Source organism: Nocardia sp. NPDC060255, from assembly GCF_042727395.1.
Classification (GTDB): Bacteria; Actinomycetota; Actinomycetes; order Mycobacteriales; family Mycobacteriaceae; genus Nocardia.
In genome coordinates this window covers 281,429-365,339 of the sequence record NZ_JBHXAU010000006.1, presented here as the reverse complement: position 1 = coordinate 365,339, position 83,911 = coordinate 281,429, and the positions used below count along the sequence as shown (strand labels likewise).

The 83,911-nt window shown below is 68.2% G+C and carries 70 protein-coding genes (1 of these 70 only partly in view); 24 read left to right on the top strand and 46 right to left on the bottom strand.

Annotated features, from left to right (window positions below):
* Together ACFWF1_RS15365 and ACFWF1_RS15360 are read left to right on the top strand one after the other, a co-directional pair.
* Positions 1 to 921, top strand: a 921-nt coding sequence (locus ACFWF1_RS15365) for an integrase core domain-containing protein (protein WP_379322186.1), incomplete at its 5' end; no start/stop codon positions are given.
* A 223-nt stretch (positions 922 to 1,144) separates the two neighbouring features.
* Positions 1,145 to 2,248: a PQQ-dependent sugar dehydrogenase gene (locus ACFWF1_RS15360; RefSeq protein ID WP_379292180.1), complete on the top strand. Its 1,104-nt coding sequence runs from the start codon at positions 1,145 to 1,147 to the stop codon at positions 2,246 to 2,248.
* A gap of 98 nt (positions 2,249 to 2,346) precedes the next feature.
* Here ACFWF1_RS15360 and ACFWF1_RS15355 read toward each other — a convergent pair whose 3' ends face one another.
* From ACFWF1_RS15355 to ACFWF1_RS15305, 11 genes are all read right to left on the bottom strand, one after another.
* Positions 2,347 to 2,826 (bottom strand): hypothetical protein, encoded by a 480-nt coding sequence (locus ACFWF1_RS15355; protein WP_379292181.1) that lies wholly within the window; start codon positions 2,824 to 2,826, stop codon positions 2,347 to 2,349.
* Between the two features lie 33 nt (positions 2,827 to 2,859).
* On the bottom strand, positions 2,860 to 4,365 hold the full coding sequence (gene gatB / locus ACFWF1_RS15350) for an Asp-tRNA(Asn)/Glu-tRNA(Gln) amidotransferase subunit GatB (protein ID WP_379292182.1): 1,506 nt from the start codon (positions 4,363 to 4,365) through the stop codon (positions 2,860 to 2,862).
* A gap of 52 nt (positions 4,366 to 4,417) precedes the next feature.
* Positions 4,418 to 5,797, bottom strand: coding sequence for an alpha/beta hydrolase family protein (locus ACFWF1_RS15345; RefSeq protein ID WP_379292183.1), 1,380 nt, complete (start codon positions 5,795 to 5,797; stop codon positions 4,418 to 4,420).
* A 9-nt stretch (positions 5,798 to 5,806) separates the two neighbouring features.
* Positions 5,807 to 6,934 carry an MAB_1171c family putative transporter gene (locus ACFWF1_RS15340; RefSeq protein ID WP_379292184.1) on the bottom strand — a complete coding sequence of 376 codons (1,128 nt, stop codon included), beginning with the start codon at positions 6,932 to 6,934 and terminating at the stop codon, positions 5,807 to 5,809.
* 269 nt (positions 6,935 to 7,203) lie between these two features.
* Complete coding sequence (locus ACFWF1_RS15335; RefSeq protein ID WP_379292185.1) at positions 7,204 to 7,647, bottom strand: hypothetical protein; 444 nt, start codon at positions 7,645 to 7,647, stop codon at positions 7,204 to 7,206.
* Positions 7,648 to 7,726: 79 nt separating this feature from the next.
* A complete protein-coding gene (locus tag ACFWF1_RS15330) occupies positions 7,727 to 8,761 on the bottom strand; it encodes an ATP-dependent 6-phosphofructokinase (protein ID WP_379292186.1) in 1,035 nt (344 codons plus the stop codon).
* Between the two features lie 70 nt (positions 8,762 to 8,831).
* Positions 8,832 to 10,436, bottom strand: a complete 1,605-nt coding sequence (locus ACFWF1_RS15325) for a protein kinase (protein WP_379292187.1) — start codon at positions 10,434 to 10,436, stop codon at positions 8,832 to 8,834.
* Between the two features lie 109 nt (positions 10,437 to 10,545).
* Positions 10,546 to 11,436, bottom strand: coding sequence for a hypothetical protein (locus ACFWF1_RS15320; RefSeq protein WP_379292188.1), 891 nt, complete (start codon positions 11,434 to 11,436; stop codon positions 10,546 to 10,548).
* Positions 11,426 to 13,861, bottom strand: a complete 2,436-nt coding sequence (locus ACFWF1_RS15315; RefSeq protein ID WP_379292189.1) for a protein kinase — start codon at positions 13,859 to 13,861, stop codon at positions 11,426 to 11,428. The genes ACFWF1_RS15320 and ACFWF1_RS15315 overlap by 11 nt, the downstream gene beginning before the upstream one ends.
* 43 nt (positions 13,862 to 13,904) lie before the next feature.
* Positions 13,905 to 14,552: a response regulator gene (locus ACFWF1_RS15310; protein ID WP_379292194.1), complete on the bottom strand. Its 648-nt coding sequence runs from the start codon at positions 14,550 to 14,552 to the stop codon at positions 13,905 to 13,907.
* A gap of 55 nt (positions 14,553 to 14,607) precedes the next feature.
* Positions 14,608 to 15,954 (bottom strand): sensor histidine kinase, encoded by a 1,347-nt coding sequence (locus tag ACFWF1_RS15305; protein ID WP_379292190.1) that lies wholly within the window; start codon positions 15,952 to 15,954, stop codon positions 14,608 to 14,610.
* A gap of 159 nt (positions 15,955 to 16,113) precedes the next feature.
* Between ACFWF1_RS15305 and ACFWF1_RS15300 the strand changes: the two genes are divergently transcribed.
* Genes ACFWF1_RS15300 through ACFWF1_RS15290 form a run of 3 tightly spaced genes read left to right on the top strand, consistent with a single transcriptional unit; the run spans position 16,114 to position 19,678 of the window.
* The gene (locus ACFWF1_RS15300) at positions 16,114 to 16,434 is read left to right on the top strand and encodes a hypothetical protein (RefSeq protein WP_379292191.1); all 321 of its coding nucleotides are present in this window, start codon (positions 16,114 to 16,116) and stop codon (positions 16,432 to 16,434) included.
* Positions 16,435 to 16,481: 47 nt separating this feature from the next.
* A complete protein-coding gene (locus ACFWF1_RS15295; RefSeq protein ID WP_379292192.1) occupies positions 16,482 to 17,189 on the top strand; it encodes an ABC transporter ATP-binding protein in 708 nt (235 codons plus the stop codon).
* Positions 17,186 to 19,678 (top strand): FtsX-like permease family protein, encoded by a 2,493-nt coding sequence (locus ACFWF1_RS15290; protein WP_379322185.1) that lies wholly within the window; start codon positions 17,186 to 17,188, stop codon positions 19,676 to 19,678. Before ACFWF1_RS15295 ends, ACFWF1_RS15290 begins: the two co-directional genes overlap by 4 nt.
* Positions 19,679 to 19,688: 10 nt before the next feature.
* On the opposite strand, the gene ACFWF1_RS15285 is transcribed toward ACFWF1_RS15290, so the two are convergent.
* Positions 19,689 to 21,518, bottom strand: a complete 1,830-nt coding sequence (locus tag ACFWF1_RS15285; RefSeq protein ID WP_379287896.1) for a serine/threonine-protein kinase — start codon at positions 21,516 to 21,518, stop codon at positions 19,689 to 19,691.
* Positions 21,519 to 21,790: 272 nt separating this feature from the next.
* Here ACFWF1_RS15285 and ACFWF1_RS15280 point away from each other — a divergent pair, with 272 nt between their 5' ends.
* On the top strand, positions 21,791 to 22,693 hold the full coding sequence (locus ACFWF1_RS15280; protein ID WP_379287898.1) for a hypothetical protein: 903 nt from the start codon (positions 21,791 to 21,793) through the stop codon (positions 22,691 to 22,693).
* 32 nt (positions 22,694 to 22,725) lie between these two features.
* Here ACFWF1_RS15280 and ACFWF1_RS15275 read toward each other — a convergent pair whose 3' ends face one another.
* Both ACFWF1_RS15275 and ACFWF1_RS15270 read right to left on the bottom strand, forming a co-directional pair.
* The gene (locus ACFWF1_RS15275) at positions 22,726 to 23,391 is read right to left on the bottom strand and encodes a response regulator transcription factor (RefSeq protein WP_357378050.1); all 666 of its coding nucleotides are present in this window, start codon (positions 23,389 to 23,391) and stop codon (positions 22,726 to 22,728) included.
* 42 nt (positions 23,392 to 23,433) lie between these two features.
* Positions 23,434 to 24,642 carry a sensor histidine kinase gene (locus ACFWF1_RS15270; RefSeq protein WP_379287901.1) on the bottom strand — a complete coding sequence of 403 codons (1,209 nt, stop codon included), beginning with the start codon at positions 24,640 to 24,642 and terminating at the stop codon, positions 23,434 to 23,436.
* Between the two features lie 167 nt (positions 24,643 to 24,809).
* Between ACFWF1_RS15270 and ACFWF1_RS15265 the strand changes: the two genes are divergently transcribed.
* The 3 genes from ACFWF1_RS15265 (at position 24,810) to ACFWF1_RS15255 (ending at position 27,561) form a co-directional block, all read left to right on the top strand.
* Positions 24,810 to 25,607, top strand: a complete 798-nt coding sequence (locus ACFWF1_RS15265) for a hypothetical protein (protein WP_379287902.1) — start codon at positions 24,810 to 24,812, stop codon at positions 25,605 to 25,607.
* Positions 25,604 to 27,052: an alpha/beta-hydrolase family protein gene (locus ACFWF1_RS15260; RefSeq protein WP_379287903.1), complete on the top strand. Its 1,449-nt coding sequence runs from the start codon at positions 25,604 to 25,606 to the stop codon at positions 27,050 to 27,052. Before ACFWF1_RS15265 ends, ACFWF1_RS15260 begins: the two co-directional genes overlap by 4 nt.
* 65 nt (positions 27,053 to 27,117) lie before the next feature.
* On the top strand, positions 27,118 to 27,561 hold the full coding sequence (locus ACFWF1_RS15255; protein WP_379287905.1) for an SRPBCC family protein: 444 nt from the start codon (positions 27,118 to 27,120) through the stop codon (positions 27,559 to 27,561).
* A gap of 32 nt (positions 27,562 to 27,593) precedes the next feature.
* On the opposite strand, the gene ACFWF1_RS15250 is transcribed toward ACFWF1_RS15255, so the two are convergent.
* Complete coding sequence (locus tag ACFWF1_RS15250; RefSeq protein ID WP_379287907.1) at positions 27,594 to 28,181, bottom strand: TetR/AcrR family transcriptional regulator; 588 nt, start codon at positions 28,179 to 28,181, stop codon at positions 27,594 to 27,596.
* A 110-nt stretch (positions 28,182 to 28,291) separates the two neighbouring features.
* On the opposite strand from ACFWF1_RS15250, the gene ACFWF1_RS15245 reads away from it, so the two are divergent.
* Positions 28,292 to 29,137 (top strand): SDR family NAD(P)-dependent oxidoreductase, encoded by an 846-nt coding sequence (locus ACFWF1_RS15245; RefSeq protein ID WP_379287909.1) that lies wholly within the window; start codon positions 28,292 to 28,294, stop codon positions 29,135 to 29,137.
* Between the two features lie 136 nt (positions 29,138 to 29,273).
* On the opposite strand, the gene gatA is transcribed toward ACFWF1_RS15245, so the two are convergent.
* Both gatA and gatC read right to left on the bottom strand, forming a co-directional pair.
* Positions 29,274 to 30,746 (bottom strand): Asp-tRNA(Asn)/Glu-tRNA(Gln) amidotransferase subunit GatA, encoded by a 1,473-nt coding sequence (gene gatA / locus ACFWF1_RS15240; RefSeq protein ID WP_379287911.1) that lies wholly within the window; start codon positions 30,744 to 30,746, stop codon positions 29,274 to 29,276.
* Entirely contained in the window at positions 30,743 to 31,042 is a 300-nt protein-coding gene (gene gatC / locus ACFWF1_RS15235; RefSeq protein ID WP_379287913.1) for an Asp-tRNA(Asn)/Glu-tRNA(Gln) amidotransferase subunit GatC, read from the bottom strand. Before gatC ends, gatA begins: the two co-directional genes overlap by 4 nt.
* A gap of 519 nt (positions 31,043 to 31,561) precedes the next feature.
* Between gatC and ACFWF1_RS15230 the strand changes: the two genes are divergently transcribed.
* Entirely contained in the window at positions 31,562 to 32,212 is a 651-nt protein-coding gene (locus ACFWF1_RS15230; RefSeq protein WP_379287915.1) for an amino acid-binding protein, read from the top strand.
* Between the two features lie 290 nt (positions 32,213 to 32,502).
* Here the strand turns inward: ACFWF1_RS15230 and ACFWF1_RS15225 are convergent, their stop codons facing one another.
* The 3 genes from ACFWF1_RS15225 to ACFWF1_RS15215 are packed head-to-tail and all read right to left on the bottom strand — an operon-like array spanning position 32,503 to position 34,724.
* Positions 32,503 to 33,030 carry a GNAT family N-acetyltransferase gene (locus tag ACFWF1_RS15225; RefSeq protein WP_379287917.1) on the bottom strand — a complete coding sequence of 176 codons (528 nt, stop codon included), beginning with the start codon at positions 33,028 to 33,030 and terminating at the stop codon, positions 32,503 to 32,505.
* 52 nt (positions 33,031 to 33,082) lie between these two features.
* Positions 33,083 to 33,430 carry a hypothetical protein gene (locus ACFWF1_RS15220; protein WP_379287919.1) on the bottom strand — a complete coding sequence of 116 codons (348 nt, stop codon included), beginning with the start codon at positions 33,428 to 33,430 and terminating at the stop codon, positions 33,083 to 33,085.
* 49 nt (positions 33,431 to 33,479) lie between these two features.
* Complete coding sequence (locus ACFWF1_RS15215) at positions 33,480 to 34,724, bottom strand: ATP/GTP-binding protein (RefSeq protein WP_379287921.1); 1,245 nt, start codon at positions 34,722 to 34,724, stop codon at positions 33,480 to 33,482.
* Positions 34,725 to 34,955: 231 nt separating this feature from the next.
* Between ACFWF1_RS15215 and ACFWF1_RS15210 the strand changes: the two genes are divergently transcribed.
* The gene (locus ACFWF1_RS15210) at positions 34,956 to 35,303 is read left to right on the top strand and encodes a hypothetical protein (RefSeq protein WP_379287923.1); all 348 of its coding nucleotides are present in this window, start codon (positions 34,956 to 34,958) and stop codon (positions 35,301 to 35,303) included.
* 149 nt (positions 35,304 to 35,452) lie between these two features.
* On the opposite strand, the gene ACFWF1_RS15205 is transcribed toward ACFWF1_RS15210, so the two are convergent.
* The 6 genes from ACFWF1_RS15205 to ACFWF1_RS15180 all read right to left on the bottom strand — a co-directional run bounded on the left by ACFWF1_RS15205 (position 35,453) and on the right by ACFWF1_RS15180 (position 43,094).
* A complete protein-coding gene (locus tag ACFWF1_RS15205) occupies positions 35,453 to 36,487 on the bottom strand; it encodes an S-adenosylmethionine:tRNA ribosyltransferase-isomerase (protein WP_379287925.1) in 1,035 nt (344 codons plus the stop codon).
* Positions 36,484 to 37,179, bottom strand: coding sequence for an SDR family oxidoreductase (locus ACFWF1_RS15200; protein ID WP_379287927.1), 696 nt, complete (start codon positions 37,177 to 37,179; stop codon positions 36,484 to 36,486). Before ACFWF1_RS15200 ends, ACFWF1_RS15205 begins: the two co-directional genes overlap by 4 nt.
* Positions 37,180 to 37,276: 97 nt before the next feature.
* Complete coding sequence (gene ligA / locus ACFWF1_RS15195) at positions 37,277 to 39,391, bottom strand: NAD-dependent DNA ligase LigA (RefSeq protein WP_379288203.1); 2,115 nt, start codon at positions 39,389 to 39,391, stop codon at positions 37,277 to 37,279.
* 107 nt (positions 39,392 to 39,498) lie between these two features.
* Positions 39,499 to 40,533: a methionine synthase gene (locus ACFWF1_RS15190; RefSeq protein WP_379288204.1), complete on the bottom strand. Its 1,035-nt coding sequence runs from the start codon at positions 40,531 to 40,533 to the stop codon at positions 39,499 to 39,501.
* Positions 40,534 to 40,749: 216 nt separating this feature from the next.
* Positions 40,750 to 41,865: a tRNA 2-thiouridine(34) synthase MnmA gene (gene mnmA, locus ACFWF1_RS15185; RefSeq protein WP_379287929.1), complete on the bottom strand. Its 1,116-nt coding sequence runs from the start codon at positions 41,863 to 41,865 to the stop codon at positions 40,750 to 40,752.
* Complete coding sequence (locus tag ACFWF1_RS15180; protein WP_379287931.1) at positions 41,865 to 43,094, bottom strand: cysteine desulfurase family protein; 1,230 nt, start codon at positions 43,092 to 43,094, stop codon at positions 41,865 to 41,867. Before ACFWF1_RS15180 ends, mnmA begins: the two co-directional genes overlap by 1 nt.
* A 339-nt stretch (positions 43,095 to 43,433) precedes the next feature.
* Here ACFWF1_RS15180 and ACFWF1_RS15175 point away from each other — a divergent pair, with 339 nt between their 5' ends.
* Positions 43,434 to 43,781, top strand: coding sequence for a DoxX family protein (locus ACFWF1_RS15175; protein ID WP_379287933.1), 348 nt, complete (start codon positions 43,434 to 43,436; stop codon positions 43,779 to 43,781).
* Positions 43,782 to 43,839: 58 nt separating this feature from the next.
* Here ACFWF1_RS15175 and ACFWF1_RS15170 read toward each other — a convergent pair whose 3' ends face one another.
* From ACFWF1_RS15170 to ACFWF1_RS15160, 3 genes are all read right to left on the bottom strand, one after another.
* A complete protein-coding gene (locus ACFWF1_RS15170) occupies positions 43,840 to 44,874 on the bottom strand; it encodes a lysophospholipid acyltransferase family protein (RefSeq protein WP_379287935.1) in 1,035 nt (344 codons plus the stop codon).
* Positions 44,871 to 45,698, bottom strand: a complete 828-nt coding sequence (locus ACFWF1_RS15165; RefSeq protein WP_357377966.1) for a GNAT family N-acyltransferase — start codon at positions 45,696 to 45,698, stop codon at positions 44,871 to 44,873. Before ACFWF1_RS15165 ends, ACFWF1_RS15170 begins: the two co-directional genes overlap by 4 nt.
* 255 nt (positions 45,699 to 45,953) lie before the next feature.
* Positions 45,954 to 47,246, bottom strand: a complete 1,293-nt coding sequence (locus ACFWF1_RS15160) for an NAD(P)/FAD-dependent oxidoreductase (RefSeq protein WP_379287938.1) — start codon at positions 47,244 to 47,246, stop codon at positions 45,954 to 45,956.
* 111 nt (positions 47,247 to 47,357) lie between these two features.
* Here ACFWF1_RS15160 and ACFWF1_RS15155 point away from each other — a divergent pair, with 111 nt between their 5' ends.
* On the top strand, positions 47,358 to 48,215 hold the full coding sequence (locus ACFWF1_RS15155; protein ID WP_379287940.1) for a LysR substrate-binding domain-containing protein: 858 nt from the start codon (positions 47,358 to 47,360) through the stop codon (positions 48,213 to 48,215).
* Between the two features lie 72 nt (positions 48,216 to 48,287).
* On the opposite strand, the gene ACFWF1_RS15150 is transcribed toward ACFWF1_RS15155, so the two are convergent.
* The 5 genes from ACFWF1_RS15150 to ACFWF1_RS15130 all read right to left on the bottom strand — a co-directional run bounded on the left by ACFWF1_RS15150 (position 48,288) and on the right by ACFWF1_RS15130 (position 52,694).
* Positions 48,288 to 49,049: an ABC transporter permease gene (locus tag ACFWF1_RS15150; RefSeq protein ID WP_379287942.1), complete on the bottom strand. Its 762-nt coding sequence runs from the start codon at positions 49,047 to 49,049 to the stop codon at positions 48,288 to 48,290.
* Entirely contained in the window at positions 49,046 to 50,053 is a 1,008-nt protein-coding gene (locus tag ACFWF1_RS15145; RefSeq protein WP_379287944.1) for an ATP-binding cassette domain-containing protein, read from the bottom strand. Before ACFWF1_RS15145 ends, ACFWF1_RS15150 begins: the two co-directional genes overlap by 4 nt.
* A 74-nt stretch (positions 50,054 to 50,127) precedes the next feature.
* Positions 50,128 to 50,730, bottom strand: a complete 603-nt coding sequence (locus ACFWF1_RS15140; RefSeq protein ID WP_379287946.1) for a PadR family transcriptional regulator — start codon at positions 50,728 to 50,730, stop codon at positions 50,128 to 50,130.
* Positions 50,731 to 50,921: 191 nt separating this feature from the next.
* The gene (locus tag ACFWF1_RS15135; protein ID WP_379287948.1) at positions 50,922 to 51,878 is read right to left on the bottom strand and encodes an electron transfer flavoprotein subunit alpha/FixB family protein; all 957 of its coding nucleotides are present in this window, start codon (positions 51,876 to 51,878) and stop codon (positions 50,922 to 50,924) included.
* A gap of 30 nt (positions 51,879 to 51,908) precedes the next feature.
* A complete protein-coding gene (locus ACFWF1_RS15130; RefSeq protein WP_150405401.1) occupies positions 51,909 to 52,694 on the bottom strand; it encodes an electron transfer flavoprotein subunit beta/FixA family protein in 786 nt (261 codons plus the stop codon).
* 315 nt (positions 52,695 to 53,009) lie between these two features.
* Between ACFWF1_RS15130 and ACFWF1_RS15125 the strand changes: the two genes are divergently transcribed.
* The 4 genes from ACFWF1_RS15125 to ACFWF1_RS15110 all read left to right on the top strand — a co-directional run bounded on the left by ACFWF1_RS15125 (position 53,010) and on the right by ACFWF1_RS15110 (position 58,243).
* The gene (locus tag ACFWF1_RS15125; RefSeq protein ID WP_379288206.1) at positions 53,010 to 53,783 is read left to right on the top strand and encodes a class I SAM-dependent methyltransferase; all 774 of its coding nucleotides are present in this window, start codon (positions 53,010 to 53,012) and stop codon (positions 53,781 to 53,783) included.
* The gene (locus tag ACFWF1_RS15120; protein ID WP_379287950.1) at positions 53,780 to 55,357 is read left to right on the top strand and encodes a 1,4-alpha-glucan branching protein domain-containing protein; all 1,578 of its coding nucleotides are present in this window, start codon (positions 53,780 to 53,782) and stop codon (positions 55,355 to 55,357) included. The genes ACFWF1_RS15125 and ACFWF1_RS15120 overlap by 4 nt, the downstream gene beginning before the upstream one ends.
* Positions 55,354 to 56,607 (top strand): glycosyltransferase family 4 protein, encoded by a 1,254-nt coding sequence (locus ACFWF1_RS15115; protein ID WP_379287952.1) that lies wholly within the window; start codon positions 55,354 to 55,356, stop codon positions 56,605 to 56,607. The genes ACFWF1_RS15120 and ACFWF1_RS15115 overlap by 4 nt, the downstream gene beginning before the upstream one ends.
* Positions 56,608 to 56,899: 292 nt before the next feature.
* Complete coding sequence (locus ACFWF1_RS15110; RefSeq protein ID WP_379322184.1) at positions 56,900 to 58,243, top strand: hypothetical protein; 1,344 nt, start codon at positions 56,900 to 56,902, stop codon at positions 58,241 to 58,243.
* 386 nt (positions 58,244 to 58,629) lie between these two features.
* Here the strand turns inward: ACFWF1_RS15110 and ACFWF1_RS15105 are convergent, their stop codons facing one another.
* The gene (locus ACFWF1_RS15105; RefSeq protein WP_379287956.1) at positions 58,630 to 59,970 is read right to left on the bottom strand and encodes a PQQ-binding-like beta-propeller repeat protein; all 1,341 of its coding nucleotides are present in this window, start codon (positions 59,968 to 59,970) and stop codon (positions 58,630 to 58,632) included.
* A gap of 283 nt (positions 59,971 to 60,253) precedes the next feature.
* On the opposite strand from ACFWF1_RS15105, the gene ACFWF1_RS15100 reads away from it, so the two are divergent.
* Positions 60,254 to 61,000: an acyltransferase gene (locus tag ACFWF1_RS15100; RefSeq protein ID WP_379287958.1), complete on the top strand. Its 747-nt coding sequence runs from the start codon at positions 60,254 to 60,256 to the stop codon at positions 60,998 to 61,000.
* 78 nt (positions 61,001 to 61,078) lie between these two features.
* Entirely contained in the window at positions 61,079 to 61,624 is a 546-nt protein-coding gene (locus ACFWF1_RS15095; protein WP_379287959.1) for a DUF1697 domain-containing protein, read from the top strand.
* A 72-nt stretch (positions 61,625 to 61,696) separates the two neighbouring features.
* Here the strand turns inward: ACFWF1_RS15095 and ACFWF1_RS15090 are convergent, their stop codons facing one another.
* From ACFWF1_RS15090 to ctaD, 11 genes are all read right to left on the bottom strand, one after another.
* Positions 61,697 to 62,998, bottom strand: coding sequence for a class I SAM-dependent methyltransferase (locus ACFWF1_RS15090; RefSeq protein ID WP_379287960.1), 1,302 nt, complete (start codon positions 62,996 to 62,998; stop codon positions 61,697 to 61,699).
* The gene (locus tag ACFWF1_RS15085; protein WP_379287961.1) at positions 62,998 to 63,975 is read right to left on the bottom strand and encodes a class I SAM-dependent methyltransferase; all 978 of its coding nucleotides are present in this window, start codon (positions 63,973 to 63,975) and stop codon (positions 62,998 to 63,000) included. Before ACFWF1_RS15085 ends, ACFWF1_RS15090 begins: the two co-directional genes overlap by 1 nt.
* Positions 63,976 to 64,255: 280 nt before the next feature.
* Positions 64,256 to 65,032 carry an enoyl-CoA hydratase-related protein gene (locus ACFWF1_RS15080; protein WP_379287963.1) on the bottom strand — a complete coding sequence of 259 codons (777 nt, stop codon included), beginning with the start codon at positions 65,030 to 65,032 and terminating at the stop codon, positions 64,256 to 64,258.
* A 30-nt stretch (positions 65,033 to 65,062) separates the two neighbouring features.
* A complete protein-coding gene (locus tag ACFWF1_RS15075) occupies positions 65,063 to 65,833 on the bottom strand; it encodes an NUDIX hydrolase (protein WP_379288208.1) in 771 nt (256 codons plus the stop codon).
* A 113-nt stretch (positions 65,834 to 65,946) separates the two neighbouring features.
* On the bottom strand, positions 65,947 to 66,780 hold the full coding sequence (locus ACFWF1_RS15070; protein WP_379287965.1) for an ABC transporter ATP-binding protein: 834 nt from the start codon (positions 66,778 to 66,780) through the stop codon (positions 65,947 to 65,949).
* A 61-nt stretch (positions 66,781 to 66,841) separates the two neighbouring features.
* Positions 66,842 to 67,009, bottom strand: coding sequence for a hypothetical protein (locus ACFWF1_RS15065; RefSeq protein WP_379287966.1), 168 nt, complete (start codon positions 67,007 to 67,009; stop codon positions 66,842 to 66,844).
* A gap of 163 nt (positions 67,010 to 67,172) precedes the next feature.
* Positions 67,173 to 67,979 (bottom strand): peptidyl-tRNA hydrolase, encoded by an 807-nt coding sequence (locus ACFWF1_RS15060; protein WP_379287968.1) that lies wholly within the window; start codon positions 67,977 to 67,979, stop codon positions 67,173 to 67,175.
* On the bottom strand, positions 67,979 to 68,422 hold the full coding sequence (locus ACFWF1_RS15055; RefSeq protein WP_379287970.1) for a protease inhibitor I42 family protein: 444 nt from the start codon (positions 68,420 to 68,422) through the stop codon (positions 67,979 to 67,981). Before ACFWF1_RS15055 ends, ACFWF1_RS15060 begins: the two co-directional genes overlap by 1 nt.
* A gap of 91 nt (positions 68,423 to 68,513) precedes the next feature.
* Positions 68,514 to 69,995: an amidase gene (locus ACFWF1_RS15050; RefSeq protein WP_379287972.1), complete on the bottom strand. Its 1,482-nt coding sequence runs from the start codon at positions 69,993 to 69,995 to the stop codon at positions 68,514 to 68,516.
* A gap of 126 nt (positions 69,996 to 70,121) precedes the next feature.
* Positions 70,122 to 71,342, bottom strand: coding sequence for a phosphoserine phosphatase SerB (gene serB / locus ACFWF1_RS15045; protein ID WP_379287974.1), 1,221 nt, complete (start codon positions 71,340 to 71,342; stop codon positions 70,122 to 70,124).
* A 120-nt stretch (positions 71,343 to 71,462) separates the two neighbouring features.
* A complete protein-coding gene (gene ctaD / locus ACFWF1_RS15040; RefSeq protein WP_379287976.1) occupies positions 71,463 to 73,205 on the bottom strand; it encodes a cytochrome c oxidase subunit I in 1,743 nt (580 codons plus the stop codon).
* 249 nt (positions 73,206 to 73,454) lie between these two features.
* On the opposite strand from ctaD, the gene ACFWF1_RS15035 reads away from it, so the two are divergent.
* The 4 genes from ACFWF1_RS15035 to ACFWF1_RS15020 form a co-directional block, all read left to right on the top strand.
* Positions 73,455 to 74,258, top strand: a complete 804-nt coding sequence (locus tag ACFWF1_RS15035) for a VOC family protein (RefSeq protein ID WP_379287978.1) — start codon at positions 73,455 to 73,457, stop codon at positions 74,256 to 74,258.
* A 179-nt stretch (positions 74,259 to 74,437) separates the two neighbouring features.
* Complete coding sequence (locus ACFWF1_RS15030) at positions 74,438 to 75,523, top strand: ABC transporter substrate-binding protein (protein WP_379287979.1); 1,086 nt, start codon at positions 74,438 to 74,440, stop codon at positions 75,521 to 75,523.
* A 151-nt stretch (positions 75,524 to 75,674) separates the two neighbouring features.
* Complete coding sequence (locus ACFWF1_RS15025) at positions 75,675 to 76,130, top strand: AMP-binding protein (RefSeq protein WP_379287981.1); 456 nt, start codon at positions 75,675 to 75,677, stop codon at positions 76,128 to 76,130.
* Positions 76,131 to 76,327: 197 nt separating this feature from the next.
* Positions 76,328 to 83,911: the 5' portion of an amino acid adenylation domain-containing protein gene (locus ACFWF1_RS15020; RefSeq protein ID WP_379287983.1), read on the top strand. 5,670 nt of this gene lie beyond the right edge of the window; only the first 7,584 of its 13,254 coding nucleotides appear in the window; the start codon lies at positions 76,328 to 76,330; the stop codon falls past the right edge of the window.

The window sequence follows — 83,911 nt, the reverse complement described above, 5'->3', positions numbered from 1 at the left end:
TCGATCCGGGCTCGGCTGCTCCACGACGGTGTCTTGGAGCCCCCGTGTGCCCGCACGATCCATCGGGTGCTGGCCCGAGCCGGGTTGATCGAGCCCGAACCTCGCAAACGACCCCGCGCCTCGTATCGGCGATTCGTGTTCCCCGCCACCGACGACTGCTGGCATATCGACGCTTTCGAACACACCCTGGCCGACAACGCCACGACCGTGGTGGTGATCTTCGAGCTCACCGATGATCATTCCCGCTACGAACTCATCGATCTGGCCTGGCCCCGCGAGGACACCGAAGGCGCCTGGCGCTGCGTCTCGACCGCGATCGAACGCTACGGACAACCACGAATGATCCTGTCAGACAACGGATTATCATTCACCGGCAAACACATGGGCATCATGGTGTCCTTCGAACGCAACCTCGCCCGCCTCGGGATCAAACTCATCACCACCGCACCACGACACCCCCAAACCAACGGCAAGAACGAACGCGCCCACCGCACCCTGCGCAAATGGCTCACCGCCCAACCACCCGCAACCAGCCTGCCCGAACTACAAGCCCTACTCGATACCTACCAACCCCTCTACAACACCCGCTCCCATCAAGGCCTACACGGCGCAACACCGGACCAAGCCCGCTTGACCGGACGCCGCCACACCCCCGAGACCAACCTCGCAACCCCCTACCTACTGGCCAGAGAAGCCACCGTCACCAGCCGCGGACTGGTCAACATCACCAACACCGCCATCCCCATCGGCACCGAATACGCCGGCCGCAAAGTCACCACCTTCGTCCGCGACGACGACGTCCTGATCTTCTACCGCGAACAACTCGTCCGAGAACTCACCCTCGACCGCACCCGCAGACGCCAAGACCCCATCCGCCCCCGAAACGGATCACACCGACCTACCCTCAACTACAACCCATAACTGTCCGGGATGTCCTGTCACCAACTGTCAGCGATGTCCTGTCACATCACACGCGGCGATTCGGGGTGCGGGAAATCGGAAGGCGTGCGGCCATAATGGCGGCATGCAATCTGGACCGGGACACCGGTGCTTCGCCTCGGTGTAGGTGTCCAGGACAAAACGTGCGCGCCTCATCGGTGGGCCGAGGGGGCGGTGCCGGACTGTTTTCCGTAACGTCTGAGCTATGAGGTTGGTTGTCGTGGGTCGCGTTGCGATGAGCTTGGCGCTCGGGTCCGTCCTGGTGACCGGATGTGCGAGGTTCGATGATTCGGCGTCGAGCCCGTTCACGCCGGAGCCGACGCTGCACGGGGCGAACATCGACCCGCAGAAACCGTCGGCACCGCCGACGTCGACCAACCGTCCCAGCGGGCCGTGCATCGATCCGGATCCGGCGGTGGTGGCGACCTGCCTCGACACCACGGGTGGACTGGTCGCGCTCGGCGACGGCGCGCTGGTCGCCGAGCGGCGCACCGGACGCATCCTCAAGGTGGCGCCGGACACGCCGCCGAGCGAGTACGCGCGGGTGGACGTGGACGGCTCCAGCGACGGCGGGCTCAGCGACATCACCCTCTCCCCGACCTTCGCCGAGGACGGGCTGATGTACGCCTACATCACCACCCCCAGCGACAATCGAGTGGTCCGCATCGCCCCCGGCGGCGGCGCGCCCAAGGACATCCTGACCGGAATCCCGAAGGGCCCCAGCGGAAACCACGGCGCCATCGACTTCGCCACGCCGACCCAGATGCTGGTGCTCACCGGCGACGCGGGCAATCCCGGCGCAGCGAGTTCCCCGTCCTCGCTGGCGGGCAAGCTGCTGCGGGTGAACTCCCCCGCGCCGGGCGCCACCGCCGAGGTCGCGGTGTCGGGCATCGGCGTCGCGGGTGACGTCTGCCGGGACAGCAAGGACAGCATCTGGATCACCGACCGCACCGCCGTCGAGGACCGGCTGCAGCGGCTCGGCGCCGACGGCGTGGTCACCACGGCGTGGACCTGGCCGGACCGCCCCGGCGTCGCGGGCTGCGCCGCCGCCACCGACGGCGTCGCGATCGCACTCACCAAGTCCAAGGCCCTCGCCATCGCGGCCGCCGACGCGACCACCCACGCGGTCACCTCCGCCCCGACCCTGATCGCGCAGGACAAGTACGGCCAGCTCGGCGGCGCTGCGGTAGGCGCCGACGGCGCCATCTGGGTGGGCACCGTCAACAAGACCGACGGCCAGCCGACGCCGAATGACGATCGGGTAGTACGCATTCCGCCGCCGCAGGCCGGTGGGAACGGCCCGGACTAGCCACCGGGCGAACGACAAAGGGCCGACTCCACGGAGTCGGCCCTTTTACGTTGTGCGCGAACGTGTTCGGTCAGCAGCATGCCCGAATCAGCCGATTCTCACAGCAGTTCGTTGACCCACTGCCGCTGTTCGTCGGTATCCGGCACGGGACAACCGCGACTGGATTCGATCAGGTCCCACACCGCAGCGGGATCAGCACCCTCCAGCACCAGCACGCCCGCCGCGATCAGCGCGGACCGGCCGATTCCTGCTCGGCAGTGCGCGACCAGATACCCTCCGGCGCTGACACTTTCCGCCAGCCGCTGCAATACCGGCCGTGCCACGGTCACCCGCGGCACGCTGCGGTCCGGTATCGGAAAGGCGACGAAGTCCAGCCCGGCCCGACGGGCCGCAGCCGCCTCGTCGCGCAACTCCAACTCCATTTCCTCGCCCGGAGTCAGCGCACTCACCAGTGTCGTCACCCCTGCGGCCCGCAGACCATCCATCGAATCGGCCAACCAGACCCCACCTCGCGGTCTGGCCATGATGGCTACCGATCCAGGGCCCGGCCGTTCGATGACGAACAAATCTGGACGCATAACTCTCCGAGCCCCGTTATCGGCGAAGGCAACTCAGCTGCAGGCGGCGATCACGAGCTCGCGGACGCGGGCTGCGTCGGCCTGGCCGCGGGTGGCCTTCATGACGTCGCCGACGATCTTGCCTGCGGCCTGGACCTTGCCGGAGCGAATCTTCTCGGCGATGTCGGGGTTGGCGGCGAGGGCCTTCTCGACCTCGGACTGCAGGGCGCTGTCGTCGCTGACCATGCCGAGGCCCTTGGACTCGACGATCTGCGCGGGCTCGCCCTCGCCGGCCAGCACGAAGTCGACGACCTGCTTGGCGACCTTGTTGTTGACCGTCTTCGCCTCGACCAGGTTGATCACGGCCGCGACCTGGGCCGGGGTGATCGGCAGGTCCTCGAGCGAAACCTCGCGCTCCTTGGCCTTTTCGGTGAGGTAGGCGACCCACCAGGAGCGGGCCTCGTTGGCCGGGGCGCCCGCGTCGACGGTGGCGATGATCAGGTCGAGTGCGCCCGCGTTGACCAGGTCGCGCATCACCTCATCGGACAGGTTCCAGTCGGTCTGGATGCGGGCGCGGCGCAGCCACGGGTACTCCGGAATGGTGCCACGCAGTTGTTCGACCCAGTCCGCTTCGGGCGCAACGGGTTCCAGGTCGGGCTCGGGGAAGTAGCGGTAGTCCTCGGAGGTTTCCTTGATCCGGCCCGATGAAGTGGTGCCGTCGGTCTCCTGAAAGTGCCTGGTCTCCTGCACGATGATGCCGCCATCCGCCAGCACCGCCGCTTGACGGCGCATCTCGAACCGGACGGCGACCTCGACGCTCTTCAGCGAGTTCACGTTCTTGGTCTCGGTGCGGGTGCCGAATTCCTTGGCGCCGATCTCCATCAGCGACACGTTGGCGTCGCAGCGCAGCGAACCTTGCTCCATCTTCACGTCGGAGACGTTGAGCGACCTGAGCACCTCGCGCAGCGCGGTCACGTACGCGCGGGCCACCTCGGGCGCTCGCTCCCCCGCACCGGTGATCGGCTTGGTGACGATCTCGACCAGCGGCACACCCGCCCGGTTGAAGTCGAGCAGCGAGTGGCTGGCGCCGTGGATGCGACCGGTGGCGCCGCCGACGTGGGTCGACTTGCCGGTGTCCTCCTCCATGTGCGCGCGCTCGATCTCCACCCGGAAGGTGCTGCCGTCGTCGAGCAGCACGTCGAGGTAGCCCTCGGTGGCGATCGGCTCGTCGTACTGGCTGATCTGGTAGTTCTTCGGCTGATCCGGGTAGAAGTAGTTCTTGCGGGCGAACCGTCCCCACGGGGTGATCGAACAGTTCAGCGCCAGGCCGATCCGGATCGCCGACTCCACACCCTTTTCGTTGACCACCGGCAATGCGCCCGGCAGACCGAGGCACACCGGGCACACCTGGGTGTTCGGCTCGGCACCGAATTCGGTCGGGCAGCCACAGAACATCTTGGTCGCGGTGTTCAGCTCGACGTGGACCTCCAGGCCAAGCACCGGCTCGAAGCGGGCGATGACATCCGAGTAGTCCATCAAGTCGAGTGTGGGTGTGCTCATGCGGAACATTCTATGTAAGGCCGCGAGGGGGAACGCCCCCGCCCTTCGACGCCTACTTCGGCTGGATGCGCTGGGTCAACCAGCCCGTGACGAAGGTGAGCACGTCCGGCGAGATGGTCGTCTCGATGCTGCCGTATTCGCTGGGTAGACCGGTCTTGGTCGGTTGCATCAGGTGGTTCAGACCGGGGAAGACGTGGACCGTCGCGTCGGGGTCGGCGGCGAGATTATCGCGCATCGGCTGCTCGCTCTGGCCGGGCGGCACCTGGAGATCGTTCCCGCCGAAGAACGCGAGCACAGGAATGCGCAGCGCCTTCAGGGCCGGTGCCGGATCGTAGGCGATGAGGGCGGCGAAGTACGGCGTGATCGACGCGGCGACGTCGGCATCGGACGCCCGCTTCTCGGGTGGCAGCGCCTCGTTCTGTTTGCGCACAAGGTCTTTGGCGCCCGCCAAGTCGCCGACCTTCAAAAGAGCTGCCAGCTCGCTGGTTTGCCGCACCTGGGTGTCTACCTCATCGGCGGAGGCACCACCTGCGGCAGTGATCAAACGAGTCTGCTCGACGAGCACATCGGCTCCCAGCACACCCGGACCGGCCATCAGGATGGCGAACGCGACACCGCTGTCGGGTCGCGAGGCCACCAGCGGCGCCAGGTAACCGCCTTCGCTGTGACCGAACAGGCCGACGCGCGCCGGGTCGATGTCCGGGCGGCCACGCAGGAACCCGACGCCCGCCGCAGCGTCATTGGCCAGGTCGGTGTAGTTCGCGTCGTCCAGGTTGCCGCCGGTACCACCGACGCCTCGGTCATCGGCGCGCAGGACGGCGTAGCCCGCCCGTGTCAAGGTATCCGCGACCAGCAGGAAAGGCTTGTGGCCGAACAGTTCTTCGTCGCGATCCTGCGGACCGCTGCCGGTGATCAGCAGGACCGCGGGGAACGGGCCGCTGCCCTGCGGCTCCGTCACCGTGCCTGCGATGGTGATATCGCCGCTGCGGTAGGTGACATCCTCGGACTTGTACGGGAACGGTGCCTGCGGAGTTTGCGGGCGGTTCAACGGGGCGACCTTGCCGCGCTCGAGGGACAGCTTGAAGGTCTTGCCATGCTGGGTGAAATCACCCGAGATCTTGTCGGTGCCTTTGTCGTAGCTCCCATGGAACTTCGGGTCGCCTGGAACATCGGCGATCGCGAAGGACACCACGTCGCGAGTCGACTGCACGTCCTTCAGCTGCACACCCGCCATGCTCCGCAGTGGAATGTCGATGGTCGCCGTGTCTTTACCGGTGAACGTCACCCCGACCGCGAGCGGCTGCCCCGGAGTGTCGATCACCCCGTGCCAGTCACCGGTGGTCGGCTCCGGCGGGTTCGAGTCCGACGAGCAACCCGCAACCAGCACGCCAACAACGAACAGCACCAACGCGATCAGTCGTCCAGAGCGCATGAACCAACACTACCGACCGCCGGTGACAACTCCGGCGCGCGCAGCGGGCCAGACGCGCGCCAACGCCAGTAACTGCCGCAGTTCGGTATCGAAATCCCGTGCGGTCAGGAACGGCTTCGGCACGGCGCGCACGTTTGTCGGCAACCGACCCGCCCGCCGCGCGCAGACAGCCGCCGCCAACCGATACGCGTAATCTCTGATTTCCCCGTCGGATTCGTCCCGGCGGGCGCGCGCGGACCCGGTATCGGCAGGCAGGTAGGGCCCGAGATGCAATAGTGCATCACGTATCTCGACGGTCATTCGAAGCAGGCGTGCGGTGGAATCATGGCGAGCCCGCCCGCCGACGACCGGGGACAGCACGATCTCCGGTACCGCCGCGCAGACATCGCGCCATAGCGGCTGCAGCTTGCGGCAGATCCGCCCGTCCCGATCCAGATCGGCCCGTGCCAGCAACTGGCCGACCACCGGGATCACGAATAGCGTCGACGCGACAACGGCGGTATTGACGAGCAGGACCTGCACCCGATCAATATGCGAAGCGAATGGCTGCCAGCCACCGATCATCTGCCCTATCCAGAGCACCTGATCAGCCCAGAACGGCAGGCACGCCAGGACCATCAGCCAGCACAACACCTTCGCCACCGTGCCGAGGTTGCCGCTGCGATATTCGCGGACGCATACGCGGGCGAGCACCAGCGCTGTGACGGCCTGCGGCGCCTCGAAGGCGATCCAGACGACGATCCCGGCCCAGTTGAAATCTCCGTCGACCGAATCACCGACGGCCAACGGAGCGGCGAGGAGGATGACCGCCGTCGAAACCACGCCGACCGAACAGTAGATCCACTGACGCCGCCAGACGGTTTCCGGATCGGTCTCGGACTCCCACGCTCGAGCGACCGCGTAGAGATACATGCCGATCATGACGATGCATCCCAGCGCCAACTCGATCGGCACACTGCCGATCCGCGGCCTCGGCGTGCACCGAAACAACAGCAGACCGGCAAGGCTCCACAGCGGCAGGCAATTGATCAGGCGATCAAGGATCGTGTCCCTGGTGAACAGCACCCTGCCGACAGCCACCATCGCCACATAGCCGATCACCGCCCATGCGGTGAACCCGGAAATCGGCGATACCATCGCTGCCCCTCCCGGTCGATCAGCCCCGCCGGAGCGTACTCACTGGCCTACCGGAGCGGATCACCCTCGCGCAGCGGGGAACTCGTCTCTCGGCTGCAGTCATCCAACCGTTCTTCACCGAAGACGGCGTCGATTTCGCCGATTACTGATGCTCCACTCGGACCATCGGCGAAGCGTGCCATGCGCTGCCGAAGTTCAGCCGTCGTGAGCTCCGGCCGAGGCAGCGTCAACTACTCGGCCTGGCAACCATCTCTGGTGGCCATGAGTGCTCACTCCCCGCGCACGTAGCGGACCGAGGCGGCGACGGACTCCATGTCGATGTTCAGGCTCGGGTCGCGGTCTTGGGCCTCGTGGAATTCGAGCATCACGTCGTCGAAGGTGCTGCGGCGGGCGGAGGTGATCAAGGTGTGGCGGACGTAGTCGCTGAGGGGGTGGCCGGTGGCGTAGGCGCGGCGGCCGAAGGTGGCGAGGGTGTCGGCGGGGAGGTCGTAGATGTCGATGAGGGCGATGGCCGCCGTGTCGATCTCCGGGATCAGTTCGTGGCCTTCGGACTCCAGGAAATCCACGACTGTGTCGTCGGCGCTGCGCCTGCCGGCCAGGGCGATCAGTTCCTCGCGCAGGTAGCCGAGCAGCGGGAGTCCGGCGGCGCGGGCCCGACGGCGCAGCACGGCGACGTCGGCGTCCGGCAGGTCGTTCACGTGTAAGTCGGCCATGCCGCCAGCGTAACCCGGCAGGCCGGACGGCACCGCCGGGGATCCGCTGATCGGCTGTGGCCCTGGCGAATTCGGGTGATCAGCCGAAGAACGCCTCGGCCTCGCGGTAGCGCTCGTCCGGCACTCGCTTGAGCTGTTTGGTGGCCTCGGCCAGCGGGACGAGGTCGATGTTGCTGCCGTGCAACGCGACCATCTGCCCGAACTGGCCGGCGTGCACCGCCTCGGCGGCGTGCAGGCCGAACCGGGTGGCCAGGACCCGGTCGTACGGGGTGGGGCTGCCGCCGCGCTGGACGTGGCCGAGCACCGTAGTGCGGACCTCCTTGCCGATGCGGCGTTCGATCTCCGCGCCGAGCTGCTGGGCGACACCGGTGAACCGCTCGTGCCCGAATTCGTCGATACCGCCCTCGCGCAACGCGAAACCGGAATCCTCCGCCGGATGGGAGCCCTCGGCGACGACGCAGATGAAGTGCTTGTCGCCGCGCTGGAAGCGGCGCTTGATCATCGCGCACACCTCGTCGACGTCGAACGGCACCTCGGGCACCAGGGTCAGGTGTGCGCCCGCCGCCATGCCCGCGTTCACGGCGATCCAGCCCGCGTGCCGCCCCATCACCTCGACCAGCATCACGCGCTGGTGCGATTCCGCGGTGGTGTGCAGCCGGTCGATCGCCTCGCTGGCGATGCTGAGCGCGGTGTCGTGGCCGAAAGTGACGTCGGTGCAGTCGATGTCGTTGTCGATGGTCTTCGGCACGCCCACGACGGGAACACCCTCGTCGGACAGCCAGCTGGCGGCGGTGAGCGTGCCCTCGCCGCCGATCGGGATGAGCGCGTCGATGCCGTTGTCGTCCAGGGTCCGTTTGATCCGGCCGAGCCCGGCGCGCAGCACGTCCGGGTTGGTGCGGGCGGTGCCGAGGATGGTGCCGCCCTTGGTGAGCAGCCGGTCGGTGCGGTCGTCGTTGAGGATCTGGATCTTGCGATCCTCCAATAAACCGCGCCAACCGTCCTCGAACCCGACGATCGCGTCGCCGTAGCGGCCGTTCGCGGTGCGAACGACGGCACGGATGACCGCGTTCAGTCCAGGGCAGTCTCCGCCGCCGGTCAAGACTCCGATGCGCATGGCCGCTATCTTGCCCCGCCGGGCCGCGCTCGGCAGGACGACCCCCATCAATTACCCGATCCTGGCGACCTCAGTAGATATAGACGAATGCGTTCTCGCCGCCGGTGCAGGTGACCAGACCGTCGCGGGTGACACAGTCCATCGTGTAGTTCTTCTGCGTGGCCGGACTGAACGCGGTCACCTGGCGGGAGCCGTCGGCGTCGGAACCCTCGCCGTAGGCCTTGCGGACTTCCTCGGCGAAGTCGCACGACGTGACGCCGTTGCCGATCGCCGAGTAGGTGAAGCGGCCTGCGGGTGGATATTTGGTCGCGCATCCCCTGGCGGTGGCGGGCACCGGGGCGAGTGTCGGGGCGGTGGGACGGGAGATGAACGCGTCGCGCTTCAGCCAGCCGACCACACCCGCGAGGGCGAGCACGATGATGAGTGCGCCGACCACCCTGGGCCACTTGGCTCGGGACTTCGGCGGGGCAGACTCGTCCGCACCGGTCGGCACTGCCGTGGCCGGTCGCGGGCCGGTGTCGGGACGCGAGCCGGTGACGTCCGGGCGCGGTCCGGTATCCGCGCGTTCGACGCGGCCGCGGTTCGGCTCCTGGCCTCGAACCGGTTCCCGCCGAACGACTTCGGCGCGACGCGCGACCTCGCGGGCGGGCTCCGGCGGCCGGGTGATCCGGCCGGCGCCGGGTTGGCTACCGGTGGGACGGCGCGGAATCGCATCCGTCGGAGCGACATTCGCGACCGGCTGGACCGGCCCGACGGTCGGGAACACCACGGTCGGCGGCGCTTTCGGCTGCACCGTCTGCATCCGGTCGGTCGGTAACTCCGTCACCGCGACGACCGCCCGTCCGGTGAGCGCCGACTTCGCTGCCGACGCCAGCCCACCCGCGGTCGAGTAGCGGTCCGTCGGCCGCTTGGCCATCCCGCGCGCGATTACTTCATCCAATGCGGCTGGCACGCCACGTCGTACGGCGCTCGGACGCGGTGGCGGCATCGAAAGATGCGAGCGGATAAGCACACTCATCTCATTGGCCTGGAAAGGCTGTGTGCCGGTGAGGCATTCGTAGAGGACGCAGGCGAGCGAGTAGACGTCGGCGGTGCCGGTGATCGGACCGTTCTCGAAGCGTTCCGGCGCGATATAGCTGTAGGAGCCGACCGCGGCGGCCCCGGTGGCGGTCATGTCGGAATCCTTGGCGGACCTGGCGATGCCGAAGTCGGCCAGGTAGGCGAAGTCCGATGCGGTGACGAGGATGTTGGCGGGCTTGACGTCGCGGTGCACCAGGCCCTCCGCGTGCGCGGCGTCCAGGGCCGAGCCGATCTGCTCGATGATGCCGATCGCGCGGGCCGGGGTCAGCGGCCCCTCGCCGCGCAGCACCGAACGCAGATCGTGGCCACGCACCAGCCGCATGTCGATGTAGAGCACGCCGTCGATCTCGCCCCAGTCGTGGATCGGGATGACGTGCGGTTCGGCCACCCGCGCGGCCGCCTGCGATTCGCGGCGGAACCGCTCCTGGAACATCGGGTCTTTCGCGAGCGCGGGCGACAGCAGCTTGACCGCGACGACCCGGTCCTTCACCGCGTCGTAGGCCTCGTAGACCTCGCCCATGCCGCCGCGACCCAGCAGCGAGCGCAGCTCGTAAGGACCGAATCGAGTCCCGATCCTCGTCCGCGGTCCGTCCACCCCGTCACCTCCACTCACGTGCGCGACCCGGCGCACCGTAGGCCCGGCGGCCTACATCCGATACGTCGGGATTCTCAGGGGTACCCGTTACCCGGTCAAGTCAGGTGGATCAGGTGGGACAACGACCGCCGGTCAGCTCGGTCAGGTGCTGGGAAATAACGGTGGACAGCTTGTCCAGCATGGTCATCCCGTCGGAGAACGCGCCGGAATCCGGCTGCGCGGCAAACGCGATCGCGATCTGCCCCGACGGGGTCGAGATCAGCCCGAACTGCCGGACCAGATACGCGCCCGAGGCGTCCGGACCCCAGCCGCCCTTGAACTCGGCGCCGGTGAACGCGCCCAAGCCCCAGCGCTGGGCCGCTTGGATCTGTTCCATCAGATTGATCACGGGCGCGGTCTCCGGCAGGCACGGCAGCCGCGAGGCGAACCGAACCTGGTCGGCGAGCGACCAGTCCGCCTGACCGAAGGCGGAGTTCTCGGGTCTGGTCCTGGTGGCGGGCACGGTGGTCTTGGCGTCACCGCCCTCGCGCAGCACCGACTGCACCGCCTGTGCCGCTTCCTGATTGCTGCCGAGCGATTGCCACAGCGTGTCGGCGGCGGCGTTGTCGGAGGCGGTGATCGCCGCCGTCGCGGCGTAACTCGGGTTGCCGCCGCTGAGACGCAGCGCGGCAATCGCCAACGGCACCTTCATCGTCGACCAGGCGGGGCCGGTGGTCCAGTCGCCGAAGCTGACCACCTGGTCGCCGCCGACCGGCATGATCGCCATGCCGACCTTGCCGCGCACTCCCGCCTGTAGTTCCGCGACGCCGGCGGCCAGCGAGCCGGGAACCGTGATGGACAGGCCCTTCTGGTCCGCGTGCGACGCGGCCGCGGTAATACTGGTCTCCTCCGATTCGGAACCGCCGCTGCGGGTTCCACATCCGGCCAGCAGGAATACAGCTAATACCGCACAGCTCAATGCTTTTCGCAGATGAGCCGCACGGGGTCGATCAATATACATACACCACCGCATTTTCGCCGCCACTGCATGTGACGAGCTGGCCTTCGCTGAGGCAATTCATCGTGTAGGTCCGGCCGGTGACCGGACTGGTCGCCGTCACTGTGCGCGGCGCCTCCCGCGAAACCGTGTTCGCGGTGTTCGTTTCGGCGTACGCCCGCCGGACTTCCTCGGCGAACGCGCAGGTCGTCGCGGCAGATCCGGTGGCGGACTTGGTGAATGTGCCCGACGCCGAGTTGCCCTGGGTGCACGGCTTGGCACCGGCGGGCAGGGTGACGGTCGTCGGCTTGGCCGGGGTGGACGCGACCGGCGGCGCCGAGGAACTGCCCGACGCGGGGGCCTGCGGGCTCGCCGTCGGCACCGGGGCGCCGGCTTGCTGCTCGGTCGGGTGTGCGACGTTGCGGGAGCTGAATACCTGCCAGCCGACCGCACCGACGACGGCGATCACGACGATCACCACGACGCCGACCAGGATGGGCAGCACCACGGACCGGCGTTTGCCGGGCTCGGCGTAATCCTCTTCCGGCCCATAGTCGTCGTAGTCGTCCGCGTAGCCCTGATCCGGATACTCGCCCTGGTTGTCGTAGTCGCCCTGGGCATAGTTGCTCTGGCTCGCGTAGTTGCTCTGCGGCGGCTGCTCGGGGCGGGCGTGGCTGCCGTGCGCGGAATAGCCGCCGGCACCGTAATACTCGTCCGGTTCGGAGTACGCCTCCGGCGCGGAGTACCCGGCCGGGGCCGAATACGCTTGGGTGGCCGAGTAATCGGGGGGAAAGTCGGCCGGTGGTGGCCGGCTGCCCGGTGCGTCCGGGAATCGCGTCGTCTCGTACTGCTGGGCCTCCGAATACGCTTGCCCGCCGACATAGGGCTCATTCTGCGAATACGCCTTCGCCCCGGGATGTTCGGTGAACGGCACGTCCACGTGCGGTTGTGCCCCACGGCCGCCCGAATACGGCTGGCCGGGCTGATCCGAGTACGGCTGGCCACCAGGCTGATTCGAATACGGTTGGTCACCGAATGGATCCGAGTACGCCCGCTCCTCGGGCTGATCCGAATACGGTTGCCCGCCAGAACGATTCAGATACGGCTGGCCGGGATGCGCCGAGAAGCCCTGATCCCCGGACGGTGCCGGATACGGCTGACTGCCAGGACGTCCCGAGACAGGCTGTCCCCCAGGCTGATCCGGATATGGCCGGCCACCGGACGGATCCGGATACGGCCCGCCACCCTGATGCTCCGAATACGCCTGCCCCCCGGACTGTTCCGAGTACAGGTGGGCGTCGGGGAACGGCCGCACCGGCGGCAGCCCCTGCTCGGGTGTCCAGCGCGCGGGCGGCCCGAACGGCGGCGCGGGCTCCTGCGGCGACGACAGCGTCGTGTACTGGATTTCGGTCGGCCGCACCACGGTCGGCGCGCCGGGCAGGATCACGGCGGAGATCTCCCCGGTCGACTCCGGCGGCACCGCGCCCGGCGCGCGGACCACCAGCATCGGTCCGGTCGGCGGCGGCACGTTCGGCGCAGGTGGGTCCGCCGGAGCGGGACCGCTCGACGCCGCCGCCGACGGCGCACCTGTCGAGGGCGCGCTGGTGAGCGCGGCCCGGGCGGCCAACGCGAGCGCGGCGGCGGTCGGCCATCGATCGGCCGGATTCTTGGCCATGCCGCGGCTGATCACCGCGTCGAGTCCGGCCGGGATGCCCGCCTGCTGCGCGCTCGGCCGCGGCGGCGGATCGGACATATGCGACCGGATCAGCACATTCATGCTGGCCGCGGGGAACGGCGAGGCGCCGGTCAGACACTCGTGCAGCACACAGGACAGCGAGTAGATGTCCGCCCGGCCGGTGACCTGGGCGACGTCGAAGCGTTCCGGCGCCATGTAGATGTAGGAACCGACGGCCATGCCGACGACCGTGACGGCGCTGTCGCCCTCGGTGTGCGCGATGCCGAAGTCGGCGAGGTAGGCGTAATCCGCCGCGGTGACCAGGATGTTCGCCGGCTTCACATCGCGATGCACCAGGCCGCCCGCGTGCGCGGCGTCCAGCGCGCTCGCGATCTGCTCGATGATGCCCACCGCGCGAACCGGACTCAGCGGACCTTCCGTGCGCAGCAGCGTGCGCAGGTCGACGCCGGGCACCAGCTGCATGTCGATGAACAACACGCCGTCGATGACGCCCCAGTCGTGAATGGGGACGATGTGCGGTTCGGCAACTCGCGCCGCCGCTTGCGATTCGCGCCGGAACCGGACCTGATAGGCGGGGTCGCCGGCGAGTTCCTCGTGCAGCAGCTTGACCGCCACCACACGGTCCTTCACCGTGTCGTAGGCCTCGTATACCTCGCCCATCCCCCCCTTGCCCAGCAGTGATCGCAATTCGTACGGCCCAAACCGTGTACCGGTTCTCGGCCCAGGTGACTCCACCCCGTCAATCCTCCACATCCCGGGCCAGGAGTGCACGCATAACTCTCGCGACGCCTGCCCGTCAAAGAGTGGATTCTCCGGGTGTCACCACCCCGTGGTCAAACGCAAAGACGATCGCGGCGGCCCGATCCCGCAGCTCGAGCTTGCCGAATATGTGTCCGACATGGCTTTTCACCGTGACTTCGGAAATACCGAGTTCGCGGGCGATCTCCGCGTTCACCCGGCCGCGTCCGATCAGTTCGAGCACCTCGTACTCGCGCGCGGTCAGCTCGGACAACCGGGCGCTCGTGCGGGTCGGCCGCACCGTCCGATAGGCCGACAGCACGCGTTCGGTGACCGACGGGTCGAGCCACGCGCCGCCGCCCGCGACCATCCGCACCGCGCGAATCAGGTCCTCGGCGGGTGAGTCCTTGAGGATGAACCCGGCCGCGCCGGCCCGCAGCGCGCCGGACAGCAGCTGATCGTCGTCGAAGGTGGTCAGCACCAACACCGGCGGTGCTCCGTCGCGGGCGCGCAGGATGCGGGTGGCGTCGATGCCGCCGACGCGTTTCATCCGCAGGTCCATCAGCACCACGTCGGGCCGCTCGGCCGCCACCGCGGCGACCACCTCGTCGCCGTCCGCGCATTCGCTGACCACGAAACCGTCGCGGCGCCGCAGGATGCGGCGCAAGCCGCCGCGGACCAGCTCCTGGTCGTCGACCACCAGCACGGTGACCGCGTCCTCGGCCTGCGATGGCGCTGTCACTTGGCCTCCCGTTGTCGCATCAGGTCTCCCGTGTCGCCGAGAGGCCGCCGAACGGCAGCCCGGTCCATGACGGGCACGCGAACCCGGCGCGGGCCGGAGCGAGCGGTATGGCCACCCGGACCGACCAGCCGTCGTCGCACGGTCCCGCGATCATCCGGCCGCCGAGCAGTTCGGCGCGCTGCACCATCCCCGACACACCCATCCCGGTACCCCGTTGCGCGGGCAGACCTCCGGGCAACGTGTTGTCGACCGTCAATATCGCGGACGCGGCATCCACCGCGACCCGAACGCGCGCGGTGGCACCCGGCGCATGCTTGACGACATTGGCCAACGACTCCTGCCCGATCCGATACAGTGCGAGCCCGACCGCGGGCGACACCGCGCGCAGATCCTCGGCGCACACGAACTGCACCTCGAGCCCGGCCCTGGCGAAATCGCCGACCAGACTCACGATGTCCTCGACGCCTGGCTCCGGTACCTGCTTCGACGGCCGCGCGTCAAGCAGTCCGACCGTGCGCCGGATGTCGGCCATGGCCTGGCGGCCGAGCTGCTCGGCCTCGGTGAGCGATTCCACCGCCTCGTCGACCTCGCGATCGGTCTGCAGCGCATGCCGTGCTGCCGTGAGGTGCAGCAGCGTGATGCTCAGCGAATGCGCGATCACGTCGTGCACCTCGCGGGCGATCCGGCGGCGCTCCTCGTCGGCGGCCTGGGCCGCGCGGATGTCCTGATAGCCCCGTTCCTGATAGAGGAATCGACGTTGATATTGCAGCAGTAAACCGGCAGTCCACCCGAACGCGACGGTGACCAGGATGGTGATCAAGTAGGTCGGCAAGCCTTCGGACAGGCGTCCATACCTGTCGAACAAGACCAGTTCGAGCATCATCGCGACGGCGATCGGCGCGCTGACCCGCAGCGCCGTGAGCGCCGCCACCTCGCCCGCCGCCGCGACGAGCAGAAACGGCGCCAGGTCCTGCGCGACCGGCTGCAGGAGGAACACCCCCTCGGCCGCCATCGCGAGCAATCCGAGGGTCACCGGCCGCGGCATCACCCCGAGGAACGCATACATCGGACCGAAGGCGGTGGCCAGCAGGATGGCCAGGATCGGCAGGGCGGTCGGGAAGTAGCTGTGCCGCTGGACCGCGGCCCCGATGGCGACCAGGCACACCGCCGCATCGACCACGAAGATGACCGACGGCGGATAGTCGAACGGAAGTTCCTCGACCCGGCGCCGGAACGCCGCCACCGGCTGCCTGGCGAATTCGGCGACGCGGTCACCGGAGCGGCGCAGACCGACGACCGCGCGCCGGAACGCGCGGGCCACCAGCCTCGGCACACGCACCGGGTCGGGCACGTCGATCACACCCATCTGCTAAGGCTAACTGCCCGGTCGTAGCCCGTACATCGTTCCTGAAGCGGGTCGTTTCTCCTACCGTGGGCGGAGATCGATCCGGGTCTCTGGCACGAAGACAGCAGGACCGGCTCGTCCGTACCGTGAAACGCAGCGGCACACGGAAAGGCGAGGCTCATGTCCTGGAAAGATCAGCACGCTCGGACCGAAGTACTGCGCACCGTCCTGGCCCGCGCCGCGCTAGATCCGGCCGATCCACAGCTGTTCACCGGGATCCCGGATCTGGAACGGCTCTTCGGCGACGTGGACGGGGTGCTGCTCGCGCTGCGGTATCGCTGGAACATCCATCTCGAAGCGAAGCTGGATCAGGCGCTGGCCCATGGTCGACCATCGACGGACGCCTACCTCGAGCTAGCGGCCGAGCAGCCCGCGCTGTACGCGGTGCTCGAGGCCCAGTATCGTCGCCGCATCCATGCGCCGGAAGTCATGGCGCGGTAGAGCGCGAGACAACACAGACGACCGACCGAACAGGGTGGGGGGCAACGATGTCGAATCCGGCAATGCTCGAATTATCCGGGGTTACCAAGGAATATCGGGTCGGCGGGCAGACCGTTCGCGCGCTCGATGACATCAGCCTGCGCATCGAGCCCGGCGAATTCACCTCGATCATCGGGCCGTCCGGCTCGGGCAAGAGCACGCTGCTGCATCTGCTCGGCGCGCTGGACACCCCGGACGCGGGCTCGATCCGATTCCAGGGCGAGGAGATCGGGTCGCTGGACGACGAGCGCCAGTCCGAGTTCCGCCGCCACCGTGTCGGTTTCATCTTCCAGTTCTTCAACCTGCTGCCCACCCTGTCCGCGTGGGAGAACGTCGCGATCCCGAAGTTGCTGGACGGCACCGGGTTACGCAAGGCCAAGCCGCGCGCGCTGGAGCTGCTGGAGCTGGTCGGGCTGAGTGATCGGGCGAGTCATCGGCCCGCCGAGTTGTCCGGCGGTCAGATGCAGCGGGTCGCGGTGGCTCGCGCGATGATCATGGATCCGCCGCTGATCCTGGCCGACGAGCCCACCGGGAACCTGGATTCCAAGACCGGCGCGACCATCCTCGAATTGCTCGGTGCGATCGCCGGATCCGGCAATTCGGTGGTGATGGTGACCCACGACGCGGGCGCGGTGGCCTACTGCGACCGGGTGGTCACCCTGCGCGACGGGCGGATCGGCTCGAACGAGAGCGCCGAGCGATCGGCCATCGCATGATCGCGGCCGCGTGGGATCGACTGCGGCTGTTCAACATCGGTGAGCTCCTCATGCACCGTGGGCGTACCGCCATGTCACTGGTGGTGATGGGAGTGTCGGCGGGGCTGCTCGTCGCGGTGCTCAGCATCTCCGGTTCGGTGACCGGATCGGTGGACCGGCTCACGCACAGTCTCGGCGGCCGGGCCGCGCTCGAGGTCACCGGCGTCACCGACGCGGGCTTCGATCAGCAACTGCTGCAACGGATCGCGACCACGCCCGGTGTCGACAAGGCAGTGCCGATGGTGCGCGCGCAGCTCGGCAGCGGCCCCGATCGGGCACTGCTGATCGGGGCCGACCAGAATATCGGCGCGCTCGGCAGCGAGCTGACCGGGCCGATGACCGCGCTGCTCGGCAAACTGCTCACGGTGCCCAACGGCGTCCTGGTCGGTGCCGCGATGGGGCACGCGGAGGGCGAGCAGTTCACCCTCGGCTCCGGAACTGTCACCGTCGCAGGCATTCTCGACAAAAAGACGTCGAAGCAACTCAACGACGGTCATCTCGTCGCCGCGCCGCTCGGGCTCGCGCAAAAGGTCACCGGCCGGATCGGTCGGCTGGATTCCATTCAGATCATCCCGACACCGGGCACTCGCGTCGACACGTTGCGTGCCGAACTCACCAAGGTCGTCGACGGTCGTGCGGTGGTCGCCGAGCCGAGCCTGCGCACCGCGCAGGCGGGCGGCGCGGTGCAGCTGGTGCGGTACTCCACCATGATGGCTTCGGCTGCGGCGCTGATCGTTTCGGCCTTCCTCATCTACAACGCGATGAGCATGGCGATCGCCCAGCGCCGCCCCATGCTGTCGCTGTTGCGCGCCATCGGCGGCAAGCGCGGGCCGATGGTGCGCGATCTGCTCGCCGAGGCCGCGTTGCTCGGCGTGCTCGGCGGCGGCATCGGCGCGGTGCTCGGAATCTTCCTGGGGCGCATGGCGATCGGCCAGTTGCCAGCCGCCATCGTGTCGTCGGTGGAGGCGCGCACCGAGTACCTGGTGCCGGGCTACGCGATTCCAGTAGCCATCGGCGCCTGCGTGCTTGCCAGCGTGGCTGCGGCCGGGCTGGCCGCGCGTCAGGTGTACAAGGTGGAACCCATCGAGGCGCTGGTCCCGGTCGGCGTCGGCCGCACCGACGCAACGAGCCCGCTGCTGCGCTGGGCAGCGGTGGTGGCGGGCCTCGGGCTGGCCGTCCTCGCGGTCGTGATCGCCGAGTTGGACCTCGGCCGCTATTCGCTCGCCTCGATCTCTACCGCGTTCGTCGCCGCCATCACGCTCTGTTTCGCCGCGACCGGGCCACTCGTCCGGGCCACCGCGGCGACCGCGCGGGTATTCGGCGCGCCCGGTGCCCTCGGCGCGACCACGCTGGAACGGGCGCCGCGCCGGGTGTGGGCGACCGCGATGACGGTACTGATCGGCGTAGCGGCCACGGTCGGCATGAGTGGCGCGTCGAGCAACATGATCGACTCGGCCACCGCCACTTTCGAAGACCTGGCCAACAGCGATTTCTACATCAGCCCGGCCTCGATGACGGAGTTCCCGACAGGTCCGCTGCTGCCCGCCGGACTGGCCGACCATATCGCGGCGGTGCCCGGCATCGCACAGGTCAGCCCGGCGCAGATGGCCTTCGCCACGCTCGGCACCGGCCGGGTGATGCTCGAGGGCTTTCCACCCAACGCCCGCAAAACCCAGATGGGCATGCTGACCGACGCGGCCTTCGCACAACTTTCCGCCGGTCGAGGCGTGGCGATATCGCGCGATATCGCGAAATCACTCGATGTCGGAGTCGGCGCCGAGCTGACGTTGCCGACCCCGACCGGCGAACGCACCGTGACTGTGCTGCAGGTGATTCCGTACTTCTCGGCGGTCGCCGGCGTGGTCATCATGAACCTCGACCTGCTGCGCCAGTGGTACGAGCGGCCGGGCGAGACGTTCGTGACGGCCGATATCGCACCCGGCGCCGACCGAGCCGCGGTGCAAGCGGCAGTGCGGCAGCTGGTTCCGCCGGAGATCCATGTGGACACCGGCGCGGACGCGGTCACCGCGGTCGCGGCCAGCATTCGGCAGGGCTCGGCGATGAGCAACGCCATCCTCTGGATCGTGGTGCTGGTGGCCACGGTGGCCCTGTTGAACACGTTGATGCTGTCGGTGCTCGAACGCCGCAGAGAACTCGGCGTGCTGCGGGCCATGGGCACCAACCGCAAGTTCCTGATGCGCTCGGTGCTCGCCGAAGCGGCGGGCATCGGATTGATCGGCGCGGCACTGGGTCTCGTCGTCGGCATCGCCGTGCAGTACCTGGCCACCGTCGCCATCGCGCACGCGCTCACCATCGATATCGCCTATCGACCGAGTCCGATGCTGCTGGTCTATGGTTCGGCCGCGCTCGCGCTGGCATTACTCGGTTCGATCCCGCCCGCACTGCGCGCGGGCCGGATGCCGATCGTGGCGGCGCTCGCCGTCGACTGAATCGTGCTGGCTACAAAGGCAAGTTGGCGAACCACGCCTTGAACTTCTGCTGGGTCATCCCGAATCCGGAATCCGGTTGGCTGTCGGTGAGCGTCACCTTGGCGAAGAACAGATAGCTCGACCGCGCCGGATCGGATTCGAAGCTCACGACCAGAAAGCCGTCCGGGAAACCACTTTCCGACTTCTGCCACCGGTAGGTGGTGTAGGACTTGCCGCCGTTACGCTCGGTCGCCTTGGTGTTGGACGGCAGGTCGCGCACCGCGGCGGTGGCGTCCTCGGGCGTCTTGAAGGCGACGGCGATGAAGTCGGGCTCGTTGATCGGTACGCCCCAGCAGTTCCAGCCGGACTGCCATTTCGCGAAGGCGGGCGCGTCGTCGTCGCTGGATATCTTGTCGCCCGCCTTGGCGGTGTCCAGGAAGCAGGTCTTGTCGTGATAGCCCTTGCCGCTGCCGATGCCGAACCGGGTGTCGACGCCCTGCGGGAGGATCTGCGGGAAGGCCTTGGCGACGGTCGTGGGATCCGCGGGCGTGCCCGACCCCGGTGTCTTGCCGAAATCCAGCTGTGACGACGGATCCGTGTTCCCCAGTTTCGCTATCACGATTCCGGCGACCACCAGGACGGCCACGACGGCCAGCACCAGTGCCACGATCAAGCCCGTGTTCGAGCGACGCGCGGGAGGCGGGTAGGCCGGACCTGGATTCGACGGGCCGTACCCCATCGGCGGCGGTGAGAATGATTGCCCAGCAACGGAACTAGGCGGTCCATAGCCACTGACCTGGTTGACCGGGGAAAACGACTGTCCGACAGCGGAGTTCTGCGGTGGCGCCGAATAGCCCGCGGACGGAAACTGCTGCCCGGCAACCGGGTTCGATGCGAACTGCGACGGTGCGGCGAAGGTGGGAGCCGACGTGGCGTATGAGGGCGGGTACTGACCTTGGCTCGGCGTCGGCGGCGGCGCGACCACCGTCGGCGCGGGCTGCGGCGTATACGGCATGGCGGGCACCTGCCCGGCGAGCGCTTGCCGTGCGGCAGCGGCGAAGTCGAGGCAGGACGGGAACCGGTGGTCGGGTCGTTTCGCCATCGCCACCGCGATCACCGTGTCCAGCCCGGCGGGCAGGCCCGCCCGGCGTGCGGCCGCGGACGGCGGCGGCAACTGTAAGTGGCCGCGGATGATGTCGGCCGGTGCGGGCGAATCGAACGGCGCGATCCCGGTCAGCAGCCAGAACAACGCGCACGCCAGCGAGTACTGGTCGGAACGGTGATCCAGATGCGCGCCGGTCATCTGCTCCGGCGAAGCGTAGGCCAGCGTCGCGGTGAACATGCCGGTCTGCGTCAGGTGCGTGGAATCCTCACGCAGCCTGGCGATTCCGAAATCGGTGAGGAACACCCGCTCCTTGTGCCCGCCGCTGGACCTGGCCAGCATGATGTTCGCCGGCTTCACGTCGCGGTGCAGCACGCCCATGCCGTGCGCGTAATCCAGTGCTCCGGCAACGCCTTCGATGATCTGCACGGCCCGCTCCGGCGGCAGGTTGTGCGGGTTCACCGTTGCCGCGTCGACGCCGTCCACATACTGCATGGAGATCCACAGCTGATCGTCCTCGGTGCCGCGGTCGTACACCGCGACAATGTTCGGATGATCGAGTTGCGCGGCCAGATCGGCCTCCCGTTCGAACCGCGCGCGCACCTCGGTATCGGTGAAAAGCTCACGGTTGAGCAGCTTGAGTGCGGTTTGCCGTGGCAATCTGGGATGGCGGGCCAGGTACACCGATCCCATGCCGCCCTGACCGAGCAGCTTCTCGATGGTGAAACCGGCGAAAACCGCACCGCTGGTCAGCAACACATTCCCTTCAGTCGAACCGCGGCCCCCGGATGTCACGTCCGAGCGCGTCATACAGAGCTTGGAGCATAGCCGGTAACCCCGTGGCCACGCGGTTTCGAATTCTCGAGGAAGATCGGTGAAACTATGGTGGAGACATCATGGTCACGTCAACGAAGTACGGCGCGTTCATAATGGCCTTACGCCCGGTTACCGACCGGGTGGGACCGATGAGCTAAATTTTGCACCGCCGACTGACAGCGATGACACGCAGTGATGGGTGGTGGGGAGGACGCGTGGTGAAGTCGACGGGTACCGGTTCTGCGTTGCGCGGCGTGCTGCGCGGCTCGGCCCTGGTCGCAGTGCTCGGCCTGTCCTCGTGCGCGCTACTCCCCGGCGACCGGCATCAGTCCGACCGGCCCGCGGTCGTCGTCGACACTGCCGGATCGTTTCGCCCCGGCCTTTCGGTGTCCATCCCCGATTCGCTGGCTGCGGACTTCACCCAGCTGCAACCCACCCTCGGCGGCCAGGTCGGCCTGGCGGTGATGCCGGTCGGCGGCGGCCGGATGACCATCTTCGGCGACTGGACCAGCGGCATCGCCTGGTCGACCATCAAGGTGCCGCTGGCCATCGCGGCGCTGCGGCACGACTCGGACACGAGCATCTTCGAGGACGCCGAGGCCGCCATCACCGTCTCCGATAACGATGCGGCAGAGGAACTCTGGCAATCGCTCGGGGACGGACTCGCGGCCGCCCAGGCGGTGCAGGACGTGATCGACGAGGGCGGCGACTCCACCACCGGCGTGGCCGGACCGCGAACCAAGCTGGACTACACGGCATTCGGGCAGACCGAGTGGACGCTGGCCAACCAGGTGCGGTTCGCGTCCCGGCTGCCCTGCCTGCCGCAGACGTTCAAGGTGACCGAGCTGATGTCGGAGATCACGCCCGATCAGTCCTGGGGCCTCGGCACTTTGGCGGGCGCCGCGTTCAAGGGCGGCTGGGGCCCGGACGACGACACCGGCATCTACACGGTCCGCCAGTTCGGTGTGGTGCCGACGCAATCCGGGATGGTCGCCGTCGCCCTTGCGGCACAGGCCGATTCGGGCACCTACGACGACGCGACCGCCATCCTGACCCGGATGTCCGTGCTGCTCGGCAGGCATCTGGCCGAGCTGCGCGGCGGAACCTGCGCGGGCTGACCTGCCCTGCCGCAGGCCGACCGGGCAGCGCGTCAGCCCGGCGTGACCAGACCGGATTCGTAGGCCAGCACCACCGCCTGCGCCCGGTCGCGCAGGTTCAGCTTCGAAAAGACCTTGGAGACATGCGTTTTCACGGTCTGCTCGGCGACGAACAGCGATTCCGCGATCTCGGTGTTGGACATGCCCTTCGCGATCAGCTCCAGCACCTCGCGCTCGCGCGGTGTCAGCGAGCCGAGCGCGGGCGCGGGCTTCGCGCGGGTGGCGGAGCGGCGGCGGGTGACGTCGGCGATGAGCCGCCGGGTGACCGTCGGCGCCAGCAGGGCCTGACCGTCGGCGACCACCCGCACCGCGCGCACCAGCTCTTCGGCGGGCGCGTCCTTGAGCAGGAAGCCGCTCGCGCCGATGCTCAGCGCCTCGTAGACGTAATCGTCGATGTCGAACGTGGTGAGCATCAGCACCCGCACCGGCGGATCGAACCCGGCGGCCAGGATGAGCCGGGCCGCGTCGAGACCGTTCATCTCCGGCATCCGGACGTCCATCAGGACCACGTCCGGGCGCAGCCGCTTGGCCTCGGCCACCGCGATCTTCCCGTCCGGCGCGTCCCCCACCACGCTGATGTCAGTCTGCGCGGCGAGCAGGGCGCCGAAGCCCTGCCGCACCATCGCCTGGTCATCAGCGATCAACACGGTTATTGCCACGGACCTACCCTAAGCGGACGCGGGTGCGGTCAGCGAGACGGCTCAGTTACCGGCTTGACCGAGCAGCGCGGGGTCGAGGGTCACCGACTGGCTCAGCGGAATGCGCGCGTGCACCTCGAACCCGCCGTCGGCGCTCGGGCCCGCGGTCAGCTCGCCGCCGACGGCGAGCGCCCTGGCCTGCATGCCCGCGATGCCGTGGCCACCATTGCCGACGGGGCGGGCCACCGTGGCGGTGGCGCCGTTGCGGACGATGAGCTCCACGATCGGGCCGACGCGCAGGTGCACCTGGACCGGCGCCTCCGGTGCGTGCCGTGACGCGTTCGACAGCGACTCCTGGGTGATCCGGTACAGCGCGAGGCCCGCGGCGTCGGGCACGGTCTCCAGCGCGCCGTCGACCGTCCACGCGATCCGCACACCGGCGCGCAGCGCGCCCTCGCACAGGCTCGGCACGTCGACCGCCTTGGGTTGCGGCGCGTGCTCGGGGGCCTGGCCGTCGCTGCGCAGCACGCCGAGCATGCCGCGGATCTCGTTGAGCGCCTCGCGGGCGGTGGCGCCGATGGACTCGAATTCGGCACGGGCAGCGGGGGTTACGCCTTCCACCCGGTACGGCGCGGTCTGCGCCTGCACCACCACCAGCGACATGTGGTGCGCCACCACGTCGTGCAGGTCGCGGGCGATGCGGGCCTTCTCCTCCAGGATCGCCCGGCGGGCCCGCTCGACCTCGGTCACCTCTTCCTGCTGCATCAGCTGCTTGCGGGACTGCACCAGCCACCGCACCAGCAGGCCGAACAGCACCACCGCGCCCAGCGCGATCGGCCAGCCCCACACCGAATTCCCGCCGCCCTCGCTGGCCATCGTGGTGCCGAGCAGCAGCGACGTCGCCACCCAGGCCACGCCGATGATCGGCACGGTCGCCCGCACCGACACCGCGAGCAGCAGCACGAACAGCGTCAGGATGTGCACGACCTGGATCGGCATATCGTTGTTCGGCTGGTGCGGAATGGCCAGGGAGATGAGCAATCCGCTGCCCGCCGAGATCGCCCAGCCGAGCGCCGGATTGATCCGGACCAGCAGCAGCGGGAACGCGGCCAGCGCGGCGATGAACGGCTGCACCGCGATCGGCACCGCATGGGTGACGTGCAGCGTCGGCCACGCCACCGCGAAGAAGATGAGGGCGACGCACACCGTCAAGGCGTCGAACCGCATCCGCCCGTTCATTCGCTTGTTCTGGGCACGGATCTGCTGCTTCATACCTACGACCCTAGAAAGTCCAGCGTGCTGCCACGTCATACCCCCGGGTGATTTCGTACCCCGTACCCAGGTGCGAGCCCGCGACCGGGCTCACCCGGCGGCATGGCCACCGATACCGCTCCCCGGCGTGAGGCCGGTGAGCGGGGCGGATCCCTAGCTTGTAGATCATGAGCACACCGACCAACGCAGGGCCCGCAGCGGCGCGGTCCGCACAGGCCGCAGGCGCCTCCGTTTCTTCTTCCGGCACAACCGGTTCCGCGACCCGGCGGGCCGCCGCACTGACCGCCGCGGCGCTGACGACCATGGCGGCCGGCCTCTTCCTGGCGCCCGCGCCGCACGCCGCGGCGGCGAGCGCGCCCGCCCCGATGGAGAGCGCGATGGCCGGCACGGCGGTCGCCGAACTGACCTCGGGTGGTCCCGGTTCGATCGCCGCCATCTCGGACGACTTCACCGCGCAGTTCGGCTATCGGCCGAGCACCGTCGACGGGCTGGTGGTGAACCCGCAGGGTGACTGCTCGTCGCCGGTGACGCTGCCCGCCGAGTTCGAGACCGCATGCAAGGCGCACGACCTGGGCTACGACCTGCTGCGCTACGCCGACCAGCACGGCGAACCGCTCGGACCGTGGGCGCGGCAGGCGCTGGACAGCACCCTCGATCGGCATATGCACGAGTCGTGCGACAGCCGGATCGATTCGTTCTCGCGGGCTCGGTGCAACACCATGGCCTCGATCGCGAGCACCTTCGTCGACCTGAACTCGCAGCGTCAGAGCTACGGTCCGCCGGTCGTCGAGTCGGGTCTCGGTGTGGTCGAGGCCGATTCGACCACCAACTGGACGGTGGTGGGGGTGCTCGGGGCGGGCGTGGCCGGGCTCGGGGCGGTGCTCACGGTGCGGAACAGGAAGCGGATTCCGTCGAGCGACGGTTCGGTGATGAGTGGCACTGCGGTGCTGGGGGTTCAGCGATGACGAGCACACCGTTCAGACCTGTCGACACCTTCGGTTTGGATGATCTACGGGCGCGAACTCCGCTGCCGCAGTATGAAGCTCGCAGGCGACGGGCGGCCACCGCGGCATCGATTGCGGTGCAGCGTCTCTCGCGGCCGCGGATCGGGACGACGCTGGCGATCGGAGTGGGCACGCTGGCTTCGCTGGCGCCGGGACTACTGCCACGGACGCCAGGTGCACAGGCGATGCTGACCGGATTGCTGGTCGCGCTGGCGTTGGGGATCGCGGGGATCGTTCGATTCGTGGTGCGGCGCTGCGGTTTCGATATCAATCGCAGGTTGCCGCGGGTTCGGCTGCCGTTGCTGATCGCGACGTCGGCGTTGGTCGCCGGGGCGGCCGCGCTTGCTGGGCATTGGCAGAACAAGTTGCGGGCGGCGATGAGCACGGCTCCGATCGAGGCCGACTACTGGCTGCGGTGGTTGATCGAGGCCGTGCTGATCGTCGGTGTGTTCGTGGGGATTTCGCGTGGGATGGGATGGGTGCTGCGCAAGTTGCGCTGGGCGCGTGGGGTTTCGATCGTCGCGGCCGTGGCGGCGTTTCTGTACCTCGTCGCGACACCCATGGTGGTCGGGTGGCGGCAGGCGGCGTATGCCGGTGCCAATGCGGCGCTGGATCCGACTCTGGTGCAGCCGATCTCGGATTCCTCGGGTAGTGCGGAGTCGGCGGTGAGCTGGTCGTCGCTCGGTGCCGAAGGACGGAAGTTCGTCAGTGGGCCGGGACCGGACCGGGTGTACGTCGGGGTGGACTCGGCGCCGGATCTGGAATCCCGTGTAGCACTGGCTGTTCGGGAGCTAGACCGCTCGGGCGCCTTCACGCGGTCCAACCTCGTGGTGCTGGTGCCGACCGGTTCAGGCTGGATCGACAGCAATGCCGTGCGCGGCTTCGACGAGCGCTTCCACGGCGATGTCACCCTCGTCGGCCTGCAGTACTCGTACGCGCCGAGCTGGATGACCTTCGTGTTCGGCCGCGATCAGGCGGTCACCGCCGCGCGCGCACTGTTCACCGCCGTCGAGAACCGGATCCGCACGCTCACCCACAAGCCCAACCTCTACCTCTACGGTCAGAGCCTCGGCGCCCTCGGCGGCAGCTCCGTCTTCGCCGACGACGCGGACCAGGACCGCCGCACCTGCGCCGCCCTCTGGGCCGGACCGCCCGCCGGGCAGGTGCATCAGGCCGGCGCGACCGTGCTGTCCAACAGCTCCGACCCGGTGGTCCACTGGTCCCCCGCCCTGCTGTGGCGCGCGCCCGACCTGACCGGCACCCGCCCGGATGCCCCACTGCCCCAGTGGCTTCCGGCGCTCAGCTTCGTCCAGACAACCGCCGACCTGCTCGCAGCCCTGGATGCCCCCGCAGGCCATGGCCACCGCTACGGCACCGACCAGGGCACCGCGATGGGCACGTGCTGAGCAGCGGCGGGAGGTTGCCGGGGCACGCGGACTGCGATCGCATAGAACGTGTTCTAATTGCCGACATGGCCTTTGTCATCGACGCCACCGTGGACATCGACGCACCCGCCGACCTCGTCTGGCAGGTGATCACCGACTTCCCCCGGTACGGCGAGTGGAACCCCTTCGTCAGCGAATGCAGTAGCTCGCTGGTCCCCGGCGAGCCGATCGACATGCTCGTGCACCTCGGTCCCCGCCCCCGCCGCCAACGCGAATTCATCCGCTCGCACACCCCAGGCCGCGAACTGAGCTACTCGATGAAGCCGGTCCCCCTCGGCACCCTGCACAGCCTCCGCTCACACACCCTCACCCCACTCGACGGCGACCGCACCCGCTACGAGTCCCACTTCGAACTCGCCGGCTGGCTGCATCCCGTAGTGGTAGCCCTGCTCGGCAAGCACCTCCAGCGCGGCTTCGCCGGAATGACCTCAGGCCTCAAAGATCGAGCCGAGTTCCTCCGCACCAACTGACCACCTCCGCGCCGCGATGAGGCGAACCGATGTCAGGGGCGGAGGTGGGCCAGGGCGGCGTCCAGGGCGGCGTCGGCGTAGGACTCGGTGAGGCCGCCGAGGCCGAGAGACCAGCGGCTTTGGATGGGGCCGAGCAGTAGGTCGGTGGCGAGTTCGAGATCCAGATCGGGGCGGAGTTCGCCGGATCGGACGCCTGCGGCGAGGCGGTCGGCGAGGGCGGCGCGTTGGGGAAGCAGGAGGCGTTCGCGGTAGGCCGCGCCGATCTCGGGGTCCTGTTGGATCTCGATGTACATGGCGCGCAGGAATGCTTCGAAGGCCGGGTCGGTGAGGGCGGCGACCGAGCCGCGGAGCAGGGGGCGCAGGTCGGCGGCGATGTCGCCGGTGTCGGGGAGTGCGAGACCGTCCGGGCCGGAGTCGAGTTCGAGCATCGCGTCGAAGACGACCGCGCCCTTGGACGGCCACCAGCGGTAGATGGTCTGTTTGCCGACGCCTGCGCGGGCGGCGATGGCCTCGACGCTCAGTTTCGCGTAGGGCAGGTCGCGGATGAGCTCGGTGGCGGCGGTGAGGATCGCGGCGCGGGCGCGTTCGCTGCGGCGGGCGACGCTGGGAGTGTCGGGCACGTGGTCAGCGTAACACCAACGAGACGATACGTCTCGTATTGACAAGAGTCGGTCCGCTTGGCATTCTCGTTGAAACGAGACGGAGCGTCTCGCGACGAAAGGATCCCCCAATGACCAGAACATGGTTCATCACCGGCGCCAACCGCGGACTCGGCCGGGCCTTCACGCTGGCCGCGCTCGCCGAGGGTGACCGCGTCGTCGCGACCGCTCGCGACCCGCGATCCATGGCCGACCTCACCGATGACCGACTCACTGTGCTGCCGTTGGACGTTCGCCACCACGAGGACGTAATCGCCACCGTGGACAAGGCTTTCGTGCTGATGGACACGATCGACGTGATCGTGAACAACGCGGGCTACGGCCTGGTCGGCGCGATCGAGGAACTCACCGAGGCGCAGATCCGCGACCAGATGGACACCAATTTCTATGGTGCCCTGTGGGTTTCCCAGGCGGCCGTGCCACACCTGCGCGCCCAGGGCTCCGGCCACATCGTGCAGATCTCGACCGTCGGCGCGGTCGGCAGCCTCCCGCTGTTCGGCCTGTACAACGCGAGCAAGTGGGCACTGGAAGGATTCAGCGCCTCGCTCGCCGACGAGCTGCGGCCGTTCGGCATCGCGGTCACCCTCGCCCAGCTGGGTGGCTTCGACACCGACTGGGCGAAGACGAGCATGCGGTTCGGCACCGGACTACCCGCCTACGAAGAGGTACGCACCGGAATCCTCGGCATGCCGGACTACCCGGACCCGAGCGCGCCGCCGCCCGCGACCGACTACGAATCCGAATGGAAGGAGGCCGCACCGGAGGTCGGGGCGGCAGCACTCATCGCCCTGGTCAACGAGACCGATCCACCGGTCCGCAAAATCATCGGCCCCGGCGCACACCAGATGGTCTCGATGGCATTGGACCAGCGTCGTCTGGATTACCTGAAGGACCCCGAATTCACCTGGCCCGCCTGACCATTGGGGTCCACGGCACGCGGTTGCCGACAACTCCAGAGCCTGGCTTCGCAGACCTACGGAGCACTTCGCACAGCCCTCAACAGGTGGAGGGCTGTGCGAAGTGCCCAGCGGGAATGCGAGGTTCGCCGACCTGTCAGGCGATGGGGCCGCGGGCCGCTTCGTACGCCGCACCCACGCGGTACAGCCGGTCGTCGGCCAAAGCGGGGGCCATGATCTGGAAGCCGACCGGCAGGCCGTCGTCCTTGCTCAGGCCCGACGGAACCGACATGGCCGGGTGGCCGGCCAGGTTGGTGGGCAGGGTGCACAGGTCGGACAGGTACATGGCCAGCGGGTCGTCGACCTTCTCGCCCAGCTTCCACGGGGTGAACGGGCTGGTCGGCGAGACGAGCACGTCGACCTGCTCGTAGGCCTTGTCGAAGTCGCGCGCGATCAGCGTGCGGACCTTCAGCGCCTGGCCGTAGTAGGCGTCGTAGTAACCGGCCGACAGCGCGTAGGTGCCGATCATGATGCGGCGCTTGACCTCCGGGCCGAACCCGGCGGCGCGAGTGGCCGCCATCACCTGCTCGGCACTGTGCGACCCGTCGTCACCGACGCGCAGGCCGTAGCGCATCGCGTCGAAGCGCGCCAGGTTCGACGACACTTCCGACGGCATCACCAGGTAGTAGGCCGACAGCGCGTATTCGAAGTGCGGACAAGACACTTCGATCACCTCGGCGCCGAGTTCCTTCAGCACCGCGACGGCGGCGTCGAAGGATTCGAGCACGCCCGGCTGGTAGCTGTCGGAGTGAAGTTCCTTCACCACACCGACTTTCACGCCGCTCAGGTCGCCCTTGGCGCCCTCGCGGGCCGCGGCGACGACCGGCGGCACCGGCACGTTGCGCGAGGTGGAGTCGCGCGGGTCGTAACCGGCGATCACCTCGTGCAGCAGCGCGGTGTCGAGCACCGTCCGTCCGCAGGGGCCGCCCTGGTCCAGCGAGGACGCGCAGGCGACCAGGCCGTAGCGGGAGACCGTGCCGTAGGTCGGCTTGGTGCCGACGGTCGCGGTGACCGCGGCGGGCTGGCGGATCGACCCGCCGGTGTCGGTGCCGATGGCCAGCGGTGCCTGGTTCGAGGCCAGCGCGGCCGCGGAACCGCCGCCGGAGCCGCCGGGGATGCGGGTGGTGTCCCACGGGTTGCGGGTCGGGCCATAGGCCGAGTTCTCGGTGGATGAACCCATCGCGAACTCGTCCATGTTGGTCTTGCCGAGGATCGGGATGCCCGCCGCGCGCAACCGGGTGGTCAGCGTCGCGTCGTAGGGCGACACCCACCCCTCGAGGATCTTCGATCCGCAGGTGGTCGGCATGTCGGTGGTGGTGAATACGTCCTTGAGCGCCAACGGAACTCCGGCCAGCGGCGACGCGGGCGCAGCACCGGAGCCGATCGCGGCGTCCACCGCGGCTGCGGCCTCGAGCGCCTGCTCCCCCGCGACATGCAGGAACGCGTGGTACTCGCCGTCGACCTCGGCGATCCGATCCAGATGCGCCTGGGTGACCGCCACCGAGGACACCTCGCCGCCGTGGATCTTGTCGGCCAATTCGGCAGCAGACAAGCCGGTCAGGTCGCTCATTGAGACTCTCCCAGGATCTGCGGAACCACGAACTTCTGCTCCTCGGCCGCCGGAGCGCCGGACAGCGCTTCCTCCGGAGTCAAGCAAGGCACGACCACGTCGGGTCGGGTCACGTTCGTCGTCGGATTCGGCGACGCGGTGGCCGGGACATCGGCGGCGGCGACCTCGGAAATGGTCCGCACGTGGCTCAGGATCGAATCCAGCTGACCGGCGAACTGATCCAGTTCGGCTTCGGACAGCGCGAGCCGGGACAGCCGGGCGAGGTGTGCTACCTCGTCACGGGAGATGGCGGGCACCGCGGGACCCCTTTCGGCTTCGGTTTCAACAGTGGGGATCGCGTCGCAGGGACGCAATAGGATACGGCCCGTCCGATGAGACATGGCATATCCAACCGGTACAGCCTAGCCACCGCCGCCGACACCACACCGGCCGCCCATGTCTCCCAGCGAGATCGTCGCGCAGGAGATGCCGCCACATCTCGACCCGGCACGGATCGCGACGCTGGGACACAAAGGGATACGGACCAACCGGCCGAACATCGCATATCGGGCGCGGCCTGGCCACAACAGCGCGACACCCGGCGCTCCTGTCGGCGCCCGGCGGTAGGCTAGGCGAGCCGCGCACGGCACTGATTCGTCGATCCGGTTCGGCGACACGGTTTCCCAACTAGTTCGACACGCCGTATTGTCACGAAATCGCCGCGTGGCGTACATCACTGGCCGTACTTCGAGTCGATTACTGGGGCGCGGGGGTGTAAGTATTGCGTGACCCGGGTATCCGTTCAGAGCCTCGGCCGCCCTAGGAAAGGAACGCACGTGTCGTATCTGCTCCGCGTGCAACTTCCGGATCGACCGGGAAGCCTCGGTGCCCTCGCGCTCGCACTCGGCTCCGTCGGCGCCGACATTCTCTCGTTGGACGTGGTGGAACGCGGTGCCGGTTTCGCCGTCGACGACCTCGTCGTCGAGGTGCCGCAAGGCGCGCTGCCCGACACCCTCATCACCGCCGCCGAATCGATCGGCGATGTGCGCGTCGACTCCATCCGCCCATACTCCGGCGTGCTGGACACCCACCGCGAACTCGAACTCATCGACCAGGTGGCCAGCGCCAAGGACGACCGGCTGCAGGTGCTCGTCGACGGCGTGCCCCGGGTGCTGCGCGTCGGCTGGAGCACCATCATCGACATGGGCCCGCAGGGCGCCTACCGCGTGGTCGGCAGCCCGAGTGCGCCGGAGACACAAGCGGGTTCGGCCCCGTGGATGCCGCTGGAGAAGCCCGCCATCCTCGACCCCGAATCCGACTGGGTCCCCGAGATCTGGCGCGACATGGACACCAAACTCGCCGCCGCACCCCTCGGCAACACCGGCAAGGTACTGCTGCTCGGCCGCCCGGGCGGCCCCGACTTCCGTCCCTCGGAAGTGGCCCGCCTCGGCTACCTCGCCGGCATCGTCGCCACCGTCCTCGGCTGACCGTTCGCCAAAAGCGCACGCGCCGAACAGGACACAAGAGCAGAACGAACAGGCCGCCGCGCCCTCATCTCCCACTCGATGACAACTCCCGCAGCGAACGGGACAGCGGAAAGTACGAGAAGCCACGCCCTCATGTCCCGCCCGACGAACGACTCCCGCGGCGAACGGGGACACGGTGGCGGAAACACGAATAGCCACGCCATCATGTCCCGCCCGATGACAACCCCGCAGGGAACGGGACGTGGCGGCGGGAAAGTGCGAGTGGCGGTGCCGTCATGTCCCGCTCGGCGTCAGTTCTCCAGGGCCAGGCGGAGAACGGTGAGGAGTTCGCCTGAGGGGGTGTGCCAGTCGCGGTCGGGGGTTGGGACGAAACCGAAGCGGTCGTAGATGCGGCGGGCGTCGGTCATGGCGGGCATCGTGGTGAGAGCGACCGCGTCGAAGCCTTCTTCCTTCGCGATGTCGATCACGGTGCGTACCAATGCGGTTCCCGCGCCGAGCCCGCGCGCCGACTTCGATACGGCGAGCATGCGGAACTCGAGTTCGCCGGGCCGCGCGATCTCCGCGTACGGCGTGCCGGGGCGAGCGACGGTGAGCGATCCGGCAATTCGATCGGCATGCGTTGCCACCAGGAGCTGTGCGGACGCACCGCGGTGCGCGGTATCGGCCAACTCGGCCGCGTACGGGGTGTCCGGACGGACGAACCCTTCGCCGACATAGACCTCGACGGTGAGCTCACCGATTGCCGCGTACTCGTCCGGGCGGGCCGTCCGAATCACCAGACCCGCCTTCTCGGCACCGATACCTGCCTTCGCATCCATACCAGGCATCGTGCCATCCGACGTAGCACGGTCTACGTCACACATGCCTTCGTCAGGACCCGAAGCCCGGGCGGGCGCCCGGATGCACGATCCGCCAGCGTTCCGGCTTGCCCGCCGGATATTCGACGGAGAGGAGATCGCCGATCGACGGCCAGGCGTTGACGTCCCAGGCGAAGCGGCCGTAGACCACGGCGCCCTGCACCGTCGGACCGGTCACATTGCCGGTGATGGTCACGAACTGCTCGCCGACCAGGTCGTCCGGCCGCGGGCTCACGCCGGTGACGTAGAGCGTGCCTGCCTCGCCCTGCGCGGGCCGGAAACTGCCGCGGCCGCGCAGATAGACCGCGACCACCCCGACGAGGGCGACGATCATGATCAGCAGCATTCCGAACTCCAGCATTGCCCCATGCTATTGCGCCCGGCAGGCAACCTCGCGCACCCGCCGGTCGCTACACCGTGGCGAGCTCGCTGGTGCCGTGCTCGGTGCGGCGGACCTGCCAGACCACACTGCGGGTGCGCGCGGAGCGCCCGTTGCCGCGATCGATCAGGGCGCGATTGTTCGTGGTGTAGATCAGTTGGGCGCCACGGGAATTGGTTTCCGGGTTCTGGAACAACTGGATCAGCCGGTCGGTCTCCTCGGCGGGCAGCTGCGCGCCGATGTCGTCGATGGCGAGCACACGGCCGGAGTCGAGGGCGTCGAGCATGGTCGGCAGCACGCGCAGCAGCGACTGCGTCGCGGCGGATTCGTCGGTGATATCGAACGCGTTGGTGATGCCGTCGTGCACCAGGCCGAGGCCGACACCGCGCCGGGCCACCATCCGCGCGTACAACGCGTCCCTGGCGGCCTTCAGGTTGGTCAGCTCGCGCTCGAGCAGCACGGGTGTGAACCCGTTCTCCTGCAGCAGCCGGTCGGCGAAGTCGGGCGAGGTGGCGCACAGTTCGATCTGCTTGCCGAGCGCGGCGATGTCGGCGTCCAGGTCGCGCAGGTAGTCCGCGTACATCGGATCGTTCTCCGCGATGAGCAGATCGGTGATGCCGAGTTCGGCGGTGCGCAACAGCATGAGCAGCCGCGCCGCGTTCTCCGGCGACCGGGAGAGGTGCCCGCCGAGCCGGTGCGCGATGGCGGCCGGGTCGGCCGGACCCAGCTGCACCTCCAGCATCGACTCGAACCAGCGGTAGGCGGGCACCAGCGCGTCGGCGTACATCTGCCCGGCGAGGCTGAGCAGCAACGCATTCGGGCGCACCAGCGGCACCAGCGCGGCGATCCCGTAGCGCGCCGCCTCGAACATCGGCCCGATCTTGATCTGTTCGCCGTTGCGCTCGAACACGATTCGCTTGCGCGAGCGCGGCTGGGTGTAGAGCCACTCGGCCGTCACGTCGGCGTTGTCGAGCCGGAAGCCGTAGGTGTAGGGCACCCCCTCGGCGACGAAGCCCGCCACGAATTCCGAAGGGCGGTCCGGGAATCCGAGATGCGGCGAGCGGGCCGGGCCGGCGTAGGGATCCCAGCCGGTCACCGAGTTCAGCACCGCGTCGCGCATCTGCCCGAGCGCATCGATCAGGTTCGTCTTGCCCGCCGCGGCGGCACCGTGGATGGCGGTCACCGGTACCGCGACCGGTCCACCTCCCTTGGTCAACCGCAATTCCTGCCCCTCGGCCAGCGATCTGTGATTGGTCACCTGAAAACTGCGCAGCATCCCGACATCCTTTCGTCCCCGTCGGCACGCCGCGACAGCAGGGCTTACCCGTGGGTACCGTGGCAGGCACGAAAAGGATTGATAGCCAATGCGCATAGGGCGAGCGTTGATGGTTGGTGCGGGCTGATCCCCCGACAAAGACGCTGGTTACGGGTTAGCATGCTGGACGCCACGACTTGTTCGTGTGCCGTTATTGCTGGAAACGTTCGAAACTGATGGGTAACGATTGGTATGACGGTTCGTCGTCTTGTAGTCCGAAGCTCCGTCGCCGCCGCCATCGGCTTGGGGTCGATAGTGGTCGTCGCGCCGCAGGCCGTCGCCGAGACCTGCCCGGACGGCTCTGCTCGCATCTTCTTCGCCAATGCCGAACCCAGCTGTCAGACGGGGAGCGCGAGCTACAGCGCGGAGACGATCTCGAAGGTGTGCTCGATGACCGGGGCGAATGTCGTCGCCGAGGCCACCTACCTCAACTCCAGGAAGAAGCCGGTCACCACCCGGCTCGACCTGAGCAACGGCACCTGCGGACGATTCGTCATCGCGGGCCAGCAGAGCGCCACCGTCTCCGTCACGCCCAACTGACCGCTGCGGCCCGCTGTTCCGCACACCACCTCGGATCATCAGTCGCCAACGCGCGCGATTCAGTGTGCCGCGCACGGAATTGCCAGCAATTTCGTGCGCGCGAGGCGACAACGTGCGCCCCGTGGGCCGACGACGTCGCTGAAGCCGGCTCAGCGTCTGCGCAGAAGTAAGGCGCTGTCGCCGAACTCGTGCCAGAGGTATCCGGTGTTCAACGCCGCCGAATAGGCCTCGTGGACGGTGTCCGCACCAGCCACCGCTACCAGCAGGTCGAGATGCGAAGCGCCGGGGGCGTGCCAGCCGGTGATCAGCCCGTCGACCACCTGGGCCGGGCGATCGTCGCCGAGGACCAGTTCGGTCCAGCCGTGCGCCGGATGAACACGGCCTGTTGCGTCGGCAGCCGTCTCTAAGGCTCGGGTCACCGTGGTGCCGACCGCGATGATGCGACCGCCCGCGGCCCTCGCGTCGTTCACCGTGCGGGCGGTCGAATCCGAGACGACGAAGCGTTCCGGACTCGGTGGTTCGCCCGCCTCCGGCGAGGACACTCCGGTATGCAAGGTGATCGGCGCGATCCCGACACCGGCCGCGATCAGATCGAGAACTAGACGCTCAGTGAACGGCCTTGCCGCGCTGGGCATTTCCGCACTGCCGGGGATGCGACCGAAGACCGTCGAGTAGTACGACGCGGACCATCGTTGCGATACATAGGAATAGGTGATCGGGTAGCCGTAAACCTCCAGGAGGCAACGCGGATCGGTGGTGACGTCGACGACCCACAGGCGACGCGCACCGGCCAGCCAAGGTTCACGAAGGGTGGCTCGCGCACCTTCCGGCAGCTGAATGATCATTCCTGCCGAAAGCTCGTGCGCGGGATAGGGAGTGCGTGCGGTGGTGCGCACCTCCACCACCCAGCCGCCGTCGTCCAGCCAGGTCGCGAAGTGCAGGGCGATCGGCTTGTCCGCCATCCGGCCATCGACGGCCGCGGCGAGCGTTGCCGAATTGTTCACCACCAGAAGGTCGCCCGGCCGCAGGTGCCGCGGCAGTTCCCGGAACCGCGCGTGGGTGAGACGATCCCCGGCGACCAGCAGGCGGACCTCGTCGCGGGCCAGGCCGCGCGCCTCCGGCGGGGCGACGGCATTGCGTTCGGGTGGCAGAACGAACGAGCGCTGCGCCAACGTGACCGTCATGAGGCGCGGCCCACCGCGAAATCGCTTGCGGCATAACGCGCGTTCTTGGGTTTCTCGTCCAATAGTCGCAGCAGCGCGGGCACTACCGTGTCGGGTTCGGGCCGGTCGGAGATGTCGTCGCCGGGGAAGGCCGCCTGGTGCATCTCGGTCCGCATGTCGCCCGGATCGAACGCGTAGATGGACAGTTCGGGATGCTCGGCGCCCAGGATCGCGGTGAGCTGATCGAGCGCGGCCTTCGACGAACCGTAACCGCCCCATTCGGGATACGGCTCGACCGCGGCATCCGAGCTGATGTTCACCACGCTGCCGCCCGGCGCCAGCAGCGGGAGCGCGAACTGCAGTATCGCGAGCGGGCCGAGGACATTCGTCCGGTAGACCAGTTCGAGCTCGTCGAGCGGATAGTCGGCGAGCCGGACCAGCGGGCTCGGCCCGAGCCTGCTCGCGTTGTTCACGACCAGCGTGAGTTGCCCAGCGCCGCTTGCCGTTTCGGCCAGCAACGCGCGATGCGCCGGGTCGGTCACGTCGCCGGGTATCGCGATGAACGCGGTACCGAGTTCCTCGGACACCCGCGCCAATCGTTCGGCCCGGCGGGCGGTGCCGATCACTCGCCACCCGCGTTGCACGAGTGCGCGACTGAGCGCCAGCCCGAAGCCGGCGGACGCGCCGGTAATCAGTGCGGTGGGACGAGCCATGAGAACCTCCTGGTAGTTGCCTACCCGTCCATCCTCATACCTGAAGTGAAGTTCAGGTCAAGCACTGTTTGCCGACGGGCGAATCCCGCTAGCTCGCTTACTCTTCCGCTGCGGCGTCCTCGCTCGCCGCGGCGGGCGTCACCGCCTCCGGACCGGACTCCAGCAACAATCGGAACCCGTCCTCATCGAGGATCGGCACGCCGAGCTCCTCCGCCTTCGCGGCCTTCGTGCCCGGCGAGTCACCGATCACCACGAACGCCGTCTTCTTCGACACCGACCCGGCGGCCTTACCCCCGCGAATCAGGATCGCCTCCTTGGCACCGTCACGCGAAAACCCTTCCAGCGAGCCGGTTACCACGATCGACAGACCCTCCAGGGTGCGCTCGATGGACTCGTCGCGTTCGTCGGCCATCCGCACGCCCGCATCGCGCCACTTGTCCACGATCTCGTGATGCCAGTTGACGGTGAACCATTCCGCGACCGCGGCGGCGATGGTGGGTCCGACGCCGTCGGCGGCGGCCAGTTCCTCGGCCGAGGCCTCCTGGATCCGATCGAGGCTGCCGAATTCGCGGGCGAGCACCCGGGCCGCGGTGGGGCCGACGTGCCGAATGGACAGCGCGACCAGCACCCGCCACAGCGGCCGGCTCTTGGCCGTGTCCAGGTTTTCCAGCAGCCGCTTGCCATTGGCAGACAGTTCGCCGTCCTTGTTGACGAACAACGTGGTGGTGAGCAGTGTTTCTTCATCCAGGTCGAACAGGTCACCCTCGTCGGTGATCGCACCCGACTTCAGCAGATCATTGGCGGCCTCATAGCCGAGCGACTCGATATCGAACGCGCCGCGACCGGCGACATGGAACACCCGCTCGCGCAGCTGCGCCGGACAGTACTGCTGGTTCGGGCAACGGATGTCGACGTCACCCTCCTTTTGCGCCGCCAACTCGGTGCCGCACGCCGGGCAGTGCGTCGGCATCACGAACTCGCGCTCGTCGCCGGTGCGCGCGTCGACGACCGGGCCGAGCACCTCCGGGATCACGTCGCCCGCCTTGCGGATGGTGACCGTGTCGCCGATCAGCACGCCCTTGCGCTTGACCTCCGAGGCGTTGTGCAGGGTGGCCATCGACACCGTCGAACCCGCGATGGAGACCGGTTCCATCACCGCGAACGGGGTGACCCGGCCGGTGCGGCCGACGTTCACCTCGATGTTCAGCAGCTTGGTGGTCGCCTCTTCCGGCGGGTACTTGTAGGCGATCGCCCAGCGCGGGGCCCGCGAGGTGGTGCCGAGGCGGCGCTGCAGCGCCATCTCGTCGACCTTGATCACCTGGCCGTCGATCTCGTGCTCGATATCGTGGCGGTGCACGCCCCAGTACTCGACGCGTTCGATGACGGCGTCGATGCCCCGCACCAGCTTGGTGTGCTCGGACACCGGCAGACCCCACGCGGCCAGCGCGCGATAGGCCTCGTGCTGCGAGGCCGGGCTGTAGCCCTCGATGCGGCCGAACCCGTGGCAGATCATCCGCAGCCTGCGGCGTGCGGTGACCGACGGGTCCTTCTGCCGCAGCGAGCCCGCCGCGGTATTGCGCGGATTGGCGTACGGCGGTTTGCCTTCGGCCACGATCGCCGCGTTGAGCGTCTCGAAATCCTCGAGCCGCATGTATGCCTCGCCGCGAACCTCCAGCAGCGTCGGGAGCGGGAATTCGTCGGTCGGCGTCAGCTCGCCGGGGATGTCCTCGATGGTGCGGGCGTTGAGCGTGACGTCCTCGCCGGTGCGCCCGTCGCCGCGGGTGGCGCCGCGCACCAGCCGCCCGTTCTCGTAGACCAGGTTGAGCGCGACACCGTCGATCTTCACCTCGCACAGATAGTGCAGATCGGTGCCGGTCTCCACCTCCACCCGGGTCGCCCAGGTGCGCAGTTCGTCGAAGTCGAACACGTTGTCCAGCGACAGCATCCGCTCGAGGTGATCGACCGCGGTGAAGTCGGTCGCGAACCCGCCGCCGACCAGCTGGGTCGGCGAATCCGGGGTGCGCAGATCGGGATGCGCGTCCTCCATCGCCTGCAGCTGCCGCAGCAGCGTGTCGAACTCACCGTCGGTGATGATCGGAGCGTCGCGCACGTAGTAGCGGAACTGATGCTCGCGCACCTCGTCCGCCAATCGCTGCCACTCGACGCGCTGCTCCGCCGTCGCCGGGGCCGCCGCGCTCGCGTCCTTGTTCACCGCACCGCTGTCACTCACCCAACGCACATTAGCGGAGCCCACCGACATCTCCCGGCAGTGTTCGCGCACGTCGCGGCACTGAATGGCGGCGAGGCCCGGCGAGCGGGTCAGGCGATGCCCGACGGCTCCTCGAAGGTGAGCGAGTCAGGGTCTTCGGCGTAGGCGCGGGCGACCTCGGCGGCCAGGCTGACGGCCTTGCGAGCCCAGGTCAACGGCGCGTTGCCGAGACCGCAGGCAGGGCTGACCAGGACCTGGGCAGCCAGGGTGGTGCGGGCGAAGCCGAGGCGGTCGATGAGACGGACGCCGGGTTCGGCGATATCGCGCCAGGTCGGCGGGACGGCGGGGGCGGTGGTGGGGACCAGGCCGAGAACCAGATGTTTGCCGGCGTCGAGGATTTCGCCGATGCGGTCGAGGTCGCGGGTGGCGATGGTGGCGATGTCGAATCCGATTGCGGCGGCGGCACTTCGGCGGAGGAAGGCGAGAGCGGGCGGCTGGGCGCAGCTGTGCACGAGCACCGGCGCGGACTGCGTGCCGATGACGGAGTCCAGGATGGCGAGGGCTTCGGGTTCCGGCATCGAGCGGACGCTGTCGAGCATGCTGACGCCGCTCAGCGAGCCTTCGAGGACGGCGGTCAGCGACGGTTCGTCCAGTTGCAGAACGACTTCGGCGCCGAGTCGCTTGCGGACCTCGGCGACATGGTTCACCAGGCCCTCGGCGAGGGATTCCGAAAGATCGCGCAGCGCACCGGGATCGGTGACGGCGAGGTGCCCGCTCGGCAGCTCGACCTGTGCGGCGAGCGTCAGCGGACCGGCCACCTGCAGCTTGATCGGGCGGCCGGAGCCTGCCAAACCAGCTGTCTCCCAGGCCTCTTCGAGTGCGTCGAGGTCGCCGCGGAGCAGATCGCGGGCCCGCCGCGACACTCCCCCCGGCCGTGGCGCGAGCCGGTATCCGCGGGTGGTGGTGTCGAATCGCATGTCCACCAGCAGCGCCGACATCCGGCCGATCATGTCCGCGCCCGCGCCGCGGCTCGGAAGTTCCGCCAGGTGTGGCAGATCCGGCAATTCGCCGAGCACGGTGGTGGCGGCCTCGCGGGCGTCGGTGCCCGGCCAGGAACCTACGCCGGTGGCGATGCCGCCGCGCAATCCGCTCGATGCTCGCTGGTCCTCGGCGTCGCTCGCTCGGTCGATTTCTGTGCCTTTCGCGTTCTGGTACACCGTTGTCCGCTTCCTCAGTCGATCGTGGTGCGCGCCACCGGAAACCCGGTCGCGGTCAGATCAGTGTGCGCGGCAGGTTCGCCGACCGGCCGCGCGGTGAAGGACAGCGCGGGCCCGCAGTAACCCTCGCACCTCGGCGCGGGTTCACCGCGTGGCGGCGGACTCCACGTCGCTGTCGATCGCCACGCTGTCGGTGCCAGAGATGGTTCCGCTGCCGATCACCAAGTCCCCCAGCTCATCCGGGCGATACAGCACGACCGCCTGGCCGCGCGCGACACCGGTCAGCGGCTCGCGCAGCCGGACCGACAGTCCCGCGCCGACCGCCTCGGCAATCGCCGGCGCCGTGCCACCGTGCGCGCGCACCTGTACGACGCACTCGATCGGCCCGTCCGGTGCGGCACCGGAGGTCCAGATCGCGCGCTCCGCCTCGATGCCCCACACCTGCAGGTCCTCGACCGAGCCGACCCGGACGGTGCCGGAATCGGGATCGATGCCGGTCACGTAGCGCGGCTTGCCGTCGGCGGCCGGACCGGGCAGCCCGAGTCCCTTGCGCTGACCGATGGTGAACCCGTGCACGCCTTCGTGATCCGCGAGCTTCTGACCGTCGGCATCGACCACGGCACCCGGCCGGATGCCGATCTTCGCGCCGAGGAACGCCTGGGTATCGCCGGACGGAATGAAGCAGATGTCGTGACTGTCCGGCTTGTTCGCGACGGCCAGCCCACGCTCGGCGGCCTCTTCGCGGATCCGCGGCTTCGGGGTGTCACCGACGGGGAACATGGCGCGCGACAGCTGCTGCGCGTTCAGCACCGCGAGCACGTAGGACTGGTCCTTGTCGGCGTCGACGGCCCGGCGCAGCACGCCGTCGTCGAGCCGCGCGTAATGACCGGTGACCACGGCGTCGAAGCCGAGCGCGAGCGCGCGATCGGCCAGGGCGGAGAACTTGATCTTCTCGTTGCAGCGCAGGCACGGGTTCGGCGTCTCGCCCGCCGCGTAGGCGGCGACGAAATCGTCGATCACGTCTTCCTTGAACCGATCGGCGAAATCCCAGACGTAGAACGGGATACCGAGCACATCGGCGGCCCGCCGGGCGTCGCCCGCGTCCTCCTTCGAGCAGCAGCCACGCGACCCGGTCCGCAACGTGCCCGGCGACGCGGACAGCGCGAGATGCACGCCGACCACCTCGTGGCCGGCGTCGACCGCACGTGCCGCCGCCACCGCCGAATCAACACCACCACTCATCGCGGCAAGTACTCGCATCAAACACCTCCCTTCGCACCGGCCAGGCCCGCGGCCCTGGCCCGATCGACAACCTGGGGCAGGACACCGAGCAGCGCGTCCACATCGGCGCGAGTCGAGGTGTGCCCCAATGAAAATCGCAGCGACCCGCGGGCCTGCCACTGTTCGACACCCATCGCGATCAGCACGTGGCTCGGCGACGCGACACCCGCGGTGCACGCCGATCCCGTCGAACATTCGATCCCCGCCGCGTCCAGCAGCATCAGCAGCGAATCGCCTTCGCAGCCGGGGAAAGTGAAGTGCACGTTGCCGGGGAGCCGCCGCTCGCCAGGCGCGCCGTTGAGCACCGCGTCCGGTTCGATGGCGAGTACGCCGTCGATCAGCGCGTCCCGCAACGCGGTCAATTCCGCAGTGCGGGTGGGCAGTTCGATCGCCGTCTGGTGCAGCGCGGTGGCCAGGCCGACCGCGGCCGCGGTATCCGAGGTGCCGGAACGCAGGTCGCGTTCGTGCCCGCCGCCGTGCAGCAGCGGCACGCACGGCACCTGCCTGCCGAGCAGCAGCAGGCCGACGCCGTGCGGCCCGCCGACCTTGTGCCCGGCGAAGCTGGCCGCCGACAGCCCGCTCGCGGCGAAGTCGATCGGCAGCTGCGCCGCCGCCTGCACCGCGTCGCTGTGCATGGGCACGCCGAATTCCTGTGCCACGGCGGCCAATTCGCCGATCGGCTGGATGCTGCCGACCTCGTTGTTCGCCCACATGACGGTCACCAGCGCGACGTCGTCGGGATCGGCCGACAGCGCGGCCCGCAGTGTGCGTGGCGACACGACGCCCTCGGCGTCCACCGGCAGCCAGGTGACCCTGGCCCCTTCGTGCTTCTCCAGCCACTCGACCGCGTCGATCACCGCGTGATGCTCGACCGAGCTGACGATGATCCTGGTCCGGCGCGGGTCGGCATCCCGACGCGCCCAATAGATGCCCTTGACCGCCAGATTGTCGCTCTCGGTCCCGCCGGAGGTGAAGATGACCTCCGAGGGCCGGGCGCCCAGATCCGCCGCGATCGACTCCCGCGCCTCTTCCAACGTCCGCCGGGCCACGCGACCCGACCCGTGCAGCGACGACGCGTTACCCGCCATCCCGAGCGCAGCCGTCATCGCCTCGATGGCGGCAGGCAACATCGGAGTGGTGGCCGCATGATCGAGGTAGACCGTATGGGCCGCCGCACCGTGGACCGGACCCGCAAAAGCCGCCTTCATGACCAATAAAGCCTATCCCAGCCTTGACCTGCGCATCTTGGGGGTGCCCCCTCGCTGCCTACGTTTATCTTCGACTCACCCACGATGCGCAACAGGCCGACCGTCTTCCGGTATTCCCGAAACCCGCGTGTCCGCGCCCTCTGCCACCGTGTCCCGAACCCGGCGATCGCCGCGCCGCCCGGCTCCTCGCAGCAGCGGTCGGCCTGACCGGCATCTCCCCCGAATGAGACCTGCGTCTCGCTGGGATCGACCGCGCGGATCGGTGTCACACCTGCGACGGCCGCGTCGTCTACCAGGCAACCAGGCAGACACGCTGCTGAAAGAACAAAGGATTGAACAATGAACATCGCTTACTACATCGTCGGTGTGGTCGCTGCTCTGTCGATCGGGTTCTCGGGGTACTCGCTGGCTTCGCAGAAGCAGTTCGTTGTCGAGCCGCTCGAGCAGTACGGGGTGCCGCAGGCGTGGTGGAACTGGCTGGCCCTGGCGAAGTCGGCGGGCGCGCTCGGTTTGATCGTCGGCTTCTTCGTGCCTGCCATTGGGATTGCGGCCGCGGTTTGCTTGATCGCGTACTTCCTCTTGGCCTCGGCGACCGCCATTCGGGCACGCTCGTACCAGACTTCGATCTTCCCGGTGCTGTACCTGGTCCCGGCCGCCGCCACTCTGGCGTTGCAACTCGCTCGGTAGTGCGCAGGACGAAGCAGCCGCAGGCAATTGCCTGCGGCTGCTTTGCGTTTGTGACTGCTCAGACAGTTTCGACCCGGCGGCCGCGGCCGCGCAGGATGGGGCGAATACGGCGGGGCGGCCTGCGGACCTCTGGTGCGTCCGAGGCGACCGTTGGGTCCTGGACGCGGGTCTTGCCCGCCTCGATCCAGACCGTGGCGTCGAGCGCGCCGTGGCGGGACTGTTCCGCGCCGCGGATCGCGGCCTCGCAGCGGCGGGCCAGATCGCGGCGATCGGTGCCGGGCTGCTGGACCGTTTCGAGCACGACCTCGGCGACCATGCCGCGCGAGCGCAGCACTCGGCGGGCGGACGAGGCGAAGGTGTCCTCGCCGACGAAGCCGGGGACCGTGCACTGGACGCCGTGCCGATCCAGGTAGCGCAATCGCACCGGCTGGACCGGAGTCTCGGTGTCGACCGCCGCCTGGAAGAGCGCGGGCCGCATGCTGCCGTAGGCCCGCCCGCACCAGGTGGTGCCCTCGGGGAACACCGCGATCCGCTCGCCCGCGGTGAGCCTGGCGCCGACCTGTGCCACCACACCGGGCAGCGCGCGCAGCTTTTCCCGTTCGATCGGGATTACCCGCATCAGCGTGGCCAGCTTGCCGAGCACCGGCCAGTCGACCATGTCGGCCCGGGCGACGAAGCCGAGCGGCTGCACCGCGGCGAGCGCGACGATATCGGTCCAGCCGATGTGCCCGACGACGACCATGACGCCGGTACCGGACGGCCCGTAAACGGCGGGCGCGGTGCTGCCCTCATCGACAGCACCGCGCTCGTTCGGGTCGATCCGGCGATCGACGACCCGCAATTCCATACCGAGACAATTCAGCAGCGTGCGCGCGTAACCGCGCTGTAGACGTTCCCGCTTGCCTTGTGGCGTAACCAGATTCACCATCGGGAAGCTGACGAGCAGCCCGGCGACGCCGAGCAGCCTGCCGAGCACCCGGCCGGTGCCGACCTGGTCGATCGACTCGATGCAGCCGGGCCCACACGGGCTCGACGGCATCCACGCGTGTGCGGTGGCCTGTGCGGGCGGCGCGTCGAAGACCACGGTCCTCACCGCCCCCCGTCGAAGGTCGCGGCGGCGTCTTGTAATCGGTTCAGGTAGCGGGTGTTGATGGTGTCGAGCCCGAGGATGGCGACGAAGTCGGCGACCCCGAAGTCCGGGTCGTGCGCGGGCTCGCCGCAGATCTCCGCGCCGAGGCGCAGGTAGCCGCGCAGCAGCGGCGGCAGCTTGGGGCGGGCGGGCGGTGTCATGTCGTCGAGGGTCTTGCCGTCGACGACCACCGGGCGAATCGGGTGCACCCGCTGTTCCGGATCCGAGGCGTGCCTGCCGAGCAGCAGGTCGCGCACGCCGCGCACGTTCACGCCGGGTTCGTCGGCGGGGCTGTCCTGCATCGGCACCGAGACGCAGCCCATCACCCAGTCGTAACCGGTGAGCTGGATGTAGTGCAGGATGCCCGCCCACATGAGCGTGAGCACCGAGCCGTTGCGGTGGTCGGGCACCACGCAGGCGCGGCCCATCTCGACGATCCGGCGGCCTGCCGGATCCAGTTGGGAGAGATCGAATTCCGTGGCCGTGTAGTAACCGCCCGCCGCGGCGACCTTGTCCGGCGGCAGCATCCGGTAGCAGCCGACGAAGTCTTCGGTCAGGTCGTCACGGACCAGCAGGTGATCGCAGTGCTCGTCGAACCGGTCGGCGTCGAGGCCGGTGCCGTTGTCGGGGATGTGGAATCCCGGCTCGCTCGCGAACACTCCGTAGCGCAGTCGCTGCGCCGCCGCGCGGTGCTCTGCGTCGGACGAGACGACCAGCGAGTACCGTGACCGTTCCACCCCGGAGTCCGTCGAGCGCGCCGGGGCTGTCAACACGGACGTAATAGTCATATCGTCAATGAACCCAGCCGGACACTGCGCTGGAGCAACCCCGAAGTGTCCCCGCGATGCCGGTTCGGTGAACGAGATGATGATCACACCGACCGTTCACCGGACCGTCGCGCCCCGTTCGCGCCCTCGCGCCGCAACCGCGTCTTTTGCCTGATTAACGCTTCTCGGCGAACACATTTCGAGATGCGGCCGCCGTCGCCGAAGAGCCGCATCGCGAGAACTTCGCGATGCGGCTACGGGCGTACGAGGTGGGCGTTAGGCAGCGGTTCTTTCCGCTTCGCGGGCCGGCTGGGCGACCTTGTTCACCTCGGCGAAGCCGGGGCGTCCGGTGCCGATGAAGGCGATCAGCCAGGAAGCGACCGCGGCGAAGCGGTTACGGAAACCGACCAGGTAGAACAGGTGCACGGCGAGCCACATGAACCAGGCGATCAGGCCGCGGAAGGTGATCTTGTCGTTCAGCTTCGTCACCGCGCTGAACCGGCTGATCACCGCCATGCTGCCCTTGTCCCAGTACTTGAACGCGGTGCCTGCCTGCTTCTTTCGGCGAATGATGTCGGCGGCGTGCCTACCCTCCTGCATGGCCACCGGCGACTGGCCCGGGTAGCCGTTCAAGGAGGTCATGTCGCCGATCGCGTAGATGTCGGCGTAGCCACCGACAGTCAGGTCGGGATTGATCAACAGCCTTCCGGCCCGGTCGGTTTCGACGCCGGTGGCCTCGGCGAGCACCTTCGCGAACCCGCCGACCTGCACGCCCGCCGACCAGACGATCGTCTCCGCCGCGATGCCGCGCTCGACGCCGCTCTTGTCCTTGACGGTGACCTTGCCCGCTTCGATGTCGGTGACGAAGGTGCCGAGCAGCACGTCGACACCGGTGCGGGTCAACGACTTCTTCGCGTACTCGGACAGTCCGCCGCCGAACGGGGGCAGCACCTCACCGGCGCCCTCGACCAGCGTGACCGAAACTTCTTGGTGGTAGTACCTTTTCGCGAGTTCCTTGAGCTGACCGGCCACCTCGACGCCGGTCGCGCCCGCCCCGACCACCACGAAGCTCAGCAGCCTGCGCTTGGTCTCCTCGTCGGCGCCCGCCGCCTCGGCGAAGACCCGCTGGATCTGCGCGCGCAGCAGTTTCGCGTCGTCGATGGTCTTGAGCGAGAAGGTCTTCTCGGCGAAATCGTCACGGCCGAAGTAGGACTGGCTGGCACCGGTGGCGGCGATCAGCGAGCCGTACCGGATCCGGCGCTGCTCGCCGTTCTGCTCATAGGTGACGATCGCCTTGTCCGGATCGATGGCGACCACTTTGCCCAAGCGCACGTCGGCCTCGCGGTGGCGGCGCAGAATGGCGGCGATCGGCGGCGCAATCTCCTCCGATGCCAGCACACCGGTCGCTACCTGGTACAACAACGGTTGGAACAGGTGCTCCGGCGTGCTGGAGATCAGCACGTAATCGATACCCGACTTGGCAAGTTGCTTGGCGGCGGAGAGTCCGCCGAACCCCGATCCGACGATGACGACACCCGCGGTTTCGATTCCCGCATCCACGTACTGCATGACAGCCTCCTTCTCTCATTACCAACCGTCATCGGGAACGAGGATATTTCAGGAGTTAGGGCGCATAATTCAGATGACTCTTATCTCGATCCGTCATTAATCGGAGGCGCTGTGGAACTTCGGCAGCTCACCTACTTCGTGGCCGTCTGCGAGGAGCTCAGCTTCAGCGGTGCGGCGGCGAGGTGCTTTATCTCACAGTCCGCGATCAGCCACCAGATCTCCCGGCTCGAGCGCGATCTAGGCGTGCAATTGTTCGAGCGCTCGACAAGATCAGTGGTGGCCACCGACGCCACCGCACGGCTACTTCCCCTTGCGAAACAGATGCTGAGCCTCGAATCGGCGATCCGGGCCGCGGTCCGAACCGTGGGCCCGCGCATCCGGCTCGCCGCGAACATGTCCTTCGCGACCAGATCGCTGTCGGCGATCGCGGGCGCCCGCGCGACGCATCCCGAGGCGGAGATCGAGTTCGTGATCAAACCGTTCCGGCAGCGGATCACCGCGGTGGCCGACGGCGACTGCGATCTCGCGCTCATCCGCGGCAGCGTCGACCAGCCGGGCCTAGAAGTGGAGCAGTTGTGGGTCGAGGATCTGGTGATCGCGACCTCCAGCGCGCATCCGCTGGCCACCAGGGAGACGGTGACGCTATCGGACCTGAGCAGGTATCCGCTACTGCTGCCGCCGGAGCAGGAACAGGTGTTGCTGCACACGGTGATTCGGTCCGCGTTCGCCGAGCTGCCCACCGGGCCGACGTTCGGTCCGCCGATTCCGCCCGATCACACCGCGACGCTCGAACTGATCAACCGGCCGGACGCCTGGACCGTCCTCTACGCCGAAAGCTCCACCGAGGGCCTGGTCGTCCTGAAACTGGCCGACGAGAAGCTGCGCATCCCGGTCTCCGCGGTCCTGCGCAGCGACGTCCGTCGCTCCCCCATCCTCACCACCCTGCTCGCCGGACTGCACCGCCCCTGATCGACGAAACGACCCCGAGCCTGAGCCCGGGGTCGTTCGCTATGAATCCCGCAGTGCACGAGCCGGTTTCGCTCAGGCGTTCTCCCGAGTGAAGCTGCGGGCGCCGATCACCATGAGTACCAGGGCAACTGCCACGGTGATGCCGGTGCCGAGGTAGACATCGGTGCTGCCGAAGTCGCCGCGGAACAGCGCCCGGGCGGCATCGACGGTGTGCGAGAACGGGTTTGCCTTCGCGATGTATTGCAGCCAGTTCGGTCCGACGGCCATCGGCAGCAGGATTCCGGACAGCAGCATGATCGGCAGGGTCAGGGTGTTGAGCACCGACGCGAGCGTGCCCTCGTCCCTGGCCCACAGCCCCAGTGCATAGGAAGCCGCCGCGAGACCGGCCGCCATCACCGCGATCAACAGCACCGACAGCACCAGACCCAGTGGGTCCGGCCGCAATCCGAAGGCCAGCACCGCGACCCCGACCAGGATCAGGGCCTGCACGATCAGCACCACCATGTCCTTGAGTACCCGCCCGAGCAGTAGCGCGCCCCGATCGGCCGGCGTAACCCGTTGCCGCTCTACGACACCCGCGCGCAACTCCGAGATGATCGCGAATCCGGCGTACAGCGAACCCATCAGCCCGGTCTGAATGACCAAGCCCGGTGTAAGAATCTTCCAGGGGTCGACGTCGGTCCCGAGCGCGGGAGCGATGCCCTTGATCAACGGACCGAACAGCACCAGATACAGCACCGGCTGCGACAGGCCGATCATCACCCACATCGGGTTGCGCAGATTGCTCCGCAGTTGGGACCAGAAGATCAGCCCGGTGTCGTGTGCGAACCTCATGACCGATTCCATTCGCGCAGTGAACGTCCAGTGATAGTGAGGAAGACATCGTCGAGGCTCGGCCGCTTGACCGTGATCGCGCCCGGCGTGATCCCCCGTTCGTCCAGTGCCCGCAGCAAGGGCACTACGGCAGCGTCGCCTCGCTCAACCGTCAGGTGCACCACCGTCACTCCCGCGTCCTCGGCTCGAACCCCCGACCGCACATCGAGCGCCGCCTCGGCCACCTGCAGCGCGAGATCGGCTTGCTCGTCGGCGATTTCGATGCTGATCACGTCGCCGGAGATGCGGCGCTTGAGTTCGTCGGGCGTGCCCTCGGCGACGATGTCGCCGTGATCCATCACCAGCAGCCGGTCACAGAGCGCGTCGGCCTCTTCGAGATAGTGCGTCGTGAGCACGATGGTGGTGCCCCGATCCCGCAGTCCGCGAATGTGTTCCCACAGATTGGCCCGGCTCTGCGGATCCAGGCCGCTGGTCGGCTCGTCCAGGTAGATCAACTTCGGGCCGTGCACGAGACCGAGCGCGATGTCCACCCGCCTGCGCTGCCCGCCGGACAGCTGCGCGCACTTGCGCCCACCGAGTCCGTCCAGGTCGAGCGCGGCGAGCAGTTCCTCGGCGTTGCGCGTCGCCTGCGGCTTGCTCAGGCCGAAAAGCCTTGCCTGTAGGACTAATTCGTCGATCACGAGTTCGAGATCGTTGGTCGTGTTGCCCTGCGCGACGTACCCGATCCGGGATCGCACGAGTCGCGCCTCGGTCCGTAGATCCGCGCCGGAGATGATCGCCTCGCCCGCGGTCGGCGCGATCAGCGTGCTGATCATCCGCAGCGTCGTCGTCTTGCCCGCGCCGTTCGGGCCGAGGAGGCCGAGGATTTCGCCGTCGTGCACGGCGAAATCGACCCCCTTGACCGCCTCGACGGGACCGGTTCTGGTGTTGAAGGTTCGGGCAAGCCCACGCACCTCGATGACCGCGGTACGTGTGCGGCCACGAACGGTGTCGATCGTTTCCACACCGCTTACGGTAGGAACGATCGATCAAATAGTCAAGCTTTACTATTCAGGCTTGATCATTGCTGTGGCGGGTCCTAGAGGTTCATCCCGTACATACCGCCGCTCCACGCATCGAGCTCACCGGTTTCGATGCGCTCCAACGTCTTTCGTGACCAGTTCAGATCCGCGCGGATGTGGTCGGCGGACAGGCGCATCGCGTCGGCCACATGGTGCGGCTCGGACTCGGCAGGATCGCCACTGCCGGCCAGGATCCGGGCCACCTCGCGCTCGGTGAAGACCAGCTCGGCTTCGAACTTGAGAATCCGGTTGTTCAATGCGGCGATGACTTCATCCCGTGGCGCCGCCGGAAACAGCGCGACCGCGGCGAAGTACGGATTCTTCGGCTGCTCGGCAGAGAACAACGACGCACGCAGCATCTCACCGAACTCCTTCGCCCCCTCACTGGTGAGCCGATACGTGGTCCGCTCCGGCCGAGCCCCGTCCTGCGCAACCCCGTCGATCGCGATCAGCCCGTCACGCTGCAAAGTATTCAGCGCCCCATAGATCGACCCCGGCTTCACATTCGCCCAATCATCGGCATGCCAGGACAGCAACTCACGCCGAACGTCATACCCATGCACCGGTTGCAGCAGCCGGACGACGGCAAGCACCAGCATCCGTGTCGTAGGAACAGCCATACTCGCAGGTTAGCGCACCCCAGAAACGCGAAAACTCGCCAAACCCGACGCTGCTTACGCAACAACAGATTTGGCGAGTCAGGGGTAACTCACCGGGTACGGGCCAACTCGGCCACCGACTTTCGCAAGCCGGCGGACCGAGTCCGCCCGAACACGAGCTGCCCGCCAAATTTCACGGGGAGGCGGGACAGCTAGCCCTTGTGGGCCTTGACCGCTTCGGTCAGCTGCGGGGCGACGTTGAACAGGTCGCCGACGATGCCGTAGTCCGCGATCTCGAAGATCGGGGCCTCTTCGTCCTTGTTGACCGCGACGATGGTCTTCGAGGTCTGCATGCCTGCCCGGTGCTGGATGGCGCCGGAGATGCCGAGGGCGATGTAGAGCTGCGGCGAGACCGTCTTACCGGTCTGGCCGACCTGGAACTGGCCCGGGTAGTAGCCCGAGTCGACCGCGGCACGCGAGGCGCCGACGGCGGCACCGAGCGAGTCGGCCAGTTCCTCGACGACCGAGAACTTCTCGGCGGAACCGACACCGCGACCACCGGAGACGACGATGTTCGCCTCGGTGAGCTCGGGGCGGTCGCCGCCGACGATCGGCTCGCGCGCGGTCACCTTGACGACGCCGTCTTCCTGCGCGGGCACCTCGACGGTGACCTTTTCGCCGGCACCGGCCTGCGCGGAAGCCTCGATGGCGCCCGGGCGCACCGAGATCACCGGCACGTCGCCGGTGGCCTTGGCGTCGACGGTGAACGCGCCACCGAAGATGGAGTGCACGGCGGTGCCGTCGGCCTTGACGTCGATCACGTCGATCAGCAGGCCGGAGCCGATGCGGGCGGCGAGGCGGCCCGACACCTCCTTGCCTTCGGCCGAGGCGGCGACGATGACGGCGGCCGGGGAGACCTGCTCGGTCAGCGCGGCGAGCACGTCGATCTTCGGGGTGAGCAGGTAGTTCTCCACGTCGTCGGACTCGGCGATGTAGATCTTCTCCGCACCGGCCGCGGCCAGCGCGTCGGCCAGCTTCTCGCCGGTGCCCGCGGTGCCGAGCACGACGGCGGCGGGCTCGCCCAGGTTGCGGGCGGCGGTCAGGAGCTCGGTGCTGACCTTCTTGATCGCACCGTCCGCGTGCTCGATGAGCACAAGTACTTCAGCCATTTGTGTTCTCTCCTAAGCAGATCGGCGGGATCAGATGATCTTCTGACCGACGAGGTACTGGGCGATCTTGGTGCCGCCGTCGCCCTCGTCCGCGATCTTCTCGCCCGCGGTGCGCGGCGGCTTCGGGGTGGCTCCGGTGACGGTGGTGCCCGCGTTCGCGACACCGACGGTCGACGGGTCGACGCCCAGATCGGCCAGCGTGAAGGTCTGCACTTCCTTCTTCTTCGCGGCCATGATGCCCTTGAAGGACGGGAAGCGCGGCTCGTTGATCTTCTCGGTCACGCTGACGATGGCCGGGAGGGTGGCCTCCAGCTTGAAGACGCCATCATCGGTCTCGCGCTCGCCGGTGACCTTGTCGCCGTCGATGGTGAGCTTGCGCAGGTGCGTGAGCTGCGGCAGGCCGAGGTACTCGGCGATGATCGCGGGGACCGCACCGGCGCGACCGTCGGTCGCCTCGTTGCCCGCGATGACCAGCTCGACGCCTTCGACCTGGCCGAGCGCGCTCGCCAGCACCCAGGCGGTCTGCACGGCGTCGGAGCCGTGGATCGCCGGGTCGTTGATGTGGATGGCCTTGTCGGCGCCCATGGACAGCGCCTTGCGGATGGCCTCGGTGGCCCGGTCCGGACCGGCGGCCAGCACGGTGACCTCGCCGCCCTGCGCCTCCTTGATCAGCAGCGCTTCTTCGACGGCGCGCTCGTTGATCTCGTCGAGGACGGCGTCGGCGGCTTCGCGATCGAGGGTGTAGTCACCATCGGTCAGCTTGCGCTCGGACCAGGTGTCGGGAACCTGCTTGATGAGTACGACGATGTTCGGCATCGGTCTTCGTCGACCTCCTGTTCTGGTTACACGTATGGAGTGGTCGCACAGGCGGCGCCGTACGTCCGTGTGAGTAGCTCAGGGCGTGACACTACCCTACGTTAAGTTACCCGTGGGTAACTTAGCCGCTTCTCTCTCATAACGCCAGACCCAGCGATATCGTGCCGGGCTGGAGCACCCCTGCCGAACGGTCCATCTCGACTGGTAGCGGCATCCCGGTGACCGGGTGCGGGTATCCCGCAAACACTTAGTGCCAGTAACGTCGCAACGATGAGCGAGGCTGTGATCCCTGCCGCAGTGGACGAACCGACGGGCATGACCGGCGCCCCGGAAACGACCGTCGGCGCCGTCGAACCGCTGCCGTTGACCGGCGAACGGACCGTCCCCGGCATCGCCGAGGAGAACTACTGGTTCCGCAGACACGAGATCGCCTACGCCCGCCTGCTCGACCGGTGCACCGGAAAGACCGTGCTGGAGGCCGGATCCGGCGAGGGCTACGGCGCGGACATGATCGCCTCGGTGGCCACCAAGGTCACCGGCGTCGACTACGACACCGGCGCGGTCGAGCACGTGCGTGCCAGGTACCCGCGGGTGGACATGATCCAGGGCAACCTCGCGGCACTGCCGCTCGATGACGCCTCGGTCGACGTCGTGGTGAACTTCCAAGTGATCGAACATCTTTGGGATCAGGGCCAGTTCCTCCGGGAGTGCCTGCGGGTGCTGCGCCCCGGTGGCGAGCTGCTGATAAGCACGCCGAACCGGATCACCTTCTCGCCCGGTCGCGATACCCCCCTCAACCCGTTTCACACGCGGGAACTGAGCGCCGCCGAGCTCACCGAGCTGTTGGTGGAGTCGGGCTTCGAGGTCGCACAAATGACCGGCGTGCATCACGGCGCGAGCCTGAAAGCGTTGGACGCCAAGCACGGTGGGTCGTTCATCGACGCGCAGATCGAGCGAGCGCTGGCCGGGGAGCCGTGGCCCGCCGAGCTCACCGCCGACGTCGCGGCCGTCACCATCGACGACTTCGAGCTGATCGCCGAGGACATCGACGCGAGCCTCGACCTGGTCGCCATCGCGGTGAAACCTTGAGCGAGGCGGTTCCCGGCCAGTTCACCCTGGTCCTGCACTCCCATCTGCCCTGGCTGGCGCACCACGGCCGGTGGCCGGTCGGCGAGGAATGGCTCTACCAATCCTGGGCGGCCTCTTACCTTCCGGTCGCCGAGGTATTGAGAACCCTTGCCGCCGAAGGGCGTTCCCATCTGCTCAGCCTCGGCATCACGCCGGTGCTCGCGGCCCAGCTCGACGACCCGCACTGCCTGTCCGGCATGCACCACTGGCTCGGCAACTGGCAGCTGCGCGCCGACGAGGCGGCAATGGGCGGCAACGTCGCCCTCGGCAGACACGAACATCGTTTGGCCACAGCGGCTTTGGCGGATTTCGAACAGAACTGGCGGCACGGCGCCGCGCCGGTCTGGCGCGAGCTCATCGACGCCGGCACGATCGAACTGCTCGGCGGGCCGCTCGCCCATCCGTTCCAGCCGCTGCTCGATCCGCGGCTGCGCCAGTTCCAGCTCGCCGAGGGACTGAGCGACGCGCAACATCGCTGGGGCCACACCCCCACCGGCATCTGGGCCCCGGAATGCGGCTACACGCCAGGCATGGAGGCCGGCTACGCCGCCGCGGGCGTGACCCATTTCATGGTCGACGGGCCCGCGCTGCGCGGCGACACCACCCTCGGACGGCCGGTGCGCGAGTCCGACGTGGTCGCGTTCGGGCGTGATCTGCAGGTGAGCTATCGGGTCTGGTCGCCGAAATCGGGCTACCCGGGCCAGAGTGCCTACCGTGACTTTCATCACTACGACCACGCGACGGGTCTCAAACCGTCCCGGGTCACCGGCAAGACGGTGGCCGGTCCGGACAAGGCGCCCTACGACCCGGAACTCGCGGCTGCGGCGATCGGTCGCGACGTCGACGACTTCGTCCGAACGGTGCGCGAGCGACTGATCAGCGAATCCGAGCGGATCGGCAGACCCGCCCTGGTGGTCGCCGCGTTCGACACCGAATTGTTCGGTCACTGGTGGCACGAGGGACCGCAGTGGTTGGCCCAGGTGTTGCGGGCGCTGCCCGAAGCGGGCGTCACCCTGGGCACGCTGGCCGACGCGCGGGAACGCGGATTCGTCGGGGAGCCGGTGCCATTGGCCGATTCGTCCTGGGGCTCCGGCAAGGACTGGCGGGTCTGGGCCGGGGATCAGGTACAGGACCTGGTCGAACTCAATGACGACATCGTGCGGCTCACGCTCGACACGATCGACAAGATGCGCGCTGTCGACGGTGCGACCGCGCTGCGCGACAGCGTCGCCGATCAGTTGCTGCGCGAGGCCATCCTCACCGTGTCCAGCGACTGGGCGTTCATGGTCAGCAAGGACTCCGCCGCGGGCTACGCGCGCGACCGCGCGCACCGGCACGCGCACGCCGTGCGGGAGATCGCGGCCGCCGTCGGAGCGGGTCAACTCGCGAAAGCACAGCAGTTGGCGGCAGGATGGGGGACGGCTGACGGACTCTTCCCCGGTGTGGACGCGCGACGACTCGGGAGCGCCGGGTCCGGAGGAAGCTTCGCCGCGGCTGCCGAGCACGCCGCGTCCAGCGCAGAAGGACATGCATGAAGATTTTGATGGTGTCGTGGGAATACCCGCCGGTCGTGGTCGGCGGGTTGGGCAGGCATGTGCATCACCTGGCGACCGAGCTGGCCGTTGCGGGCCACGAGGTGGTCGTGCTGGCACGCCGCCCCTCCGGCACCGACTCCTCGACCCATCCCACCCACTCCTTCATCGCCGAGGGTGTGCTGGTGGTCGCGGTCGCGGAGGACCCGCCGTGCTTCGACTTCGGCGAGGACATGCTGGCCTGGACGCTGGCCATGGGGCACGCGATGGTGCGCGCCGGTATCGCGCTCGGCAAGCCGGGCATCGGTGACGGCTGGGCGCCCGACGTGGTGCACGCGCACGATTGGCTGGTCGCACACCCCGGTATCGCGCTGGCCGAGTACTACGACGTGCCGCTGGTGTCGACCATTCACGCCACCGAGGCCGGACGGCACAGCGGCTGGGTCGCGGGCAAGGTCAACCGGCAGGTGCATTCCGTCGAGTGGTGGCTCGCCAACGAATCCGACGCGCTGATCACCTGCTCGGCCTCGATGCAGGACGAAGTCGAGCGGCTCTACGGCCCCGAGCGGGTGCCGATGACGGTGATCCGCAACGGAATCGACGTGGGCGCCTGGACATTTCGGCCGCGCTCGCCGCGCACCGGCCCGCCCCGGCTGCTGTATGTCGGCAGGCTCGAATACGAGAAGGGCGTGCAGGACGCGATCGCCGCACTGCCGCGCATCCGCCGCGCGCACCCCGGCACCACGCTCACCGTCGCGGGCATCGGCACCCAGTTCGAGTGGTTGCGGGAACGCGCCCGCGTGCACCGGGTGGCTCGCGCGGTGCACTTCGCCGGCCAGCTCGACCACTCCGAACTGCTCAGCTGGCTGCACGGCGCCGACGCCATCGTGCTGCCCAGCCGCTACGAACCCTTCGGCATCGTCGCCCTCGAGGCGGCCGCCGCGGGCACCCCGCTGATCACCTCCACCGCGGGCGGACTCGGCGAGGCCGTCATCGACGGCGTCACCGGTGCCTCGTTCGCCCCCGCCGACGTCGACGGCCTCGTCGACGCCGCCCGCGCCACCCTCGACGACCCGGTCGCCGCGCAAGACCGCGCCTACGCCGCCCACGAACGCCTCACCGCCGATTTCGCCTGGGACGTAGTGGCCGCCGAAACCGCCCAGGTCTACCACTCCGCCAAACGCCGCGTCCGCAACCCCCTCGGCCGCCCCACCATCATCGAACGCCCCCTCCCCGAGCGCGACCCGAAGTAGGTCACCCCTCGGCCAACCCGCCGCCGCGCACGAATCAGCCCCCCGCGCACAGTTTCGCTGACAGTTTCACACGCAGCAGAACAATTCACGCGCAGCGACCGAATAACACTGCGCTGAGCGAGTCCCCAGCCGACTATGACACCGGTTATCCGGCGAGCTCCCACCCGACCGGCAACGCCGGGCCGTACCAATAGTCTGCGCTGACGCCGCGCACTTCCCATCCCGCCGCGCACGAAATTGCTAGCCAAGCCATGCGCAGCAACACAATTCATGCGCAGCAGGCAATCGCATCGTGCTGAGCGAGTGCCATCCCGGCCGCCCCACCGTCAGAGCGGACGTCGCGCACGTTTCAGCGCGCGGCGCACGTTTCAGCGCGCGGCGCACGTTTCAGTACGCGGCGTACGAAATTGTCGGCAATTCCGTGCGCTGCAGAACAACCTGTGCGCGGCGAAACGAACACCGGCGCGATCGCGCGTTCGCGGCAGCCAACGTTGACGAATCGTTCCGCGGCGGACGCCGCGCACGATTTTTCTTGGTGCGCGGGGGATTGCTGGCTGATGTGGGTGCGCGGCGCCAAAATGTGCGCGGGGCAACGTTATCCACAGGTGGGTGGTTGTGCACAGGGGGCGGTTTTCGGAGGTTCGAGCCTTGGGTGGGGGTGCACTATGGGCGGATGGAGGCCTTACCGGTACAGCGATGCGAGGCGTTGGCGAAGGGATTCAGCGACGGCGAGTTGCGACGATTGACTGCTCAGCGCAGTTGGCTGCGGGTACGGCCGGGCTCGTATGTGCTACCCGAGGCATATGGGGCGATGGATCGGGAAGCGCGCTACCAGGTGCTCGTTCATGCGACCGCAGGACACCTGTCGGCACCGGCGGCGATCAGCCACCAGTCTTCGGCCGCGGTTCATGGTTTGCCACTGTGGGGGTTGCCGCTCGATCGAGTGCACGTCACCCGGCAGCGCAGTAGCGGTGGGCATCGTGGCAAGCACCTGCATGTGCACTGTGCTCCGGTCCGGGATGCGGACGTCACCCAAGTCGGATCACTACTCGTCCTTTCGCCGGCGCGCACCATTGCCGACATCGCACGGACGGTCGGATTGCAGGAAGCAGTGGTGATCGGCGACGCGGCCGGGCGGCAGTTCGGAATAAGTCACGAATCCTTTTGCCAAGCACTGACTTACGCTGCGGGCCGTCCCGGCTACCGTGCCGCGCTGCGCGCTATCGGGCTGCTCGACGGACGCAGTGAAAGTGTCGGCGAGTCGCGGAGTCGGGTCGTCCTCAGTGCCCTCGACCTGCCTGTACCCGAACTGCAAACGACGATCCTCGACGACGCAGGTAGGTTCGTCGCACGTGTCGACTTCTGCTTCGAAGAGCGGGGCATCATCGGCGAATTCGACGGCAAGGTGAAGTACGGCGGGGATCTGAACCCAAACGAAAACCCCGCAACAACCCTCTACCGCGAAAAACTGCGCGAGGATCTCCTTCGCGATCTCGGCTGGGAGGTCGTCCGCTGGACCTGGTCAGACCTGGACACCCCTACCATTCTCGACACTCGATTCCGTCGCGCCGTCGCCCGCACCGCCCACCGCCCCCGCCCCATCGGCTCAACGATCCACTTGCCGCGCACCAAATAGCCCGGCGCGCACGAAATCGTCGGCAATTTCGTGCGCGCCGTCCTATTTCCTGCGCGGCACAGCAACTTCGAGCCGCCGCTCACAATGTGATCGAGCTCCGCGCGGCCGTAGCCACGCTGCGCGGCAGCACGTCGCCGCTGATCACGGCAGCCGATCATGCTGCTGCGCGCACTCTTTGGCGGGACGCGCACGGTATAGCTGACCGATTCGTGCGCATCACGAGAAGTTGTGCGCGGCGGGCCGGTGGACCAGGACTGCGAGGTCGCGAGCGGTCTCGGTATACGTTCGGGCTGCGCATGCTTCGGCTGGGCGCGCACGAGATAGCTGGCTGATTCGGGCGCGGCGGGGCAGGGTGCGCGCGGCGGGCGGGGCCAGAGCGGCGGGGGTCAGTGCTCAGGCTTGAAGACGAAGAGTTCGCCGATGCGGGTGGCGACGATGACCTCGCCCTGGGCGCCGATGGAGGTGCCGGTGGTGCTGCCCTGCGCGCCCGGCAGCACATCGGAGTCGATGGTGGAGCCGGTCTTGGTGTCGAAGGTGATGAGGTTCAGGCCCTCGCCGATCGCGGCGGCGGTGTAGCCGGTGCCGCCCGCGGTTTGCACCGGGGTGCCGCGCAGGTCGAGGTCCTTACGCGCCCAGGCGATTTCCGGCGCGTCACCCTTGTCGCGCAGCGCGAGCAGGTAGCCCTCGTCGCCGGACGGGATGATCAGGCCGTCGCCGGCCACCGAAATGCCGCCGCGCGGTGTCCATTCCAGCGGCTGCACCCATTTGGTGCGTCCGTCGGCGGCGTCGACGGCGATCAGCCGGTTGGTGTTGTCGCCCACGTAGACGGTCTTGCCGTCGGGCGACAGGGTCGGGCTGGTGGCGCTGCCGCCGAACAGCAGGTCGGCGCTCCACTCCTGCTGGATCTTGTTGTCCGCGTAGCGGAGTGCGACGAGCGCGGCGGTCGGCTGACCAGGCTTCCATACCGTGACGAAGAAGCGTCCGGTCGCGGTGTCGATGGCCGAGATGTTCGCGACCGGGCACTGCGGTTCGCCGACGCGACATTGGTCCAGGCCCTGACCGGCGTCCGGCCAGGTGAGGTTCGGGTTGTCCAGGAAGTCCGGCTGACCGAGCAGCTGCATCGTGGAGACGACGCGCTGGCCGGTCTGCCGGGAGAGGACGTCGACCTGACCGGATTGGGTGACGGTCAACAGGTTTCCGTCGCCGGTGAACTGCGCCGAGACCGGCGCGCCCGCCACGGTGGTGCGCCACCTCGGCTGTCCGAGATAGTTGAAGGAGATCACCGCGCCGACGTTGTCCTTGTCGTCGCCGACGTAGACATTCGTCATGCCGTCCACCACCGACGGTGTCGCGATCGCGGTCGGGCCGAGCCCACTGCAGAAACGCTTGCGCCCGGTCAGCATCTGGAAGGAGTAGAGGGTGCAGGTCGGCGTGTTCGTGGTCAGGAACATCTGCCCGTCCGGGCCGATGGTGACCGGCTCGGCGATCGGCCCGCCGATCGGACGCGACCAGCTCAACGCGATCTTCTTGGCGCCGACCACCGGGCTGCTGCCACCGTTGCGCCCGTCGTGATAGGCCGCAGGCCAGCCCTTACCGGGGCCGACCGCGATGTCGTCGACATCGGTGCCGCATCCGGCCAACGCCAGCGCACCGACCGCGGCCAGCGACGCAACTACCCGCAGCCGGGACGGTCGCCACATGGAACTAGCCAGTACGCCACTTCGCACCTGCTGCACTCCTGTCGTCGTTTCCGCTCGCACGAGACTAAAGCGTGCCGACCCACCGCTCTGGAGCGACCCGGTTCGGGTGTACGCGTGTGGATTCGGGGGCGCCGCCCGCGGCGCAGCAGTCACTGTACGGTAGGGGCCCGCGCGAGTGTACGAGTCCTGCCGTTGCGGTCCGCGTCCGTGCGCGGTCCGTGCCCGGATCGGGTTCGAGCGCGCCCGTTATGCTCTACCCGTCGCCGTCGAGGCGGCGACGAGCCGTTGGACCACGACAGGAGAGCCGTTCGTGACGAGCATGTGGGGCGCACCGTTGCGCTCGCGCTGGCGGGGATCGCGCCGCCGGGATCCGCAGCAGGCGCGCTTCCTGACCGCGGCCTCGCTGCGCTGGGTGCTCGCGAACCGGGCCTACACCCCCTGGTATCTGGTGCGCTACTACCGGTTGCTCAAGTTCCGGCTGGCCAACCCGCACATCGTGTTGCGCGGCATGGTCTTCCTCGGCAAGCGGGTGGAGGTGCACGCGACCCCCGAGTTGGGCCGGATGGAGATCGGCCGCTGGGTGCACATCGGCGACGGCAACGCCATCCGCTGCCATGAGGGTTCGCTGCGCATCGGCGACAAGGTGGTGTTCGGCAAGGACAACGTCGTCAACACCTACCTCGACATCGAGATCGGTGAGTCCACCCTGGTCGCCGACTGGTGCTACATCTGCGACTTCGACCACAAGATGGACGACATCACCCTGCCGATCAAGGATCAGGGCATCGTGAAGAGTCCGGTCCGGATCGGTCCCGACACCTGGATCGCCGCCAAGGTCACGGTGCTGCGCGAGACGCGCGTCGGCCGCGGCTGTGTGCTCGGCGCCCATGCCGTCGTCAAGGGCGAGATCCCGGATTACAGCATCGCGGTCGGCGCACCCGCCAAGGTCGTCAAGAACCGCAAGGCCGCCTGGGAGGCGAGTGCCGAGGAGCGCGCGCAATACCTTGCGGCGCTGGAAGATATCGAGCGCAAGAAGAACGGTGCCAAAACGGCCTGACCCGGCGCGCCGGCTCGGTCTTGATTCGTCGATGCCGGATCACGGCATCTGTCGGGGGACTTCGGTAGGTTCCCCGATATGAATCGCTATGCCGCACTGTTGCGTGGGATCGCACCCAGCAACCCGAACATGAGCAACGAGAAGCTGCGTGGCGTGTTCGAGAAGCTCGGGTTCGAGAAGGTCGCTTCCGTGCTGGCGAGCGGCAATATCGTGTTCCAGAGTGCCGACACAGACGTCAGCGATCTCGAGGATCGAATTCAGCAGGCGCTCAACGCCGAACTCGGCATCGCCGGTGGCACGATCATCCGCAGTGCCGAAGAGCTGCAAGCACTGCTGGACTCCGACCCGTTCCCCGGCCTCACCCACGGCCGCGGCACCTATCTCATCGCCACGTTCCTCAAGGACCGCAAAAAGGTGGCCCGCAAACTACCCGACCAGCCCGATCCGCTGGCCCGAGTCGTCGGCTACGACAAGCCGTGCAGCGCCTACCTAGCAGTGATCGACAACAGCGAACCCGGCAAGACCCCGGACTTCATGGCCTGGCTCGAAAAAACCCACGGCAAGAACATCACCACCCGCACCTGGCTAACCGTCCAACGCGTAATCAAGAAAATGAACCAGTAGGCATTCTCGTCGCTGCCGCGCACGGTTCGTCGCGGCGCGCATTAAATTGCTGGCTATTTCGTGCGCAGGGAGCTAATCAGTGCGCGGCGAGGGCACCGGGGCGACGGCAGCGCACAGGAAGACGGTGGGTGTGCGGCCTATTCGGGTGATCACGAGGGTGTAGGGGTGGGTGCCTTGGGGTTTGAGGGTGCGGCGGAGTTTGTCGGGGTCTACGTCTACGCCGCGGACCAGGATTTCCAGGGGGCCGCAGTCGTGGCGGCGGAGTTCGGCGCGGAGGGTTTTTTCGCGGTAGTCGAGGCGGTCGATGATGCGGAAGCCTCGGGTGCCCGGCGGGACGGTGTTGCCGGTGAGGTAGGCGATGCGTGGGTCCAGTTGCCAGAGGGCGTGTTTCGCGGCGTAGTGGCGGACCAGGCCGGCGCGGACGACGGCACCGTCGGGATCGATGATCCAGTCGCCGGGTTCCTGTTCCGGGATTTCATCGGCGTCCGCGTCGGTAAGGGTGAAAGATGTTCCGGCCGAGGACGATACGGTCGCACGGCGGGTGATCCCGGGTTCGGTCAGGCCTGCCGACCACAGGCACGCCTCGCGAACGGCGCCGTCGAGGGAGACCACTTCGATCTCGCCGGACCAGTCGAGTCGATCGAAATCCAGTCCGGGGGCGCACTTTACGGCGATATCGCGGCCAGGGTACGCGGCGAGCAGGTCCGGCAGCGGTGGCTGCAGTTTCGCCGGATCGTGGGTGCGCCGCCCGTCGGCTCGCCGCGCGGGATCGGCAATGATCACGGTGTCTCTACTCACCGGCACGAGCGCATCCGCCTTGGCCAGCAGCACATTTCGCGGCTGCTGCACGGTAGCGGACCGAAGCGCTCCAGCAAGCTCGGGCGCATCCGGCGATGACAAGTTGTGCGCACCTACCTGTCGACTCGGCGCGCCATCGAGATGCACGTGCGCTCCGGCGAGGTTGTGCTCGGCCATCGACAACCGCACATCGTCCAAGTCGCTGCCCACCACGACAGTGCACACCCGCGCCAGCTCGGCGAGTTCTGCCCCGATTGAACAGGTCACGTCGTGTACGGCCCGCCCGGCCAGCCGGGCGGCCCGCTGCCGGGCGACCACCGTCGGGGTCGCCTGCTGTAAGGCGTCGTCGGTGAACAACCAGTCCCCCGCGTCGACGAGCTTGGCCCCCGCTTTACGCCGCAAGCGCACCGTTTCGACGAGCGCCGCCGCCCGGCCGCCGTGATCGCGCCGCACCCGCTCCAGATCACGCAGGTGCGAGGCCTGGGACAGCTCCAGCCGGTCCACCTCGGTCAGCGCGGCCGTGCCCGCCGGGCTGCCGAGGAAGGCGACATCGTCTCGACTGAAGCCGTAGCCCACTACTTGGCGGACGAATCCGGCTTCACGCCGGTGATCATCGCGTTGTAGAAGAACTGACGCGGCACCACGCGGCGCATGACGTTCTCGTCCAGCCAGCTCAGCCGCAGCCACGCCTTGTACATGGCCAGCCGGTAGCCCATGGTGAGCTTCTCGTCCGGCACGGCCGCCTCGAAGGTGCGCACCGGCCAGCCCCACAGCGCGGCCGCGAATTCCTCGGTGGTCGCCTTGACGTCGACGGCACCGGCCGAGCTCGCCATCCGCTCCAGGTCGCGCGGGTCGAACGTGTGCAGGTCGACGACCGCTTCGAGCGCCGCGGCCCGCGAGGACTCGTCGAGCTCGGTCTGCGGGCGCCGCCATCCGGCCAGCTGCGGCAGCTTGGTGACGGTGGTGGTGGCCTTCCAGGTGGCCCGGCCGAGCCAGCGCGCGTAGAAGTTGCCCGCGGTGGTCGGCTCGCCCGCGAAGACGAAGCGCCCGCCCGGCTTGAGCACGCGCAGGCATTCCTTCAGTGCGAGTTCGACATCCGGGATGTGATGCAGCACCGCGTGTCCGCAGACGAGGTCGAAGGTGTCGTCCTCGTACGGGATGGTCTCCGCGTCGGCGACCCGGCCGTCCACGTCGAGGCCGAGGTTCTCTGCGTTGCGCAACGCGACCTTCACCATGCCCGGCGACAGGTCGGTGACGGAGCCGGACTTGGCCACGCCGCCCTGCATCAGGTTCAGCAGGAAGAAGCCGGTGCCACAGCCGAGTTCGAGGGCCCGGTCGTACGGCAGCGGCGCCGGGCCGACGGCCGCGTCGAACCGGCCGCGGGCATATTCGATGCAGCGTTCGTCATAGGAAATCGACCATTTGTCGTCGTAGGTCTCCGCTTCCCAGTCGTGATAGAGCACCTGGGCGAGCTTCGTATCCTTGCGCGCTGCTTCGACCTCTGCCTCGGTTGCATGCGGGTGAGGCGCGGGGTCGTCGGGACGTACCGTCATGACCGCCAAGCCTAGCTGACCCGCCTCTCCGCGTTTTAGGCCATACAAGTAAGAGCCGCAGCCGTCGCGCGGAGGGCTGGCGGTCATGAACGTGGTCCGGTTTTGGGCGTACCCGACGAGTTACCCATGTTCCAACGAAATCAGTCGTCACCCAGCATGTTGGAGGCATACAGCCCAAGAAGCGCGGCAGATCGGAAGCCGCCGAAAAGATAGGAACGTGTGCCAATTCCGCGTCCGCGTGTGATCAATACCACCGGCCGGAACGAGGGCACCGACGGCTTCACCGACCGACGAATGCGGCCGATCCTGGACCGTCGGCGCGGTAGGACTCGGTGCCGATTCGGCGGTCTTCGGTGGCGAACAAATCAGACCATTCGGTCTGTGCGCGGTCGAGGCCATGGGGGCCCGCCTCGAACACCGCCTTCGCGGCGGCGAGGGCACGGGCCGGGCCGTCGGTGAACTGCGCGGCCCAGTTGAGCGCGGCGGTATACACGTCGTCGGGTGGCACGACTTCGTCGACCAAGCCCAGGGTGCGCGCCTCCTCGGCTTCGACGAAGCGGCCGCTGTAGACGAGGTCTTTGGCGGGGCCCGGTCCGATCAGCAATGACAGCCGCCGGATCCCGGCGAGCGGGATGAGGCCGGCCTTGATCTGTGGCAGGCCGAGTTTGACGTTGTCGCCGATGATGCGCCGATCCGCGCCGAGGGCGAGCTCGAGGCCGGCGCCGAGGCAGTAGCCGCTGATCGCCGCGACGGTCGGCTGCGGCAGCCGGGCGAGGCAGCCGAGGTCGCGCTGCAGATCGGCGGCCATCGCACGGGCCTGGTCTTCGCTGAGTCCGGCCAGCTCGGTCAGGTCGTCGCCCGCCGAGAAGACGCGCTCGTCGCCGTAGAGAATGACCGCGGCGACGGACGGGTCCGCGGCGACCGTCTCGGCCGCTTCGGCCAGCTCGCGCGCCAGCTGCGCGTTCACCAGGTTCATCGGCGGGCGGGCGATCCGGAGGACGGCGACGCGGCGCGCGGTATCACCCTCGAGCAGATCCAGGGTCACGAATTCGGCCATGGGACGCCACGCTACCGGCCGTCCGGTGACTCACTTGCGGACGGATCCCTTGAGCCTGCTCGCATCCGGGAGACCGGCGAAGTAGCGCGGGCTGTCCGGGAACGCCAGCACCCGCCCGCCGGTGGCCTCGGACAATATCGGCATGATCGGCTCGATCGTCGGCTCGGCGGCGAAAATCTCGGCGGTGGAACCGAATTCACCGAGCGCGTCCAATTGCGACCAGGTGGGCGGCAACAGGATGTCGGTGCCTGCCCGCCAGCGATCCAGCGCCTCGGCCGGTGTCCGCCACTGCACCTCGGCCGCCTCGGAGGTGGCACCGTCGGCCAGCTGGCCCTCGGGCAGGACCGCGACGAAGAACCTGGTGTCGTAGCGGCGTGGCTCGACCACCGGGGTGATCCAATTCGCCCACGGCCGAAGCAGATCCGCGCGCAGCACCAGTTTCTCCGCGGCGAGGAAACCGGCCAGCGAGAGCTCGCGTCGTTCCAGTTTGCCGCGTGCCTCGCGGTAGCCCGCGGTGTCGGAGACGACGCTGTCCGCGGTCGGACCGGCAAGCAGCACACCGCATTCCTCGAATGTCTCGCGCACGGCGGCACAGACGAGTGCCTTGGCGCGCGGCTCGGTGGTGGCGAAACGCTCAGCCCACCAAGCGGGTTCGGGTCCGGTCCACTCGATGTCGGCGGTGCCGTCGGAGGGATCTACGCCGCCGCCGGGGAACACCGTCATCCCGGCCGCGAAGGCCATCGCGCCGACCCTGCGCTGCAAAAATATCTCTGGTCCGGCAGCGCCATCGCGCACCAGCATCACCGTCGACGCATCTTTGGGCGACGGGACCGGCTGAGAGTCAGCCTGCGCGTTTATCTCACTCACTCCTGCACCCTAACGCGCGCTTGGTGAGCGCCGTCACGGGCAGCGGGTCAGCGGGTGCGGTGCTTGCCTGCGCGGCGGGAGCGGCGGGCGAAGTAGCGGCCGTCGACTCGGTCCAGCGCGATGGATTGACGGAAGGCGTCGCTCAGGTTTTCGGAGGTCAGGACGTCGGTGAGCAGGCCCTGGGAGACGACTTCGCCTTCGTTGAGCAAGAGTCCGTGGGTGAAGCCGGGCGGGATCTCCTCGACGTGGTGGGTGACCAGGACGATGGCGGGCGAATCCGGGTCGGCGGCAAGATCGCCGAGTCGTTCCACCAGTTCCTCGCGACCGCCGAGGTCGAGCCCCGCCGCCGGTTCGTCGAGCAGCAACAGTTCCGGGTCGGTCATCAGCGCGCGGGCGATCATCACCCGTTTGCGCTCACCCTCCGACAGCGTGCCGTAGGTGCGGTCCGAAAGATGTTCCGCGCCCAGGCTTTCCAGCATGTCGACGGCGCGGTCGGTGTCGACATCGTCGTACCGTTCGCGCCAGCGGCCGAGCACCGCGTACCCCGCCGACACCACCAGATCGCTGACCTTCTCGTCTTTCGGCACCCGCCCGGCCACCGCGGCGGAGGACAAGCCGATCCGCGGCCGCAACTCGCTGACGTCGACCTTGCCGAGCACCTCGCCGAGCAGATGGGCGATGCCCGAGGTCGGGTGCATCTCGGCGGCGGCCATGCGGAGCAGGGAGGTCTTGCCCGCGCCGTTGGGGCCGAGCACGACCCAGCGTTCGTCGAGCTCGACCTGCCAGGTCACCGGGCCGACGAGCGTGTGGCCCGAGCGGCGGACGGTGACGTCGGTGAAATCGATGAGCAGATCGGGATCCGGTTGCGGCACGCGGTCCATCTTGGCCCACCCGCCCGGCTACTCGCCAACGCGGGCGGGTCTGAAAAGCGTGTCGCTCGGGTCAGCGGCGGCGGCTCAGCACGAACAGATCGCGAAGGCGCTGGTCGTCGGGTTGGTTCGATTGGTGATGGTCCTCATCGTCCGACTTGTGTAGCAGCCGGGCCACGATGAGAGCCAACGGAACCGACAGGAGCACCCACAGGGCGAGAATCACCAGCAGCGTCGTCATAGCTGGTCCTTCCTTCGGTCGGCAAGAATGCGATGCCGATACAACGAGCCTCCGCCGCAACGGCGTGGCGCGGGTAGGGCACAACGTCCTCGGTGAAGTTGCTCAGAGTGATACCCCAATTCGACCCGCGCAACGCACATTCGACGCGGGTGTTTTCCGGCGGTCACGACAATCGAGCGGGCACCGCGATCACCGTCATCGAGCCGGGCGCCACTTCGGTGAACCCGGCGTCGCGCACAGCAACCGCCGTGCCACGCGCGACCTCATCGGCCAACGCCTTCCATTGTCGCGCATCGGCTTCCCTTACGGAGCAACGGAATTCCTGCTCGGCCCAGCGCAACGCCTGTGCCGCGGTCAACGCACCCGCCAGCAACATACTGGCGTGCCCGACCTGTGCGGCGGCCTTGCCCAGTGTCATGCCCAGTTCCGCGTCGATCCACAGCACCGGCAGTTCGGGATCGGCGGGCCCGGGGTCGTCGTGTTCGAGGTCGGTGCCACCGATCTGCAAACGTTTGATCCGCGGGTCGACCGTACCGACCGGCCCGGGCACGAACGCACGGGCCTGCGCGCCATCGACATCGACTGTGACACCGTCTACCTCGTTCGCCGCGAGCCACTGGGCGCCACGAGCGCGCCGCGCCACCTTGCGGATTCGCGAACGCTTCCAGGCCAGGTAGCGGTCCGCCCACTCGCCGCCCGGACCGACCCGCTCGTCCAGGCACAGCGCCACCGACGCGGTCGCCGCGGCGGCGAGCAACGCACTGCGCGGCGGCGGATCCAGCTTGGGCAGGTGCAGCACGATCTGCATGGCCTGCACCATGGCCGGATCATCGGGATCGCCCGCGCCGCCGTAGCCCTGCGCGAGTTCCGCGTGCCGGACGCGGAACCCCGCCTCATCGAAATCCACCGGCGACACCGGGTCTTCCAGCGCGTCCCGGACTCCGGCACCATATTCCGGGATGCTCGACATCACTCCACCTTGATCGTCAATGAATACGTTTGCGCGGGTTCGACACCCTGCTCCCATGGCCGCAAATAGTCCATCGAGAGCTTGGTGATCCCCGCGGCCTTACCGACAAAGGTCCACACCGTACCGCCACCGGAGCCGGGCGCGACCGGCACGTTCGGATCCGGCTTGAACCCCGGATCGCCTTGCGCCTGAAGCAGATTCGCGTCCAGCCCGGTGATCTGCCACAGGTATCCGGTGGACGGATTCGCGGGCAGCGTCACCACCAGGGACTGGCCGACAGCGACCTGTCGTTCCTGCCCGTTGTCACCTATCCCGGCCGTCACCGGGGCGGGCCCCTGGGCCGAGGTCGGCGCGGCCGAGGAGGTCGCGTCCGAGGACGAATCGTTCTTGCCGCACCCGACAACAGCCAATCCGAGCAGCAGCACAAGCAGAGATTTCCGCAACGCACCCTCCGATTTCGCCTGACGATCCTGGTCCGCGCCAGCTTACCGACGGTGTCCGACGAATCCGCCCATTGGTATCGCGTGCGCCCGGTCAGTCGAGCAACCCCCGGTAAGTGTGCTGCCACGGCCGAATCCGCTCGAAGGCCGCGGCCAGACTCAGCACGGTGTCGTCGCGGAAGCGCCGCCCGACGATCTGCATCCCGACCGGCAGCCCCTGCGCCGTCGTGCCGCCGGGCACCGAGATCGCCGGGTGGCCGCTGTAGTTGAACGGATGGGTCAGGCACCAGCCGAGCACCGGATCGACGGTCTCCCCCTCGACGGAATCCGGCCCGACCGTCCAGCCGTCGTCGGCATTGGGCACCCCGGCCACCGCGAGGGTAGGGCTGATGATCGCGTCGTAGCGATCCAGGACCGCGAGGATCGCATCGAAGATCGCGGTGCGCAGGAACTGATCCCGGCGCGTCTGCGCCATGGTCATCGCGGCACCGCGGTCGGCGACGGCGCGCAGTTGCGGTGGCAGGTTGTCCCAGGACACCGCGCGCAGATCGAGTCCGAGATCGCCGAACATCTCGAGCAACGACACCATGGCCGACCCGGTGAGCCGCAGCCACAGATCGGTGACCTCCTGATGCGGTGCGGGCAGCGCGAATTCGGGTGTCTCGACCTCGACGCCCGCGACCTCGAACGCACGTACCGCCGCGTCGACGACCGTACGCACCTGCGCCTCGACCGGGAAGCCGCCGAGCGTCGGAAGATACGCCACCCGCAGGCCCGCCACCGGCGCGAAGATCGCGTCGCTGTACCGCTGCGTGGCCAATGGCACACTGCCCGGATCGTTTTCGTCGAAGCCCGCCATCGCGTCCAGCATCAGCGCGCAGTCCTCGACCGAGCGCGCCAGCGGCCCGTTGCCCATGAACGGATCCATGGTGAAGAACGCGTCCGGCCGCACCACCCCGGCGAGCAGCCCGTAGCTCGGCTTGAGGCCGACCACGCCGCACATGGCGGCCGGAATGCGTACGGAGCCACCACCATCGGAGCCTTGCGACAGCGCGCACAGGCCCGCCGCGACCGCCGCCGAGCTACCGCCCGACGAGCCACCAGCGTTGTGGTCGAGGGCGAACGGGGTGCTGGTCGGGCCGAACAACCGGTTGTCGGTGGTCGCCTTGTGCCCGAACTCGGGGGTGTTCGTCTTGCCGAGCACGATGGCGCCGAGCTCTTCGAGCCTGCGCACGTGCGGAGCCGTCTCCTCCGGCACATATTCGGCAAACTCCTTGACGCCGAACGTATTCGGCACGCCCGCCTTGAAGTCGAAGAGATCCTTGATCGCGATCGGCACCCCGTGCAGCGGTCCGCGCACCCGCCCGGCGGCCACCTCGGCCTCGGCCGTCTTCGCCGCGGCCCGCGCCTCGTCGGCGAGCACGCTCACGTAGGCGTTGACCTGGGTGTTCTTTTCCTCGATCCGGCTCAGGTACGCGTCGACCACCTCGACCGGCGATACCGCACGACTGCGGATCCGCCGCGCGAGCTCCGCCGCGGGCGCCAGGACGAGTTCTGCCACTTCGTTGTTCGTCATGCAGCGACGCTAGCGACGAAAATCACTGCACTACTGTCGAATTAGATTAACAACAGCGAAAACTACGGTGCGGCAACGACAACCGAAGTTTGTCTTCGTCTCGAACGGCCCGCGCTACCTGGCCGTTCACTGTTCGAGCGGCACCCGGCGCACGCCGCCGTCCCTGGCGTCGGCCGCCTCCACCTCGTGCCGGGTGACGCCGAGGACGTACAGCACCGCGTCCAGGTAGGGATGCGACAGTGCCGCGTCGGCGATCTCACGGAGCGCGGGCTTGGCGTTGAACGCGACCCCGAGCCCGGCCGCGTTGAGCATGTCGATGTCGTTGGCGCCGTCGCCGACCGCGACCGTCTGCTCCATCGGCACCCCGGCCTCGGCGGCGAACTTACGCAGCGCGGTGGCCTTGGCCGCGCGGTCGACGATCTCGCCGACGACCCGGCCGGTCAGCTTGCCGCCCTTGATCTCCAAGGTGTTGGCCTGTACGAAGTCCAGCTCCAGTTCGTGCGCCAGCGGCTCGATCACCTGACGGAACCCGCCGGACACCACGCCGCAGCGGAAGCCCAGCCGGCGCAGCGTGCGGATGGTGGTGCGCGCGCCGGGCGTCAGCTCGATCCGGTCGGCCACCTCCTCGATCACCGACTCGTCCAAGCCCGCCAGGGTCGCGACCCGCTGCCGCAGCGACTCGCCGAAGTCGATCTCGCCGCGCATGGCGGCCTCGGTGACCTTGCGGACCTGGTCCTCCACGCCCGCGTGCGCGGCCAGCATCTCGATCACCTCGCCCTGGATCAGGGTGGAGTCGACGTCGAACACGATGAGGCGTTTGGCCCGGCGGGCCAGCCCGGCGCGTTCCACCGCGACGTCGACTCGTTCGGCCACCGCCACCTCGGCCAGCGCCGTGCGCAGCCGGTAGTCGGCGCCTGCCCCGGTGTCGGTCGCGGTGACCAGCAGCTCCATCCCGGTGACCGGGTAGTCCGCGATGCCACGAATGGTGTCGATATTGGCGCCGAGGGCCGCCAGCTGCCGCGAGACCGCGCTGAACGCGTGTGCGGTGACCGGGGCGCCCAGGATGACCACCGCGTGGGTGGACATCGGCTCCCGGCCGATCGCCGCGTCGACCTCCACGTCGACGTGCACGCCGACGGTGTTCATCGCTTCTTCGAGCTCTTCCTGCAGCGACTCGGGGTCACCTGGGCAGGTGACCAGCACGCCGAGGGTCAGGCGGCCGCGAATAACGACCTGTTCGATGTCGAGCAGGCTCACGTGGTGCCGGGACATCGCCGCGAGCAGCACGGACGTCACACCGGGACGGTCGGGTCCGGTGACGGTGACGAGAACGGTGGTGTCGGCCAACTGAAGTACTCCAGGATTAGAAGTTGCGCTTGACCTCGTTGTCACGTCGCTCCGGTGCTGCACAAACGAGTGTGCACCTGCTGTGACCAGCAGGTGCACACTCGTTGTCGTAACTAATTCCTACTTGGTCGCCACGGCGCTTTCGTGGACCTCGGTCGAGTGCTTACCCGAACCCCAGCCGACGTGCGCTTCGGCGCGCATCCGCTCGACCATGTGCGGGTAGTGCAGCTCGAACGCCGGACGCTCGGACCGGATCCGCGGCAGCTCGTAGAAGTTGTGCCGCGGCGGCGGGCAGCTGGTGGCCCATTCGAGCGAGTTGCCGTAGCCCCACGGGTCGTCCACGGTGACGACCTCGCCGTACCGGAAGCTCTTGAAGACGTTCCAGATGAACGGCAGCATCGAGGCGCCGAGGATGAACGCACCGATGGTGGAGATGGTGTTCAGCGTGGTGAAGCCGTCGCTGGGCAGGTAGTCGGCGTAACGACGCGGCATGCCCTCGGCACCCAGCCAGTGCTGCACCAGGAACGTGGTGTGGAAGCCGACGAAGGTGGTCCAGAAGTGCCACTTGCCCAGGCGCTCGTCCATCATCCGGCCGGTGATCTTCGGGAACCAGAAGTAGATGCCCGCGAAGGTGGCGAACACGATGGTGCCGAAGAGCACGTAGTGGAAGTGCGCGACCACGAAGTACGAGTCGGTGACGTGGAAGTCCAGCGGCGGGCTGGCCAGGATGACACCCGAGAGACCACCGAAGAGGAAGGTCACCAGGAAGCCGATCGACCACAGCATCGGCGTCTCGAACGTCAACTGCCCGCGCCACATGGTGCCGATCCAGTTGAAGAACTTCACGCCCGTCGGCACCGCGATCAGGAACGTCATGAACGAGAAGTACGGCAGCAGCACGGCACCGGTGGCGTACATGTGGTGCGCCCACACCGCGATGGACAGCGCGGCGATACCGAGCGTCGCGTACACCAGCGTGGTGTAGCCGAAGATCGGCTTGCGCGAGAACACCGGGAAGATTTCGGACACGATGCCGAAGAACGGCAGCGCGATGATGTATACCTCGGGATGCCCGAAGAACCAGAACAGGTGCTGGTAGAGCAGCACGCCGCCGGACGCCGGGTCATAGATGTGGCCACCGAGGTGGCGGTCGTAGGCCAGGCCGAACAGCGCGGCGGTCAGCAGCGGGAAGGCAAGCAGGACAAGCACGCTGGTGACGGCGATGTTCCAGGTGAAGATCGGCAGCCGGAACATGGTCATGCCGGGGGCACGCAGGCAGACGACGGTGGTCAGCATGTTGACGCCACCGAGGATGGTGCCCAGGCCGGAGACGGCGAGGCCGAGGATCCAGAGGTCGGCGCCGACGCCCGGCGAGTGCAGGATGTCGGTCAGCGGGGTGTAGGCGGTCCAGCCGAAGTCGGCCGCGCCGCCCGGGGTGATGAAGCCCGCGGTCGCCATCGTGCCGCCGAACAGGTACAGCCAGTAGCTGAACGCGTTCAGTCGCGGGAAGGCGACGTCAGGGGCGCCGATCTGCAGCGGAAGCACGATGTTCGCGAAGCCGAACACGATCGCGGTCGCGTAGAACAGCAGCATGATCGTGCCGTGCATGGTGAACAGCTGGTTGAACTGCTCGGGCGAGAGGAACTGCAGGCCGGGGCGCGCGAGCTCGGCGCGCATCATCAGCGCCATCAGGCCGCCGACGAGGAAGAAGCTCATCGCGGTCACCAGGTACATGACCCCGAGCACCTTGGGGTCGGTGGTGGTGACCATCTTGTAGAGATACGAACCCTTCGGCCCGGTCCGTGCCGGATACGGCCGAGTCGCTTCCAACTGCTGGACTGGCTGGGGCTCTACCGCAGTCACTGATCCTCCTGAAGGTGCCTTTAGGTTCGCTCCGCAGGCTCCGCTGCTTGCATCCATCCCCATGTCGGAACAGACGACAGTTCGCTTGCGCTTCTGGAATCGTAAACCGTGCTGCCGCAGCAATCCGCACGGGTCCTACTCTGTGTCGTATTTCGTTGATGCGGCCGGACCGACGGCAGCGATGAGTTTCGTTCGCGGCAGGCGTCTGTATTGGTGACCAGTCTTCCACCCCCGCCCAGGAGACCAGCGATGACCGACCAGAACCAGCCCAAGCCCGGCGATCCCTGCTGGGTCGATCTCTACACTTCCGATCTCGACCGCAGCATCGCGTTCTACGGCGAGCTGTTCGGGTGGACCGCCGAGCGTGCCGAGGAGTTCGGCGGCTACGTCACCTTCCGGCAGGACGGTCTCGCGGTCGCGGGCGCCATGGGGCACACCGAAGGTGACGCCGACGCGCCCGAGCAGTGGACCATCTATCTCGCGAGCACCGATATCCAGGCCACTGCGGACAAGGCCGTCGCACAGGGCGGCAGCGTGGTCGTGCCGCCGATGGCGGTCGGCGATCTCGGCAGCATGGCCGTACTCGGCGACGCGGGCGGCGTAGGTGTTGGCGTCTGGCAGGCGGGCACCTTCCCGGGCATCGAGACCACCGCCCTGGTCACCGGCGGAAAATGGGGCGACCACGAGGGCGTGCCGTCCTGGTTCGAGCTGCACACCCGCGCCTACGGCAGCGCGCTCGATTTCTACCGCGACGTGTTCGGCTGGCAGGACCCGTTCACCATCTCGGACGCAGACGAGTTCCGCTACACCACCATTCACTCGGACAGCCCGATGCTGGGTGGTGTCATCGATGCGTCGGCCTTCCTGCCCGCGGGCGTGCCCGGCGCCTGGACCGTCTACTTCGGCGCGAACGATGTGGACAAGACGGTCGCCAAGGTCGTCGAGCTGGGCGGCGCGGTCGTCCGGCCCGCGGCGGACAGCGAATTCGGCAGGCTGGCGACGGTCACCGACGTCACCGGCGCGGAGTTCCGCATCGGCGGGGACAAGGCCTGACCACGCCGGTCCGTGCGGAATTCCCTGTCCGACAGCGGGATTCCGCGCGGTCGAGCCCGGTGTGCAGCGGGGATGCGGCACACCGGGCTCGCGCCGGCACACGCACGCCACCGAATACGGCACACGGTGGCGCTGACCTGTCACCCTCCGGCCGTGGCCACGCATGTACCCTCACCCGCATGCCGCTGAGCGCCTTCGTTCGCACCCGAAACCGCACAGCTTCACCCCGATCCGGCGCCGCCCGCCGGATCGTCGCCGTCGCGGCGTTAGCCGCGACCGTCGTCGCGGCGGGCTGCAGCAGCAAGCCCGACGACGCGAGCAGCATCGTCCGCACCACCACGAACATCGCCGGTGCCGGCGTCATCGGGCTCGAACGCGACACCACCAAGGCCTGTGCCCTGCCGAGCGCGCCTGATCCGGCGAGCGGCAGCACGCGCAGTGTCACCCACGCCGCCGGTGTGTCGGAGGTGCCCGCCGATCCGCACCGCATCGTGGTGCTCACCACCTCGGCGCTGGACGCGGTGTGCGCGGTCGGCCTGTGGGAACGCGTCGTCGGCGCGGTCACCCTCGACGGCCCGGACCCGCAGCCCGCCTATCTCGGCACCGGCGTGCTGAAGATTCCGGGTGTCGGCACCGCCGCGCAGCCGAACCCGGCGCTGATCGCCGACCTGCACCCCGATCTCATCCTCGGCGACATCCCCACCGCCACCGCGAGTTTCGACGCGCTGCGGCAGATCGCGCCCACCGTGCTGGTCGGCGCGAACAACAGCTGGCAGGCCGAATTCACGGCGCTCGCAACGGGATTGGGTCGCCGCGCCGCCGCGGACACCGCGCTGGACAACTACCGCACCGAGGCGACCGACATCGGTAACGCGATCTCGGCCACCCAGACCCAGGCCTCGCTGCTCCGATTCACCGCCGATACCAACGAAGTTCAGGGCAACAACAGCTTCGCGGGCCAGGTCGTCGGCGACGTGGGTGTACAGCGGCCCACCGCCCAGCGCGGCCCCTCCTTCGACGTCAACCCCGACCAGTTCGCCACCAAGGTGGAGGGCGACCTGATCTACGTGATCCTCGCCGGCGAACAGGGCAAGAAGCACGGCGAGTCGGTGATGCGCACCGACGACTGGAAAAACCTCGGCGCCGCGACCGACAAACGCGTCTTCGCCGTCGAGGACACCGTCTGGCACGGCAACGGTCTCGTCGCCGCCCGCGCATTGCTCACCGACCTGAACGGCACCCTCAACGGTTTCGTGACTGATTGATCTAGATCCGCAGTACCCCCTGGGGTGAGGATTTCCCCACCCTGGGAGGGAGCAGCACCAGCGCTTGGGTTGCTGTCGAAGTTCTCTCTCGTAGACGAGATTTAGAGGTACGCAAGACCACCTCTTCACCGCGACTTCGAGGGACACCACAATGCATACGCTGACCGATTCGCTCGCCGACAACCTCCGCCTGCTGCCGCTCGCGCGGCCCGTCGCCGAGGTCGATCCGAACGCGGTCGTGGTGTCCACCGACGACTGCGCCCTCACCTACGCCGAACTCGATCGCTGGTCGAACCGGCTGGCCCGGCTGCTGCTCGGGATCGGCGCGGGCGCGAACACCCGGGTCGCCCTCGCCATCGCCGACGAGATCGAGTCCGTGGTGGCCGAGCGGGCCATCGTCAAGATCGGCGGCACGCCGGTACCCGCCGCCGCGGACGGCACGTTCATGCTCGGCACCACCCTCGGCGTGACCACCAAGGCGCAGCGCGGCGAACTCACCGACGCGATCTCCTGGCTGGTGCTCGACGACCGCAGCACCCTGCAGCGCTACCTCGCGGGCTCGGACGCACCGCTCACCGAGGCCGACCAGCTGCCCATGGCGGCGTGACCGCCGGGCGCACCTGACATTCGGGCGCGCCTCGCGGCATGTTTGCCCCAACATGTCGGCAATCGGCATCGGTGCACACGTCATCGGTTCAGAATGAATCCTGTCGCGAGCTGTGCGGCGGGGTACTACCAAGTACCGCACTGGCCGGCGGCGGGCACTCCGCGGCAGCTGCGGGCGGTAAGAACGTAGGACTATTCATGCAACAGCCTCTCCCCTCGCCCCTCGAGACCGGCGGAGCTCTGCCCGAAGGAGCCTTCCCGCTGTCGGCCGCTCAGCGCGGCATCTGGTTCGCCCAGCACATCGCGGGCGACACTCCTATTTCCATCGCCCAGTACGTCGAGTTGAGCGGACCGATCGACCTGGACGCGCTCGGCAGCGCGGCGCGGCAGGCCGGACGCGAGTTCGGCACCGGGTATCTGCGGCTGCTCGACGTCGACGGCCATCCGTACCAATTCGTGGACACCGGCCTGGACGACAGCCTGCTCACGCTGGATCTGCGCGGTGAACGCGACCCGGAGGCCGCGGCGCACGCGTGGATGCGCGCGGAATACGAGGCGCCGCTGGAGTTGACCAGGGATCGGCTGGTGCGCGTCGCGATGCTGCGGCTCGCCGACGACCGCTGGTACTGGTACTCGCGGATTCATCACATCGTGCTGGACGGCATGGGCGCGCTGACCGTGGTGCAGCGCACCGGTGAGCTCTACAACGCGGCGATCGAAGGCAACGAGCCGCCCGCCGCGAAGGCCGAGGATCTGCGCAAGATCGTCGAAGCCGATCTGGCGTACCGCAATTCGGATCGTTTCGGCGCCGATCGGGAGCATTGGCTCGCTCATCTCGACGGGATGGCCGATCCGGTGAGTCTGGCCGGGCGCACCGCCGAGGTCGACGCGCACCCGAGCCGGGTCGCGGGCGCGTTGCCGCGGGAGACCACGGCGCTGCTCGATACCGTCGCGCAGGCGGCCGGGTCCGGGGTCGCACCGACCGTGGTCGCGGCGTTCGGAGCGTATCTGGCCGCGATGACCGGGGCGCCGGAAGTTGTTCTGAGCCTTCCTGTTTCGGCGCGTACCACGGCGATACTGCGGCGATCCGGTGGAATGATCGCCAATGTCGTGCCGCTGCGGCTGACCCTGACGCCGACGACCACGGTCGGCGACGTGATCCGGGCGGCGCAGGGCGAGCTGACCGGGGCGCTGCGGCGGCAGCGCTATCGCCAGGAGGACATCTTCCGCGATCTCGGCTGGCCGATGGACGAGGCCGCCTCGTTCGGGCCCTCGGTGAACCTGATGATGGTGGACACCAGGATTCAGCTCGGCGCGGTCACCGGACGGCTGCATGTACTGACCTCCGGGTTGATCGATGACCTGTTCGTCAACGTGTATCCGGGCGTCGGCGGCGAGAGCACCCATATCGACTTCCAGGGCAATGGAAACCTGTACAGCGACGCCGAATTGGCGGCACAGCATCGCCGGTTCCTGTTGTTCCTGCACGCTTTTCTCGCCGCCGGAACCGAAGCCGCGCTCTCGACCGTGCCGGTGGTATCCGACGACGAGCACGCCGGGCTGGTGCCTGCTCGTGGGCCCGCGGGTGGCACGCCCCGCACGCTGCCCGAAATCCTCGCGGTCGGTGTGGCTCTCGACCCGGACGCAGTGGCGATCCGTGCCGGGGCGAGCTCGTTCACCTATCGGCAAGTCGATGAGCACACCAACCGGCTGGCCAGGGTGCTCATTGCCGCCGGTGCCGGACCTGAACGCGCCGTGGCTATTTCGATTCCCCGTTCGGCGGAGTCGGTGCTGGCGATGATCGCGGTGGCCAAGACCGGCGCGGCGTTCGTGCCGATCGATCCGACCTACCCGGCCGACCGGATCGAGCACATGGTCGGCGACAGCGGCGTGGTCGCGGGTGTGACCGTCGCAGCTGCCCGGAAGTCGTTGCCGGACAAGGTGAACTGGCTGCTCCTCGACGACCGGGCGACCGCGCGCAGGGTGCGCGAGCAGGATGCGGGGCCCATCGATCGGTCCGCCGCGATGCACCTCGACCAGGTCGCGTACATCATCTACACCTCGGGATCGACCGGATTGCCCAAGGGCGTGCTGGTTTCGCATCGCGGACTGGCGAACCTGGCGACCGGCTCGGCCGCCGGTTTCGGGGTGACCGCCGATTCCGTGGTGGCGCACGCGGTCTCGCCGAGCTTCGACATCTCGGTCGAGGAGATCCTGGTGACCCTGGCCGCCGGTGCCACGCTCGCCGTGGTGCCGCCCGCCGCGTACGCGGGCGAGGAGATGGCGCAGGTGCTGCGCGCCCACCACGTCACCCATCTCAATGTGACACCGACGGTCGTTGGATCACTCGATCCAGCGACGTTGCCCGATCTGCACACCGTGATCGTCGGCGGCGACGCCTGCCCGCCCGAGTTGGTGGCCAAGTGGGCCGGGCGCACCCTGTTGAACGGGTACGGCCCCACCGAAACCACCGTGACCGTGACGCTGAGCGAGGCGCTCGTCCCCGCCGCGCCGGTCACCATCGGCAGCCTGGTGCGTGGCGTCTCCGCAGTGGTGCTCGACCCGTGGCTGCGGCCGGTGCCGCCCGGCACCATCGGTGAGCTGTATCTCGCGGGCGCGGGGCTCGCGCGCGGCTACCACCGGCGCAACGGGCTCACCGCGGGCCGATTCGTCGCCAATCCCTACGAGGCCGGTGCGCGGATGTACCGCACCGGTGACCTGGTGCGCTGGCGCAGCAGCGGCGGTCGTCTCGAGCTGGAGTACCAGGGCCGCAGCGACTTCCAGGTGAAGGTCCGTGGCTTCCGCATCGAGCTCGGTGAGATCGATGCCGCGCTGCAACGGCATCCGGATATCGATTTCGCGATCACCCTCGGCGCCGAGACCGGCGCCGGTGCCACCGCGCTGGTGTCGTATGTGCTGGCGAGGCCCGGTGCCGATGTGCATCCCGAGGCGCTGAAAGCCGCTGCCGGGGAGACACTTCCGGCCTATATGGTGCCCGCGGTGGTGATGGTGCTCGACAATATTCCGCTCACGCCGCTCGGCAAGGTGGACCGTAAGGCGTTGCCGGCGCCGGATTTCGGGTCGCGCACGATCGTCAGCCGCGCGCCGTCCACTCCGCGCGAGGAGGCGCTGGCGGCACTGTTCGCCGAGGTACTCGGGCTGGAGACGGTCGGCGTCGACGAGAGCTTCTTCGCGCTCGGCGGCGACAGCATCGTGTCCATTCAGCTGGTGTCGCGGGCCAAGGCGGCGGGCATCGGGCTCAGCGCGCGGGATGTGTTCGAGCGCAAGACCGTTGCCGCGCTGGCCGCCGTGGCCACCGAGGTGCGGGCCCAGGTGGTGCACGAACTGCCCGGTGGTGGGGTCGGCACGGTCGAGCTCACGCCGATCGTGCATGCCATGCTGGAGCAGGGGGACAGTTGGCCGCGGTTCAGCCAGGCGGTGCTCGTCGGGCTGCCCGTCGGCTTCCAGCGGGGAGCGGTCGTCGCGGCGGTGCAGGCGTTGCTCGACCACCACGATCTGCTGCGTTCCGCGCTGCGACGCGGGGACGACGGCTGGGAGTGGACCGTTGCCGACCGTGGCGCCATCGACGCCGAATCGCTGGTGGAGGCCGTCGCGGCCGGTGCGGACAGCGCGGCGACGCGCGAGCGCGAATTGCAGCGCGCCGCAGACCTGCTCGACCCGGCCGCCGGTGTGGTCGCGCGGTTCGTGCTCATCGAGGAGGCCGAGCCCGTGCTGTGGCTCGTGCTGCATCATCTGGTGACCGACGGTGTTTCCTGGCGCATCCTGCTGCCGGATCTGGCGACCGCCGCCATGGGCGGGGTACTCGCTCCCGTGGGTACCTCGTTCCGGCGCTGGGCACACGGCCAGCCCGAGCAGGCCGGTGCGCGCGCCGCCGAACTGCCGCTCTGGCAGGGCATCCTGGCGACACCCGACCCGGCGCTCGGGGCCGACCTGCCTGATCCGGTGGTCGATGTCGTCGCGACGATGGCACACCACCGGACCGTCATCGATCCGGCGATCGCGCAGACGGTGCTCAGCACCGCGCCTGATCGATTCCATTGCGGCGCGGACGATGTGCTGCTTGCCGCCCTCGCGATGGCGGTCGGCCGGTGGCGCGGGCGCACCGCGACACTGTTCACCCTGGAGGGCCACGGACGCGCGGAAGAGATACTGCCCGGCGCGGATGTCGCGCGCACCGTGGGCTGGTTCACCAGCGTGTACCCGGTGGCGGTCGATCTGGCGGGTATCGATCTCACCGACGCGTTCGCCGGTGGTGCCGCGGCGGGTGCCGCGATCAAGACGACCAAGGAACAGCTGCGCACGGTGCCGGACAAGGGCATCGGCTTCGGCATGCTGCGCTACCTCACTGCCGAATCCGCTGCGGCACTGGCCGATAGCCCCATCCCCCAGATCAGCTTCAACTATCTGGGCCGGGCGAACACCGGCTCGGAAACGGGACCCTGGCTGCCGCAACGCTTTGCGGCCACCCAGGACGATCGTGCCCCGCTGGCCGCGGTCGTCGACATCAACGCGGTGCTCACCGACACCGGCCTGGAAGTGACCTGGGCCTATGCCTCTCGACTGCTCGATGCGAACGACGTCGCCCAGCTCGCCGAGCTTTGGGCCGAGGCGCTGCGGGCCCTCGCCGCGCACGCGGCGGCCACCGGCTCGGGCGGGCGCACGCCGTCGGACTTCGACCTGGTCTCGGTGACGCAGCGGCAGATCGACAGGTGGGAATGCGATTACGCGAACCTCGCCGACGTGTGGCCGCTCTCGCCGCTGCAGTACGGCCTGCTCTTCCACGCGCTGTACGACTCCGACACCGCCGACGGCTACACCGTCCAATCGCTGCTCACGCTAGCGGGCACCGTCGACGCGACCCGACTGCGCACCGCCGCACAGGCTTTGGTGGCCCGGCACGAGAACCTACGGGTCGCCTACGTAGAAACCGACGACGGTCCCCGCCAGCTGGTGCTGGCCGACGCCGAAATCCAATGGCAAGACGTCGATCTGACCGATATCGCCGATCCCGACGCGCGGCAGCGGGAACTGAACCGGGTGATCGCGGTGGACGCCCGCACCCGATTCGAGCTGACCCGGCCGCCGCTGGTGCGGTTCACCCTGATCCGGACGGCCGCCGACGGATACCGGTTCGTCCTCACCAATCACCATCTGGTGCTGGACGGTTGGTCGACGCCGCTGCTGGTGCGCGAGCTGCTCGCCCTCTACGTCACCTCGGGCGACGCGTCCGCGCTGCCGCCCGCGCACTCCTATCGCGAGTTCCTGTCGTGGTTGGCCGACCGGGACGACGCCGAATCGATTGCCGCATGGGCGGAGTCACTGGCCGGGATCGACACCCCGACCCGCGCGGTGCCCACCCTCGCCGGTATCGAGTCGACCGAGACCGGGATGGTGTCCACCGACCTGTCCGCCGACACCGTCGCCCGGCTGGAATCGACCGCCCGCGAATCGGGTGCCACGGTCAACACCCTCGTGCAGGCGAGCTGGGCGATGCTGCTCGCCATGCTCACCGGCCGTACCGATGTGGTGTTCGGCGGCACGGTCTCCGGCCGGCCGCCGGAGCTGGCCGGTGTCGAGGAGATGGTCGGCCTGTTCATCAATACGCTGCCGGTGCGGGTGCGGCTCGACCCGGCGGAGAAGGTGGTCGATCTGCTCGCCCGCCTGCAGGCCGAGCAGGCCAGGCTGATGGATCACCAGCACGTCGGGCTGGCCGCGATCCACCAGGCCGTCGGGCTCGCCGAATTGTTCGACACCCTCACCGTTTTCGAGTCCTATCCGATCGACCGCGAAGCCCTCTCGCAGGCGTTGGACATCGCGGGCATGCGGGTGCTCGATGTCGAAGGCACCGACGCGACGCCATATCCGTTGAACCTCATGGTCATTCCGCTGCGCGGCACCGACGGCCACGACACCCTGCGGGTCAGCCTGAAATTCATGGCCGATCAGCTCGATCCCGCTGCGGCACAGCCACTGCTGGATCGTTTCGTCGGGTTGCTCACCCAGCTGGCCGACAATCCGCGCGCCCTCGTCTCGCACCTGCAGTACTGCGGCGACGCCGAACGTGCCGCGCTGCTGCCCGTCCGGGGTCCGGAGTCGCTGCCGGTGCGCACGCTGCCGGAAATCCTGGCGGCCGGTGCCGCGATCGACAGCGACGCCATCGCGGTGAGCGTTGGCGAACTCACCATGTCCTACGGCGAACTCGACGCCTGGTCGAACCGCTTCGCGCGGTTGCTGCTGCGCCGCGGCGTCGGGCGTGAGGTGTTCGTTGTACTCGCCCTCACCCGGTCGCTGGAATCGGTGGTCGCGGTGTGGGCACTGGCCAAGTCGGGCGCGGCGTTCGCGCCGCTGGACCCCAACTATCCGGTCGAGCGGATCGAGCACATGCTCACCGACTCGAAGGCGCCGATCGGCGTGACGGTCACCGCGACCGGCGAGACGCTGCCCGGCAGCATCGACTGGCTGCTGCTCGACGACCTGAACACCATCCGCCGCGTCATGACCGTCTCCGCCGACCCCATCACCGACGAGGAGCGCGGCGGTCCGATCGATATCGACCAGACCGCGTACCTGATCTACACCTCGGGTTCCACCGGCAAGCCGAAGGCCGTGCTGCTCAGTCATCGCGGTATCGCGAATCTGGTCTCCACCCAACGCGATTCGCTCGATCTCGATCCGACGGCCAGTGCGCTGCAGGTGGCGTCGCCGAGCTTCGACGCCTCCGTGTTCGAGTTGCTGACCGCGCACGGCGCGGGCGGGCGGCTGGTGGTCTCGCCGCCGGATGTCTACGGCGGCGCGGAACTCGAACGACTGTTGCGCACCGAGCGGGTGACGCACGCGGTGATCACACCGTCCGCGCTGGCCACCATGGAGCCGACCGATCTCGACCACCTGCGGGTGCTGTCGGTGGCCGGCGAGGCGGCGACGCCGGAGCTGATCGAACGCTGGTCCGTCGGCCGGCGGATGGTGAACCTCTACGGCCCGACGGAGTTCAGCATTTGGGCCACCGGACCGGCGGAACTGGTTGCGGGCGAACCGATCACGATCGGCGGGCCGATCCGTGGCGCGGCGAACATGGTGCTCGACACCTGGTTGCGGCCGGTGCCCGTCGGTATCGCGGGTGAGCTGTATCTGGCGGGGCCTGCGCTGGCGCGTGGCTATTTCAACCGTTTCGAGATGACGGCGAGCCGGTTCGTCGCCGACCCGTTCGGCGCGCCGGGCGAGCGGATGTACCGGACCGGCGACATGGTGCGCTGGGTCGCCGGTCACGACGGCTATGAGCTGGAGTACCTGGGGCGCAGTGACTTCCAGGTCAAAATTCGTGGCCTGCGCATCGAGCTCGGCGAAATCGATGCGGTGCTGTCGCGCGACGAGCAGGTCGAGTACGCGGTGACGATCGGCCGGGCCGGGCCCGCCGGTGCGACGGTGCTGGTGTCGTATGTGCTGCCCGCCGAGGGCGTCGAGCTGGATACCGAGCGGCTGCGCGTGCGGATCGCCGGTGAGCTGCCCGGATACATGGTGCCCGGCTATCTCGTTGTGCTCGACTCGATTCCGTTGACGCCGGTCGGCAAGCTGGACCGCAAAGCCCTGCCGGTGCCGGACTTCTCGGACACCAATCGGCCCTACCTCGCGCCGCGTACGCCGGTCGAGCAGGCCGTTGCCGAGGTGTTCGGTGAGGTGCTCGGTAGCGAACAGGTGAGCGTCGACCAGTCGTTCTTCGAGCTGGGCGGCAACTCGCTCAGCGCGACAAAGGTTGTCGCGCGG

Excerpts from the sequence above, each read along its gene's own strand:
- gatA (WP_379287911.1), bottom strand. The coding sequence starts at position 30,746 with ATGAGCGACCTGACCGGCTTGTCTGCTGCCGAATTGGCCGACAAGATC.
- ACFWF1_RS15050 (WP_379287972.1), bottom strand. The coding sequence starts at position 69,995 with ATGACGAACAACGAAGTGGCAGAACTCGTCCTGGCGCCCGCGGCGGAG.
- ACFWF1_RS15295 (WP_379292192.1), top strand. The coding sequence starts at position 16,482 with ATGTCGAATCCGGCAATGCTCGAATTATCCGGGGTTACCAAGGAATAT.
- ACFWF1_RS15315 (WP_379292189.1), bottom strand. The coding sequence starts at position 13,861 with ATGTGGAGGATTGACGGGGTGGAGTCACCTGGGCCGAGAACCGGTACA.
- ACFWF1_RS15070 (WP_379287965.1), bottom strand. The coding sequence starts at position 66,780 with ATGGACCGCGTGCCGCAACCGGATCCCGATCTGCTCATCGATTTCACC.
- ACFWF1_RS15260 (WP_379287903.1), top strand. The coding sequence starts at position 25,604 with ATGACGAGCACACCGTTCAGACCTGTCGACACCTTCGGTTTGGATGAT.
- ACFWF1_RS15320 (WP_379292188.1), bottom strand. The coding sequence starts at position 11,436 with ATGTATATTGATCGACCCCGTGCGGCTCATCTGCGAAAAGCATTGAGC.
- ACFWF1_RS15025 (WP_379287981.1), top strand. The coding sequence starts at position 75,675 with ATGCATACGCTGACCGATTCGCTCGCCGACAACCTCCGCCTGCTGCCG.
- ACFWF1_RS15080 (WP_379287963.1), bottom strand. The coding sequence starts at position 65,032 with ATGGCCGAATTCGTGACCCTGGATCTGCTCGAGGGTGATACCGCGCGC.
- ACFWF1_RS15205 (WP_379287925.1), bottom strand. The coding sequence starts at position 36,487 with ATGACGGTCACGTTGGCGCAGCGCTCGTTCGTTCTGCCACCCGAACGC.
- ACFWF1_RS15270 (WP_379287901.1), bottom strand. The coding sequence starts at position 24,642 with ATGAAGCAGCAGATCCGTGCCCAGAACAAGCGAATGAACGGGCGGATG.
- ACFWF1_RS15115 (WP_379287952.1), top strand. The coding sequence starts at position 55,354 with ATGAAGATTTTGATGGTGTCGTGGGAATACCCGCCGGTCGTGGTCGGC.
- ACFWF1_RS15085 (WP_379287961.1), bottom strand. The coding sequence starts at position 63,975 with ATGACGGTACGTCCCGACGACCCCGCGCCTCACCCGCATGCAACCGAG.
- mnmA (WP_379287929.1), bottom strand. The coding sequence starts at position 41,865 with ATGCGAGTACTTGCCGCGATGAGTGGTGGTGTTGATTCGGCGGTGGCG.
- ACFWF1_RS15140 (WP_379287946.1), bottom strand. The coding sequence starts at position 50,730 with ATGGCTGTTCCTACGACACGGATGCTGGTGCTTGCCGTCGTCCGGCTG.
- ACFWF1_RS15340 (WP_379292184.1), bottom strand. The coding sequence starts at position 6,934 with ATGGTATCGCCGATTTCCGGGTTCACCGCATGGGCGGTGATCGGCTAT.
- ACFWF1_RS15130 (WP_150405401.1), bottom strand. The coding sequence starts at position 52,694 with ATGCCGAACATCGTCGTACTCATCAAGCAGGTTCCCGACACCTGGTCC.
- ACFWF1_RS15220 (WP_379287919.1), bottom strand. The coding sequence starts at position 33,430 with ATGCTGGAGTTCGGAATGCTGCTGATCATGATCGTCGCCCTCGTCGGG.
- ACFWF1_RS15125 (WP_379288206.1), top strand. The coding sequence starts at position 53,010 with ATGACCGGCGCCCCGGAAACGACCGTCGGCGCCGTCGAACCGCTGCCG.
- ACFWF1_RS15075 (WP_379288208.1), bottom strand. The coding sequence starts at position 65,833 with ATGCTGGTGCGCGATGGCGCTGCCGGACCAGAGATATTTTTGCAGCGC.
- ACFWF1_RS15290 (WP_379322185.1), top strand. The coding sequence starts at position 17,186 with ATGATCGCGGCCGCGTGGGATCGACTGCGGCTGTTCAACATCGGTGAG.
- ACFWF1_RS15255 (WP_379287905.1), top strand. The coding sequence starts at position 27,118 with ATGGCCTTTGTCATCGACGCCACCGTGGACATCGACGCACCCGCCGAC.
- ACFWF1_RS15065 (WP_379287966.1), bottom strand. The coding sequence starts at position 67,009 with ATGACGACGCTGCTGGTGATTCTCGCCCTGTGGGTGCTCCTGTCGGTT.
- ACFWF1_RS15355 (WP_379292181.1), bottom strand. The coding sequence starts at position 2,826 with ATGCGTCCAGATTTGTTCGTCATCGAACGGCCGGGCCCTGGATCGGTA.
- ACFWF1_RS15060 (WP_379287968.1), bottom strand. The coding sequence starts at position 67,979 with ATGTCGAGCATCCCGGAATATGGTGCCGGAGTCCGGGACGCGCTGGAA.
- ACFWF1_RS15225 (WP_379287917.1), bottom strand. The coding sequence starts at position 33,030 with ATGGATGCGAAGGCAGGTATCGGTGCCGAGAAGGCGGGTCTGGTGATT.
- ACFWF1_RS15200 (WP_379287927.1), bottom strand. The coding sequence starts at position 37,179 with ATGGCTCGTCCCACCGCACTGATTACCGGCGCGTCCGCCGGCTTCGGG.
- ACFWF1_RS15030 (WP_379287979.1), top strand. The coding sequence starts at position 74,438 with ATGCCGCTGAGCGCCTTCGTTCGCACCCGAAACCGCACAGCTTCACCC.
- gatB (WP_379292182.1), bottom strand. The coding sequence starts at position 4,365 with ATGAGCACACCCACACTCGACTTGATGGACTACTCGGATGTCATCGCC.
- ACFWF1_RS15335 (WP_379292185.1), bottom strand. The coding sequence starts at position 7,647 with ATGGCCGACTTACACGTGAACGACCTGCCGGACGCCGACGTCGCCGTG.
- ACFWF1_RS15300 (WP_379292191.1), top strand. The coding sequence starts at position 16,114 with ATGTCCTGGAAAGATCAGCACGCTCGGACCGAAGTACTGCGCACCGTC.
- ACFWF1_RS15180 (WP_379287931.1), bottom strand. The coding sequence starts at position 43,094 with ATGAAGGCGGCTTTTGCGGGTCCGGTCCACGGTGCGGCGGCCCATACG.
- ACFWF1_RS15160 (WP_379287938.1), bottom strand. The coding sequence starts at position 47,246 with ATGCAGTACGTGGATGCGGGAATCGAAACCGCGGGTGTCGTCATCGTC.
- ACFWF1_RS15150 (WP_379287942.1), bottom strand. The coding sequence starts at position 49,049 with ATGAGGTTCGCACACGACACCGGGCTGATCTTCTGGTCCCAACTGCGG.
- ACFWF1_RS15135 (WP_379287948.1), bottom strand. The coding sequence starts at position 51,878 with ATGGCTGAAGTACTTGTGCTCATCGAGCACGCGGACGGTGCGATCAAG.
- ACFWF1_RS15345 (WP_379292183.1), bottom strand. The coding sequence starts at position 5,797 with ATGCGCTCTGGACGACTGATCGCGTTGGTGCTGTTCGTTGTTGGCGTG.
- ACFWF1_RS15175 (WP_379287933.1), top strand. The coding sequence starts at position 43,434 with ATGAACATCGCTTACTACATCGTCGGTGTGGTCGCTGCTCTGTCGATC.
- ACFWF1_RS15360 (WP_379292180.1), top strand. The coding sequence starts at position 1,145 with ATGAGGTTGGTTGTCGTGGGTCGCGTTGCGATGAGCTTGGCGCTCGGG.
- ACFWF1_RS15215 (WP_379287921.1), bottom strand. The coding sequence starts at position 34,724 with ATGCTGCGCAGTTTTCAGGTGACCAATCACAGATCGCTGGCCGAGGGG.
- ACFWF1_RS15245 (WP_379287909.1), top strand. The coding sequence starts at position 28,292 with ATGACCAGAACATGGTTCATCACCGGCGCCAACCGCGGACTCGGCCGG.
- ACFWF1_RS15330 (WP_379292186.1), bottom strand. The coding sequence starts at position 8,761 with ATGCGCATCGGAGTCTTGACCGGCGGCGGAGACTGCCCTGGACTGAAC.
- ACFWF1_RS15210 (WP_379287923.1), top strand. The coding sequence starts at position 34,956 with ATGACGGTTCGTCGTCTTGTAGTCCGAAGCTCCGTCGCCGCCGCCATC.
- ACFWF1_RS15165 (WP_357377966.1), bottom strand. The coding sequence starts at position 45,698 with ATGACTATTACGTCCGTGTTGACAGCCCCGGCGCGCTCGACGGACTCC.
- ACFWF1_RS15305 (WP_379292190.1), bottom strand. The coding sequence starts at position 15,954 with ATGGGTGTGATCGACGTGCCCGACCCGGTGCGTGTGCCGAGGCTGGTG.
- ACFWF1_RS15265 (WP_379287902.1), top strand. The coding sequence starts at position 24,810 with ATGAGCACACCGACCAACGCAGGGCCCGCAGCGGCGCGGTCCGCACAG.
- ACFWF1_RS15095 (WP_379287959.1), top strand. The coding sequence starts at position 61,079 with ATGAATCGCTATGCCGCACTGTTGCGTGGGATCGCACCCAGCAACCCG.
- ACFWF1_RS15035 (WP_379287978.1), top strand. The coding sequence starts at position 73,455 with ATGACCGACCAGAACCAGCCCAAGCCCGGCGATCCCTGCTGGGTCGAT.